We start from the raw sequence: 114,395 nt of genomic DNA, 5'->3' as shown, positions 1-114,395 counted from the left end.
GCCCTCGTCATCCTGCGGCGAGCGCGGGTGACGCCCGGCATGACACTGTGCGCGATCGGGGCCGGGGTGATCGGCGCCTACGCGATCACCATCCTCTGCGGCGTCAGGGCACCACTCGCGCCAGGCCAGGCCGACACCGTCCTCTACCTGCCGTACATCACGTTGGTGGTCGTCACCGCGCTCGGGGCCGCCGTCCTCGTCGCCACCAGGCCGGGGCCGCGCGCCTGGGCTCTGGTGATCTCGGCGATGGCGGCCATCGGCCTGCCCGCCGCCCACCACGCACGGGTGGTCTCCTTCGTGTCCGGCGGTGGCAGCCGGCCGGCCGCCTCAGCGGCGCCGGCGGCCCCGCAGGGCGCGCTGACCGCCGCACGATGGCTGCGCGCCCACTCGGCCCCGGACGACGTGGTCGCCACGAACGTCCACTGCCGCTGGGGTTTCGAGAACCCCTGCGACAGTCGCCAGTTCTGGGTGTCCGCGCTGACCGAGCGGCACGTGCTGCTCGAAGGGTGGGCGTTCACGGCGAAGAACGCGGATCGCTGGCAGCCGGGCCAGTTGGAGGAGCTCCTGCCCTTCTGGGATCGGGAACGGTTCGCGGCGAACGAGGCGGCCTTCCTGACGCCCTCCCCGGGCACGATCCAGCGGCTGCGGGAACGTTACGGAGTCAGGTGGCTTTTCGTCGATGAGCAGGGGGCGGGTGTGAGCTCCACGATCGGAGACCACGCGCGGCCGGCGTTCCATGACGGAGACTTCGCCGTCTACCGGACAGGGTGACCCTCCAGGAGCGGCCGTCGTGGCCTCGCCGGTGAGATCCGTCCCACCGGCGAGGAACCCCCGTCAGGAACGCGCCGGATCACGTGGTTCTCGTCCGGGGGCGGGCTCGGGGTCGGGGGCGGGTTCGGGAGTGGAGGGCGGGGCGCCCTCTTCCCGGGAGGACGCCGGCGAACTGTCCCGGGGAATCCGGCTCCAGGCCACCGCGGCCAGCAGGCTCGTGACCACGACGATGGGAATGCGCTGCCGGAAGATCAGCCCGATGTTCGCCATGGTCGTCGCGTAGGCGATGGTGCCGGGCACGATGAACAGCAGCAGGACGAGGAGCGTCCTGCGGTCCTGGCGCCACAGCCGGCCCGCGCCGCGCGCCGCGGCGTAGAGCAGTACGTACCAGATGAGCACATCGAGCTTGCCCAGTTGCAACGTGATGCTGCCCTCGGTCCACGGGAACGGCGCCAGGACCGTGTAGATCAGCTTCAGGCCGAGGTCGTTCCAAGGGTCGCCGCCGTCTTCGAAGAGCACCCCCGAAGAGGCATGGGCGTTGGCGCGAAGGACGGTTTCCGACTGCCCTCTGTCCAGCTGCCGCTGCAGCTGTTCGAGGGGCGTGTCGTCCAGGACGCCGATGACGATCATCATGGCGGCCGTCAGCAAGCCACTGACGGCGAGCAGCTTGCGCAGGGAGAATGTCGACTTCGAGGCGACCACGCCGAAGATGAGCGGTATCGCGGAAATGAACACCATGTACGGACGGACGTGCCAGAGGCACCACAGCAACGGCCCGGCCTGGAGCAGCCTGCTCGTCCTGAAACGCCGGGCCAGGGACGCGCCGATGCCGACGCAGGCCACCACGAGAAAGGCGTTGAATCCGTCCTTGTAGGTGTCCGAGGTGTGCAGCAGGAAGGCGGGCATGAACGCCGACACGACCAGCACCCGGAACGCCGCGCGGGCATCGGCGCCGATCAGCCTGGCGAACTTGTAGACCACGACGCACATCGCGCAGGCCACGAGCGCCACCACGGCCGTGCAGGCCAACGGCGCCGGCCCGTCGCACAGGTAGATGACCAGCGCGAAGACGTTGCACGGAACGGCGACGGAACTCAGGAAGCTCAACTCGTCGGCCGTGACGAATTGGAAACCATTGAGTTTCCAATAACTGACGATCTCCATCGCGCGGGCCTCGTAGCCCAGGTTGTCGCCCCCGTAGTCGATGACGCCCGCCCGTAGCACCAGTACGTGGATGACCAGGCGTGTCACGAACGCGACGAGCAGAATGGGCAGCACCCGCCGGGCCGCCGCCGAGTCCAGGTTCGCGTTGACCAGAAAGACGAGTGCCACAACGGCGGCGGCGACGATGAGATATTCCATGGAAAGCGACCTTCAGTTCACCTGAGCATCACGCTCCAATGCCCAGCAGCGATCCGAACCGCCGGCAAGCACGTCGGAGACGACGACGCTAGCGCCGGGGACCGTACGGCATCACTTCCCGGGGATGGCAATGGCCTGCCGATGACTCCGCTTTGCGGACTTTTTTCGGTAAGACGTCTTTCCTGTCGTGTTTCTTGTCCTGAGCGGTCCCTCCGTGCCGCGAGACCCGCTGAGACGGGGTCCAGGTAAGTGGCGACTCCCCAACGATCACGCTCAGGTAGGGAGAGAGGAAACATTTCACCACTCACCGCGACGGCATGAGCGGAACTGCCCGATTCCCTAGCTAGCTTCGCGGACGTGAGCCATGCCAGTCATCGAGGAGCCGCATGAAGCCGGACAGCCGGATTCGCGTCATGGAAATCATCGCCCGGATGAACGTTGGCGGCCCCGCCACCCTGGCGTTGGGGCTCTCCGAACGACTCAATCAGGAAGAGTTCGCGCACCGCCTCTACACCGGTTACGTCGACGACGGTGAGGGCGATCACCTCGCACTGAAGTGTTCGAGTACACAGGTGCACCGGATTTCGGGTCTCGGTCGTTCCATCAGGCCCTCCGACGACGTCCGAGCCCTGTTCGGGCTGGTATCCGCGATGCGTACTTTCCGGCCTCATATCGTTCATACGCAGACCGCCAAGGCGGGAGCTCTGGGACGTGTGGCGGTGAAACTGTCGGGAGTCGGCGCGGCCAGGGTCCACGGATTCCACGGGCACCTGCTCGACGGCTATTTCTCGGCGCCGAAACGCGCGCTCTACGTGCGCTCGGAACGGTTCCTCGCGTCCATGTCGGATCTCCTGGTGACGGTGGGCGCTCAGGTCCGTGACGACCTGCTCCAGGCGGGCATCGGGCGTCGCGAGCAGTATGTCGTGATCCCTCCCGGTGTTCGGCTGGGGCCGGTGCCCGACCGGCTGGTCGCCCGCCGGAGTCTCGGCCTGCCGCCGCACGCGCCCGTGGTGGCGTACGTGGGCCGGCTGACCCAGGTGAAGCGGCCCGACCGGTTCGTCGCCGTGGCACGCGAGGTCCTCCGTAAGGTGCCCGGCTGCCACTTCGTCATCTGCGGCGGCGGTGACCTCCAGGAGCGGGTGGAACAGGACATCGGGTCCCTCCGGCAGGCCTTCCACCTGGTGGGCTGGCGAAAAGACGTGGAGACCGTCTACGCCGCGGCCGACGTCGTCCTGCTGACCTCCGACAACGAGGGCACTCCGCTCACGCTGATCGAGGCGCAGATGGCCGGCACGCCCGTCGTCGCCACCCGGGTGGGCAGCGTCGCCGAGGTCGTCCAGGACGGACGTACCGGGTTGCTCGCCGCGGCCGACCCGGCCGAACTGGCGGACCGGACCGCGCACCTCCTCTCGACCCCCTCGTTCGCGCGCCAGTTGGGTGCCGCCGCGCACAGCTGGGCGACCGCCTCGTTCGACGTGGACAGCCTCGTCGCGAACACCGAGGCTCTGTACCGATCTCTCAGCGAGCCTCGCGGTGCTCGGCGTGTCACCGCAGGAGGGATGAACAGGTGAGAATACTGGTGACCGGTGGGGCCGGTTTCATCGGCGCCAACCTGTGCCGGGCGTTCGCGGCGCGGTCCGAGATTCAGAGCGTCACGGTGCTGGACGACCTGAGCAGCGGCGATCTGGCCAACCTCGACGGTGTCGAGGTGCGGTTTGTGCGCGGCAGCATCCTGGATCCGGATCTGGTGGCCGGTCTCGTCGCGGACGCCACCACGGTCGTCCATCTCGCTGCGCGCCCGTCGGTGCCCCGGTCCTTGCTGGACCCACTGGCCTCGCACGACGTCAACGCGACGGGAACGCTCCGCGTCCTGGAGGCCTGCCGGGCCACCAGACCGCACGTGATCCTCGCGTCGTCGTCCTCCGTGTACGGCGACTGCGCCGAGACGTACAAGCACGAGGACCTGCCGACCAGGCCGCTCAGCCCGTACGGCGTGAGCAAGCTGGCGACCGAGGCGTACGCGCTGGCCTACGCCTCCAGCTTCGGACTGGACGTCCTGCCGTTCCGCTTCTTCAACGTCTACGGCCCGATGCAGGCCGCCGATCACGCCTACGCGGCGGTCATCCCGTCGTTCGTGTCCAAGGCCATGGCGGGCGACCTGGTGCCGATCTACGGCGACGGGCACCAGGAGCGCGACTTCACCTACGTGGGAACGGTGACGGAGGTCCTCGGCGACGCGGCGGTGCGCCGGGTGACGAGCCCGAAACCGGTCAACCTCGCGTTCGGCACGCGCGTCTCGCTGCTGAAGCTGAAGGAGGTGCTCGGCTCGGTCCTCGGCAGGCCGGTCGAGGCCGGCTTCCTGCCGCCGCGTCTGGGCGACATCCGCGAGTCCCAGGCTTCGCCCGCTCTCCTGCGCCAGTTGTTCCCCGGCGTACGCCCGGTATCGCTGGAGGACGGGCTTCGCATGACGGTGGCCTGGTTCGAGAAGGCGGTGATCATGAGCACCGGCATGCAGGCCTGACCTGCCCTGTTCACCGTCAAAGAACACATTTCACGCACCAATGGGGAAACTCGTGAGAAAAGCATGCACTTACCTCATAACGGGTGGCAGCGGATTCATCGGCTCACACCTGACCGACGCGTTGCTCGCCCGGGGTGACTCCGTCGTGATCCTCGACAACCTGTCGACCGGACGTCTCAGCAACCTGCGGCCGCATCCCGGCATGCGTTTCGTCCACGGGTCGATCCTGGACGAGCTCATCGTCGACGAACTCGTCAACCAGTGCGACGTCGTCGTGCACCTGGCCGCCGCCGTCGGCGTCAAGCTGATCGTCGAGCAGCCGCTGCGCTGCCTCACGACCAACATCCGCGGCTCGGAGATCGTCATCGAGGCCGCGCACCGGTATCGCAAGAAGATCCTGATCGCCAGCACGAGCGAGATCTACGGCAAGAACTCGTCCGGAGCGCTGAGCGAGGACGCCGACCGCATCCTCGGCAGCACCGGCGTCGTCCGCTGGGCCTACAGCACGGCCAAGTCCGTCGACGAGATCCTGGCCAACGCCTACCACACCGAACGCGGCCTGCCCACGATCGTCGTCAGGCTCTTCAACACCGTCGGGCCCCGGCAGAGCCCCGCCTACGGGATGGTCATCCCGCGCCTGGTGCGCCAGGCACTCGCCGGGGAGCCGCTCACCGTCTTCGGCGACGGCACCCAGACCCGCTGCTTCGCCCATGTCGCGGACGTCGTCGACGCCCTGATCCGGCTGCTCGGCAACGACGCGGCCGTCGGGCGGACGTTCAACATCGGCTCGGCCCACGAGGTGAGCATCCTCGAACTGGCGAAGCTGGTCGTCGAGCACACCGCGTCGACGTCCGGGGTCGAGCTCGTTCCCTACCACGAGGCGTACCGGCAGGGATTCGAGGACATGACCCGAAGGGTCCCTGACACGTCGCGGATCCGCGAGCTCACCGGCTGGGTCCCGCGACGCACGCTCGACGAGATCCTCACCGAGATCGTCGAGGAGGCCCGCGAGGAGCTCGCGGCGGCGATGCGGTGAGCGGCGCATACGCGCTGGCCGCGGGCTCGGCGGCCTGCCTGTTCAGCGTCACCGCCGCTGTCCCGCTGAAGCGTCTGGCGCTGCGGTGGGGGTTCACCGACCGCCCCGGCGGGCACAAGCGGCATCTCCGCCCGACTCCGTACCTGGGCGGCATCGCGATCACGATGGCCACGGTGCTGCCCGCCATGGCCGCGCTCGGCTTCGCCGACCAGCGGATCACCGCCATCCTGCTGGCCGCCTCAGCGGTGGCCCTGCTCGGGCTCATCGACGACATCGCGTCGCTGCCGGCGCTCACCAGGCTGACCGTGGAGACCGTGTCGGCCGTCGGCGTCGTACTCGCCGGAGTCGAGATCACCGTGACCGGCGCGTGGCCGGACGGCGTGATCACGGTGATCTGGATCGTCGTGCTGACCAACTCCTTCAACCTGCTGGACAACATGGACGGCTCGCTCGGGGTCGTCGCCGCGGTCAGCGCCGCCTTCCTCGCGGGCGCCGCGGTCCTGTTCGACCAGCCCGCCCTGGCCCTGCTCCTCATCGTGCTCGCCGGCGCGGCGCTGGGCTTCCTTCCGCACAACTGGTCGCCGGCGAGGATGTTCATGGGCGATGCCGGGTCGCTGTTCATCGGCTTCGTCCTCACCTGCTCGGCGGTCGCCCTGAGCACGGGGCAGAGCCCCGGCACGGCGGTCGCTGGGCTGCTGCTGGCCACCTTCGTCGCGACCGTCGACACCGGCGTGGTGTTCCTGTCCCGGCTGCGCGCCGGCCGCTCGCCGCTGACGGGCGGCACCGACCACGTGTCGCACCGGCTCCGGCGTCTCGGCTTCGACGCCCGGTCGGTCGCCCTGCTGCTCGCCCTGGCCGCCGCGTTCGCCGGCGCGCTCCTCACCGCCATGGTCCTCGGCTGGGTGCCCCCGCTCAGCGCCGCCATCGTCGCGGCCGGCACCGAGATCGGCCTCATCTTCCTGCTGCTGAGCGTGAACGCCGACGTGCCGCACCGTCCTGTCGAGAACCCTCCACGAATCCGCGAAAGGCGGCGATGATCAGGTGGATCTGCTCTCCCTGGTACGGCTCGCACGCAAGAACTGGATGCTCATCGTCCTGTCGCTGATCATCTCGATCAGCGCCGCGCTGATCGTGACCGCGAACATGCCGCCCAAGTACGTCGCGACGATCACCATGCTGTTCTCCAGTTACGACAAGCAGGGCGCGTTCTCGCCCGCCTACCAGGTGGGCACCCTGTCGCAGGGCGTGCAGTCCTACGCGGCGCTGCTGACCAGCCGCCGGCTCGTCAGCGAGGTCGCCACGGGCGAGGACATCCCGCGCCTGCAGGCCAGGATCACGGCCGAGGTCGTTCCCGGCACCGTGCTGCTCCGCGCGATGGTCAGCGACGCCGATCCCGCCCGCGCCGCGGCGCTGGCCAACGTCCTGGGCGCCAAGTTCGCCAAGCTGATCGACCAGATCGAGCGGCCGACCCCCACCAGCAGGCCGACCGTCAAGGTCACCGTGGTGGATCAGGCGGAGGTGCCGCAGAAACCGGTCAGCCCCGTGCCGCTGCTCAACCTCCTGATCGCCGTGCTGGCCGCGCTGGCCGCCTCGATCAGCGCGCTCATCCTGCGCGAACGCCTGGACACCACGATCAAGACCTCCGACGTGCTGCAGCGGACGTCGGGGAGCTCCACGCTGGGCATCATCGGCTACGAGCGGGACGCGCGACGCCACCCGCTGATCGTCCGGCGCGGCGGCCGGTCGTCCCGGGCCGAGGCGTTCCGCTCGCTCCGCACCAACCTGCAGTTCATCGGGGTCGACCGGCAGCCCAAGTCGCTCGTGATCACCAGCTGCCTGCCGAACGAGGGCAAGTCCTCGACCTCCTCCAACCTCGCGATCACCCTGGCCCAGACCGGCTGGCGGGTGCTCCTCGTCGACGGAGACCTGCGCCGCCCGCGCCTCCCCGACTACCTGGGCATCGAGGGCGGGATCGGCCTGACGGACGTGCTGATCGGCAAGGCCCGGCTGGCCGATGTGATCCAGACCTGGGGCGAACCGAGCCTGTACGTGCTCCCGAGCGGCCAGAACCCGCCGAACCCGAGCGAGCTGCTCGGCTCGCAGGGCATGCGCCAGGTGCTCGACGAAATCACGGACGCGTTCGACATCGTGATCTTCGACGCGCCGCCGCTGCTGCCCGTCACCGACGCCGCGACGCTCGCCGCGATCTGCGACGGGGTGATGCTCGTCGCGCGCTATGGCAGGACCCGGCAGGAGCACATCCTGCGGGCCACGGAGCAGCTGTCGTCGATCAACGCGCGCATCGTGGGAACGGTGCTCAACTTCGTGCCCGCGAAGTCCAGCCGCTACGACGGCTACGGCTACGGCTACGGCTACGAGACCAAGTCCGAGAAGGCCCAGGTCACTCGGTGAACAACCGGAGCGGGGCCTCGATCGCCCGGGCGATCCGCCGACCCGCCTTCCGGTAGGCCCAGCGCGAGCCGCCGAACGGGTCCGCGATGTCGGGCCGGTCCACCCGGACCAGCCCGCGCAGCGCCCGCGCCTCCTCGACGAGCGTGTGCGCCCGCCGCGCAGGGTCGCGGTGGCGGACGACGGCCACGTCGGTGAGCGCCTGGCTCAGCGCGCCGAACTCGGCGATGGTGAAGGTACGCGCGGCCGCCGGCGGGCACAGGCCGACCGACTCGGCCCGGTGCGCGGTGGTGGCCGTCAGCACGAGGTCGGCGTCCGCCATCAGCGCCGGGGTCAACGGCCGGGAGACGAAACCGCCGGGCTCGCCGCCCATGCGCAGCAGCAGACGCCGTACGGGCTCGGCCATCGGCCTGCCGGGCTCGGCCCGCACTCCCGCGCTCGACACCAGGAACGGCGGGCCGAGGCCCGACCGGGCCAGCCGCTCAGCGAGCGGGGACCGGCAGATGTTGGCCGTGCAGACGAACAGGATGCGAAACCCGGCCCGCGATGACGGCAGCGCGTCGCCCGTACCTTCCATGGGGGTGACGGTAGGGACGCCCCATCCGGCCGCCGGCCGCGGCACGCCGGACTTTGCCGTTCTATCGGTCCTCTTGACCCGTGCCGGAGGCGCAGCCGTCCGGGTTCTCGATGATCTGGCTCCGCTGCGGATGGACCAGGGGCTGCACCGGCACGTGCGGCGGCGCGGCCGTGGCCGGCTCCAGCATCAGGAACTCCAGCGTCCTCGTCTGCCGGGGACCCAGCTCCAGCATGGTCGAGTAGACCGGGTGGGACCGCTCGACCTCCCTGAAGAGGGTCGCGGGCTTACCGTCGACCTTCATGCCGCCGCTCTTCGCGCCGACCGAGGCGAACAGCGAGACCCACAGCAGGTTGGAGCCCGGGGCGTGGTGACGGTCCGGGGAGTCGAGCCGGCTGGAGGCGTAGGGCGCCAGCTTCCGGCGCGGCACGTCGTTGAAGAGGCTGACCCGCACCCGGCTGACGCGGGTCCCATCGGCTCGGCAGGGCCCCAGCTCGTATTCGAGGGAACGCTTCAGGTAGTAGTCGAGCTTGTTGCCGCCCGAGTTGTTGACCACCAGCCCGGCGAACGGTTCCGGCCGCCGCGGCAGCTCGCCGCCGAGCGGGGTGGCCGCCAGCCGCTTCTGCTCCGCGTTCCTGCGGCTCCAGATCTGGATCCGCCGCTCCTCCGCGATCCGGGACAGGGTGGACATCAGGGCCGCCGGGTCGATGCTGGCCCTGGGCAGGGCCTCGCTGACGGCGGTGGCGATCGTGATGAGAAACCTCTTGCGCTCCCGCTGGTTCGAGTAGCGCTCGTAGGCGGTGCGCTCGGTGAGGTCGATGACGTTGTCCGCGGTCACCTTCTCCCCGCCGGGCAGGGTGACCGGCCCGATCAGCTGGAGAAGGTAGGACAGGCCGACCGGGTCTGTCGCGATCGCGCCGTCCAGGCGCTGGTGCGTCTGGCGTTCCCACAGCGCGGTCCAGGTGCGCGCGGCGTACGGGAAGTGCGGGGAGAGGTTGGAGTTGGCCAGCAGGTAGAGGGGGCTCTTGCCGTAGCGCGAGCGGAACGCGCGGCCGTGGTCGACGACCGGACGGGAGATCGGCTCAAGGCCGCTGTTGGCGGCGAGCCGCTTGATGCCGAACTCGCCGCGGTCGGTCTTGAGAATGCCGAACGCGCCGACGAGGCCGCCGGTGCCGCGTGCCTCGGCGTTGGTCTGGAAGCCGAGGAAGTAGCGGCGCGGGCCGTCGTTCCCCAGCATCGGCGGCAGCAGGGCGCCGGCGTCGGCCGCGAGGTCGAGCCAGCCGCCGAGCCGGTCGACCTCGTGCAGCGCGGTGTCGCGGGCCGCGTCCAGCGTCGCCAGACCGGTGTCCGCCGGGGTGGCCGCCAGCCGGGTTCGCGCCGCGGCGATCCGGCCGGCGGCGGTGTCCAGCGTGGGCGCCGCGGCTTCGAGGTGGCGCAGCAGCTCGTGCAGGTCGCCCATGGCGAACCCGCCGGACTCCATCAGTTTCGCGCCGGTCCCGTGCACGTCGGTCAGCACCTCGGTCAGCTCGGCCGCCGCTTCGGCCAGCCCCCGTACGGTGGTCGCGCCGTCTCCCACGACGGGGGAGCGGGAGATCAGAGACCAGTCGGGGCCGCTGGTGAGCCGGAGCGCCTCGTGCGCGTGGAAACGTGCCCGCGCGAGCGCCTCTCCGAGCTGCCGGGGCTCGCTGTCTCGCATCCCGGCCAGGATGTCCTTGGTGGCCTGGAGCTCGACCTGCACGCTACGGCCGAGGTACGCCGACCAGCCGCCGGCCACCATGAGGCCGGCGGCTGGGGCCAGCAGGCCGAGGGTGACGAACCGGCGGCGCTTGTCAGCTCGCACTGGACGATCGACGACGCCGGACCGCGATCATCGTGCCGGAGGCGCCCAGGAACAGCATTCCCGCACCGATCGCCGCCAGGGTCTGCACGGGCGCTCCCGTCATCGGCAGCTCGGCCCCGCTCTTCTCCCCGCAGGATCCGCCGGAGCAGCCTCCGCGTCTCCAGGAGCGCCCGCGGTCCAGGTCCTCCACGTTGACGACGACCTCGACCTCGGTGTGGGACTGGATGCGCCCGTCGGAGTCGGAGTCGGAGTCGGAGTCGGAGTCGGAATCGGAGTGATCGGGCTTGGGCGGGTAGGGGGTCGGATCCAGCGTGGCGGCGGTCCGTTCGGCCGAGGCCGCCGCCGTTCCGGAGGACCCGAACGTGACCCCGCCCGCGACGGCCATCGCGACGAGAATAGGTACCGTGATTTTTCCAGCCATTTCAGACTCCCCGTGACGGTGTTCGGGCCCCAGCACATTCGCCCGGAATGATGGCGAGTGTTCACCCGAAACCGTTCTATGTGTCCGGACGCGCGGTGCTTCGGGGGGCGCACACGTCTTACCGAATGATCACTGATCATTCGCCGGATGTTGACGATCGCTCGCGGCCGCGGGCCGGCGGCGATCGGCTCGGTCACGGTGCGTGCCGGACCGCTCTCGCGGCGAGGTTGAGGTGAGAGGCTAGCGCGTTCGCCGGACGGCCGGCGGGCAACACGCCCAACGAAGATCGCGGCGGCCGCGGTCGTCAGCCGTTGCGCGACTGCCAGAGCCCGATGGCCGTGACCCTGGAGTCCACGCCCAGCTTGGCGTAGATGCGATTGACGTGGTTCTTGACCGTCTTCTCGCTGAGAAAGAGGCGACGGGCGATCTGGCCGTTGGACTGACCTGTCGCGATCAGGTCCATGACCTCGGCTTCTCGTTTACTCAGGGACGTGAACACGCTGTCGAACGCTGCGTCGTCGACTCTCATCCGGCCTCCGGGGGCGCACAGGCGGGCAGGTCGCCGAGGCCCCCGTGCTTCCGGCGTTAGCGGTAGACAGCGAGCATAACTCTCATAGTCATGTTTTGGGGACATCAAGGAGAAAACGACAACGGCCGGTCCCTAGGGACCGGCCGTTCGTGGGGTGAGTGAAGGGACTTGAACCCTCGACATCCAGGACCACAACCTGGCGCTCTACCGCCTGAGCTACACCCACCATGGACCGCGTTGTGGCGGCACAGGAAAATTGTAGCGGTGTTCGGGAGTCTTTACGCCACTCATTAACCCGTGACTCGCTCGGCGAGTGCCCGAGCCGTCGCCGAATCGGGCCCGGGCTGGGCGACGAACACGGAGGCGCGGTAGTAGCGCAGCTCCCTGATGCTCTCGGTGATGTCGGCCAGAGCCCGGTGCCCGCCCTGCTTCTCGGGCGCGGCGAAGTAGACCCGTGGGTACCACCGGCGCACCAGCTCCTTGATCGAGGACACGTCGATCATCCGGTAGTGCAGGTAGGTGTCGACCGCGGGCATGTCACGCGAGATGAACGTGCGATCGGTGCCGATCGAGTTGCCGCAGAGCGGCGCCTTCTTCGGCTCGGGCACGTGACGGCGGATGTACTCGAGCACCAGTGACTCGGCCTCGGCCAGCGTCACCCCACCCGGCAGCTCCGGCAGCAGCCCCGAGGCCGTGTGCATCTCGCGGACCACCTGCGACATCTGCTCCAGCGACTCGGGCGGCGGTTTGATGACCACATCGACGCCTTCGTCCACCTGGTTGAGCTCGCTGTCGGTGATGACGCAGGCCACCTCGACGAGCGCGTCTCGACCGAGGTCGAGACCGGTCATCTCGCAGTCGATCCAGACAAGCAAGTCACTCATACGTTCTCCTCGCCCAAGCGGCTCGGAGCCGTCCGCCCGCTTGCTTACCCCAACAGCCTAGTGCCACCGGTCAGGCGGGCTTGAGCGAGCTCAGCACCTGATCGTCCACATCGGTGCCCAGATTGTCCGGCACGGACATGTACAGCACCCCCGGGCGCTCGCCCTCGCCGCGATCCATGATCACGACCGCGCCGTTCTCCTTCTTCCACTTGTAGCCCTTGGCCTTGGACTCCTCACTGAAGTCGAGCTCGAACCGGATGACCCACGCGTCCCGGTCGCCGATCTTGAGCGCCTCGTCCCGTGTGACCTTGGGCGCGTGCGGGACCTGGTAGTACTTCCGCACGAAATCGGCGAAGACGACCTTCGCCGTGGTGCCCAGACCCTGCGCGCCCTCGTACGGGTAGAGCTCGTTCAGCAGGCCCGTGTAGACGTTGCCGATCCAGTTGCCGCCCCTGCCGTCGTAGTTTTCCTGGGACGTCGCCTCCACGCCGCTCGACCAGCGCTGCAGAGAGGGGTCGGTGCCGTTGATGTCGCCGGAGGCGGGCACCTTCCAGTCGCTGGGCACCTCGTAGGACAGGCCGGCCAGCGGATCGGCGACGCGGCCGTCCTGCGGCTGCGGCAGCTCGTCCGTCGGCGCCGGCTCCGAGGTCTGGCCGGGATCGGGGGAGCCCTGGGTGCGCGTGGGCCCCGGTCTGGCCGCCTCACCCGGTGACTCGCGGTTGATCAGGAAGATCCCGGCCACCACGATCAGGGCGACCACGACCAGCGCCGCCAGGCCGCCGAACACCCAGGGCAGCGGGTTGCCCTGCTTGGGCGGCGGGCCGAACTCCGGACCGGGCAGCGGGCCGACGCCCCACAGCGGCTGCCCAGGCGGGGCCTGGGGCTGGGGCGGCTGCCCGTACGGGGCTTGAGGCTGGGCCGGCTGCCCGTACGGCGCGTGGGTCTCGGCCGGGTGGCCGAACTGGAGCGTCGGGTTGGCCGGGGTGGCCGACCAGCCGGGCTGCGGCCCCGAGGAAGGCTGCTGCTGCTGTGGCTGCGCTCCCTGCTCCAGCGGGTGAGTCGCGTCGGTCCACTGATCGCCGTCCCACCAACGGAGTCGGGGCGATCCGTAAGGGTCGGGGTACCAGCCCGCGGGGGTCTGCGTGGTCATGCTCGTCAGAGTAGTAAGAACGGCTTTGATATGCATTGTTGCCGGGGGGTCAGCACTTGTAGGTGAAGCTCGCCTTGTCCGCGATCACCGGGGCGGGAGACAGCACCCGGAGCGTCGCCGTGGCCTTGACCGTGCTCTTGCCGTCCAGCGACCACCTTAACGGCACCTCGTAGGAGGTCTGGCCGGAGGTGGTCAGCAGGGTGCCCTTCTCGACCCGCTTGTCCAGGTTTCTGCGCCACTCGTAGTTGATCTCGCCAGGGGCGCCGTTGGTGACGATCGTGCCGGTGATGAGGACGACGCTGTCGCAGCCCTGGGTCTTCTTCGGCGCGACGACGTCGACCGACGTGACCGTCAGCTCGGGGCCGCCACTGAGCCGGAGCCAGGCCAGGATCGCCCCGGCCATGATGGCCGCGAACACCGCCGCGGCCAGGATCGTCCGGCGGCGGCGGGCCCGCGAGGCCCGCGACGTCCGGCCGCGCCGCTGGATGGTGGCCTGTTCGTCCTTGCCGGCCCGCCAGATTCGCTCGGCCGTGGTACCCGGCTGCGGCTGCCGCGTGCCGCTCCCCGAACCGGTGTCCGCGCCGCCGCCGGCGCCAAAGCCGGCACCGCCCCCGGGGCCCAAGCCGCCACCGGGGCCGAAACCCGGTCCGCTGCCGACCCCTGGGCCGAACTGCAGCTGCGCCCCAGACCCGGACGCCCCAGACCCGGACGCCCCAGACCCGGACGCCCCAGACCCGTACGCCCCAGAACCGGACGCCCCGGACCCGTACGATCCCGAACCGGACGCCCCAGCCCCATGCGACCCGGACCCATGCGGCCCGGACCCGTACGCCTCGGACCCGTAGGCCCCGGACCCGTACGCCCCCGGCCCAGACGGCCCGGACGACCCGGGGGAGGCGCTGCCCGGCACGTGCAGGAGTGTGACGATGTCGCCCTCGTCACGCGGCAGCGCCTGCAGTGGCGCCTGCGCGAACACCGACTGGCCGCGGGCCGCCTGGGCCAGCCGGTCACGGCTGATCGCCCCGCCCGGGAGCACCTCGCGCCCGGCGACCAGCATGTCCCTGGCGGCGCTCAGACCGCGGGTGGTCGCCGTCACGGCCGCCCGCTCGAACAACTCCTGGGCCCGCGGCGCCCCGTGGGTCGAGGCCGCCAGCCCGCGTGCCAGCGAGGCCCACGACGCCGCGTCACGCTCGGGCGGCGAGACCTGGGCGCGGATCGCGTCGGACAGCCCGCGCTCGGACAGCAGCGCGGCGCCGTCGGAGGCGATGACCACGGTGCGCGGGTGCACCGAGCCGTGCGTGAGCCCGGAGGCGTGCAGCGCGAGCAGGGTCTGCGCCGTCTCCAGCAGCACGGCCGCAGCGCCGCCGGGGTCGATCGAGCCCGAGCTGAGCAGGTCGAACAGGGTGGGGCTGACCGCCTGGGCGGTGAGCAGCCACACCTGGTCGCCGGCGGCCACCACGTCCGCCACCGGGATCAGGCCGCTCAGGCCGCCCAGCACCAGCCGCTGGTCGGTCATGACCGCGGCGACCACCCGGTCGCGCACCCCCGGCGATCCGATGACCCTCGGGTCGAACAGCAGCGCCCCCGCCCTGCGCCCGTCGGGTGAGATCGCGTCGATCCAGTTGCCGACCTCGGTGATCCAGGTGTGTTCCGTGAGCCGGAAGCCGGCGATGCCGTTCCGAGCGTTGTCCATCGCCTCGCCCCCGACGTTGCTAACTCTTCCTCCGGTGCCGTCCCGCCATACGACGCTTCACCGCAAGTGTGACGGGCACGGCGCCCGACGTCACCAGCCCGGCGGCGAGCAGTGCCGCGGCGGCCCGTCCGGGCCCCGTGTCCTCGGGCACCGGGGTCGGCCTGGTGTCGCCGCCTCCATCGCCGCCGTCGCCTCCGTCACCGCCGTCACTGCGGGTCGGCGTGGGCTCCGGCGCGGGTGTGCTGGGCGTCCGCGTGGGAGGCCGGAAGGTCGGCGGAGCGGCCGTGGTGGGCGCCGCCGTGGTCGGCCGCGCGGTCGAGGCCGGCGGTTCGTCGAGCGTGCCCGTGATCGTCGGCGAGGAGCCGGCCGGCTTCGTGGGGGTCTTGCTCACGGTGGGTGTCGGCTTGGGCGCGCGGGTCCTGCTGGGCCGGGGAGTCGGCGAGGAGGACGTCACGGGCGGCGGCCCGGCGCTGGTGGAGGTCGTCGGCTCCGGTGTGGGCGCCTCCGGCGTCGTCTCCTCGGTGGCCGGCGTGAGCTCCTCGGTCGGCTCCTCGGTCGGCTCCTCCGTGATCGGCTCCTCGGTGAAGGGCGCGACCGTGGACGGCGTGACCTGCGAGGTCTGCGCCCGCAGGGTCGTGTCGCCGTCGTCGAAGGCGCTGACCGTCACCACCGCGACCGCGATCACCACGCCGGCGCAGGCGGTGCCGATCAGGACCTTGGACGAGAGCTTGGTCAGCAGCTTGGACGGCGTGCCGAAATGGGTCTCGGCGAGTGACGTCTGCACCTCGGCCGGCGCGTCCGGCGTGGTCGGGAAGAACATCAGCAGCAGCCCGGCCAGCCTGGCCAGCCGGCGGCGGCCGCGCTCCTCCCAGTCGGCTCCGTACGCCTCGGTCGCGATGGCCTCCAGCTCGGTCAGGAACGCCTCGGCGGACGGCGGGCGCCCGGTGGGGTCCTTGGCCAGCCCCCGCTCGACCAGCCCCTGCAGCGGCGCCGGCACCTCTTCGATGGGCGGCGGCGCGCTCTGGTGCTGCCGGGCGAGCGCCGCGAGGTTGGTCGCGCGATAGGGGCGGGTGCCGGTGAGGCACTCGAAGAACACGATCGTGGCGGCGTAGACGTCGGTGGAGGGCGCGGCCGACGACCCCGACCACTGCTCCGGCGCCATGTAGGGCGGGGTCCCGGCGGCGCTCGCGTCCTCGCCGGCCCGCACCGCGATGCCGTAGTCGACCAGCTTGCTGCTGCCGTCGCCCTGGACGATCACGTTCTCGGGCTTGAAGTCGCGGTGCACGACACCGATCGCGTGGGCGGCGGCCAGACCCTGCAGTGAGCCCTTCAGCACGACCAGCGCGGCCTCGGGCCCGGTCGGCCCCTCGGAGCGCAGGACCTCGCGCAGCGACACCCCGTTGACCAGCTCCATGATGATGGCCGCGCCCGCGCCGGTCTCGACGTAGTCGATCAGCCGGGCGTTGTGCGGGCTGCGTAATGTGCCGAGGAGACGGGCCTCGTGCCGGAAACGCGCGACGAAGCCGACATCGGCTCTCAGCGCGTCGGACAGATACTTGACGGCGACCTCCGCGCCGTCGTGGTCACGCCTGGCCAGGACCACGCGACCGGCGGATCCGCTGCCCAGCTCGCGGACCGAGCTGTATCCGGGGACCCCCCACTGCGCATCACCGTGCATAACGGTCTCCTCTGGAGTCGTCTGGGCCCCCACCCTCAACAGACGGAGCGTAGCTTAACGGGATATCGCCGCGTTCCAGGCGCGGATATCTCGATCGGTCTGGAACCCCCGGTCAGTCGATCGTGCCGGGGGTCTCCGGCTCCTTGGTCGCGGGTTCGTCCGTCCTCGGCCGCTCCGTGGCGGGCTGTTCGGTGTCGGGTTCCTCCTCGGGGCACGCGGCTGTCCGGCCGCTCACCGTGTCGCCGCCGTTCGCCGCCCCGGGCCGGGTGGCCGCCCTGATCTGCCAGGTCACGCCGCACGGCAGGTCACCGAAGGACTGGTTCAGCACCCTGAGGTACGAGGTCTCGCCCGACAGGGCCACCTGCTGGGTGCCGGCGAGCCGACCGGCCAGGTAGAAGCCGACGGTCAGGCGTACCGGCCGGTCGTTGACCGTGGAGACGGCGACGGCGGCGGTGGCGAGCCCGCGGGCGTTGACCGCCGAGCGGACGATGGACACCTGTTTCACACCTGGAGGACAGATCACGCGGGCCCGCGCGGTGGCCTCCCGGTCTCCCGCGGTCACGCCGACGGAGATCGTGGAGCCGCACGGCCTGCTCTCGAACGGCAGGGTGAACGTTCGCGTGTAGGCCGTCCGCCCGGATAACGTCGCCTTCCTGGTGCCGACGCGGTCGCCGTTGAGCGCGAACCTGGCCTCGACCGGGACCGCGTCGGTGCCGGTCGTGGTCACCCGAATCCGGGCGGTCGCGCCGGTGCCCGGGGAGGGGGCCATGGCCAGCGCCACCCGCAGCCCGCTCACGGTCGTGGGGCAGGGCGGGACGGCCAGCGAGGCGGTCCTCGCGCCGCCCGGCGCGGCGGGCGAGGTGGTGACGGTCAGGGTGACCGTCCTGCCGCAGGGCCGCTCGGCGAACGTGTGGCTGAACGTGCGGGTGTAGGTGGTGTCGCCACTGAGCCGTACCTGCCGGCGCTGGACCGGGTCGCCCCCGACCGACCACACGGCGGTCGCGGTGATAGGGCGGGTGCCGGTCGCGCGGATCGTGACCGTGGCGCCGCCGACCGCGTCGGCGTTCAGCGTGAGGGGGCCGATGCCGATGCCCGCCACCCCGGTCGGCGGCGTGGGCGTCGGAGTCGGAGTGGGGGTCGGAGTGGGGGTGGGGGTGGGGGTCGGAGTGGGGGTCGGCGTCACGGAGGGTGTCGCCGGGTCGCTCGCCGAAGGGCTGGCCGAGGTCACCGGCGCGGTCCCGGTGTCCGTGGCGGAGGGCTTGGCCGAGGCCGGGCCCGTACTCCCGGTGCGGGTCGGCCCGGGCGTGCCGGCCGGCGTGGTGCCGGTGGTCTCCGGCTCGTCGCTGCGGTCCGGCAGGACGGCGGCCGAGGGGTCGCCTTCGCCGTTCTCCGGCGAGGGTGGTCCGCCCGTCGGAGACTCCCCGCTCGGCACGGTCGGGGGCGCGGAGGCGGGGACCGCTCCCGGTGACTCCGGCGCGGCGGCGATGTCGATGGCCGTCGGCCGGGTGTCCCGGTTGGCCAGCACGTACACCGCGGCCACGCCCACCACGGCGGCCAGGCCGGCGCCCATCGCGACCCGGGCCGCGTTGTGCCGCGCGCCGCGGAACACGGTCCTCGCCAGTGAGGTGGTCACCTGGGCGGGCGGCTGCTGCGGCACGGGCAGGAGCAGGGCCAGCAGCACGACCAGTCCGGCCAGCCGGCGCCTGCCGCGCTCCTCCCAGTCCTCGCCGTAGGCGGCCCGGGCCGTCGCCTCCAGCTCGGCCACGAACGCGTCCGCGCTCGCCGGCCGGTCGGCCGGGTCCTTGGCCAGGCCGCGCGCCAGCAGCTCGCGCATCTCCTCGGGCGCGTCGTGCACCGGGACCGGCGCGTACACATGCTGGTAGCCGAGCACGCTCGGCTCGGTCGAGCGGTAGGGCCGGTGCCCGGTCAGGCACTCGAAGAACACCGCCGTGGCCGCGTACACGTCGGTCGCGGGCGAGGCGGGATGGCCCGCCCACAGTTCCGGCGCCATGTACGGCGGCGTGCCCTCGGGATGGGAGGCCGTGCCCTGTCGTACGGCGATGCCGAAGTCGACCAGCTTGCTGACGCCGTCGTCGCGGACGATCACGTTCTCGGGCTTGTAGTCCTTGTGCACGAGCCGTGTCCGGTGCGCCCGGGCCAGGCCGAGCAGCGAGCCCTTCAGCACGACCAGCGCGGCCTCGGGCCCGGTGGTGCCGTTCTCGCGCAGTAAGGCGCGCAGGGAGACGCCGTTGACCAGCTCCATCACGATGGCCGCGCCGTCGCGGTCCTGGATGTACTCCCACATCGTGGCGATGTGCGGATCGCGCAGGGTCACCAGCAGGCGCGCCTCCTCCTGGAAGCGGGCAAGCTTCGCGGGGTCGCGCCGGAGCTCCGCGGCGAGGTACTTGATGGCGACCTTGACACCGGTCTCGTCGTGCACCGCCAGCACGACCCTGCCGCTGACACCGGCTCCGAGCTGCTTGACCTCGGTGTAGCCGGAGGCACTCCACTCCATATTGCCTCTCCCATCAGGAATCGGCCCACCTGATGAGACGCACGAGCGAGGAGTCGGGTTTGCCAGGTGGCTCCGGAATTATGGAACTACCTTCGGCCGCTGATGTGAACAGGTACGTCGATACCTTCTGGGAGCACCGGGTCGGGCACCGGCGCGCCCCAGGCCGTCCGCAGGGGCAGCACCCCGGCCCAGACGGGCGATTCGTAGTCCTCCTCGTCGTCCTTCGGCCCGCCCCGCCTGATCTTGACCGACGCCTCCTCCAGCGACAGGGCCAGCACGGCCGTCGCCGCCAGCTCCTTGGGCGACGGGCGCCGGGCGTAGTCCCACTGGCCGGGCGCGAGCTGCTCGGTCAGCGCGCGAAGCGCCGCCAGGCGCTCCTCCTCGCCGGTCAGCAACTCGGCGCGGCCGTAGATGATCGCCGAGCGGTAGTTGACCGAGTGGTGGAAGACCGACCGGGCCAGCACGATGCCGTCCACGTGCGTGACCGTGACGCACACCTCGGCGCCGGCGCCGGCCCGCAGCGACCGCGCTCCGGTGGATCCGTGCAGGTAGAGGGTGTCACCGGCGCGCCCGTAGCCGGTGGGCACCACCATCGGACAACCGTCCACCACGACGCCCAGATGGCAGAACAGCCCGCTGTCGAGCACCTCGTACAGGTCCTGGCGGTCGGTGCTGGCCCGCTGCTTCTCGCGGCCGAGTCTGGTGCGGGGTGTGGTGGAGAGCATGATTCGACGGTAGCCAGCGAGTGGCTCTACGTTATAGGGCCACTATCGGCCACTTCCTGGAGACCACTTCTGTGCGCAGCCTCATCGACCTGCCCGTATCCCTGTCCCGGCAGTCGGCCGTGCCGCTCTCGTCGCAGCTCGCCGGGTGGCTGCGCGAGGCCATGCTGGCGGGCACGCTCGCGCCGGGCGAGCGGCTCCCGTCCTCGCGCGGGCTCGCGGCGCAACTCGAGGTCAGCCGTACGGTGATCACCGAGGCCTTCCAGCAGCTGTACGCCGAGGGCTGGCTGGAAGGGCGGCACGGTTCGGGCACGTTCGTCGCCTCCGTGGAGACGCACCGGCCGGGCACCGCGCCCGCCACGCCGAGCCCCGCTCCCGCGCCCGTCGAGGACCTGGCGGCCGGGGCCATCGACCTGCGGCCCGGCCATCCCTGGGTCCGCGACTACGACCGGGCCGCCTGGAAGCGGGCCTGGCGCAAGGCCGGCGACCTGCCGCCCGGCGACCACCCCGACCCCTACGGCCTGCCGCGCCTGCGGGAGCTGCTGGCCGGCCACCTCAGACGGACCAGGTCCGTGGCCGTGGAGCCGGCCAACATCCTGGTCACCCGCGGCACCGGCAACGGGCTCGACCTGTGCGCGCTGGCCCTGCTCGGCGGCGGCGGCCGGGCGGGCGTCGAGGAGCCGGGCTACCACGTGGCGCGCACGGTCTTCGCCGCACGGGGAGCGGAAGTGGTGCCGTGCCCGGTGGACGAGGACGGAGTGATCGTCGACGGCCTGCCCGACGACCTCGGCCTGCTCTACACCACCCCCGCGCACCAGTACCCCCTCGGCGGGCGGCTGCCGATCCCGCGCCGCGAACGCCTGCTGGCCTGGGCCAGAAGCACGGGCGCGATGATCGTGGAGGACGACTACGACGCGGAGTTCCGCTACGACGTCGCCCCGCTGCCCGCCCTCTACGGCCTCGACCCCTCGCGGGTGGTGCTGCTGGGCACGCTGTCGAAGTCGCTGGCGCCCGACGTCGGCGTCGGCTGGCTGGTCGGCTCGCCCGAGCTGGTGGCCAGGGTCGCCGCGTTGCGCTCGGGGCTGTCCGACCGCACCAGCGGCCCGGTCCAGGAGGCCGTCGCGACCCTCCTCGAACGCGGTGACCTCGACCGCCACCTGCGCAGGATGCGGCTGGAGTACGCGCGTCGCCGGGCGGTCATCGTCGAGACCCTGGGCCCGGTCTGCCGCCTGCGCGGCGACACGGCCGGCCTGCACGTGCTCGCGGAGCTGCCCCCGGACCCGTCCGGCGGCATCGTCGAGCGGGCCCGCGAGCTCGGTGTCCTGCTCGACCCGGCCGAGCGGCACCACGGCTCCGGGCGCCCACGTGGCCTGGTCATCGGCTACGGCTCCGCCTCGCTGGCCGAGGTGCGGCGCGGCTGCCGGATCGTCGCCGGCCTGATCGCCGAGGCTCAGAGCGGGGGCGCCGGGTCCAGGGTCAGGAGGATCGGCAGCGCGCGGGAGGCGTAGAGCGGGTTGATCGGGAGCACGTGCCCGGCCCACCAGCGGGCCGGGCCCGGATCGGGCGACGCCTCGGTGTAGCCGAGGGCGTAGTCGTCGTAGGGCGGGTCGTACAGATAGCCGACGGCCACGCCGTGGTGCTCCAGCTCCGCGATCGCCGCGTCGCGGTCGCGCACCAGCAGGGGCACCCGGAACAACGGCTGGTCGAGGTGGTCGCGCACGGCCGGCGCCACCGTGGGCAGCTCGGCGAGCAGGCGCACCCCGTCGAGCCGCCGGGCCCGCTCGGCGGGCACCTGGGCCAGGCGCCTCGACTGGTACCAGTGCGCGACGTAGCCCCTGCGCGCGCGGTAGTCGTGCAGGTCGGCCCGGACCCACGGGTCGAACGCCGGCAGGGACGGCGCCTGCCTCAGCGCCCGTTCGAGGGAGTCGGCCTGGAGCATGATGCGGTAGCCCTCGCGAGGCTCCCGCAGCCCCAGCCGCCGGGCCAGGAAGAGCGCCGGGCGGACCAGGTCGGCCTTGAGCGCGGTCTGGCGGGCCATGCAGGTCACCACGTCGAACACCTGCCTGAGCGGCGAACCGGGCACCATGAGCTCGTCGCGGGCCTGCCGGAGGGACTCCAGGTCGGCGGCGTGCTCGACCACGATCACGCCGCCGGAGCCGGCGCCCGCGTGCTTGGACAGGCTGAAGACGCCGGCCTGGCCGAACGTCCCGAGAGGGCGGCCGTCGAACGAGGTCTCCAGGGCGTGGGCCACGTCCTCGATCACGATCTTTCCGGCGAAGGCGGTCACCTGGTCGGGCAGGCCGTACAGGTTGGTCGTCAGGACCGCGTCCACCTGCGACAGGTTTACTCGGGAGACGTCGATGTTGCCGTCGTTGGGCGAGAGCGTCGCGATCACCGGGCGCAGGCCGGCGGCGAGCACCAGGAAGAGGATCTCGTCGGCGGAGACCGGCGACATGAGCAGCCGCTGACCGGGCCTGCACCAGTGGCGCAGCGCCAGGTAGAGACCCAGACGGTTGGACGGGAGGCGCAGGCACCGGCGGCCCGTACGCTCGGCGATGAGCCTCACGAACGGGCGGTGCGGAGCCGGCCGAGGGTCTTGAGCGTGCGGTCGGCCGTCCGGTGCAGCACCGGGTTGGCCAGCACGATGGCCCTGGTCTTGCGCACGGGCACGCGCATCAGCCAGTGGATGCCCGCCGAGGGGCCGGCGGTGGCCACTCTGCCCTCCGCGACCTGGAACTCGCCGTTCTTGAGCTTCTCCTTGTATTCCTTCTGGCCGCGGCCCATGTCGATGGTCTCGATGCCCGACTCGGCGGCGCGCTCGGCCATCGCCAGGTGGTGGATGAGACCGGGAGAGTACTTCGCGAACGCCGTGTCATAGGCCGGAAACCAGCCGGCCAGCGTGGTGCGGGTGCGCAGCCCGAAATGCCCGGCCACCGGCCGGTCGTCGGCGTAGACCATGTCGAGGACACCGGCGAAGGACTCGGTCCGGGTGGCCAGCAGCCGCTCGACCAGCTCGACGATCCACTGGTGGGCGAACCTGTCGGTGCGGCCGGTGCGGCGGTACTGGTCGGTCTTCCAGGCGAGCAGGGTGTGCAGCGGCTCGGCGCCGGTGGTCGCGTACTCGTGGCGGACCTCGCCGACCTCGCGCTGCAGCTTGCGCGACTTGGCCAGCGTGGTCTTGTACGTCTTGCCGGAGTGCTCGCGCAGGAAGCCGGTGTAGCTCTCGTAGCCGTCACGCAGGTCGATGATCGGCGACGGGTGCCGCTCATGCCGCTCGCTGAGCAGCGGCTGGGAGGCGACGAGATGGTCGAACTCGTAGACCGAGAGCCCGCACTGCCTGATCAGCCGGTGCGGGTCGATCTCCACGCCCTTGGCGTGGACCATGCCCTGCGCGTCGGTCAGCCCGGCGGCGACGGGCTTGCCGATGCCCAGCGGATGGCGCTCGAAGGGGAAGAAGCCGACGATCTCCGGCCCGTCGTAGAGCACCGCGACCCTGACCGTGTCCCTCAACTCGCCGACGATGACCGTGAATTCGGGCGACAGGAACGGATTGTCGAAGCCGGGCTCTGACTCCTGAAGGGCTCGCCACCGGTTGAGCTCGGGTACGCCCAGTTCGCTGGGGCGAGCAAGTGTGACGCGCATGGGCTCCTACCGTCGGCATGCGTTGTGCCATGTCAGCATGCGGGCAGACGTGTAATCCCAGGGTAAGGGCTATTTCACGGTGGAGTTCACGCAGCCCGGGAACGTTACACAACTGCCAGCTAGCGTTCAGGACCGAGTGACGTTCTAATGTGTGTCCATGACCGTTCCTGGGATCGACCGGCCCCGCCTGTTCGCGTGGATGGCCAAGAACGTCCCCGACGCCGGCGAGCCTCTCTCCGTCTCGCTCATCTCCGGTGGCAAGTCCAACCTCACCTACCTCGTCGAGGCCGGGGAGCGCAGCGTGGTGCTGCGCCGCCCGCCGCTCGGGCACGTCCTGCCCACCGCGCACGACATGCGGCGCGAGTGGCGGGTCATCTCGGCCCTCGCCCCCACCCCCGTCCCGGTGCCCGACCCCGTCGCGTTCTGCGGGGACGAGGACGTCATCGGGGCGCCGTTCTACCTGATGGGATACGTCGACGGCGCGGCCGTACGAACCAGGGCTGAGCTCGGCGACCCCGCGCCCGGGGAGACCAGGCGGCTGTCCGAGCGGCTCGCCGAGGTGCTGGCCGCCATCCACGCCGTCGATTACCGCGAGGTGGGCCTGGGCGACTTCGGCCGTCCCGAGGGCTACCTGGCCAGGCAGCTCCAGCGCTGGGGCCAGCAGTGGGAGCGGTCGAAGACCGCGGACCTGCCCGAGTACGACCGGCTGGCCGGCCGGTTGCGCGAGCGGATGCCGTCCGGCTCGGCCGGCACCCTCGTGCACGGCGACTACCGGCTCGACAACACGCTGATCCGGACGGCTCCCGTGCCCGAGATCCTGGCCGTGGTCGACTGGGAGATGTCCACCCTCGGCGACCCGCTGGCCGACCTGGGGCTCACGCTGACCTACTGGCAGGACCCGGGCGACGACGAGCGGGCCGGGATCCCGGTCGCGGGCGACGTGACGCTCGCCCCCGGGTTCCTCAACGCCACCGAGTTCGCCGCCCACTACGCCAAGGCGTCCGGCCGGGACATCGCCGACCTCGGGTTCTACGTGGCGTTCGGCAACTACAAGCTCGCGGTCATCGTGGAGGGTATCCACGCCCGGTTCCGGCAGGGTAAGACCGTGGGGGATGGATTCGAGCACATCGGTTCAGCCGTGCCCACTTTGGTAGCCCGCGCGCACAGGATCCTCGACCAGTCGTGAACACCCCACAGGAGCGTTGATGAGCACTGTTGCACTGATCACCGGAGCGGCCAGCGGCATCGGCGCCGCGGTGGCGCGGCGGCTGTCCGCCGGCGGCGCCCGATGCGTGCTGGTCGACCGTGACGGCGAGGGCGCCGAGCGGCTCGCCAAGGAGGTGGGCGGCGTCGCGCTGGCCGCCGACGTGAGCACCGAGGAGGCGTCGCGCGAGGCCGTCGCGCTCGCCGAGGAGACCTACGGCCGGCTCGACCTGGTCCATCTCAACGCAGGCATCTCCAGCGGGGTCGACTTCGCGGCGTTCGACGCGGCGCAGTACCGCAGGGCGGTCGGCGTCAACGTCGACGGCGTGGTCTTCGGCGTCGCGGCCGCGGTCCCGCTGCTCAGGCGTTCCGGCGGCGGCGCGATCGTGGTCACGGCCTCGCTGGCCGGGCTGGTCGGCTACGACGGCGACCCGATCTACACGATGACCAAGCACGCCGTGGTCGGACTGGTCAGGGCCCTGGCCACGCCCCTGGCCAGGGACGGCGTCAGGATCGGCGCGGTCTGCCCCGGCTTCACCGACACGCCGCTGGTCGCCGACGCGCGGGAGTTGTTCGTCAGCGCCGGGTTCCCGCTGCTGACCGCCGAGGACGTGGCCGCCGCGGTCGAATCCGCCTTCTATGCCGAATCACCCGGTACGTTGCTGGTAGTTCAGCCGGGTCGGCAGCCGGTGCCATACCGTTACGCGGGTGTTCCCGGTCCGGCGGGTGGTGAGCGGCCGCCGGCCCCCTAATCTGAACCGCAAGTAGCTTGCAAGTCTCGTATATACGGTTATAAGGGTCGGGTGCGGCGGCGCCCGACTCCGTATGTACGCGCGAGGGGTGGAGGTTCTCCCGTGATTCCCACCGATGGTCGGCATGCCCGGCGGCGGCCGCCATGGCCGATCGCCGTGGGCGCCGGCGTCCTCGCCGTCCTGCTCGTGGCAGGCATCATGATCTACGCCGCGACGCGGGCCGGCTCCCGGGACGAGTTCCGGGGCGGCGAGGTGGCCGAGGCCGGGCCCTCGCAGGCGCCACCCACCCTGGAGCAGCCGCCCGCCCTCGAGGACTGGCCCCGGTGGGGCATCACCCACACCCAGTACAGCGCCGACACCGCGCCCAAGCAGCTCTCCGAGCAGGCCAAGGGGGTGCTCGGCCGAGTCCCGATGCTGCAGAACCAGCACATCATGGGCTGGGGCGTCGGCAACCCCGAGCCGCGCCCCGGGCAGCACAACCTGGGCGACCTCGACCGGCGGATGAAGTTCATCTCCTCCTCGCGCGGCATCCCGGTCATCACGCTCTGCTGCGCCCCCGACTGGATGAAGGGCGGGCAGGCGGGCCGTACCGACTGGAGCAAGAACCACACGGTCGCCCCCAAACGCGAGCACTTCGACGACTACGCCAAGCTCGCCGCCAAGGTGGCCAAGCAGTACCCGACCGTCAAGCACTTCATGGTGTGGAACGAGTTCAAGGGCTTCTGGGACACGACCTCCAACCGGTGGGACGCCGAGGCCTACACCGAGATGTACAACAAGGTCTACGCCGCCCTGAAGCAGGTCGACGACGACATCCAGGTCGGCGGGCCGTACGTGCCGATCGGGAGCGACTCAGGCACCGGCGCCTCCGAGCTGACCGGCCCGTGGGGCACCATCGACCAGCGCGCCCTCGACGCGATCGAATACTGGATCCAGCACAAGAAGGGCGCCGACTTCATCGTGGTCGACGGCGCCTCGATGACCAACGACAAGGGCAACATCCCCGACGACTTCGCCGCCCAGGCCAAGTTCGGGGCGATCACCACCTGGTTGCGTGAGAAGAGCAACGAGATGCCGGTGTGGTGGGCCGAATGGTACGTCGAGCCCGACAACTCCGGCTGGAGCGAGGACAAGCGCACCGCGGTGCAGGCCACGGCGTTGATGGAGTTCGCGAAGAGCGGCGTGACGTCGGCCCTCTACTGGAACCCGCAGACCAAGGGCCAGGGCGTCTGCCCGGGCTGCCTGTGGTCGACCGGCGGCGGGCAGGGCGACATGCCCATGGCGGGCCTGCTGAGCGGGTTCACCCGGTGGTTCCCCCTCGGGGTGCGGCTCCAGCAGGTCGAGACCTCCGACGAGCGGATCAGGGTCCTCGCGCAGGAGCGTCAGGTCGTGATGGTCAACACGGCCGACGCCGACGTCACGGCCACCGTCGACGGCAAGCAGGTGACCCTCAAGCCGTACGAGGTCAAGTGGGAGGGACGGGGCCAGGGCTAGCGGCCCGCTCCGGCCGTCTGCCGTACGTGAGGCCTCTCAGCAGCCACTCCACGGGCCCGTACCTGTGCGTCCGCAGCCACCGGTGGCTGTAGAGCGCCTGCCCCGCGAAGATGCCCGCCGCGATCAGCACCTCCAGCGGCGGGCTGACCCGGTCCACCAGCGCCAGACCGTAACCGGTGAAGATGAGCGCGCAGATCAGCGACTGCGCCAGGTAGTTGGACAGCGCCATCCGGCCGGGCGCGGCCAGGGCGCGGCCGAGCCGGGGCAGGCGCGGCAGCAGCCGCAGGAACGTGGCCGCGTAGGCGGCGGCCAGCAACGGCGCGGTCAGCAGATCCACCGCCTCGCCGGCGAACTTGTGCACCATGCCCGTCCACGCCGACAGCGTGTAGACGAACGCGCCGCCCAGCCCGGCCGTGAAGCCGATCCACTGCAGCCTCCTGAGCGCCGCCGTGTGCGCCTGGGGGTCGCGCAGCAGGCCCAGCTTGCCCACAGCGAGCCCGATCAGGCACGCGGCCAGCACCGCCGGGCCCTGGAAGAGCACGCGCAGCACGACGATGAGCGACAGTTTGCGCAGGTGCTCGGCGACGATCTGCGAGGCGGACCCCGCCAGCGACGCGTCCGACTTGATCGCCTCCGCGGTGCCCTGCGACACCGTGCCCGCCATGTCCAGACCCGCCCCGGCCAGTACGGCCAGCAGCACGAACCCCGCCGCCAGCACGCAGGTCAGCACGATCGCCAGCACGACGGCCGCCCTGGGGGTGATCCGGCGCAGCAGCAGGAGCGCCAGCCCGGCCACCGCGTACGTGGTCAGGATGTCGCCCGGGAAGAGCAGCACGGCATGGGCGAGTCCGAGCACGAAGAGCCCGGCCAGCCGCCGCAGGAACATCGGCGTGAACGCCAGGCCCCGCCGCGCCGCCGAGTCGATCTGCAGCGTGAAGCTGTAGCCGAACAGGAACGAGAACAGCAGGTAGAACTTGTTCTCCAGGAACATCGTGACGGTCCACCGCACCGCCCAGTCGAGCGGCGAGTCGAACGCCGGCTCCGCGATCCCGGCCATCCGGTAGCCGGAGGCCAGGAAGGCGATGTTGACCACGAGGATGCCCAGCAGCGAGAACCCGCGCAGCGAGTCGACCGCCGTGATCCTCGTGGTGGGCCCGTCCACGTGGACGGGGTCTGTTCGCTGTGCCGTCATCAGCGAACATCCTTCCGTAAAACCTGGGTGTTTCCTGTGAATTCAGTTATTCATCGCGATAAAGATGAATCGCTCGATAATGACCCCGACCGCCACCAGGAACGCCGGGATGGCCAGGTACAACAGCCGTCTGCGGGCCCGGCGGGCCCGGTCGGGGCCGTGCAGCCGGATCACCTCGTAGGCGAAGAACGTGATCCACGTCACCGCCAGCGCCCCGATGCCCAGCGGCGTCCAGGGTGAGGTGGGATCGCCGCGCCCCTTGTACGGCTGCGGATCCGGGGTCTCCGTGCCCCTGACGAACGTCTTCCAGGTGTAGAGGGCGGCGTCCTTGTTGGAGTAGACCTTCTTCAGGTCCGGCGAGGCGTCCAGCGCGGCCCGGAATCTCTCGTGCCAGTCCTCCGGGAAGCCCTCGTTGAGCTGCAGGTAGCTGACCTGCCCCCGGCTGACGACGAGATAGGTGTTGCGCGGGCTCTCCTTGAGCTTCGCGACCGCGGATTCGATCCGCGTCGGGTCCTTGTGGACGAGTGCCTGGCCGCTGAAGTTGACCAGCTCGACGTCCTTCTCGCCCCAGGGCAGCGTCGGGGTGACCTCCGGGCCCTCCTTCGGCACCAGGTAGAGCACCCGCGCGCTCGGTTTGTCGTGGTCGTACACGTAGTGCATGGCCGCGACCTCGCCCGAGGTCACCCGTTCGAACTTCTCGTTGCCGTAGCGGGCGACCAGGAACGCCATGGCCAGCACGACCGAGACGGACGCCGCGAGGACGACCGTGACCTTCCGCGTCACCTCGGGGTTGAAGCGGACGTTCCGCCTGCGGATGGGGATCGTCTCCTCCCGCACGTCCGCGCTGTCGGCGGGCAGGTTGGGGAAGAACGCGTACGCGGCCAGCAGGCAGGCGCCGGGCAGCGCGAACATGTAGATGCGCAGCCCGATCTCGCCGCCGTAGCTCTGCAGGCCCAGCGCCATCACCGGCACGCAGAGCAGGATCAGCGCCGCCCGGTCGAACACCCCGCGGCGCAGCCTGCGCAGCAGGCCGGTGGCGGCCAGCGAGAGGATCACGATCAGGATGCCGAGACGCGCCTGGAGCACCAGCGCGTGCGCCGGGTCGCTGCCCTCGATGCGGTCGCCGGTGTTGCTCTGCAGGTTGTCGAAGATCCTGCCCAGCCCGCCGAAGATCGTGTCGATCTGGCCGGCCCAGAACCCCACGGCCTCGTAGCTGATCCAGGCCAGCACCACCAGGCCGAGGGAGAACGGCAGCGCCCAGGTCAGCGAGGTCCGTTTGAAGATCAGGAACGCGGTCACCACGCCGAGCATCATGAACGGCGTGATCTGGTGCGAGGCCGTCGACGCGAAGAACAGCGCGAGCAGCAGCGTCAGCATCAGCAGCTTGTCGGCCCGGAACGTCCCGGTGTTGGCGATCTCGCCCGGTGTCATCGCGTCGAGCCGGCCGAGCAGCTTGCGCAGCCCCTTGGCCGGGACCGGTTTCGTGCGCTGCTCCACCCGTCCGAACCAGCGCAGCAGGATCGCCACGAAAGCCAGATACAGCGCGAACGTGAAGCCCTGTGGTGAGAAGTAGTCCTGCCCGATCCACTGCACCAGCACGAACAGCAAGGCCGCGAACCAGCGCGCCCGCGTCGTCGCTACCACCTGGCGCAGGATGAGCACGAAGGGCAGCAGGTAGAGCAGATTGGACAGCAGCGGCGTCCACTGCAGGATCGTGGTCATGTCGCTGATGCCCGCGGCCTTCGTCACGAACGCGAAGAGCGCGAAGTAGCCGGGCCACCCCATGCGGGCGTCGATGTTGATCGCCGTCTCACCGGTCCGGCCGATGAAGTCGACGAATCCCGCGTGGATGTACGCCGTGGGGAAGCGCGGCTCGTCGGCCACCAGCGCGCCCGCGCCATGCAGCGCGAACGTGATGACCGCGATCTGGAACAGCAGCAGGAACTTGCGGTCGGTCGACTGCGCCACCGTGACGAAGAACGCCACGAGCATGATCAGGATCGCCACGAACGCGGTCGCGGGCAGCGCCGCGATCAGGCCCAGCCCGTCGATCTCCGCCGGATCCACCCCGCGGAACGGCCCCGGGGACACGCGCAGCGCCAGGATGTACATGACGAGCGCCTCGACGGTGAGCAGCACCGGGAGCCAGGTGGGCGCGCTGTGCAGCAACTGCCGCAACCGCGCCGCCACCCCCTTGCCCTGCCGTCCCGCCTGCGCCCCCCGCGCCGCCTGAGACACGCTCTGCGGTGCCTGGGGGGCAGGAGACTCATGAGACGCGCTCTGCGACGCTTCGGGGCCAGGAGGTTCTTCGGGGCCGCGGGGCTCGTGAGACGGCTCAGGCGCCCTCTGAGGCGCCTGTGGCACCCTCTGGAACGCCTCCGTCCGCTCGGACACGCCCTCTCCGGGCGCCCCCTTGCCGGATCGGCCGACGACGGGCATCGCCTCCGTGGGATCCTCCACCCCGGCAGCCCCTGCCCCGGAGTCGGGAGCCGAGCTCCCCACCGCGCCGGCGGCAGCGGATTCGCCCTCACCCGACAACCGCCCGGCATCGGCGTGCGGCGTCGCGGTCGCGGGGAGTGTGTCGCCGGGCGGGTCCCCGGCTCGTGACGCGTCTGCTGGAGGTGCGTCCGGGATGGGAGGACCGCCCTTGCCTGCCTGGGAAGGCCGCCCACTCCCGCCGCTGGCGGGCAGGGCCTGCGTAACGGTGTCCTCGGCCTGGGAGGTGTCGGGCCGGCCGCCCTTGGCGGATGCCGTGCCCTCGCTCCCGGAGGCGCCCGTGGCGGGCGGGGTGTCCGCGGGAGGGTCCTCGACCGGGTCGGAGGGGGGCGCGCCGGTCGGGGAGGAGGTGACGTCGGGGGCCGTGGGCGGGCCGCCGATGCGCAGTTTGGGAAGGCGGATCGCCGTCGTCACGTCGGAGTCCGCAACGGCGACCTCGCCGACCTCACCGACCTTGCCGACCTTGCCGTCATCGCGGTCGTCCCCTGCGGCCGGAGCGCCTGATGACGCGGCGTCGGCGGGGTCGCCGGACTCCCCGGAGAGCGTGATCCGGGGAATGATGCCCGTGGCGTCCGGATCGAAGGGCGCCTCCGGCTCCTCCTCGCCCTTGAGCTCCGAGGAGCCCGTGAACCCGGTTGTCATGCCATCGCCGTCCCGTTGCCTCACGTTGACCATCATGGGGCCCCGGGCGACCCCTGAGCGACGCTTGGCTGCCCGATTTCGCCGAATTTAAGAATTTTGCGGAGACTTCCGAAGATCAAAAGGGCGACCAGAATCTCGCTGAAGAGCATGCCGTAACCGACCGCGTTCACCCCGGCGAAGGGGAACAGCACGACGATCGAGATCAGCACCGTGGCCGCCAGCCCGATCTGGACGATCGCCAGTGTGCGTGCCTGACTCTGCGCCCGCAGCGCGCTCAGGTAGACCTCGATCAGCACCCGGGGCAGCACGGCCAGCGCCATCAGGCGCAGCAGCGTCGTCCCCTCCTTCGCGAACTCGGACCCGAAGATGGTCAGGATCAGCGGTGCCGCGAGGATGGTCACCGCGATCACCGGTGTGATGATCAGGAAGGCCCGGCGCAACGCCCTGCGGCAGTTGTCGGCCAGCTGGGCCCGGTCGAAGGAGCCCTCGACGGTCAGCGACACGGCCATGTTCATCGCCAGCAGCTCGATCATGCAGCCCAGCGTGTGGGCCATCGAGAAGCGGCCGAAGGTGGCCTCGCCCACCTGCGTCGCGATGATGACCGGGACGAGATAGACGATCGCCAGGATCGACAGCGTGCCGGGGAAGTCGCCGGCCAGGAACCGGCCCACGTCGCGCAGCCGCGGCGGCCGGGCGTTCGCCTCGGCGCTCTTGACGTGCCGGGGGATGACGATCGCGAAGATGAACCAGTTGATCGGGATCAGCGCGATCGCGGTCGGCACCATCCAGGACACGAAGATGCCGCCCTCGGGCAGCGCGCCGGCCAGCGCGACCAGCAGGCCCATCTTGAGCAGGCCGAAGACCAGGCTGTTGAGCGGCACCCAGGTGGCCTTGCGCAGGCCGGTCAGCACCACGTCCTGGAGTGTGAAGACCGCCCAGACCAGCACCGCGGCCAGGAAGAACAGGCCGGGCCCGAACCCGCCGAGCACCGAGTAGGTCTTGCCCCACAGCGGCAGCGTCAGCAGGAATCCGGTCGCCGCCACCACGCCGGTCGCCCCCGCGAGCCCGTACGCGCGCAGGACCAGCTCAGGGGTGCGGCGGCCGGCCACCGGGAGGAAGCGGGCGAGCGCGCCCACGAAGCCCAGGGCGGTCAGCGACGCGAACAGCCGCATCGCGGTGATCAGCGCCTGGCCGCTGCCGAACTCCTCGGGGGTGTAGTAGTGGGCGGCCAGCAGCCAGTAGCCCATGCCCAGCACCGCGGTGATGCCGGTGTTGGCCATCAGCGCGTAGCCGTTGCGCAGCAGCGGGCTGCGCAGGTCGTGAACGATCTTGCGCCAGAGGCTAGACATCTCCGCGCACCCGGCGCAGGCCGTACCTGGTCCGCCTGATGACCGCGTAGCCCTTGGTGAGGACGCGTTCGCGCAGGTAGATCAGGGGAACGGCGCTGCCTTCGACGGCGCGTCTGAACATGCTGATGGTCGTGTTGCCGGCGACCGTCAGCCGGGGGATGGCGAGCATGTCGTGCCGATCGGCGGCGATCGCGTTGCTCACGGCGCATGCGGCGAAATATCCGGCTTTGCGCACCTCGCGGCGCACCCGGGCACTGGAGTAGCCGAACGGGTAGGCCATGGTGGCGACCGGGGCTCCGATCTTCTCCTCCAGCAGCCCCTTGTTCTTGCGCAGCTCCTGGCGGAGCTCCTCGGTGCGCAGCTGGTCGAGCTGCGGATGGCTGTGGCTGTGGCCGCCGATCTCGATGCCGGTCTGCGCGATCTCGCGGGCCTGGCCCCAGCTGAGCATGTCGTCGAGCGCCCGGCCCGCGGCGTCGGGACCCGCGTCTGCCACCCAGCCGCTGGTCAGGAAGACCGTGGCCGGGAAGCGGTGACGCTCCAGCAGCGGCAGCGCGTGGCTGTGGAAGTCGGCGTAGCCGTCGTCGAAGGTGACCACGATGGGTTTGACGGGCATGACGCTGGTCTTGTTCAGGCCCGCCACCAGGTCGCCGAGCGTCATCGGGGTGAAACCGCTCTCCGCCAGGTAGGCGAGCTGCTCCTCCAGGTCGGAGGGACGCACCGAATGGGGGCGGGTCTCCTCGTTGGGGGTGTCGGTGACCGAGTGGTACATCAGGATCGGCACGCGGGTCATGACCGCACCGCCTTCAGCCGGGCGGTGCCGACCAGGTATCCCCAGGTGGTCCAGGCCAGGCCGATCACGATCGCGGCGGCCCGGCCGAGCCCGCCCAGGTCGCCGCGCAGCGCCTCGCTCACGCCGCGCAGCGCGCCGAGCGGCAGGGTCTTCAGCGCGTGCGCCCGCTCGCTGGACAGGCCGTCCTGGGTGCCGACCTCGTTGGTGACCAGGGCCTTGGACAGGCCCTCGGCGTAGCACCTGGACCGGAAGTAGGCGAACCTCTCGCGCTGCGCCGACACCTTGTGGCCGATCACCGCGCGCGGCTCGAACAGCATGACCGAGCCCGGCCTGCGCTGGCTCAGCCTGATGCAGAACTCCGTCTCCTCGCAGCCCAGCGGCCGGCTCTTGCGGCCCTGCACGCTACGGCCGATGCCGCTGTGGAACCCGCCGACCTCGGCCACGACCTCCCGCAGGAAGGCCGCGTTGCCGCCCATCACATTGCGGATCGGCGCCCGGACCGCGGGCATGCCGCGGTAGGTGCACCCGACGGTCCAGTCGAACTCGTACGGGAACCACCGCGGCCTGCTCCGCGACGCCCACAACGGGTCGGTGCGCCCGCCGACGCCGACGACGCCCGGATCCTGGAAGCCCTCCTCCAAAGCCTCCAGCCAACCGGGATCGGCGACCGCGTCGTCGTCGAGGAAGGCGACGATGTCACCGGTGGCCGCGGCCACGCCGGTGTTCTTGCCGCCGGACAACCCCTGCTCGTGGGTGTTCTCCACCACGATGACCTGTGGATAGGCCCGCTTGAGCTTCAGGTGCAGGTCGGGGTTGTGGTCGACCACCAGGATCAGCTCGTGTGGCCGGCGCCGCTGGCGCTCGACCGACTCGACGGCCTCCCTGATGTCCTCCCACCGGTCCTCGGTGTAGACACAGATGACGACGGACGTGTTCACGGCTATGCCTCTTTGTTATGCGACGCCCCGGTCCGCGGCGGGAGCGGCGGCCGGCTCGGGCTGCACGGGAGTGGGCTGGCGGCGCCACTCGCGCAGGATGGTCTTGAGCACCCGGAAGCCGTCGCGCACGGCTCGAAGGTTGCTCTCGCCGTGGATGCGGCAGCGCTCGTGGCTCGGCACCTCGTGCACCTTCAGCCCGCCCTTGGCGGCGCGGACGTTCAGCAGGGTCTCCACCTCGAAGCCGTCGCAGTCGAGGTCGAGCACGTCGAGGTGGCGGGCCCAGAAGGCGTTGTAGCCGTAGCAAAGGTCGGTGTACTGGGTGCCGTACATGACGTTGACCAGGCTCGTGAGCATCTTGTTGCCGAACCGGCGGTTGAAGGTCAGATCGTCGCTGCCGCCGCCCGCGGCGTAGCGGGAGCCCTTGACGAAGTCGGCGCCCGTCACCAGCGCGCCGACAAAGGTGATGATCTCGTGGCCGTCGGTGGAGCCGTCGGCGTCGATCATCACGATGATGTCGCCGGTGCAGGCGGCGAACCCGGCGGCCAGGGCGTCGCCCTTGCCCTTGCCGGTCTGCGTGACGATCTTCACATTGGGCCGCAGCCGCTTGGCGACGGCGACGGTGTCGTCGACGGAGTTGCCGTCGACGAGGACGATCTCGTCGATCCACTGCGGCAAGGTGGCGAAGACATGGGGAAGGTTCGCGGCCTCGTTCATCGCCGGGACGACCACGCTCACCGTTGGGGAAATGGCCAGGTGAGGTGTGACCGGCGTGAAACGCTCAATAGGTGGCATCGATCGCAAGGGTGTGATCTGAACCTTGCCGTTGTGCTTGGTGGTCTCGGGACTCATGGTGAGGCTGATCCTTCCGGGACCTCCTCCACGCGAGCCGAGGACATCCATACCCGGGTGCTGCGGGAATGGCGGCATCGGCCAACGATGCATGGGGCGATCCTGTGGCGTGAGGGCTGTGCTTCAAATGCTGCTGCTGCTGTGCCGGGACGGGATGGTGGGGGTGGGGGTGGGAGCTAGTTGGCTCCCGTGGGTTCCTTCACTGCTTGCTTGGCCGGTTCCGGGCGTAATGAACTGCGAACGCGGCCGAAACCCTTTAAGACACGATCGGCCGCTCTATAGAGAGACGGCCGGTCCAGGACAATTGTTCGCGCCTTGTTGAACGGAGTCCGGCCCATCCAGTGGACCGCCGCCGTCGGGGAGGGCCGCGACACGCGGCCCTCGGCGACGTAGAGGACCCCGCTCTTGAGCCAGTCCTTGTACTCCTTGCCGCCCTTGCCCATGTCGACCATCTGCAGACCGGCCGTCGCGGCGGCCTCGGCCATCTGCAGGTGGTGCACGATGCCCGGGGAGTAGCGGGCGTACTCGGTGTCGTAGGCGGGGAACCAGCCGACGAGCGTGGTGGCGGTGCGCAGGCCGAAGTGGCCGGCGACGGGTGTGTCACCGGCGTAGAGCATGGTCAGCACGCCGCCGAAGTCGCTGGAGTGCTCGGCGTGCATCAGGTCGATCAACTCGACGATCCACGGCTGCGCGAACCTGTCGACCCGCCCGGTGCGACGGTACTGGTCGGACTTCCAGCCGAGCAGGACGCGCAGCACCTCGGGATCCGCCGAGGCGTACTCGAAGCGCAGGTCGCCCTGCTCTCGTCCGAGCTTGCGCTCCTTGTAGCGCACGGTCTTCAGGTTCTTGGGGGAGTTGGACTTGACCTGGTCGAGCCAGGCGTCGAAGCCCGCGGTGAAGTCCATGACCGGCGCCGGGCGGACGTCGGCCTCGTACGGCGCGAACGTCGGCTGCCCCGCGACCATGTGGTCGAAGTCGAAGACGGTCAGCTTGCAGGCGCGCAGCAGGGCGCGGGCGTCGAGCTCCAGCCCGGGGGCCGCGATCAGGCCGTGGCAGGTGGTGAGGAAGCCGCCGAGCGGCTTGCCGATGCCGAAGCTGTGACGCTCGTAGGGGAAGAACCCGGCGATGCCGGATCCGTCGTGCAGGACCGCGACCCTCACGTAGTCGCGCAGCCGGTCCATCGCCAGGGCGAACTCGATCGACAGGAACGGGTTGTCGAGGCTCGGATCCGCTTTCTGCAACTCCCGCCAGCGGGTGAGTTCGGAGTCTCCGAGATCTCCGGGGCGAACCACCGTGATCTTCACCTTGACCTGGCCCCCTGTTCGGTCTGCATGTTCTTCCCCCGGTACAACACGCGAAGCACGTACATGAAACCGCCGAGCACGGCGACCGTCGCCACTCCCGCTCGCGGCGACCACGCGTTGAACTGCAGCATGGCCTGGGCGAGGAGGACGTTGACCACCAGGCTGGCGGCGGCCCCCACCGACAGCGCGGCCAGCGGGTCACGATCACGCAACAACCCGACCACCGCCGCCCCGGGGACGACCAGAAGGAACAGCGAGATCAGGACCGGGCGGAGCGGCGTCTCGATGTCGAAGAGCGCGATCACCGCTCCCGCGATGCACGCGAGCCCGAGCAGCCACGCGAGCGCTCGGCGGTGCCTGATCATGGTGTTCTCCTGGCTCCTGGCTGGTTAAAGGCGCGATTGATCGCATTTCATGGGACCAACCCACCTGCTGGCACGTCAATGCCGACGCTTGGTAGCCCGTATTGGTTTACCCGGAGACGAAGATTTCCCATGTGGCCTACAACACATGGTCAAGCGTTCCCGGCCCGATCCGTTCCCCAAGTACACCAGGATGCCCTATTGGGCGCCCGATCATCGAGCCAGGGCCCGACTCCTACCTATATGTGAGGTAAACGAAGTTTTGCCGTGATTCGAGTCACTCGTGGGACGGCTGTTGCCTCATGAGGGGCTTACCGTCTCACCGCGCACATCCCCGGCGGAGCTCTGCGACGGGTCGCTGACCGGATCGGTCTCGGTGGGGGTGGGTGTCAGCGCCTCCGAGGGCGCCTCCGAGGGCTGCCGCTGGTGCCCCTGCCACGACAGCGAGCAACTGCCGCCGCCGCCGGTCGAGCCGAACGACACCGTCCCGCTGCCGGGAGTGTTCGGGTCGGTGACCGTGACCCAGACGGAGGCCGACCGGCCGGCCTTGATCGAGCCGCTCGCCGGGTACACGCCGAGTCCCTGCGAGGCGTTCGCGGTCCAGGTCACGGCGGCGCCCCGGGCGGTCAGCCGGACCGTGGCGGCGCCGTCGATCCCGTCGGGGCAGGTGGCTCCCAGCCGGGCGCCGGCCACGGGGCGGCGGGTGGCCGGCGGCGCGGTGGCCGGCCGGGTGGTGGCCGCCGTGGCGACCGGCCGCACCGTCGGCGCCACCCGGCCGGGCTCGGTGACCGAGGGCGTCGGGGTGGGGTCGGGCGTGGGCTCGTCGTCCTCGGCCGCGGGCTCCCCGGCCGGGTCGGTGAAGTCCCCGGGCGACGACGCGGGCGGCGAGGGGATGACGTGCAGCGCCGTACCGGTGCCGGTCTCGCCGCCGCTGATCATCACCATCGCGCCGGTGGCGGCGAGCACGCAGACCCCCGCGAGGACGACCGGCGCGAGCCCGCGCGGCCGGCGGCGTCGCGAACGGGGCTCGGCCGCCGGCGGGAAGCCCGTACGGTCGAAGCCGTCGCCCCGATCCATGATCAGCATGCGGGTCTCGTCGCCGGCGGGGCTCCCGCACGTCTCGATCACCCGGTGGCGCAACGAGATCGGCGGGAAGGCGACCGGGACCATGTCGAGCAGCCGGCCCGCCGAGACCTTCCGGTGCCGTCCCTCGGTGCACACCTCGCAGCCACCGATGTGCCCGGACAGCCGCCTGCGCAGCAGCGGGGTGAGCGGCCCCTCCCACGAGTCGACCATCGACGACAGGTCGGGGCAGTGCGCGCGTCCCACGCGGGCCAGGATGACGGCCGCGGCGGCGTTCTCCAGATGGTCGCGGGCCCTGCCGAGCCGGCTCGCGGCCTGGCGCGAGGTCAGCCCCAGCACGGCGCCTGCCTCGGACGGGGTCAGGCCGTGACGCGGCGACAGCTCCAGCAGCTCGCGCTCGTTCCTGCTCAGCTCGCCCAGCGTCTCGCGGACCAGCTCGGACAGCTCGGAGTCGTCCGTCTCCTCCAGCACGGGAGCCGGCAGGCCGTCCTGCGGGGTGCCGCCCCGGTGCGCCATCCGGGCCACGGCCTGGAACCTGGCCAGCGCGTACAGCCAGGCGCGCAGCCGGGTCTCCTCCTTCAGCCGCCGCACCGCCCCCTGGGCCGTGACCAGCGCGTCATGGACGGCGTCGGCGGCCGGCTCCCGCTCTCCCAGCAGCATGAACGCGTAGGCGTAGAGCCGCTCGCCGTAGGCGTCGTACAGCGTGGCGGGGGCGTCGGCGTCGGCACGCCGCAGCGCATCCGCCAACCGCTGATCGGCGGCACGGTCCACACTCGGCCATCCAGGCACGCAGTCCCTCCCCGGCTGGGTTCGCTACCCCACGCGCTTAGGACGCCGCCAGGAAAAGACCGGTTGGCCATAGATGCTCAACAGGCATGAACAGGTAGAACAGTGGCAGAAGTGATGGGCGTTGCCAGAGTCACCCGTCGCACTTGGGGGAGCAGAGGCGGCGTTCCATGGCCTGCAGGAAGATGTCGCGGACCTGGAGGACGTCCTTGGCGATGAAGGCCTCGCCGCCGGTGGCCTGGGCGAGGGCGTCCATCCGCTGCTTGCCCTTGGGGGCGTCCGGGCCGAACGCGATGAGCAGGATGCTGACCGGCCGCTTGGGGTCGTACGTCTTCTTGAGGAACGACAGGATCTGCGCGTCGCTCACGCCGCCGTCGGGGTCGTCGTTGCCGGCGCCGTCGGTGAGGATCAGGATCGTGTTGATCTTGTCCTCGGCGTACGTCTTGGACATCTCCGTGTACGCGGCCTTGATCGTGTCGTTGAGCCCGGTGTCGCCGGTGGCCTTGGGCTGCAGTGTCCGGTTCAGCGTCTCCTTGCGCAGCACTCCATCGACGGTCTCGCTCAGCGGGCCGACCGAGACGTTCTCGATCCAGTCCTTGCCCTGGCCGTCCAGGTGCGTGGAGAAGGCCCACTGGCCGATCTCGGAGTCGGCCGGGAACAGGCCCAGCCCCTCGGACGCGATCTTGCTGATCGCCTGCATACGGGTCATGTTCGTGCCCGGTACGGGCAGGGCCATCGTGCCGGACACGTCGAGCAGGGTGAGCATGCGGGTGCCGAGGTTCAGCCTCGACCAGGTCTGGGTCATGCTGGCCACGGTCTTGGCGTCGGGCGCGGGCAGTGCCTCCGGGGCCTCGGGGTTGAAGCCCTTGTCCTTGGACAGCGCGTCGCCGGCTTTCCCGTCAGGAGTGCGGAAGCCATGGCCGCGCAGCACCTTGCCGGCCGACTCCGTGGTGAGCTCCTTCTGGAAGGCCGCCGCCGCCTTCTGGACGGCCGGGTCCTTGGTGATGGTCATGATCGGGTAGTCGAGGCTGAGCGTGCCCTCGGCCGGGTAGAGCGGCACGACCTGGGCGTCCGGCTTCTTCGTGTTGTGGACGTGGACGGTCTGCTCGGACGTGACGCCGACGGGCACCCTGCTGCCGGACTTCACGGTGAGGCTGGCCAGCAGCGCGTTCGGGTCGGAGACCAGCTGGCCCGACAGCTCCTTCAACGCGCCCACCAGCGCCTTGCCCTGGCCGGCCTGCTTGGCCGAGCCGGCGGCGGCCAGTAGCGCGGCCATCCCGGCGGAGTTCTTCTGCGGGTCGAGGGCGAGCACCCGGACCTTCCTGCCGGGGCCGTCCGGGTTCGCGACGTTGGCCGCCGCGATCATGCTGACCCAGCTGGGCTTGAGACTGCCGGCCAGCTTGGACGCCGCCGACTTGGCGGTCACGAGGACGACGGGCGAGGTGGCGGCCGACCCGGACGGCTCGGGCAGCGCGGCCGCGGCGGCGGGCTCACTGCGCAGCCGGGCCACCACGAGGCTGGAGTCGGCCACCCACACGTCGGCGTCGGCCTTGCCCGCGGCCAGGGCGTTCGCGGTCTTGGCCGCCGACTCCCTGGCCACCGACACCTCGACGCAACGGCTGTCGATGGAGTGCAGGGCCTTGTTGTAGGTGCCGGCGATCTTGTTCAGCGCGGGCTGGATGTCGGGGGTGGCGACGACCCGGAGTGCCAGCTTGCCGCCGGAGCAGTCGTGGTCGCGGTTGAAGATGACGAACGCGGCGACACCGAGGAGGACGGCGAGGGCGACGGCCCCGGCGAGCGGGACGAGCACCCGGCCCCGGCCGCCGCCCGCGGCTCGCCTGCGGGGGGCGGGTTGCTGCTGGGATTGGTAGCCGCCATCGAACTCGTCTGTGCGGTGTCGCCCCACGATGTCCTCTTAGCTGTGTCGATGACCTTCCGGAGACCCTAGCCGGAGATACTCCGCAATACTGTCGGAACGATACTCGGTGCGGTTACTGTGGCAAAACAGCCCTTTTGGTGCAGAAACCACGGAGAGTTATCGTCAGTGGCAGCATGCGTGACCGCGCCAGGCCCGCATCCCCTCACGGAGCGCGACGGCGGCCAGCGCGACCGCCATGGCCGGATCCACCCACCACCAGCCGAGCGTGTTGAGCCACAAACCGGTCAGCACACCGGCCGCCATCGTGGCGCAGATGAGGTTCTGGGTGCCCTCTCCCGCGGTCGAGGGGGAGGCCAGCCGCCGCCCCAGCCGCCGCTTGGCCACCCCCAGCGCCGGCATGCTGACCATGCTGACCGCGGTCACCACGATGCCCAGCGTGGTCGGCACGGCCCGGTGGCCCGCGTCGAGATCGTGCGCGACGTGCAGGACCAGGTAGGGGGCGAGCACCCAGAAGCTCACGGCGACCGCCCGCCGCGCCTTGAGCTCCGCGCTCGCCGACAGCGTGCGCGAGCCGGTGAACCGCCACACCACGATCAGGCTCGCCGCCGCCTCCACCAGGGCCGCCAGCCCCCAGCCGATCAGCGCGACCGAGTGCGAGGCCAGCCCGGCCGCCAGGCCGAGGGAGCTCTCCAGCCCGAGCCATACGAGCGTCGCGACCGACAGTGCGCGCGCCGTGCGCGCCGCCCGGAGCCAGTCGGCTGACGCGGCCGGATGCGCGTGAACCCGCTGGTCAGGCACCATGAACCTCCGAATCCGCGGCTTCCGGCCGCCGACAGCGTTACGTACCATACCCGCTACTTAGCGTGACTTTAGTGGCGAGGGGCAAAGATTGGCAGGGTAATCTGTAATGATCGTTTCGGGGGAGGAGCCGTTTCGTGCCGTTCACGCCCGCCCACATCGCCGCCGTGCTGCCGCTCGCGTCGTCGTCCCGGATTCGCAGGCTGGTCGACCCGTGGGCGCTGGCGATCGGCGCGATGGTGCCCGATCTGCCGATCTTCCTGCCGTTCCTGCCCGACTACACCGACTGGCACGCCTGGCGTGGTGTGCTCACCATCGACCTGCTGGCGGTCCTGGTGCTGCTGGCCCTGTTCCACCTGGTGCTCAGGGACCCGCTGATCTCCCTCCTGCCGCCCTCGCTCGCGGGCCGCGCCGCGACCCTGCTGCCCTCCTGGCGCCGGGTCCGGCCGCTGCCGATCGTGGCCGGCGCGCTGATCGGGGCCGCGACCCACGTCCTGTGGGACTCCTTCACCCACTCCACCGGTCCGGCGGAATGGGGCGAGTGGCTGTCCTACTCGGTCTTCGGCGTGATCAGGCTGTTCCGCCTGCTGCAGTACGGCTCCTCGGCGGTGGGCCTGGCCCTCGTGGTGTGGTGGGCGTGGCGCCGGCTGTCGCGGATGGCCGGCTGCGAGGTGCCCGGCCACCTGCGGATCTCCCCGCGCACCCGGCTGACGGTCTTCACGGCCTCCTACATCGGGGTGGTCGCCGGAGCGCTCCTCTGGCCGGTGCTCTACCCGCCGGCGCCGGAGTTCGGCCTGCCCGGCGTGCTCACCAAGGTGGGCGCGGGCACCGTGGTGGGGCTCTCCCTGGTGATCTGCTGCTACGCGCTCGGCTGGCAGGTCAGGCGGCTCGTGGCAGTATCTGAAGGTGCCTGAGTACGTAACCGACGCGAGCGACCCTCGCCTCACCGACTACACCCGCCTCCGCGACGTCGAGCTGCGCAAGAGCCTTGAGGCCGAGCGCGGGCTGTTCATCGCCGAGGGCGAGAAGGTGATCAGGCGCGCGGTCGCCGCCGGCTACCCCATCCGCTCGGTCCTCACCGCCGGCCGCTGGCTGGAGCCGCTCGCCGACGTGCTCGGCGACGCCAGGGTGTACGTGGCCGGCGACGACGTCATGACGGGCATCGCCGGGTTCCCGGTGCACCGGGGGGCGCTGGCCTCGATGGAACGCCTCCCGCTGCCTCCGCTCGACTCCGTGTTGTCCGGCTCCTCGCCGGGGCCCCGGCGGATCCTGGTGCTGGAGGACCTGGTCGACCACGGCAACGTCGGCGCCATCTTCCGGTGCGCCGCCGCGCTGGGCGTGCACGGCATCGTGCTGTCGCCCCGGTGCGCCGACCCGCTCTACCGGCGGGCGGTGAAGGTGTCGATGGGCGCGGTGTTCTCGATCCCGTACGCGCGGATGGACAACTGGTACGACGGTCTGGCCCGGCTGCGGGAGGCCGGATACCGGAGCCTGGCCCTGACGCCCGACCAGACGGCCACCTCGCTCGACGCCGTCAAGCTCGCGGACCGGGTCGCCCTGCTGCTCGGCTCCGAGGGCGACGGGCTGTCGTCGCGGTGGCTGCACGAGGCCGACGAGCCGGTCTGCATCCCGATGAGCCCGGCCGCGATGGAGGCGGGAGTCGACTCGCTCAACGTGGTGGCCGCCGCCGCCATCGCCTGTCATGGGTTGATGCGCTGATCCTGGGCTTCGGCTGGTTGTGCGTACTTTTGTGGCGCTTTGTATCGGTGATCGTTATTCTCCCGGTTATCTGGGGGGCCTGGTGATCCAGGATTGCTGATCGCGGGCCGGGGGAGGCGCGTATGACCGTGTTCGAGGAGTTGCAGCCGCAGGACTTACGGAGGGTGGGTCCGTACCGGATCGAGGCGCGGCTGGGCGCTGGTGGGATGGGCCGCGTTTTCCTGGGGCGGTCGAGAAGCGGGCGCGCGGTGGCGGTGAAGGTGGTCCATCCGGAGCTCGCCGGCGATCGGGAGTTCCGGCATCGGTTCGCTCGCGAGATCACTCTGGCTCGTACGGTGAGTGGATTCTTCACCGCAGGGGTGGAGGTATGTCGTGGTCGACGGTTCGGAGGGCGACCAGCACATCCGGCAAGGAGCGCTGCAGGCCGGCCGGTGGGTCAAGGCCGCGCTCGACCGAGACCCTCCAACGATGCCTGTGAAGCGACTGAACCAGCGACTGAACCAGCATGCCAGCGACGGAGGGTGACGGTGCCACGGGCGGAGGCGGTCGAGTTGGTGGCGCAGCACCGCCATCGCCTGCTCAGGGCTCTGCTTTCGACGGCCGGCGCGGGATGGCCGGCGCGGGATGGACGGCGAGGGCGGGCTCGGTGACCGCCGGCACCGCGTACGACATGTGGACGTGGAACGAGGTGCCCACGACACGACCGTCGTGGGCACCTCCGCGCGAATAGGTGGACGGGCTCGTCGGCGAGTGGCCGACATCCTCATTGAGCAGCGGGAAGTGGCACGCAGGACGCGTATGTCCCGAAGGCGTAGGTCGCCGTCTCGCTGTGGTTCATGATGCCGACCCGCCACGCGCTGGTGTCCTGGTGGTCGATGGTGTTGACGAACACGCTGACCGGCGCTGTCGGCCGCTCGCCCAGGTATCCGCCGGAGATCGCGTAGTTACCGTCGCCGCAGTCGGCCCGCAGGTGACCTGTCTCCCCGGGCGCGATCCTGGTGCCCGGACCCTTGATCGTGAACACGCGGAGTTGTCCGGGCGGGCCCTGCCGGTTCCAGTCCAGCGCGGTTTCGCCATCGCCGCACACCGTTCCCGTCGCGACGACACGCAGGGCGCCGGTCGCGGTGGTGACGCAGGCGTTGATCGGCTCCTCGTTCATGGCGGTCGCCAAGGCAGCTCCGCCGACCGTGAGCATGCCGCCGGCCAGCAGGCTCGCTGTCACCAGGGCCACGGCTCGTCCTGTCAGCCTGATCTCGGGCATCATGGTCCTCCTCGCGTTCACTGAAGATCCGTTTGATGACACGGTCTGTCCAACGACGAAGTGGTCCAGAGGTGACGCCTCCTTGCGGCGTCGCGGAGGCGGGCTTCGCTCGGCGCCTACCGGTGGAGGGCTTCTTGTCAGAGGCCGAGATCGTCGAGCTCCTTCAGCAGCGCCGCCCTGGGGTTCTGTCGCGGGGAGGCCGCAGTCGGCCGCGGACTTCTGCCGCGGTCGCGGAACACCCAACCGCCCAGCACCCCGGCGAGGAAGCCGAAGAGGTGAGCCTGCCAGCCGATGCCCTCCTGGGGAAGCAGGCCGGTGAATTGGTAGGAGAAGCACAGGGCCATGACCACGCCTACCACGATGTCGATCAGATGCCGGTCGAATGCGCCGCGCACCAGTACGTAACCGAAGTAGCCGAAGACCACGCCGCTCGCGCCCGCTCCTATCCCGTCCGGGGCGGAGGTGAACCAGGCGCCGAGGCCGCTGACCAGGATGATGAGTCCCGTCACGCTGAGGAACTTGGTGACGCCCCGATACGCGGACAGAAAGCCGAAGATGAACAGCGGACCCGAGTTGGCCTGGATGTGCGCCCAGCTCCAGTGCAGGAACGGTGACGACACTATGCCCGGCAGGCTGCCGGGGTTCCACGCCTGCACACCGTAGTGGTAGCTCAGCGCGTAGCCGGACGCCCAGTTGGCGATCTGCGCGATCCAGATGACAGCCAGGAACCCGACCATCACCCACAACGCCTTGCGGGCCTCAGCGATCATGATCTCGGCCGCGGGCCCCTTGGCCTCCACCTGGTTCCTCCTTGGCTGACTAGTGCGAGCGGGACCAGTATCAGAGGGAAAGATCACGAAGCGGCGTCAGGGCGGACTCTTCCCCAGGTCTGACCACCGGGCCGTCGCGGACGGGGGTTTAGCAGGCTGACACGGGGCACGGGCAGACCCGTCGTAAGGAGGAGAGATGCGGTCTGTGGAGAAGGTCACGTCGCTGGGCATGGGCATGCTGGGCGGCGCTGTGGCGGCCTCGATGTTCAAGCAGGTGTGGAAGCTGGTGTCCGGCGACGACGATGCGCCGGACGCCGACGACCTGGAGCGCGGCTGGACGGAGGTCCTGGTGGCGGCGGCGATCCAGGGAGCGATCTTCGGCCTGGTCAAGGCGGCCGTGCACCGCGCGGGCGCGCAGACCTTCCGGCACGGGGCGCCCGGAGACTAGGCGGGCGGGGGAGCGGTGGAGCCGCGGACGATCAGGTCGTGCGGGAAGATCGTCCGCTCGGGCGCGTCACTGGGCGGTGACAGGAGCAACCGGCCCGCCGCTTCGCCGATCTGCTGCTTGGCCTGCCTGATCGTGGTGAGGCCGGCCTCCTCGGCGGCGCTGTCGGAGAAACCCACCACGGACAGGTCGGCCGGCACGGCCAGGCCGAGGTCGGCCGCCGCGTCGAGGACGCCGAGCGCCAGCACGTCGGTGTTGGTCAGGATCGCGGTCGGGCGCGGCTCGCGGCCGAGCAGCGCGTGGCCCGCCTTCCGGCCGGCCTCGCGGGAGTTGCGGGCCACCTCGAAGAACGGCACGTCCCCCCAGTCGAGCCCGGCCTCCTCGCAGGCCTGCTGGTAGCCGCTCCGGCGTCGGCGCATCGCCTCGAAGACCGAGCCGTGTTGCCGGTCGACGCCCGCCCAGCCGGTGTGGCCGTCGTCGTGCAGGCCCACCATGGCCACCCCGATGCGGCGGTGCCCGAGGTCGAGCAGGTGCCGCGCGGCGAGCGCCCCCGCCGCGGGCTCGTCGATGCCCAGGAATGGATGGCCGGGCACGTACGGCTCGTCGACCACGACGACCGGCACCTTGCGCGCGAACACCTCGGCCAGCGCGGGATGCCCGTCGGGCAGCGAGACCACGCAGAAGGCGTCGACCACCGCGTCGCGCACGGTGTCGCTGCGGCGGTCGCCGTGCGGCAGCGGCAGGATGAGCAGCCCGACGCCGGCGTCCTCGGCGGCCGTGGCGATGCCCTGGAAGAACCCGATGGCGTAGGGGTCGGCGAAGGCGTAGGGCAGGGTCTCGCTGAACAGCAGCCCCAGCGCGCCGGCCCGCCCGAGGCGCAGCGAGCGCGCGGTGGGGTTGGGGCCGCCGTAGCCGAGCTCGTCGGCCACCTCCATGATCCGCCTCCGGAGCCCGTCGCTGAGCTGGTCGGGCCGGGAGAAGGCGTAGGACACGGTGGCCCGGGACACGCCCAGCCTGTCGGCGATCGTCTGCAGCGTGACTCTGGCCATCCGTCCACCGTATCGAACCCTTGCCGACCACTCCTTAATGGATTAAGCTCTTAATGGATTAAGGAGGAGATATGGAAGCCATGCAGGTACTCGCTCATCAGACGGCGATGGGCCACCGGGAGACGGTTCACGAGGCGCTTCCGGGCGCGCCGGTGCGGCCGTCGCGCGAGCGGACGCGGGTCCGCATGCGGCTCGCGTGCACGCTGCGCTGGACGGCCGACCGTCTCGACCCGCTCGTCGCGGGCTCCTGACCTTGGTCAGCCGCCGGAGATCCGGTCGTCCGCGTAGTCGAGCAGCTTCCCGGCCGTGGTGAAGCGGCGGGCGTCCTGGTCGCCGAGCAGCACTCCGATCACCCGCCGGCCGCCCCGGTCACCCGCGAACAGCAGGCAGAACCCCGCCTCCCGCGTGTAGCCGGTCTTGACGCCGAGCACGCCGTCGGCCTGCTGGAGCAGCTTGTTGGTGTTGCGCCAGGTGTGCGCGCGCTGCAGCGACGTCCGGGGGACGATGTGCCGCTCGCGCGACACGATCGTCCGGAACGTCGGATCCGCCAGGGCCGCCTTGGCCAGCCTGACCTGGTCGACGGCCGTCGAGTAGCCGCCAGCGGGCGCCGGCAGGCCGTCGGCGTTGGTGTAGTGGGTGTCGCGCAGGCCCAGCCGCCTGGCCGCCGCGTTCATCTTGGCCACAAAGGCCGGCTTGCCCGGTCCGTACGTCCTGGCCAGCGCGTTGGCGGCGTCGCCGCCCGACGGCAGCATGAGCCCGTACAGCAGATCCCTGACCGTCAGTCGCTCACCACGGCCGAGCGCCGCGGTGGTGGCCCCGTTGACGACCGCGTGCCGGACGTCGGCGGAGGTCACCGTGATCCGGTCGCCCAGCTTGGCCTCGCGGAGCACCACGTACGCCGTCATGACCTTGACCAGGCTGGCGACCGGCACCCGGCGGGTCTGCCGCTTGCCGTAGTGGATCGTTCCCGCCGAATCGATCACGTACGCCGCCCCGGCGCCCACCGCGGGTGTGTCCGCCGCCACGGCGGGCGACGGGATCCACAGGACCAGGGCAAGGATGGCAGAGCCGATGAAACCCCCAATACGCATGCCCGACATGGTGGCAGGTCATCGGTGATCGATGGGCCGAACCACGCGCCGAAGCCGCGGAAAACCGGCCTGGATCGGGCCATGGCCCTCAGGTGACGAAGGCCTTCTCGGCGCGCCGCCTCCTGCGCCAGACGAAGAAGGCGACGACCGCGGCGACGGCGGCGACGGCCACGACCGCCGCGCCGACCGGCGAGCGCGCGGCCAGTTGCAGCCAGCCCCACACCAGCGCGGTCAGGCCGAACCACCACAGCGGCGCCCACGTCATGCAGCCCAGCGCGCTGGCCACGATGTACCAGGGATAGGAGACGCGCAGCGCTCCCGCGACCCACGGCAGCGTGTGCCGGAGCATCGGCACCCAGAAACACCCGTAGACGGCCAGCGCCCCCCACCGGCCGACGATCCGCTCCACCTTCGCGATCCGCTCGCGGCCGAGTTTGACGCCCATCCGCGAGTCGTAGAGGCGCTCGCCGAGCCTGCGGCCGACCCAGTAGTAGACCTGGAACACGCCGAAGAGCGCGATCATCAGGACGACACCCACGAGCCAGTACGGCAGCCCGAGCCAGAAGGGCTCGGTGGGGGCGGGTACCGCCAGCGCGAAGGACCGCATGAAGGACATCGCCCCCCTTCTTGTACAAAGGTCAGCCTTACCTTAGTTCACCGGTTACCCGGCCGCCACACTCGCCCGCAAGAGGGCCGCAAAGGGTGCAAGCAGCCGACAAGCGGACCTCAACCACCCTCGCTTATCTCTATAGGTGAGCAAAGAGGAGATTTGATCATGGCGACGAGAAGCACCGCGGTACTGGCCACCGGCTCGGCGAGCACAGCCAAGCTCTTCGTGGCGGCCCTCGCCTTCACCGGTGCCTACGTGGGCTTCTCCGCCTACGACACCGCCAACTCCGCTGCTCAGCCTACGCAGACCATCACCCTGTCGGCCCGTGCCGTGCCCATCACGGCGCCCGCCTCCTACGAGGCCGCCCCGGCCACCGCCGGCCGGGTCAGCGTCAGCCCGCAGAAGAGCGAGGCGGGCTGCGTCAAGACGTACGCGGCCCGCACCGTCGTGGTCAACCCGGCGCCCGACCGGACCGTGCTCTACGGCTGGAAGCTGTCGCGCTGGAACCCCGGCACCAACACCTGGGACGCCTACCTGGTCGACTACGCCGGCTTCGCCGGGTCGCAGGAGACCGTGGCCTGGCAGCCCAGGCTCACCGGCAACCCGGGCTGGTATCGCGTCGAGCTGACCGTGGACGGCGCCAAGACCGTCAAGAGCCGGCGTTTCCAGGTGAGTTGCTGACCGACCGCCGCGCCGCCTCCACCCAGCGGGGCACACCGACCCGCTCGGCCACCTCCAGAGCCTTCGTGTAGTGGTCGCGCGCGGCGTCGGGCTGGCCGAGCCGGATCGCCAGATCTCCCAGCGTCAGCGCCACCGGCCACAGAGCCACCACCCCGGTGCCGGCGCCCGCGACGCGGTCGGAGAACGGCTTGAGCTTGTCGTAGCAGTCGACCATCCGCTCCCGGTCGTCGAGCAGCATCCCGGCCAGCGCCCGCCACGTCATCGCCAGCTCGTAGAGGAAGTCGGGCCGCACGGGCGGCCGGGTCGCGGCCACGGCGTTGGCGTCGGCCAGGTGGCCTGCGGAGGCGAGCGCCAGCGCGTAGGCGTCGAGGGTCCACTTGGCGCCGCGCTGGTGGGCCTCGGCCAGCCACTCGACCGTCTCGGCCGCCCGGCCGTCGACCAGGTGCAGGCAGAACCTGGCGATCAGCGGGAGGTCCTGGCGGCCCTCCAGCATGCCGGCCCGCGCGGTCATCCGGGCGGCGTCACGGTAGGCCCGCTCGGCGCCCTGGTAGTCGCCGGCGATCATCAGCCGCTGCCCGGAATACCAGGCGCAGACGGCGTCCGGCGCCGACAGGTCGTACTGTCTGGCCAGCCGGTTGGCGGCGGCGGCGTGCTCGTCGGCCACCGCGAACTCACCGCGGGCGGCGGCGCACTCCAGCAGCACCAGGTGGGCCAGTGCCTGGGTGGCCATCTGCCCGGAGCGCTGCGCGACCTCCAGCAACTCGCGGCCGATGCTCTCGCGGGTGTCGACCGCCGGGATGTCGTAGGACTGGCGGAGCCGGCCGCTGAGCGCGGCGGCGAGCAGCACCGGGTCGCCGCTCTGCCGGGCCAGCTCCAGCGCCTCCAGCGACGCCTGCCGGCCCCGTTCGGGCGAGGAGGAGCCCTCCAGCTCCAGTGCCAGGGTGGTGAGCAGGCTCGCGCGCAGCGTCTGCTCTCCCTCGGGCAGCGCCATCAGCGCCTGCTCGGTGACGTCGACGATCTCCCACGCGGTGCGGGTGAAGTCGCGCGCCATGCCCTTGTGCGGCACGGCCAGCGACGCCGCCACCCGCGCCGTGATCTCCAGGTCGCCCAGCGGCAGCGCGGCGTCCATGGCCTCGCGCCGCAGCAGCCGGGCCGCCGACATGTCGCCGCACAGCGCGAGCGCCCGGATCCGGCGCAGCATCAGCTGCAGGCGTTCGCGGGTGTCGGCGCTCGCGCGGTCCGGCCCGTCGTCGCCCTCCCGGCGTGCGCTCCGGCGCTCGAACGCCGCGATGGCCTGCTCCCACAGCGTGGCCGCCTCGCGGTGCGCGAAGCGCCGCTCGGCCTGCTCGGCGGCGAGCCTGGCGTAGTGCACGGCCTTCTCGGCCGCGTCGGCGAGGAAGTAGTGGTGGGCCAGCGCCGCCACGTCGGAGGGCGTCCGCCGTTCGATGGCCGCCGCCACGGCCGCGTGCAGCCGGGTGCGGCGCAGCCGCGAGGCGTCGGAGTAGATCGTGTCGCGTACGAGGTCGTGGTCGAACCTGAGCAGCCCGGGGCCCGGCTCGGTCACCAGCCCGGCCAGCAGCGCGGCCTCGACCGCCTCCACCACCGTGTCCTCCTCGCCGGCGACGTCGACGAGCACGTCGACGTCGACGTCGCGGCCGATCACCGCGGCCTGCAGCAGGATCTGCTGGGCCCCGGCGGGCAACCGCGAGATGCGCCGCCGCAGCACGTCGCGTACGCCCGAGGGCACGCGCGACAGCACCTCGGTGGCGCTGGCCCGGTCGGCGGCGGCCTCGGAGTCGAGCAGGCGCACCGTCTCACGGACGAAGAACGGGTTGCCCCCGGTGCGCTCGACGATCGACTCGACCGCGTCCTCGTCGATCTCGCGCACGCACGTCGCTCTGACCAGCTCGGCCACGGCCTTGGGATCGAGCCCGCTCAGGCCCACCCGCAGCGGGCCGAGGCGGGCCAGCGCGGCCAGCACGTCGGACTGGCGGTCGTCGAGCTCGCTCTCCCTGCAGGTCACCACGAGCAGCACCCGGCTGGTCGCGAGCAGGCTGGGCAGCGCCCGGAGCAGGGCGAGGGTCTGGTCGTCGGCCCAGTGCAGGTCTTCGAGCGTGATCAGCACGGGAGCGCGGCGCGACACCCCGGCCAGGTAGCCGCCGACCGCGCGATGCAGGCGGAAGCCGCCGGACACCTCGTCGTCGTCGGGATCGGGGTCGGCGTCGTCGAGCAGCGGAGCCAGCAGGTGGGCGTACTCGCCCGCGCCGGTGCGGCCGACGAGCGAGCGCAGGATCTCGACCCAGGCCCAGCCGGGCGGGGTGGCGCTGGAGTCGGGGCATGCGCCCGACGCGGTGATCCAGCCGTCGCCGCTGAGCCTGCCCTCCAGCTGGCGCAGCAGCGTGGTCTTGCCCGCGCCCGCGACGCCCGTGACGATCGCGACCTGGAGCCTGCCGGTGCGGCCGGCGGCGGTGGTCAGCCGGGCCAGCTCGGCGTCGCGGCCGACGAACGGCTCGGGTTCAAGCGGCGGCGGCTCCACGGGCGTGGCGGGCCGGGGCGGCCAGGTGTCGGCGACCGGCACCGGCCTGGTCGAGCGGGGCGTCACGGCCAGCTCCAGCTCGGGCGACTGGGCCAGGATGTCGGACTCGAGTTTGCGCAGCGCGGGACCGGGATCGATGCCGAGCTCGTCGGCCAGGATGCCCCTGGCCCGGCGCAGCGCGGCGAGCGCGTCGCCCTGCCGGCCGCAGCGGTAGAGGCCGAGCGCGAGCAGCCGCCAGCCTTCCTCGCGCAGCGGATGCTCGGTGGTCAGCGCTTCGAGGTCGGGCACGGTCTCGGCGGGCAGGCCGAGGCGCAGCCCGGTGTCGGCGTGGCGCTCGCGCGCGACTAACCGCAGCTCCGTCAGCCTGTTGACCTCGGCCTCGGCCCACTGCTGGTCGGCGAAGTCGGAGTAGGGGGTGCCGCGCCACAGGCCGAGCGCCTTCTGCAGCCGGCCGCGCGCCGACTGCGGGTCGCCTTCCTCGAGATGCTCGCCGGCCGCCCGGACGAGTTGCTCGAACCGGAGCGCGTCGACCTGGTCGGCCGCGACCCGCAGCGCGTAGCCGGAGGCGACCGTCACCAGCAGCCGGTTGGGCCCGCCGCGCGGCCGGCCCGGCTCCAGGACCCTGCGCAGCCGCGAGATGTAGACCTGCAGGCCCGACTGGGCGCCCTTGGCCGCGTCGTCGTCCCACAGGTCGTAGAGCAGTGTGTCGACCGGCACGACCTGACCTCTGGCCACGAGAAGTCGGGCGAGGACGGCCCGTTGCCGCAACCCGCCGAGGTCGAGTTCGTCATTTTCGTACGCCTCGACTGGCCCCAGAACCCGGAACGCCACCATGTCAGCCGCCACGCTATGCGGGCTTCCGAATCACGCACAAGGCCCGTGGATGATTGACACGTGTTCTGTTTTGGATCGTCACGGAGAGGCCTTCGAGATCGCTGACGGGGGCTCCGCGGCGTCACTCCGGCCCTTGCGTCTGCGCAGGAGCGCCCACGCACCCAACGCGAGGCCGCCGAACGGGATCTCGATAGTGTAAGTCCAGAAGCCGAAGAGCAGTGCGGTGGCCGTGGCCTGCGGGGCGTCGACCCCGAACGCGAGCAGCAGCGCCGCCACCCCGGTCTCCATGATCCCCGCGCCGCTGGGCGTGACGAGCGCGCTGGTCAGCACGCGTGACAGGGCGAAGACCGCGATCGACTGGGCCAGGCCGGGATAGGCGCCGGCGGCCAGCATGCAGATCACCATGATCGCCCACTGGAAGCCCAGGAAGAACACCATGCCCAGCGACAGGCCGAGCCACCGGGTGCGGAGGATCTCGGCGGTGTCCTTGCGCAGCCGGTGGAGCGCCTCGGAGGCGTGCACCCTGAGGCGCACCAGGCGGGCCAGGAAGTCGAGCGCCCGGCCGAGCAGAACGGCGGCGCGGTCCCAGTAGAGCGCGGCCGCCACGACCGCGCACAGCGCCAGGATCGACCCCGCGCCCACCCATCCGGCCTTGGCCACGTCCGGATTGGGGACCTCGCCGGCCATCAGCAGCGCGACGATGCCGACGGCCGGCAGGATGAACCTGAACAGGGTGTTCCAGATGCCGCTGACCAGCGTCATGACCACGATCGGGCGGTTGGCGAAGCCCCAGCCCCTGGTCATCGCGAACGTCAGCGCCACCCCCGCCGCGCCGCCGAACGGCAGCAGGTTGCTGACCGCGCTGCCCGCGGCGTTGAGCGTGAGTGCCTGCACATGGGTCAGCCCCGGCAGCGACCCGGTGAGCACGAACGTGTAGGCGAGCAGGCTGAGCAGCCAGACCACGGCCATCAACGCGATCATGCCGATGCCCAGCCCGCCGAACACCTCGCCGATCTGCTGCCAGGAGACCGGCTTGCCGGTCAGCGACTGGACGATTTGCGGCAGGTAGACGACCAGCGCCACCGCCAGCGCGAGCGACAGGGCGGACAAGGTGATCTGGAGCCATTTGTTCTTCATCGGCCCACCAGTCTGCCCGCCCGCGCGCCGCTCCGGATCATCCTGAGGTGTCATTTCGGAGCCGGGTCCAGAGGATGACGCAGCCGGGTGCCGGGCGGGAGGTCACGCCGGACGAACCACTCGGTGCCGAAGACCAGGCGGTAGAGCGGATAGGGCACCTTCAGCATGACCGCGAGCGTGCGGTCGCTGTCGCCGCCGCTGGCCTGGGAGGCGTGCGCCGACATCGAGGCCCGCTTCTGCTTCGCGAACCTGCGGACGTTGACCCGGTGGGTGATGACCTCGCCCGGCGAGTAGGCGCTCTCGAACGTGCGCACGTCGAACTCCGGCGGGAACCGGTAGACCTTGCCCGCCATCCGCAGCAGTTTGACGAGCGGATCGCGGTTGACGGTCGCCTCCAGGACGATCTCCGTGCGGGCGATCTCGGCGGCCCGCCTGCCCACCCGGTGCACCTGCACGTGGTCGGGGTGCCCGTAGCCGCCCGCCGGGTCGTAGATCGACAGCAGGTCGGCCTGCTCCTCCAGCAGGATCGCGGCCAGCCGGCCGGCCGCCTCCTCGGTGTCGGCGTCGATGAAGGCGTTGTCGGGCCGCTCGTCGGCGACGCCGCCCACGGGGCTCAGACCCGAGTCGCCGTAGCCCAGGCACTCCACGCGGGCGCACCCCAGCAGGGCGGCCGACTCGTACAGCTCCTCGATCCGGGTGCGGCCGAGCTCGTCGCCCGGCTCCATGTCGGCCAGGCCGCGCTCGCCCGCCGTGGCCACCACGAGCACCACGCGATGCCCCTCGGCCGCGAGCATCGCCATGGTGCCCGCCGTGAGCAGGGCCTCGTCGTCGGGATGAGCGTGGAAGAACACAGCGGTACGTGGAGGCACATGCCCAGATTAGTCTGGGAAGGGTGCGGATCTTTCACGTGAGCGACTGTTACCTGCCACGACTCGGCGGTATCGAGGTGCAGGTGGCCGATCTCGTGCGCACCCAGCGAGAGGCGGGCCACGAGGTCGAGGTGGCCACCGCGACACGTGGCGAGGGCTGGCCGGGCGTGCACCGGATCGTCGCCAGGATGCCGTTCGACCTGCCGGTGCACCCGTTAGGAGTGGGGCACCTCACCCGGCGGATGACCGCGTCGCGGCCCGACGTGGTCCACGTCCACACGGGGGCGGTCTCACCGTTCGCCTGGATGGGGGTCCGCGCCGCCGTACGCGCCGGGGTGCCGTGCGTGGTGACCGTGCACAGCATGTGGGATCCGGTCACGCGCGGCGTCTACCGGCTGCTGCGCCTGGTGTACGGCTGGCAGCGCTGGGGCCTGGTGGTCACCACGGTGAGCAACGCGGCGGCGGCGCCGATCCGCGCGGTCGCCGGCCCGCGGGTGCCGGTGCACGTGGTGTCCAACGGCCTCGACCTGTCGGGCTGGCGGCCCGCACCGGCCACCGGCGCGCCGGGCCGGGAGGAGGAGCCGCGGCGGGCGGAGGTGCACATCGTGGCCGTCGGCCGGCTCGCGCCACGCAAGCAGCCGCTGCGCCTGCTGCGGCTGCTCGGCATGGTGCGTTCCCGGGTTCCCACGTCCATCCGGCTGCGCGCCACCGTGGTGGGCGACGGGCCCGCCCGCGGGTCGATGGAGCGCTACCTGGCCAGGCACCGCATGTCCGGCTGGGTGTCGTTGCCCGGCCGCCACACCCGCGAGCAGATCGCCAAGGTCCTGGAGTCGGCCGACGTGTTCGTGGCGCCCGCGCCACGCGAGTCGTTCGGCATCGCCGCGCTGGAGGCCCGCGCCGCCGGGCTGCCGGTGGTGGCGCGGGCGCAGAGCGGGGTGGCCGACTTCGTCCAGCAGGGCACCGATGGGCTGCTCGGCCGTGACCTCGGCGAGCTGGCCGACTCGCTGGTCCGGCTGTGCGTCGATCACGAGCTGCGTGAGCGCATCACCGCCCACAACCGGGCCGACGCGCCGGCCGCCGGCTCGTGGTCCACGGTGCTGGCCGGATTCGACCGGGCCTACGCCCAGGCGGCCAAGCGGTCTCGCGGGAGCGGGTAGGCCGGGCCGGTCCGGCGGCCGGTCACCGGCGCAGCACCACGTAGCCGTCGCGTTCGAAGACCTTCGCGTAGCCCTGGCTCACCAACTGGTCGACCTGGGCCGCCTGGTCCTCGGCCGAGCCGAACGGGAACTCCCAGCGCGCCGTGTCGGCCACCACCCAGGGAGCGCCGTGAGACTCGCCGGTCCACAGCAGGACCGTGGTCCGCGAGGTCAGCGCGGGCCCGGCCGAGTTGACCGCCTCCACGGTCACGCCGGACGGCACCTGGGCCACGGCCTCTCGGGCGGCGGCGGTCTTGACCTCGTCGCCCTGGTAGAAGTCCGGGTGGTAGAGCTGGTCCAGGGCGAACCTCGGCACGAGCGTCAGCGCCACCACGCAGACGGCCGCCGACCAGACCAGTTTCAGCGAGCGGTCGTCCGGCCGTCTGATCCGGCGCAGCAGCCGGGCCAGGCCGTCCACCCCGGCCAGGAGCAGGATCACCACGGTGAACGCGCTGTACTGGAAGTCGGCCTGCCACCACAGGGCGCGGTCCGACAGCATGCGTTCGAGCACGTGCGGCAGCGCGACCACCGACAGCGGCGACAGCAGGCAGAGCAGCAACGTGGGCCACACCAGCAGGAACAACGTGTCGACCTTGGCCTCGTCGCTGAACGGCAGCAGCAGCGAGCCCAGCGGGTCGGCCAGCAGCCCCAGGGCGGCGCCGGGCAGGTCGGGGCCCAGGTGGCCGTAGGCCCAGAAGTCGCCGGTGTCGCCGCCCAGCATCGGGATGAGCGCGCCCCGCGTGATCAGCACCCCGCCGACGCCCACCACCGCGCAGCCCAGCCCACGGAGCCGGTCGCCGGTGAGCAGCAGGTAGAGCCCGAAGCCGATCACCATCAGCCCCATGTCCTCCTTGACCAGGAGGAGCGCGAACATCGCCACGAAGGCGGGCAGCGGGCGGCCCGCGTGGTAGCGCTCGATCATGATCGCGGTGAGCACGGGCACGAACATCACCTCGTGCGCGTCGAACGCGACCGCCTGCGCGACCGGCCACGACAGCGCGTACGCCACCGCGACCAGGTAGGCCGGGACCGTGCCCAGCACGCGCCGGGTGAACAGCCAGATGAACGGGATGGCCGCGGCGAACAGCAGCGCCTGGGCCACCACCAGCGCCGCCGGGCCGTCGTGGATCCAGTAGAACGGCGCGAGCAGCGCGTAGATCGGCGAGAAGTGGTCGGCCAGCTGGACGTAGTCGAGGCCCCGGTCGTGCCAGGCCCCCATCACCGGGACGTACGGCGGGCGGAACCGGGCGTAGTTGCGCACCGCCTGGTCGACGATGACCAGGTCGAAGGTGGAGGCGCGGAAGGTGGCGAGCTTCACCAGGCCGAGCACCGCGTACGCCGCGGCGGCGGTCAGCGCGATCAGCGCGACCCACACCCGATGGCCGCGCACCGCGATCAGCGCGGCCCGCAGCCGACGGTCGCGCACCACGACCTTCTGGCGCGTGCCGGCAGCGGTGGTGGCCCCCGTCTCGGCCGCCGGCATGTCGCCCGTCACGGGCAGCAAGAGTAGACCGATTTGCCGTGGAGCGTGTCATGACCGCCGCGTCGATGTGCCCCCCACATAGGCCACATACGACGCGACGGCCGGCTATCCGATCAGGAGCAGGCGCTCGTGATCTTGGTCTGGAAGCTGCCGAGCTTGGACGTCGCGGCCGTCAGCTCGTTGACGTCGTTGCTCTTGAAGCCGTCGAACGCGCCGGCGAACTCCTTGAGCGCGGCGCCGAGCTCACCGTCGTACTTGCCCGCCAGGGCGTTGGCCTTGTCGGAGGCGACGGTGGCGGCCTTCTTCATCGCGTCGGGGTCCGTGGCGGCGCTGCCCAGAGAGGTGCTGAACTCGTTGGAGATCACGGTGATCTCCTGGGCGACCGCGTTGCAGTCGACCGCGGTGCCGATGGCGCCACACCCGGTGGTGAGGCCGGCGAGAGCGAACGTCGCGATCGTCAGCGCGATCCGACGACGAGGGGGAGTCATGGTCATGCCCTTCGTTGGGATGGAATGAAGGGGACATTATGGATCTCCTCTTGCTGGCCGCTTGCACGAAACTAACAACTCTCGTATCAACTGTGATCAACCGTGTGAGGCCGGGGCATCCGGCCGATCCGCGGCGGCCTCTTGACAGCCTCGTGAGCCCGACCTGACCATGGCGCATGTAGGGCAACTCGGTGCGTATTACGCAACAAGAGGTGTCGATTGGCCAGCACGTCGAGCTTGATCCCCACGCTTTCCGGACCCTCCTACACCGATGCCGCGGTGTTCGAGGAGGAGCAGGCGAAGATCTTCGAGTCCCTGTGGTTCTGCGCGGTCAGGTCCGGCGACCTCCGCGCGCCGGGCGCGTTCAGGACCGTCCAGGTCGGCAGGGAGAACGTGATCGTGGTCCGGGGGCGCGACGGCGCGCTGCGGGCCTTCCTCAACGTCTGCAGGCACCGCGGCGCCCGCCTGTGCCTGGAGGAGTCCGGCGAGGTGAAGCGGACGATCAGGTGCGCCTATCACGCCTGGTCCTACGACCTCGACGGGCGCCTGGCCGCCGCGCCCAACCTGGTGAAGATGCCCGACATCGACCGGACCGAGTACGGGCTGATCCCGGTGCGGCTGCGCGAGTGGCTGGGATACGCCTGGGTCTGCCTGGCCGACGAGCCGCCCTCGTTCGAGGAGACGGTGATCCACGCGGCCACCGAACGGCTGGGAGACCCGGCAGCGATCGAGCACTACCACGTCGACCGGCTCGCCCTCGGCCGCCGCGTCGTCTACGACGTCAAGGCCAACTGGAAGCTCATCGTCGAGAACTTCATGGAGTGCTACCACTGCGCCACCATCCACCCGGAGCTCACGGCCGTGCTGCCGGAGTTCGCCGGGGGCTTCGCGGCGCAGTACTACGTCGGCCACGGCGCGGAGTTCGCCCCGAAGGCCGAGGGGTTCACCGTGGACGGCGGCCCCGGCTTCGGCAAACTGCCCGACGTGTCGGCCGAGCAGGACCGGCGCTACTACGCGATCACCGTCAAGCCGCAGGTGTTCGTCAACCTGGTGCCCGACCACGTGATCCTGCACCGGATGTTCCCGCTGGCGGCCGACCGCACGGTGGTGGAGTGCGACTGGCTCTACCACCCCGACGTGGTGGCCGCCGGCGCCGACCTGTCACGGTCGGTGGAGTTGTTCCACCGGGTCAACCTGCAGGACTTCGACGCCTGTGAGCGCACGCAGCCCGGCATGTCGTCACGTGCCTACCGCCGGGGCGGCGTGCTGGTGCCGAGCGAGCATCACATCTCGCTCTTCCATCAATGGGTGAACCAGCGCCTGCGCGGATAGCGGACCACCAGCTGGCCGTACTTGCTCTCCCCGGTCACCACGACGTAGAGGGCTCCGGGGCGGGGCCTGCTCGGGACGTCCGTGGTGCTCGTGCTGCCCCACGTGTTCTGGAACCGGTCCACGTTCGCGGCGCCACCCTCGGGCAGCACGATCGTGGCGGAGCCGTACTTGAGGTCCAGGTCCAGGTCGACGACCGGATGCGGGATGGTGGCCTGCGAGAGGTCGAGCTCGACGCTGGCGTACTTGGACACCACCCGCAGGTGCCGCGGCACCGCCCAGTCGCCGGACCGCTTGATGTGGCCGCTCTTCGACTCCAGCAGGACCACGTCGTCGACGACGGGCAGCTCGGAGGGGAGGTCGGCGATGAGCCCGGCCAGATCGCCATAGGTCTTGGCGGTGAGCGCCACCTCGAGCCGGTCCTCGAGCTCCAACTGATTGAGGCGACCCTCGGTGAATGCGCGTTGCAACTGCTGCGCGGCGCGTTCCCGATCCTCGTCGGAGACGCGCATCTCCAATTCCGACATGTCCTGAGCATAGTTCGCGAGGATCAGAACGGCAGGCGCCGTCCGGAGGGGGTACGCAGATCGAGGGGGAGCGGACGTCGAACCGGCTGGGGACGGCGAACGATCTGGAGTCTGGTCACAGCAGACAGATACCCAACGAATGGCCGTGAAGTCCTCATGAGACGGTACGGTGGAAACCGATGTCGGAAGATCGTTTCACGCACACCGCCCTCTTCTACCAGGGTGAGCGGCAGTACGTGAGTGTCGTCACCGCCTTCGTCCGCGAAGGACTGGAGTCCGGTGACCCGGCGGCGGTGGCGGTGCCCGCGGCCAACCTCAGGCTGATCGAGGCGGAGCTCGGCGACGACGCCGCCCGCGTCGAGCTGCTCGACATGACGCGGGCCGGCCGCAATCCCAGCCGCATCATCCCCGCCGTGCTGCGTGACTTCGCCGACCGGCATCCCGGTGACCACGTCCGGATCGTCGGCGAGCCCATCTGGCCCGGCCGCACGACGACCGAATATCCCGCCTGCGTGCAGCACGAGGCGCTGATCAACTACGCGTTCTCCGGCCGCGCCGCCACCATTCTGTGCCCCTACGACGCCGAGCGGCTCGACCCGGCGATCCTGCACGACGCGGAGCTGACCCACCCGGTGCTCCGCGACGGGGGCGGGGGCGGGGGCGAGCGGCGCAGCGCCGGCTACGCGCCCGGCCAGGTCGTCGACCGCCACAACCAGCCCCTCGGCGAGCCCGGCGAGTTCGTCTCGCTCCGCTTCGACCGCACCAACCTGGCCAGGGCGCGCGGGCTGGCCGTCGAGCGGGCCGTCGAGCTGGGCTTCGGCGGCGACCGCCTCGACGACATCCGCCTGGTGATCGCGGAGCTCGGCGCCAACAGTCTCGACCACGGCGGCGGCAGCGGCCTGATCAAGATCTGGGCCGAGGCCGGCCGGCTGGTCTGCGAGATCAGCGACACCGGTCACATCACCGACCCGCTGGCCGGACGCGAGCCCGTCGACGCGAACATCGCGGGCTCACGCGGGCTGCTGATCGTCAACCTGCTCAGCGACCTGGTCCGGGTGCACACCCGCGCGGGCGGCACCACGATCCGCACCTACTTCGACCTCCCGGCCTGCACCTCGACGCCCGCCATGCCCGGGTAGCGCACCGACCGGCACCACCCGATCCAGCTCGGTCACCACCTCCGGCGTGAGCCCGACCGGTGCCGCCGCGACGTTCTCCCGCCGCCTCCACCCTGAGGGGGCAGGCCCTACCCGGGGTCGTGTTCGAGCAGGTCAGCCCGGTCGAGTCAGGGATCTTACGACCAAGGTATTAAGGGGTCGTTCAGGGCTCGTTCGGGCCGATCTCCGATACTCCGCGAGGCCGTGTTCCACCAGCTTTGAAGCATGAAGGCACTACTCGTCAGCGGACTCACGGCCACCGGCGCCGGCACCGGCGCCATGCTCACCCTGCACGCCCGGGCCGGGCTCGACCCCATGCACACCGTGATCAGCGAGTACGCCTTCCACCCCGACGGCTGGCTGCTGCCCACCGCGCTGACGCTGTTCGCGGCCGGCGGGGTGCTGACCGCGGAGGCGCTGCGCAGGGCGGGCGCCGGCCGCTGGATCGTGATGCTGCTGGTGGCGTGGGCGGTGAGCATGTTCCTGATCGGCGCGTTTCCCACGGACCGTCCGGGAGTGCCGTTGTCGATGTCGGGAGGCATCCACCGGTACGCCGCCTTCGCCGCCTTCCTGGTGATGCCCGCGGCGGGCATGCTGCTGGCCCGGGACCGGGCCCGGTACGCCAGGGCCGTACGTGTCCTGAGCGCGATCGCGCTCGGTGCGCTGTTGCTCGTCGTCGTCCCGTACGTGGTGCGCATGTTCGGCATCCCGCTGACCAACGACGACATCCCCGCCGGGCTGACCCAGCGGGTCGTGGTGATCACCGAGCTGGGCGTGCTGGCGCTGGCCGGTCTGTCGCTGCTCAAGCCCTCGTTTCAGCGCTCCCAGGGCGCGGCCTCGCCCAGCTTGGCGTAGTAGCGCGCCAGGTGGTCCTTGACCCCCGCGACGTCGCCCTCCGGGATGTCGATGCCGCCCCTCGCGCCGTCCATGATCGCGGCTGCCGAGAAGACGGCGCGCGGAACCACCTTCAGCTCGCCGTCGAGGACGTCGGCGATCGGCAGCTTGTAGGCCCCGAAGTGCTCGGCGTCGCCGGCGTCGTACCAGAGGTGTGCGTCGCGGTACCTGGTGTTGGGCTGTTCCTCGGCGCCGGCCCACCTGCGCACCCGTTCGTCGGCCTCGGCGGCGTCCCAGTCGTGCTCGCGGCCGGCCAGTGGCAGATCCTTGAACGGGGTTACGGTCATGACCGTCGGATACCCCCGCGCCAGGACTGAAACAGACGCGCGTAGGTAGAAAAAGGGAAAAGCTAACTAGGGAGTAGCAGGTTATGACCGTTTTGATTGCATATGACGGGTCGGACGACGCCAAGGCCGCGATCGCCTTCGCGGCCACCATCCTGAAGGGACAGCCGGCAGTCGTACTCACCGTGTGGGAACGTCTGGCACTGACCGCGGCCCGCTCGTCGGCGGGCCTGCTGATGACCATCGACAACTCCGCGATCGAGGACGAGGCGATCGGGAAGGCCATGACCGAGCTGGCCGAGGAGGGGGCCACCCTGGCCAGGCAGGCCGGACTGGACGCCGCTCCCCGGGTCGAGACCGACTCCGTCGCCGTGTGGTCCACCATCGTGGACGTGGCAGCGCAGCTCGACGCGGCGCTGATCGTGACCGGCACCCGCGGGCTGGGCGGGGTTCGCTCGCTGCTCCTCGGCAGTACCTCGGACAGGGTCCTCCACCACGCCGGCCGCCCCGTCCTGGTCGTCCCCTCCCCGGAGACCCCTTCTTCCTGAGCCTAGGCTTCCCCCGCCTGGAAGCCGGCCGCATCTGCCGGGTCGCCGTGAATGTCGGTGGCATCGTGCATAGTGGCTGTCGGCGGAAGGGGCGCGGTGGTGGGGGAAGGTCTGGCGAGGAGGCTGGGCACGACCGACGCGGTCGTGGTGGGGCTGAGCGCGATGATCGGCGCCGGGGTGTTCGCCGCGTTCGCGCCCGCCGCGTCGGTCGCCGGGTCCTGGCTGTTCGCCGCCCTCGCCCTGGCCGCCGTCGTCGCCTACTGCAACGCGACCTCCTCCGCCCGCCTCGCCGCGCTCTACCCCGAGTCCGGTGGCACCTACGTGTACGGCAGGCGGCGCCTCGGCCCGATCTGGGGCTACCTGGCCGGCTGGGGCTTCACGGTGGGCAAGACGGCCTCCTGCGCCGCGATGGCGCTGACCTTCGGCGCCTACGTGGCTCCCGGGCTGGCCAGGCCGCTCGCCATCGCCGCCGTGGTGGCGCTGACCGTGCTCAACCTCTACGGAGTGCACCGCTCGGCCATGATGGCCAGGATCACGGTGGCTCTCGTGCTGGCCGTGCTGGTGCTGGTCGTGGCGGTGGGTCTGCCGGCCACCCCGGAGTCCGGACCCGCTCTTGGCACGGATCGGCTGGGGCACGTCGATCCCTGGGGGGTCCTGCAGGGGGCGGGGCTGCTGTTCTTCGCGTTCGCCGGATACGCCAGGATCGCGACGCTCGGGGAGGAGGTCCGCGATCCGGCCAGGACCATCCCGCGCGCGATCGGCATCGCGCTGGGGGTCACGCTCGTGGTGTATGCGGCGGTGGCCGCCGCTGCCCTGCACACGCTGGGCTCCACGGGGCTCGCCGCGTCGCGGGCTCCGCTCGCCGACGTGGTCGCGGAGTCCGGCTTCGGGTGGCTCGGGCCGGTCGTCGGCGTGGGCGCGGCCGTGGCAGCGCTCGGAGCCCTGCTGTCCCTGCTCCTCGGTGTCTCCCGCACGGTCCTCGCCATGGCGCGGGAGCGCGACCTGCCCACGATGCTCGCCGCGGTATCGCCCGCCGCGCAGGTGCCGCGCCGGGCCGAGCTGACCGTGGGCGGGGCGGTGATCGTGCTGCTGCTGGTGGCCGACCTGCGGGGCGCGATCGGGTTCTCGTCGTTCGGGGTGCTCGTCTACTACGCCATCGCCAACGCCGCCGCGCTCACGCTCTCCCGCGACGAGGGCGCGCCGCCCAGAGCGGTCCCGGCGCTCGGTCTCACCCTCTGCCTGGTCCTCGCCGCCACCCTGCCGGTGACGTCCGTGCTGGCCGGCCTCGCCGTCTTCGTCATCGGTCTCGCCGTGTACGCGACGCGGCGCCTGCGGGGGTGACCGGCCGGACTCGCGGCTGGCCGTACCCCAAGCGGACGAAGGCGCGTGGAGCTGGCCCGGCTCCTGATCCGGGTGGTTGACGGGGGTCTGGACGCGGCCTAGGTTAGCGCGAACAGACCAGTTGGTATGGAGGCGCGCATGCCCACCGTCAACACCGTCCGCGGTCCCGTCGACATCGATGAACTCGGTCAGACCCTGATGCATGAGCATGTGTTCGTCGTCGCCACCGAACACCTGGACAACTACGGCAAAGGTGCCTGGTGGGACGAGGAGTTCAGGGTCTCCGACGCCATCGGGAAGCTCAACGCGGTGGCGGCCAAGGGGGTCCGGACGATCGTGGACCCGACGGTCTGGGGGCTCGGCAGATACATTCCGCGCCTCCAGCGCATCGCCGCCGACGTGCCTGACCTGAACATCGTGGTCGCCACCGGCATCTACAGCTTCGAAGAGCTGCCCCATCAGTACGAGCATCGTGGTCCGGGCCTGTTGATGGACATCCCCGATCCGATGATCGACGACTTCGTCCGTGACCTGACCGTCGGCATCGCCGACACCGGGGTCAAGGCGGCGTTCCTCAAGTGCGTGGTCGAGCAGAAGGGCCTGACGCCCGGCGTCGAACGCATCTGCCGGTCGGTCGCCCAGGCACACCTGCGCACGGGCGCACCGATCACCGTCCACACGAACTCGTTCACGCAGAGTGGGCTGATCGCCCTCGACTTCTTCGCGAAGGAGGGCGTCGATCTGGCCAAGGTCGTCGTCGGGCACGCGGGGGACAGCAACGATCTCGACTACCTGATGAGGCTGGCCGACACCGGTGCCACGCTCGGTATGGATCGTTTCGGGCTGGATGTCTACAATCCGACCGCGCAGCGGGTGGCCACCATCGCCGCCCTCTGTCAGCGTGGATACGCCGATCGGATGGTGCTCAGCCACGACGCCGCCTGCTTCATGGACTACTTCGGCGGCACCTGGGACGAGGCCCTCGGCACGCTGGCGCCCAACTGGCGCTACGATCACATCCACGACGACGTCTTGGCCGCGCTACGCGACGCGGGTGTGACCGAAGATCACATAGAGCAGATGCTGGTGTTCAACCCCAGAAACCACTTTGCGTGAAGTGGGGGGATCGAAACGGCAACGCGGGCAGGTGGAGCTGGGTGACTGCGGAGCAGGCCTTGTCGATCAGTCTGGGGCTCCAGGGGCCCTGCGTCATCGCGAGGCTCACGGGGGACTTCGACTTCGGATCCGCGGCCGAGGTGCGTGATCGCGTCACCAAAGCACTGGACCTGACCCAGCCTCCGCTGCTCGTCATCGACATGCAGGCTGTCAGCGTGTGCGACTCGTCCGGCCTGTCGGTGCTCGTCTACCTGCACAAGGCGGTGACCGCGTCCGGCGGCCGGCTGCTGCTGTCCGGGCTCAACGGCAGGTGCAAGCATCTGTTCGCGATCACCGCTCTGGACAAGTTCTTCGACATCCGCACCACGGCAGAGCTCGCCATCGCCGAGCTCAACGACGCCGGGAATTCGCCGCCGTTCACCGGGTAGTCGCCGTGGCATGTCGGCCGAGGAGCCGGATCCGCTCGGCATGTACCTGGAGCAGATCGGCAAAACCTCCTTGCTCTCCGCCACGGACGAAGTGGACCTCGCCAAGCGGATCGAGGCGGGCCTGTACGCGGGCCGCCTGATCGATCGCGGCGAGATCAAGCCCGAGCTCGTGCACGTCCGCCGCGCCTTGGACCTGCTGATCAGGTCCGACCTCCGACTGGTGCTGGCCGCCGCCAGACGCTGCGCCCATCGCGGGCTGCCGCTGCTCGACCTCATCCAGGAGGGCAACCCGGGGCGACCAAGTGCGCGAGGTGCTCACGTCACTGCCGCCGCGCGAGGCTTTCGTCATCAGGCACCGGTACGGCTTGGCGGGCCTGGAAACGAGAACCTATCCCGAAATCGCCGAACGTCTCGGAATTACCAGGCAGCGCATCAGGCAACTGGCGAAACAGGCGTTGAAACGGCTCAAGCGGGGAAGTCCGCTGCTTGCCTGGGCGTCATCGCCATATACTGATATGTCCTGTTGATTTATTGACCTATTCGCCTTTCTGGTGATAGATCAGAAATCCGGGGATCGCTTTCAACGGGGGAAGCGACCGCTCGTTGCTCTGGGGGCAACATGGGCAACCGTCTCGCTGGCATGCTCTTATCAACCTCGGTCGCGACCGCCTGTGTGGTCGCGGCCCCGCTCGCTGCCCACGCGACATCCACTCACCAGACGGCCACAATCACCCATCAGGCGGCCACTTACCGGGCGGCCGTCGACACGAGCGTCACGACAACCACGTCGGCCGCTCCGCACCTGGTCCGCTACAAGATTTATTGGGGCCGGTGCAAGGACACGTGTCGCATCAAGGTCCGCATCACGAACGTCTCCCGCAAGAATCTCTATTCGGTGAGCCTCAACGCACGTCTGAAGGTCAACAAACGCAACGTCGGATCATGCTACGACCACGTCGGCACCATCCGCGCGAAGCGCCACCGCTGGGCGGGCTGCACGGTCCGCTCCAACACGCTGGCGAAGATGTGGACCCGCTGGCTCGACGGTGAGATCCGCTGGGACCGTAAGGTCAACACGACCGTGCACTACGAGTACTACCGCTGAACGGACGCCAGGGGACGAGCCGTGCTCGGCCCCTGGACGTGTTAGGCCGTGACCAGCAGGGCGAGCCCGATGAGAACCACGATCGGCACCAGCCACACCACGGCTTCGGCGGCGAACTCCTTGTACATTTGCGCAGATCTCCCTCGTCACGCCCGTCGTGAGGGCGGCGTACACGTCACTGCGCAGCATAGCCGCACCCACCCAGCGCACCGTCCCGCCACCCCACTACCGGTCGGGTGCGGAGGGGTGCTGGGTCCCGGCGATGCGTTTGGCCAGACCGGCCAGAGACTCATCGGCCATCAGCACGGGCAGGCGAGCGGCGTCGGCGTCGACCTGGGCGAGCACCTCCGGATTATCACCGTGGAACCGGGTCCAGGCGCGCGCCACGGCAGGCATGGCCGCGATCGCCTCGTCCGAGAGGACGGCCTCGCGGGGCAGCCACGAGGTGAGGAACGTGGACACTCTGCTCGGACTCCACCACCGAGGACGATCGCCTACGAACTCCACCAGCTTCTCGAACGCCTCTCGTGCTCCCGGCAGGTCCGGCAGGTCCTGGAAGGCGGTGACGGTGTCGTCGGCCGCCTGTCGTACGGGATGGGGGACGGCGCGCGCACGCGCCAGCGCCAGGGGACGGACGGCCGGGAGGGTGTCGGCGACCATCGCGCCCATGACCCGCCCCGTCAGCTCGAACGCGTCCAGGACCCGCCCCGCCACCACCGCCGGGTCCGCCGGCTGAAGATCCAGATCGTCGAGGAACTTCACCTCCTCGACCAGCGCGTCGACCGCCAGGCCGCCGTTGACCTGGTCGATGCCCACCACCAGCAGGTGGGGCTCCTTGCCGTTGTCGTAGCGGAACCGCAGCGCGGCGAGGGTCTGCTGCCCATACCGGTCGGCTCTGCCGTACCAGGCGCCATCGCAGGTCACCCGCCCCATGCGTGCCACCCACGCGGGCAGTGTGCGCATCGCCGCCCGCCCCACCACCAGGTACGCGCTCGCCTGGTCGGGATCAGCGAGCTCACCGGGCTCGCCGGGTGTCTCGGCGGGATCTGGCCCGCTGCGGTCTTCGGCCGCCTCGGACAGCATGTCGGGCTGGCCGAGGGCGCGGAGCTTGTCGGGCAGAACGTCCGGGTCGGCGAAGACATCACCCGCGTCGACGTCGTCCGGGGCCGCGAGCGATGCCGTGTCGACGACGGCCAGTGCGGCCAGGGCGAGCCGCGCCTCGGGAGCGCCGTCGTTGACCAGCGCCCGCATGAACAGCGCCGCCTCATCCGGCTCCAGCCCGGCCGCGAGCCGGGCCGCCCACAGCTCGGTGCGCAACGGCGAGCGCCACCGGAGCAGGTCGCGGGCCTGGGTGATCGCCGTGGTAAACGCTGTTGTGCTCACCCTTCGACCGTATCGCTCTCCAGGACGCTTCCCCCGGGTTGGTGTTCCGCTGGAAGCGCAGCCCCGTCACCGCACGGATTTCTGCGGACGGGATTCCTGAGCACAGAGGGTGGTGCCTGCTCCCCGCTTGGGCGGGGCCTCCTCGGAAAGGGGAGACTGCCCGGCCCGGCTCCGAATCCCGGAGCGGGGCCGAGCAGGTCGCGGATTACTTGCCGTCGCCGGTGAGACCGGCCTTGCGGAGGGCTTCGGCCATGGCACCACCGGGAGCCGGACGGTCCTGGCGGCGCTGGCCGCCCTCACCCCGCCCACTTTGAGTGCCGTCGCCTCGGCCGCGCCGGCCGCCGTCACCCTGTGCGCGCTGAGCGCGGTCGCCGCGCCCGCTCCGGCTCTCGTCACCGCCCGCACGCTGGCCGGCCGCGCCACGCTGGCCGCCCCCGCCACGCTGGCCGGCCGCGCCCCCGCCACGCTGGCCGTCACCCCGAGCACGCTCGCCACGCTGGCTCGCCTGGTCCCGGCCGCTCTCAGAGCGGTCGTTCTCCGGCCGGGCACGCTGGCCGCCTCGTGGAGGGCGCCCGTCGGAGGACTGGGTGATCTCGTCATCCAGGCGCAGGGTGAGAGAGATGCGCTTGCGCGGGATGTCGACGCCGAGAACCTTGACCCGGACGATGTCGCCCGGCTTCGCCACTTCTCGCGGATCCTGGACGAAATTTCGGGACATGGCCGAAACGTGGACCAGGCCGTCCTGGTGCACACCGATGTCCACGAACGCGCCGAACGCCGCCACGTTGGTGACCGCGCCCTCCAAAATCATTCCGGGCTCCAGGTCCGAGATCTTCTCCACGCCCTCCTTGAAGGTGGCCGTCTTGAAGGCGGGGCGCGGGTCACGACCGGGCTTCTCCAGCTCGCGCAGGATGTCGGTGACCGTGGGGAGGCCGAACGTGTCGTCGGTGAACTCCTGCGGCTTGATCGAGCGCAGCGTCGCCGTGTTGCCGATCAGCGACTTGAGGTCGGCCTTGACCGAGCCCAGAATGCGACGGACCACCGGGTAGGCCTCGGGGTGCACGCTGGACGCGTCGAGCGGGTCGTCGCCGTCAGGGATGCGCAGGAACCCCGCACACTGCTCGAAAGCCTTGGGCCCGAGCCGCGGCACCCCCTTCAACGCCGTACGAGACCGGAACGGGCCGTTGCCGTCGCGGTGCCGGACGATGCTCTCCGCCAGTGTGGAGCCGATGCCCGACACGCGAGTGAGCAGCGGGGCGCTGGCCGTGTTGACGTCGACGCCAACGGCGTTGACGCAGTCTTCGACCACCGCGTCGAGCGAGCGCGACAGCTTGGTCTCGGCCAGGTCGTGCTGGTATTGGCCGACGCCGATCGACTTGGGGTCGATCTTGACCAGCTCGGCCAGCGGGTCCTGCAGGCGGCGCGCGATGGAGACCGCGCCACGCAGCGAGACGTCGAGCTCGGGCAGCTCCTGCGAGGCGTAGGCCGAGGCGGAGTAGACCGAGGCGCCCGCCTCGGACACCACGACCTTGGTGATCGACGGCATGTCCTTGACCAGCTCGCCCGCGAGCTTGTCGGTCTCCCGGGAGGCCGTGCCGTTGCCGATCGCGATCAGCTCCACACCGTGCCTCTGCGCCAGCGCGCCGAGCACGGCCAGCGACTGGTCCCACTGCCGCTTGGGCTCGTGGGGGTAGATGATGGCCGTGTCGACGACCTTGCCGGTCGCGTCGACCACGGCCACCTTCACTCCGGTGCGCAGGCCCGGGTCGAGCCCCATGGTGGCGCGCGTGCCGGCGGGAGCGGCGAGGAGCAGGTCGCGCAGGTTGGTCGCGAACACCCGCACCGCCTCGTCCTCGGCGGCCTGCCACAGGCGCATCCGCACATCGATGCCGAGATGCACCAGGATGCGGGTGCGCCAGGCCCAGCGGACGGTCTCGTTGAGCCAGCGGTCGGCGGGGCGGCCCTGGTCGGAGACGCCGAAGCGGGACGCGATGCGCATCTCGTACTCGGGGCTGTCGTCGGGCTCCAGCGTGACGCTGAGAACCTCTTCCTTCTCGCCTCGGAACATCGCCAAAATGCGGTGCGACGGCAGCTTGGTGAACGGCTCGCCGAACTCGAAGTAGTCGGAGAACTTCGCCCCCGCCTCCTCCTTGCCCTCACGCACCTTGGAGACCAGCCGCCCACGGCTCCACAGCTGCTCGCGAAGCCCGCCGATGAGGTCGGCGTCTTCGGCGAACCGCTCGATCAGGATCGCCCGCGCGCCCTCCAGCGCCGCCCCGGCGTCGGCCACGCCCTCGGTGACGAACCCCTCGGCCACCGTCGCCGGGTCGAGCGAAGGATCGGCGAGCAACTGGTCGGCCAGCGGCTCCAGCCCCAGCTCGCGGGCGATCTGCGCCTTGGTGCGCCGCTTGGGTTTGTACGGGAGGTAGATGTCCTCGAGGCGGGCCTTGGTCTCGGCCGCCATGATCTGCGCGCGCAACTCGTCGTCGAGCTTGCCCTGGGACTCGATCGACTCAAGGATCGCCGCCCTGCGTTCGTCCAGCTCGCGTAGGTAGCGCAGCCGTTCCTCGAGTGTGCGCAGCTGCGCGTCGTCGAGGGCGTCGGTCGCCTCCTTGCGATAGCGGGCGATGAACGGAACCGTGGCTCCGCCGTCGAGCAGCTCGACCGCCGAGCGCACCTGCCCCTCGCGTACGCCGAGCTCTTCCGCGATCCGCTGGTGAATAGAGAGCACTTGCCTGCCTTTCGATGGTCCCGCCGGTCAATTGTGCAGGACAGCGCCGTCCTTCATGACCAGAGTGCGCGCTGGGTGAACGACCACCGCCTCCGCCGGCCCGCTCGCCGGCACGACCACGAGATCGGCCCGATCGCCCGGGGCGAGCCCGTAGCCCGCCAGCCCGAGGACGCGCGCGCCACCATAGGTGGCGGCCTCCAGAGCCAGCTCGATGTCGTCGTCGGCGCGGAACGTGCTGCGGTAGGCGAGATGCATGGCCCGCTCCAGCATGTCGCCGCTGCCGTAGGGCCCCCACAGGTCGCGGATGCCGTCGTGGCCGCAGGCGACCGTGACCCCCGCCGCGCGCAACCTCTTGAGCGGGGGCACGGGGAAGCTGTAGACGGCGGCGGTCGCCAGAGCCACCCCGGCCTCGGCGAAGCCGTGCGCCAACCGGTCGAGATAGGCGTCGTCGAGCTGGCCGAGCGCGTAAGCGTGGCTGACCGTCACCTTGCCTCCCAGACCGAGCGCCTTGGTGCGCTCGGTGATGAGCTCCAGCTCCCAGCCGCCGAGGGAGCCGCCGTCGTGCAGGTGGATGTCGAGGTGGGCGCCGTATCTCTCGGCCAGGCCGAAGATCAGGTCGAGATGGCGGACGGGGTCACGGTCGATCCCCGCGGGATCGAGGCCGCCGACAGCCTCGACGCCGCCTTTCAGCGCCTCCTCCAGCAACTCCGCGGTGCCAGGCTTGGTGAGCAGACCATGCTGGGGGAACGCGACCTGGCAAACGTCGATCGGGACGCTCGCCGCCGCCTCGCGGACGGCCTCCACCCCGCGCAGACCCACCAGCGGATCGATGTCGGTGTGCGTGCGGACCTGCGTGGTGCCATGCGCGCTCATCCGCCGCAGGAGCGCGGTGACGCGCTCGACGCTGGGCACGCCCAGCTCGGCCCGGCGGCTCAGATCGTTGCCGATGCGGCCGGCCAGCGTGTCGTCGGCGGAGTGCGGCACCCATGGCCCGCCGTAGAGGGTCTTGTCGAGGTGACAGTGGGCCTCGACCAGGCCGGGCAGGACCAACTGGCCGGTGATGTCGATGACGAGCGCGTCGGGAGCGCCGACGCCGGAACCGACGTGGTCGATCCGCCCGCCACGAACCAGGATGTCGGCAGGCGCCGCCCGCCCCCAGGGACGACCGCCCCGCAACAGCACATCGGTCATGCCGAGAACCCTAGAGGGCGTCACCGACGATTTCCGTTGCCCCGCCGAGCTGGATCCGGGTCGCCTTCCGGACGCCTGCCGCGGCGGGCATGAAGCACGGCCGGCCGTGGTCGGCCGTCACTCAGGACGGCTTGTCCGCGAACAGCTCGAGATGGAAGCAGCTCGGGCACCTGTAGGCGGTTATCTCCCACTTCGGCCGTCCCATCAGCTTGGCACCGCCGAAGATGCCCCGCTCCAACCGGCCCTCGACCCATCGGGAGAAACCTTTGGCATGCTCACCCGAGTCCATGATGAACCCTGCTTCAAGGCCGTTCTCGCCGCAGTGTGTACACCGAAAGTCAGCCACCGGACGAGCATAGACCGGCGCCACCCGAAAACGCCGGGACCGGTCAGATCTCGTCGAGGTGGGAGACGTTCGCCCGATCGGTGTCGTCATTGCTCGGGCGGCCCGCCAGCCACGCGTCGAGGATCTCGTCGAGCACGACCTCGGACGTGAGCCGCAGGCTGAGCGCCAGCACGTTGGCGTCGTTCCATTTACGCGCGCCGTCGGCCGAATAGGCGTCGACACAGAGGGCGGCTCGCACTCCGGGCACCTTGTTCGCCGCGATCGACGCTCCCGTGCCGGTCCAGCAGCACACCACCGCCTGATCGGCCCGCCCCTCGCTCACGTCGCGCGCGGCCGCCTCGGAAGCCCACGCCCAGTCGTCGCGCTCGTCGGCGCTGAGCGCCCCATGAGTGATCACTTCGTGCCCGCCGTCGCGCAGCCTCTCGACCACCCGCCTCGCGACGCCGTCCACACTGTCGGCTGCCACCGCGATCCGCATGTTCGTCTTCCCTTCCCGCGCCTCCGGCTGGAATCGAACCAGCGACCTCCTGCTCCGCAAGCAGGCACGCTATCCACTGCGCCACGAAGGCCTGGTGGCGGGTGCGGGAATCGAACCCGCCTGGAGCGGCTTATGAAACCGCCGGGCACGCCAGCGCCCCCACCCGCCGGGTCCCTGGAACGTTCAGCTTCGAGTGCTCTCCAGGCACGCCGGTGCGGCGGTGCGTCGTCGCATTCGCCGCTCGGTCATGACGGGGTCCTTTCGGGGGCTGATGCCCTTCAGCCTGCCGGGCCGGGGCCGGGCGGGGCAACGGGTTTATCCCGCCGGGCTTGGTGCCTTGCCGTCCGGCCACAGGCAGGGAGATGTGGCGGCAAGATAAAGCCCATCCCCTTCGGTCCACGCAAGTGCGAGAGTGAAATCGTCGGGACGAGACTTGCCGACAAGGTCTGGGTGCCCAGCGGAGCTGTCGCCGGTCGCTGTGATCGCGTGCCCCAGATCCTGCCAGCGGGTTTTGATCTGCTCGGCAATCGACATATACGCACTTGTGGGTAGCTTACGCAACCAATAAGCACGGCTGATCATGAAACGCTGGGCTATTCCATCGGCCGAAAACTCGCATGGGGTGGGAGTTTCCCAATAATCGATACGTTCAAGTTCGGGGCGTGGATTCAGGTTCGCGGAGGTTTCCCTCAGAAGGGTTTCAGCGCGACTCTGAGCTTGCTCATGAGTCAACGGTGAAGGACGCATTGGCTCTCCCGAGCACCCGACGGCGAACACCAGCAGGGTGAGGTAAGTGATGGCGCGAGTCATCGAATCTGTCCGAAAGTCTGTTGCTGGAACTCGGGCATGAGCAGTTGGGGCGTTTGCGGACTGAAGGGTGCGACCAAGCGCTCACTGTTGCCGGTAACGATCAGACCGAGATTGCGCAGAGATGCGGAATGGGGGTTCCAGTAGGAGGAGTGGGCGTCTTGGAGGAGGTTGCGGCCTACGGGGAAGTGGCGGGCGCCGAAGGCGGTGGAGCCGGGGTCTCGGCCGAAGCGGCCGAGTTTGGCGACGGGATCGTTGCCGTCTTCGCCGACCCATACGTGGCCGCCGGGCACGCCCAGTTCGTCGGCGTGGTCGACGCCCACGCCCGGGCTGCCGACGAAGATGAGCTCGTCGGCCAGCTTGAAAGGCCGGAGCCGGGCGGCCTTGCCGGTGACGAGGGAGCCGTAGCTGTGGCCGAGGACGACGTGCCGTCCGGGGGAGGTGCGTGCCGCCGTCAGGCCGTCGGCGAACGCGGCCAGTTCGACGGCGCCGCGTGCGGCCGGGGCGTCGCCGGCCACCGAGGCGCCTGGGGTGAACGTGCCGGCGAGCTGGGGTGCGTCGTAGCCGAGCCAGGCGATCGAGGCGATCGTACGGGCGCCGGCGGTGGCCTGGGACTGCTGCCACAGCAGGCGGGCGCGGTCGATGTCACCGGCGAAGTCGCTCAGCCTGCTGTTGAGGCCGGGTACGTACGTGACGGTGATGTCGGCCGCGTCAGGGTCGCCCCAGGAGACCACGAGCCTGCCGGTGCCGGTGAGGTCGAAGGAGAGCAGGTAGGCGGGGGGATGACCGGAGGTGCCGGCCACCGCGAGGGCGTGTTCGATCATGGAGATGCTGGCCAGTTGCCGCACCGCCTCCTCGTGGGCCAGCAGGGCGCGGGGCGGGGACAGGGCGCGCAGGTCGGCGGCGATCGAGGCGAAGGCGGCCGGGCCGTAGACGGTGTGCGGCCGGGCCGTGAGCCGGGCCTTCTCGGTGGCGAGCCGGTGGCGGTTGGCCTGGTCGCGTACGGCGGCGGGCAGGCCGTCGAGCGAGCCGAAGCCGGGCATGGTCGTGAGCCGGAGCCGCGTGCCGGGGGCGAGCGCGTGCCACCAGGCGTTGACCCGGGCGGGCAGGGCGGCGTCGCGGACGACGAGGAGCTCGGCCAGGGACGCCGGGTCTCCCGCGGCCAGCCTGGACAGGAGGGCGTCGCAGGGAAAGGAATGGGAGCCGAAGAGGTCGTAGGCGGCCACGCCGGAGGGGATCCACGGATGTGTGCGCTGGATCTTCGCCAGGCGGCGGCGCAGACCAGGGGACTGGGTGGCCGACCATTCGGCGGCCCGCAGGACGGTCCAGGCGGGGGAGGCGGGAAGGGCGAGGGCCGTCAGCTCGGCCCGGAGGCGCTCGCCCGCCGCCGTGAGGCGATCGGCGGCGGAGTCAAGGGCGGTGACCAGGCCGGACATGGCACGGGGGTCGATGCCGCGGAACGGTCCGTGCGCGGCCGGGGCGACCGCCACCTGGGGCGGCCGGGTGATGAGGTGCGGGATCACGGGCGCCGGCGCGCCCGCTCGCGCCACGGCCTGGGACAGGCAGGAGAGCGCGAGCGTGAGCGCCGACTGAAGGGAGCCGCGGTGGGTGGCGAGGGAGGCGGCGAAGTGCGGCGCGCCGCCTCCGACCCAGGCGTGCGCGGTCATGAGCCGGGCCGCGGCGTCGAGATCGGTGTGGTGGTGCGTGGCGAGCAGCGCGACCCGGCGGAACGCCTCACTGGCTTCGGACATGGCCTGACAAGGGTCCCAGCCGGCGGTCATCCCAGACGGAGAAACGGGAGTTCACGGGCTTAAGTCGGCTCTGGTGACGATTGCCCGACTGGCGTAATGAGTTGGTTTGTGCTTGGTTGTGTCGCCATATGAGCACCATTGATGTGGATGACGTTCCGGCGCTCGCCCGAGGGTGCGCCGTGCTGGGCACCGGCGGCGGGGGAGACGTGCGCACCGGGGCGCTGGCGGCGAAACGGGCGATCCAGGCGTACGGGGAGGTGCCGCTCGTCGCGCTGGCGGATCTGCCCGGCGACGCGCTGGTCGTGCCGCTGTCCGGCATCGGCGCGCCGACCGTCAGTCAGGAGATGATCCACGGCGAGGACGAGCCCCGGCGGATCGCCGAGGAGATCGAGCGGATCTTCGGCCGGCCGCCGAGCGCGGTCATGTCGTCGGAGATCGGTGGCTCGAACGGTGTCGCGCCCGTCGCCTGGGCCGCGCAACTCGGCCTGCCGCTGCTGGACGCCGACGGCATGGGGCGGGCCTTTCCCGAGGTGCAGATGGTGTCGATGTACGTGGCGGGGCTCCCCGCCGACCTCGTCGTCATGTCGGACATCGTGGGGAACGTCGTGACGATCCGCCCCATCGACGGTCTCTGGTCGGAACGGCTGGCGCGCGCCGTCTGCGTGGCCGCCGGCTCGCACGCGCTGATGGCCGACTACGTGCTCACCGCCGCCGGAGCGCGCGGCGCGGTCATCGAGGGCACGGTCTCCCGCGCGATCGCCATCGGCAGATCCACGGAGCGTACGGCGGACCCCCTGCGTGCGCTGCGTGCCGAACTCGGCGCGGTCAGGCTGATCACCGGAAAGCTGACCGATGTCGAACGCCGCACCGCCGGCGGGTTCGTCAGGGGAACGGCCACGATCGACGGCACCGGCGACGACCGCGACCGCGTCCTCACCCTGGAACTCCAGAACGAGAACCTCGTCGCCCTGGAGGACGGCCAGGTCAAGGCCATGGTGCCGGACCTGATCACGGTGGTCGACACCGAGACGGCCGCCGCCGTCCCGACCGAGGGGCTCAGGTACGGCCAGCGCGTCACCGTGCTCGCCTGGCCCTGCGACCCGCTTTGGCGCACGCCGAAGGGCCTCGACACGGCGGGGCCGAGGGCGTTCGGCTACGACATGGACTACGTGCCGATCGAGGAACTGGCCAAGGAGGAGTCGGGTGGCTGAGGGCGCGCTGCGCATCGGGATCGACGTCGGCGGCACGAACACCGACGCGGTGATCCTCGACGCCGCCGACCGGGTGGTGGCCAAGGCCAAGCGGCCGACCACCCCGGACGTGACCGAGGGGCTGCGGGCCGCGCTCGACGCCGTACTCGCGCAGCTGCCCGGATCCGACGTCTCAGATCCGCTCACGTCCGGACGGGCCGCCTTAGACGAGCTCGTGTCTGGGCAGACCGCCTCTGATCCGCTCACGTCCGGACGGGCCGCCTTAGCCCCGCTCGTGTCCGGACGAGACATCTCAGATCCGCTCACGTCCGGACGAGACGCCTCAGATTCACGCGGCTCGTGGGGGCGGGTCTCGCGGGTCATGCTGGGCACCACGCACGCGACCAACGCGATTCTGGAGCGGCGGAACCTGGGCCGGGTGGCCGTGCTGAGGCTCGGTGCCCCCGCCACCACGGCCGTGCCACCGCTCTGCGACTGGCCCGGCGACCTGCGTGAGGCGGTGTCGGCGGGGGAGGCGATCGTCCCCGGCGGCCACTACGTCGACGGCCGCGAGATCGGGCCGCTCGACCTCGGCGCGATCCGCCGGTTCCTGGACGGCGTGGAAGCGGACGCGGTCGCGGTGACCAGCGTGTTCAGCCCGGCGAACGCGGAGCACGAGCGCGCGGTCGAGGAACTGGTCAGGCGGGAGTACGGGCTGCCCGTCTCGGTGAGCCACGAGATCGGCTCGCTCGGCCTGCTGGAGCGTGAGAACGCGACCGTGCTCAACGCGGCCCTGTACGGCGTGGCGGCCCACGTCACCGAGGCCCTGGTCACCGCGCTGGCCGAACGCGGGCTGGCGGCGCGGCCGTACCTCGCGCAGAACGACGGCACGCTGATGACGGTGGAGCACGCGGCGCGGCTGCCGGTGTCGACGATCGGCTCCGGTCCGGCCAACTCGTTGCGCGGGGCGGCGTTCCTGTCCGGTGTGGGCGACGCGATCGTGGCCGACGTGGGCGGGACGTCCACGGACCTCGGCGTGCTGGTCGGCGGGTTCCCGAGGGAGTCGGCGGCGGCGGTGGAGATCGGCGGGGTGCTGACCAACTTCCGCATGCCGGACATCCTGGCCATCGCGCTGGGCGGCGGCACCGTGGTCAGGCGTGAGGGCGTCGGCCCCGACTCCGTGGGCTACCGGATCGCCGAGGAGGCGCTGGTCTTCGGCGGGACGACGACCACGATGACGGACGTGGCCGTGGCCGCCGGCCGTACCCCTCCCGGGACGTCCGGCTGGCGCGAGCGCCTGCGGGCGGCCACCGGCGCTGATGCCACCACTGGCCAGATATCCGACATATCGGAAATATTCAGAGACACTGTGGAAAGGGCGATCGCGATCGCCGACGGCATGGTCGTCGACGCGGTGGACCGCATGGCGCTGCGCCGGGCCGACCGCCCGCTGGTGGCGGTGGGGGGCGGGGCCTTCCTGCTGCCCGCGAAGATCCCCGGCGCGAGCCGCGTCATCCGGCCGGAGCACGCCGAGGTGGCCAATGCCGTAGGGGCCGCGATCGCGCTGGCGAGCGGCAGAATCGATACGATCTTGCCTGCGGGCGAAAGCCGGTCGAAGGCGATCGAAAGGGTCAAGGAGGAGGCGGCGGCCCGGGCGGTCGCCGCGGGCGCGGACCCCGGACAGGTCGAGATCGTCGACCTGCTCGAGGTGCCGCTGAGCTACCTCTCGGAACCCGCCGTGCGGGTACACGTCAAAGCCGCCGGACCTCTCGCCCGGTGACGAATCGAAAGGATCCCCCCACCATGCGCTGGCACAAGCGTCTGCTCGTAGCCGGAGTGACCGGGGCCATGGTTCTGGCAGCGTCCGCGTGCGCGGGCGGCCAGGTCCGCGGTGCCGGCGGCACACCCCAGCCGAGCGGCAGCACCACGCAGTCCGCGGCCGCGCAGGCCAACGACGCCACGTTCGTCTACGCGCCGAACCTGGACGTCGTGACCGACTGGGACCCGGCGAGCTCGTACTCCAACGAGATCGTCGCCATGTCCAACATCTACGAGGGGCTGACCAGGTACGACGCCGAGTCGCAGAAGCCCGAGCCGCGCCTGGCCACCGAGTGGTCGTCGGCCGCGGGCGGCAAGGAGTGGACGTTCAAGCTGCGCGAGGGGGTCACGTTCCACACCGGGGCGAAGCTCGACGCCGAGGCGGCCAAGAAGGCCATCGAACGCACCATCAAGACGAACGCGGGCGCCGCCTACATCTGGGCCGCCGTCGACAAGATCGACGCCCTCGACGCCTCGACGCTGAAGTTCACCCTCAAGTACGCCGTCCCGCTTGACCTGATCGCCTCCTCCGGCTACGCGGCCTACATCTACGACACGGCGGTCGCGGACAAGCTGGAGAAGGGCGAGATCGACGCCGGCACCGGCCCGTACACCATCGACAGCTGGCAGAAGGGCAAGGAGACCGAGCTCACGCTGAAGGCGTACGAGGACTACTGGGGCGGCTGGAAGCCCGAGCAGTACAGGAAGGTCGCCTTCCGCGTCACTCCGGAGATCACCACGGCCTGGCAGCTGCTGCAGAAGGGCGAGGTGAACTTCGTCCAGCGGCTCAACCCGCAGCTGTTCGAGCAGGCCGGGATGACCGAGGGCGTGCGCGCCGCGCAGCGGCCGTCGTTCCAGAACCTGCTCATGCTCTTCAACACCGCGACCGGCCCGACCAAGGACATCAAGGTACGGCAGGCGCTGCAGCTCGCGGTCGACTACGACGGCCTGACGGCGGCGCTCAAGGGCGCCGGGCAGAAGGGCTCCGGCCTGGTGCCGCAGGGGCTGCTCGGTCACTCCTCGGGCCTGGAGCCCAAGCAGGACCTGCCCAAGGCGCAGCAGTTGCTCGCCGAGGCGGGCTACGGCCCCGACCTCAAGGAGCTCAAGCTGACGCTCACCTACGCCCAGGGCGACGAGGACCAGAAGCTGCTGGTGACGCTGCTCAGCACGACGCTCAAGCAGCTCAACGTGACTCTGCAGGCCAAGCCGATGGCCTGGAACGCGCAGTGGGACCTCGGCAAGAAGCAGGGCCAGGACGTGTTCGTCATGTACTGGTATCCGGACTACGCCGACGCCTTCTCGTGGTTCTACAACGTCTTCAGGAGCGCGGACAAGCCGCAGTTCAACCTCTCCTACCTGAAGGACACCGAGGTCGACAAGGCGATCGACGCGCTGCCGGAGCTGTCCGCCACGGACCCGCTGGCCGCGAGCCAGGCGTACACGGACCTGCAGAAGAAGATCATCCAGGACGAGGCCGCCGTGGCGGTGCCGTACGTGCAGACCTACCAGCGCGCGCTGTCGGCGGACGTGCAGGGCTACACCGACAACCCGGCCTACCCCAACGTGGTCTTCTTCTACGATCTCGCGTCCGCCGGCTGACCGATGCCGCGCTACCTGATCCGCCGGCTCGGCCAGGCGCTCCTGGTCGTGGCCGGCGTGGTGGTGCTCACGTTCGTCATCATGCGGGTGGTGCCGGGCGATCCGGCGGTGGCCTTCGCCGGGCCGAAGGCCACGCCCGAGCAGCTCGCCGCCGCGCGGGAGAGGTTCGGGCTGGACGACTCGCTGCCGGTGCAGCTCTGGAACTACGCCCGGGACCTCGTGACCGGCGACTGGGGCACCAGCCTGCGGACCCGGCAGCCGGTCCGGGACGACCTGTTCCAGGCGTTCCCGGCCTCGCTGGAGCTGGTGGGCGCGGCCCTGCTCCTCGCGATCCTGGTGGGCATTCCGATCGGAGTGCTCGCCGCCCGCTATAAGGCGAAATTTCCAGACTTTGGGGTACGGATCACCAGCATGCTGGCCGTCTCCGTCCCGGTGTTCTGGCTGGCCCTGACCCTGCAGACGGTGTTCGCCGGCCACCTCGACTGGTTTCCCGTCGCCGGGGAGTACGACCGCGCCCTCGACACCACGAGCCCGCTCACCCTGTGGACCAACATCACCGTCGTGGACGCGTTCATCACCGGCAACTGGCCCATCTTCACCAGCACCCTCGAACACCTGGTGCTGCCCACCCTGGTCGTCGCCGCCTACCCCATGGGCGTGATCGCGCAGATGACCAGGGCCGCGCTCATCGAGGAGGCCGGCCAGGACCACACCCGGCTGGAGCGCGCCCTCGGCTTCGGCGAGACGTCGATCCTGACCAGGTTCTCGCTGCGGCCCGCCCTCAGCCCGGTGCTGTCGCTGATCGCCCTGGTCTTCGCGTACGCGATCGTCAACGGGTTCCTGGTGGAGTCGGTGTTCAACTGGCCGGGGCTCGGCAGGTACGCCGTTCAGTCGATCAGCCACTCGGACACTCCGGCGATCGCGGGCGTCACGCTGCTCGTCGCCGTGATGTACGTGCTGGCCAACCTGGTGGTCGACGTCCTGCAGGGCGTGGTGGACCCGAGAGCGAGGACCCGGTGAAGGGGCCGGGCGCTCAGGCGCTGGACGTGCCGCTGCGCCGTACGCTGCCGAGGATCACCGACCGGCTGGCGCTGCTGGGCGCGGCGCTCCTCGCGCTGATCACGCTGGCCGCCGTCCTCGCGCCGTGGCTCGCCCCCTATCCCGCCGACCGGCTGGATCCGGTCCTCGGGCTGACGCCGCCGAGCGCCGAGCACTGGTTCGGCACCGACAGCCTGGGCCGCGACCTGTTCACCAGGGTCATGCACGGCGGGCGTACCTCGTTGTTCATCGCCGTGGCGGTGCTCGTCCTGTCGGCCGGCGTCGGCGTCACGCTGGGAGTCGTCGCCGGGTACGCCGGCGGCTGGATCCGCGACGTGATCATGCGGATCACGGACGTGTTCCTGGCGTTCCCGGCGCTGCTGCTCTCGGTGGCGCTGGCCGTGGTGCTCGGGCCGAGCGTCACCACCGTGATCGTGGCCATCGCGGTCACCTGGTGGCCCTGGTACACCCGGCTGGCCGCGTCGATGGCCGCCTCGATCGCCACGCGCGGCTACGTGGACGCCGCGCGCTGCCTGGGCGTGCCCGCGCCGCTGATCATCCTCAGGCACGTGCTGCCCAACTCGCTCACCCCCGTGCTGGTCCAGATCTCGCTGGACGCGGGCGGCGTCATCCTGATCGCGGCGGCGCTGTCGTACCTGGGGGTGGGAGCGCAGGAGCCGACGGCGGAGTGGGGGCTGATGGTGGGACAGAGTCAGACGCTGTTCACCACGAACTGGTGGGCCGTCACCTTCCCCGGCCTGGCCATCCTGGTGACGGCGTTCGCGTTCAACGTGCTGGGCGAGGGCCTGCGGAGCGCCCTGGACCCCCGGAGCGTACGGACATGATCGAGGTGCGCGACCTCCAGGTGAGGTACGGCGAGCGGACGGTCGCCCGGGTTCCCGAGCTGGACGTGCGCGAAGGGGAGTGCGTGGCGATCGTGGGGGAGAGCGGCTCGGGCAAGTCGACCACCCTGCTGTCGCTGCTGGGCCTCACCGAGGGCGCCCACGTCTCGGGACGCGTCCGGGTCTGCGGCGTCGACGTGCTCCAGGCCACCCCGCGCCGGCTGCGCGAGATCCGTGGCGCCCGGGTCGCCCTGGTCATGCAGTCTCCCCAGGCCGCGCTCAGCCCGGCGACCCGCCTCGGCACCCTGATGCGCCGCGCGCTCAAGCTTCACGGCGTCGGCGGCGGGCGGGTCGAGCAGGTCATGCGGGACGCCGTGGAGGCGGTCATGCTGGAGCACCGGATTCTGCGCCGCTATCCGCACGAGATCTCCGGCGGGCAGGCGCAGCGGTTCGCCATCGCGCTGGCCATCGCGCTCGGCGCCGAGGTGATCCTGGCCGACGAGCCCACCAGCGCCCTCGACGTGACCGTGCAGGCCGAGGTGGTGGGCGTGCTGCGGCGGCTGCGCGAGGAGCGCGGGCTGGCCCTGCTGCTCGTCTCGCACGACCTGGCGCTCGTCTCGACGATCGCCGACCGGGTGCTGGTCATGAAGGACGGCGAGGTCGTGGAGGCCGGTCCGGCGGCCGTGGTGCTCGCGGAGCCGTCCCATCCCTACACCCGCGAGCTGCTGGAGGCGCTGCCGTGACGATGCTCAGGGCGGAGGGCGTGACGCTCGGCTACGGCGGGACGCCGGTCGTCCACGACGTCAGCCTCGACATCACCGAGGGCGGCGTCGGCCTGATCGGCGAGAGCGGCTCGGGCAAGACCACGCTGGCGCGCGCCTTCCTCGGCCTGCTGACCCCCATGTCCGGAAATATCTGGTACGGCGACCAAACGCTGAAAAAAGCTGACCAAAGGCGGTTCCGTAAAGACGTCCAGCCCGTCTTCCAGGCCGAGGCCCTCGACCCCAGGATGCGAATCGGCGGCTCGGTCGCCGAAGGGCTGCCCAGAGACGAGCGGCACCGGGTGCCCGAGCTGCTCCGCCAGGTCGGCCTGGACCCCGAGCTGGCCGAGCGCAGGCCCCACCAGCTGTCCGGCGGCCAGCGCCAGCGCGTGGTGATCGCCAGGGCACTCGCGGTCGGCCCGCGGCTGCTCATCCTGGACGAGCCCACCAGCGCGCTCGACGTCACCGTCCAGGCGCGGATCCTCGACCTGCTCGCCTCGCTGGACACCGAACGCCTGCTCATCACGCACAACCTGGCCGTGGTCGGCAGGCTCTGCCGCACCTCGCACGTCCTGTTCGCGGGCCGCGTCGTCGAGGCCGGGGCCACGGCCGAGCTGCTCGACCGCCCGGCCCACCCCTACACCCTCGCGCTCCGCGACGCCGTACCGAAGCTGGGCGGGCGGCCACCCGTGGCGCGGGGCCGGACGGAGGCCAGGCCCGCCGAGACGGGCTGCGCGTTCCGGCTGCGCTGCCCGCTGGCCGTGGCGGCCTGCGAGCGGGCGCCCGCCCTCCGGGAGACGGCGGGCCGTCAGGTGGCCTGCCACCGCGCGGAGGACGTACTGGACGGTTTGAGCGGCGTTCGGGAACGGGAGGACGTGCCGGACGGTTGAGCGGCCCTCAGAGGGCCTTCAGCCCGTTGATCACCTCGAGCAGCACGGAGGCGTCGGGCGCGGGCGGCGGCAGCTCGACCTGGACGAGCTGCTGCGCGTGCAGGTCGCCGACCAGCACCCGCACCACGCCGATCGGCAGGTTGAGCTCGGCCGCCACGTCGACGAGCCGGGTCGGTCTCGTGCACTTCTGCATGATGATCAGATGCTCGGGGCCGAGGCCGGCCGGCGGGGTGAGCCCCCCGGACGTGATGATCACCGCGATGAGGTCGATCGACTCGCTCGCGGGGATGGTACGGCCCTTGGTCAGCAGGTAGGCGGGGACGATCGGCCCGGCGGCCTCGTCCAGCCAGCGCTCGTCACTCACCCTGCACCACCCGCATGGGACGCCCAGACTCCTTGGTGGGTTTCGTGGTGGGCTCCGTCGGCTCGGCAGGCGGAGCGCTCACGTGTTCTGCCGGGATCAGCACGATGGCGGTGGTCCCTCCATATGGTGAACCGCGCAACGTTACGCGGATGTCATGCCTGGCGGCCAGGCGGGAGACGACGAAAAGGCCGAGCCGGTCACTGTCGGCCAGGTCGAACTCCGGTGGGCTGACCAGCCGCTCGTTGTAGTCGGCCAGCTCCTCAGAGCTCATCCCGAGCCCGCGATCCTCGACCTCGAAGGCGAAGCCGCGGGCCGCCACCTCGCCGCGCACGTGGACCGTGGTGTGCGGCGGCGAGTAGACGGTGGCGTTCTCGATGAGCTCGGCGATCAGATGGATCATGTCACCTACGACCGGTCCGGCCAAACGGTGGCCGGGCATCGGTTCGATGACGACCCGCTGGTAGTCCTCGACCTCGGCGGTCGCGCCGCGCGCGACGTCGAGCAGCGACACGGGCTTGCTCCAGCCACGGCCGGGTGTGGCGCCGGACAGGATGATCAGGCCTTCGGCGTGGCGGCGCATCCGGGTGGTCAGGTGATCCAGGCGGAACAGGTCGTCGAGGTCGTTCGGGTCGGTGGCCCGGTGCTGCATCCCCTCCAGCTGGATGCGCTGGCGGTGCAGCAGGGTCTGGCTACGCCTGGCCAGGTTGCGGAAGACGTGGCCGACGCCGTCGCGCAGCTGCGCCTGGCCGACCGCGGCCTCGACGGCGGTCTGCTGGACGGTGGAGAAGGCCTGGCCCACGTCGTCGATCTCGGTCGTGGTGCTGGCCACCGACAGCTCGGGCACCTCGATGGCCTCGCCCCTGCGCAGCTTCGCCACGACCTCCGGCAGACGTTCCTCGGCCACTTCGAGCGCGGCCAGCCGCAGCGCGCCCAGTTCCTTCGACAGCCGGGTGCCCATCCGCAGCGAGAACACGATCGACACGATCACCAGCACGAAACAGGTGCCGGCCAGGACGAAGGCGCGCGTGAGCACCGAGTCGGCCACCGGCTCGGCCCGCTCGGACAGCAGCGCGCTGGCCTGCATGTGGGCGTCCTGGAAGGCCTTGCCCAGCTCCTCGGTCGTGCTGAGCCAGGCGCGCGGGGTGCTGCCCGCGCTGATCTGGTCCTCCATCAGCCGCATGCGCTGGTAGGCGGGTGAGGTGATGATCGAGACCTGGGTGTTGCGCAGGCCGGGGTCGAGCTCGGTCAACGCCTGGTCGATGAGGAATCGGCGGTTGCCGACCAGCTGGGTGAACAGGCGGCGCTCGACCTCCGTGGTGGGCCCGGCGGCGATGGCCTGCTCCCGGGTCAGCAGCTCTCTGGCGTAGCTGAGATCGATCACGACGCGCGACTGCTCGTAGATCGGGATGTCGTCGATGAACGCGACGTGCCGGTGCAGGCCGAACAGCGCGTCGGTGACGCCGTTGTACGCCTCGATCGCGTGCATGCGGTCGGACAGGCCCGCGTCGATCTCGCCTCTGAACACGTCGAGCCGGTTGAGCTGCGTGAGCACCGCTTCCACCTGGGCGCGGATCTCCTCGGAGGTGTCCATGGAGCGGCTGGAGAGCTGCCGGAACCGATCGCCGGCCGTGTTGGTGCGGGAGCGCTGCGCGGTGAGGGCGGTTTCGCCGATCGAGCCGTCGGATCGGAGCAGCTTGACGGAGGCCAGACGTTCGCGCTGGAGTTCGGCGGTGAGCTGGTAGGCGGGATGACGAAGGTTGGTCCAGAATGTCTTGTACTGGCGTAATTCAAGGCTCTCGCCTGCCGTGACGACTGTGAGGACACCCCACAGCACCACCATCGAGGCGAGTGGGACCAGCAGGAGACCGATGATCTTCATGCGGATCGTGCGGCTGCGACCCATGGCACCTCTTCCGGTCGGTCCCCTGCACGTGAACCCCGGACGGGACGATCTCGGCTAGCGGGACGAGGATAGCAATTCGATCTCCGGAAGTCCTAATTTTTCAGGACTTTTGAGTACTCCATTATGATCTTGCAGTAGGTTTCGCCTACATCCGGTCACAGAGGGAGATGCGTTGCGCCGTCGTCTTGTAGCGGTTGCCGCGCTGGTGCTCTCCATCGCGGCCTGCTCAGCCCCCGCCGAGGTCGCGCAGGCGCCGAAGGCGGAGTCGGCGTTCGTCATGGTGCAGAATCTCGACGTCATCACCGAGTGGGACCCCGCCACCTCCTACTCCAACGAGATCATCGCCCACCAGAACATCTACGAGACCCTGACCGTCTGGAACCCGGTGACCAAGAAGGCGAGCCCCCGCCTGGCCACCTCGTGGCGCTCGTCCGGCGACGGCAAGGTCTGGACGTTCACCCTGCGCTCCGGCGTGACCTTCCACACCGGCAGGCCCTTCGACTCGGCGGCGGTGAAGTCGTCGATCGAGCGCACGATGAAGCTCGGCGAGGGCGCCGCCTACATTTGGGACGCCGTGTCCGGCATCAAGGCCGACGACCCGCTGACCGTGACGTTCACCCTGAAGTATCCGGTCCCGCTGGACCTGGTCGCCTCCGCCGGCTACGCCGCCTACATCTACGACACCCAGGCCGCCGCCGACCTGAGCACGTGGTTCAAGGCCGGCAGGGACGCCGGCACCGGCCCCTACACCGTCGCCTCCTGGGCCAAGGGCAAGGAGGAGGAGCTCACGCTCACCTCGTACCAGGACTACTGGGGAGGCTGGGAGGGCCCGCACTACGGCACGGTGAAGTACCGCGTCGTGCCCGACGAGGACCGGGCCTGGCGGCTCCTGCTGCGCGGCGAGGTCAGCTTCGTCGACCGGCTCAGCCCGCGACTGCAGGCCAAGGCCGAATCCAACCCCGGCGTGCGCACCTCGCGGCGGCCGTCGTTCCAGACCGCGATGCTGCTGTTCAACACCGAGAGCGGGCCGATGGCCGACCTCCGGGTACGGCGGGCGGTGCAGAAGGCCATCGACTACCGGGGCGTCATCAAGGCGCTCAGGGGCGCGGCCTCGCCGGTGAGCGGCGTCATCCCGGAGGGCCTGTTGGGGCACGTGCCCGAGCAGCTGCCGGAGCAGGACCTGGCGGCCGCGACCCGGCTGCTGGAGCGGGCCGGCTACGGCCCGGCCGGGCGGCCGCTACGGCTCAGCCTCACCTACGCCGAGGGCGACACCGACCAGGAGGTGCTCGCCACCCGGCTGACGGAGACGCTCAAGGAGCTGAACGTCACGCTGGAGACCCGGGCGATGCCCTGGCTCGAACAGTGGGATCTGGGCAAGAAGCGCGGCCAGGACATCTTCCTCATGTACTGGTGGCCCGACTACGCCGACGGCTACTCGTGGTTCGGCAACGTCTTCCGCAGCGAGTCGCCGACGGTCTTCAACCTGGCCTACCTCAACGACCCGGCCACGGACAAGCTGGTGGACACGCTGCCCCAGCTCTCGGTGACCGACCGGAGCGCCGCGCAGCGCGGCTTCGCCAGGGCGACGACCCGGGTGCTCGACCAGAAGGCCGCCGCGGCCCTGCCCTGGGTGGTCAACTATCAGCGGGCCTTCCTCGGCGGCATCCAGGGCTACGACGACAACCCGGCCTACCCGGACGTGGTATTCGTCCATGGCCTGCGGCCGTCGGGCTGATCGGGCTGAGGCTGCTCGACGCGGCTGCGCAGCCGCTGCCTGATCTCTTCGGGGGTGTAGGCCCGGCGGCGGCGTTCGGCCCGCGCGATCGCCACGCCCGTCGCCGCGACCCCCGCCATCCCGGCCAGACCGAGTATCTTCCACCAGCGCATGTGCCTAGGCTAGCGGTGTGCTGACTCTCGACGAGGCCGTCAACCTGACCAGGACGGGCGATCTGTGGGTCTTCCGCGGGCGCTCGGTGCCCGACCGCGCCATCCAGACGATGACCAACAGCCCGGTCAACCACGTGGGCATGGCGATCGTGGCCGAGGACCTGCCACCGATGATGTGGCACGCCGAGCTCGGCAGGTCGCTGCCCGACCTGTGGTCCGGCGACCACCACCGCGGGGTCCAGCTGCACGACCTGCGCGACGCGGTCACCGTCTGGGCCAACCGCTACGGCCAGCGCGCCTGGCTGCGCCAGCTCGAACCCGAGGCGACGTCCGAGATGGAGGACGCCGCCCTGCGCACGGTGGCCCGGCTCGACGGCACCCCGTTCCCCAGCACGGCACGGCTGGCGGCGCGCTGGGCCCGCGGCCGCGTCCCCCGCATGCGCCGCCGCATCAGCGAGCACACGCTGGAGCGCGCCTACTGCGCCGAGGTCGTGGCCGTCACCTACGAGGAGATGGGGCTGCTGCCGGCCGGCCGCCGCCCCAACTGGTACGACCCGGGCAGGTTCTGGAGCGGCGACGACCTCGGCCTGCTGGGCGACCACAAGCTGGGCAACGAGATCACCGTGGGCGTCGAACGGGCTAGTTGAGCCTGTTGCGCAGCGGCACGTCGCGGATGATCGCCCAGCTGAGCGCCAGCCCGAGGACGAACGCCACGAGCCCGGTTCCGATCGCCACCCCAGGCGTGGACGACAGGTCCACCCCGAGCTTGAGGTCGCCCAGCGGCAGCCCGAACTCTGCGCCCACCGCCCCCGCGGTGAGCACGATCAGGCCGACGCCGAGCGGGATCGACAGCAGCAGGCCGCCGATCCGCCAGCGGTAGTACGCGGACGCGATGAGGATCCCGGCGCCGGTCCAGGCCAGGAACTCCGTCAGGCACTCGACGAAGACCAGCGGCACCTGTGTGGGCTCGGTGAACAGGTGGGGTAGTTCGAGCGCCTGCGGCCAGCCGACCAGGCCGTAGAGGAGCCACTCCAGCAGATAGCCCGCCACCATGAGCAGCGCGTAGAACCCGGAGAGCAGCAGCGCGCTGACGGCCGCGTGCAGGCCGAAGACGCGCCGGGTCTGCCCGTGCGCGAGGTACATCGGCATGAACCGGGTCACCAGCGACACCCCGACGGACAGCACGAACCAGCGGGGCACCTGCATGGCCTGCTCCCACACGCTCTGCGTGAGCGTCCCGAAGGTCGCGATGGCCACCGTGATCGCGACGACCAGGACGTAGAAGCCCGCCCAGACCATCGCCCCGAAGAACGACAACGCCGTCAGCAGGCGGCTGGGGAACCTCATCGGGGGCCTCCGGTCAGATGGATGAACAACTCCTGCATGCCGACGGGGCCGAGTTCGAGACCTGCCGCCGCGGCCTTCTTGCGCTGGGCGTCGTCGAGCTCGCCGTACACCATGGCCGAGGAGGTCGGGCCGAGCCGCCTCTGATCGAGCACGGTGAGCCCGGTGGTGAACGCCTCGACGTGGGCCGCGGGGCCGATGATCTCGGTCCCCCTGGACAGCAGCGTCTCGCTGTCCTCGTGGGCCACGAGCCGCCCCTGGTCGATGATCACGACGTCCTCGAACAGGGGGCCGAACTCCTGGATGAGGTGGGTCGACATGATGATCGTGCGCGGGTTCGCCAGGTAGTCGGCCAGCAGCGCGTCGTAGAACGCCCGGCGGGACGGGGCGTCCATCCCGAGATAGGACTCGTCGAACATGGTCAGCGGCGCCCGGCTCGCCAGCCCGATCACCACGCCCATGGCCGAGCGCTGCCCCTTGGACATGGCCTTGACGCTCATCTTGGGCCTGAGCCCGAACAGGTCCATCAGCGACCGGGCGTAGCCCGCGTCCCAGCGGGGACGCAGCCATTCGGCGAAGTAGAGGGCGTCCTCGGCGGTGCCCAGATCGACGGTCTCCCCGGCATCACGGATCAGGCTGACGTCGCGGGTGACGGCGCCGTTCTCGAACACCGGCCGCCCGTCGATCCGTACGGTGCCCGCCGACTGCCTGCGAAAGGCGGCCAGCACCGACAGCAGGCTCGTCTTGCCCGAGCCGTTCCTGCCGAGTAAACCGTGGATCTTCTCGCCCTCCAGCGTGAAGCTGAGCCGGTCGAGCGCCGTGACGTCGCCGTAGCGCAGGACCAGATCCTTGACCTCGATCCTCATGACTCCAACTCCTTGATGCGCCGGATGACGTCGTCCAGCGGGATGCCGATGGTCCTGGCTTCGGTCACCATCGGGTCGACCACGTCGGCGAAGAACGACCGCCTGCGCTCGGTCCTGAGCGCGTCTCTGGCGTCGGGGCTGACGAACATGCCGATACCTCGCTTCTTGTAGAGCACGCCCTCGTCGACGAGGTGCTGGAAGGCCTTGGCGGCGGTGGCCGGGTTGATCCGGTAGAAGGCGGCGTACTGGGTGGTCGACATCACCTGCTCGTCGCCCTTCAGCGTCTCGCTCAGGACGTCGGCTTTGATCCGTTCCGCGATCTGCCGGTAGATGGGGCTCCGGTCGTCGAACATGACACCTGCTTCTATGGTTCATTGCTTCACTAATGAACCATAGAAGACCGGTGGGCCCCCGTCAACGCGGGAAGGGCCTGGCGAGGCCCGCGCAGGGGCCCACCGGTCGAGGCGTCACCGCTGGAGGGCCTTGACCTCCTCGGGGCCGAGGGCAACGGGCCAGGCTTGGACGTCACTGATCTGGCCGGGGAAGAAGTCGGTCCTGGCCCCGTTCCACTTCCCGTGCCCGATGGCCAGGGGGCCGGTGGCGCTCCACGCGTTGGCGACCGTGACCGGGGCGCCGGCGGGCGCACCGTCCACATAGAGGCGGACGGTCTTGTCGGTGGCGTTGTAGACACCGGCGAGATGCGTCCAGCCGGTGGTCGGAGGGGCCGTTCCGTACGTGCTGGTGTTGTTCGCGGGGTTGGCGACGTCGGCGCTCATGCGGGTGAACCCCCAGGCGTTCACGCTCTTGGAGTACTGGAGGTAGAAGCCGCTCTGCTGGACGCCGTCCTGGCTCACCGCGGTGACATTGCGGGCCGGCGTGCCCGCGAGCTTGACCCAGGCGGACACGGTGAAGCTCCTGGAGGTGTCGACGACGGGCCCGGTCGCGGTCGCGCAGGACCGGCCGCCGTCGAACTGGGCCACGGTCCCCCGGGCCGCGTCGTTCGCCCACGTCACGCCGGAGGCGCAGGCGGCGTGGGCGGCGTTTCTGGAAGCGTCCTTCACCGTGGTCCCGGCGCCGTCGTCGAGCTTCCACCGGCCGGTCGGGCCGGTCGGGAGGCTCCAGCCCTGAGCCAGGGCCGGGCCGCACTCCCGGACTTCGAGCCGGCTGCCCGTCGAGGGGACCTGCAGGCACTTGGCGCTCGCGAGGTGGTAGAGCTGGGCCATCTTCACGGTGGCGGACTGGGCGGCGGCTTCCACCCGCCACTGCTGGTCGCTCGCGCCGCTCACGCAGGTACGCAGCTCGGTCTTGCTCCCCGCCGTGCTGCCGAGCACGGTGAGGCACTTGCCGAGCGCCCGGACGGTGCCGTCGGTGGCCAGGGTCCAGGTCTGGGCGCCGGTGCGGTTGCAGGCGTACTGCTGGACGGCGGTTCCGTCAGCGGTGCCGGCGGCCGCGACGTCCATGCACTGGTCGTTGTGGTTGGTGATCGCGCCGATCGCGTTGACGAGGGGAGTGGTCGCCTTGAACACCCGCACGTAGTCGATGTACATCTTGCTGGGAAAAGGTGTGGTCTCGTCTGGCGGGCCCGGCCAGTCGCCACCCACGGCGAGGTTGAGGATCAGGTAGAAGTCCTCGACCAACGGCCATTTCCGTCCCGACCGCTCGATGGCGTCCTTGTAGAGGGTGTGGTACGAGACGCCGTCGACCGAATAGTTGATGTGATCGGGATACCAGTCGGCCGCGAACAGGTGATAGTCGTCGGCGAACTTCCCGCTGGGCAGGGTGTAGGTGCCGTTCAGGTGGAGGTCGTCGGTCCCGTGCAGCGCGCTGTGGGCCCTGCCGGCCTCGCTGCCGCGGTTGCCGATCTGCTCCATGATGTCGATCTCGTTCACCCGGGTTCCGGTGCCCTTGGCCCAGAACGCGGGCCAGAGCCCTCGTCCGTCCGGCACCTTGATCCGGGCTTCGAACCGCCCGCCCTGCTGGGAGAACGTGCCGTAGGTGTCCAGCCGGGCCGAGGTGGCGGCGCAGACGGCCGGGCTCTCCTGGTTGGGGCAGCGCAGGTTCGGATCGGTGTTCTTGTACGCCGTGATGACCAGGTTGCCGTTGCCGTCCAGCGAGGCGTGTTTCTGGGCGGCGCCGCCGGGATCGCCGAGCTTCACATAGCGCTCAAGCTCGTTGTTGCCGACGCCGCCCTCGTAGAAGTTCCACTTGTCGGCCCGCGGCAGTGTCCCCGCCGCCCCGGAGAACTCGTCCGACCAGGTCAGCTCCCAGGTGGTCGGGCCGCTGGAACGACTCTCCACCCAGGTGCTGACAGCTTCCGCGCGCCGTGCCGTTATGAAGACCATCGTGGCGGCCAACACGACGGCCATCGTTAAGCCGAGACCGCGCCTGCCATGACTTATATACATGATCGGGGACTTTAGCTCTCACCTGCGATTCTTTTCGGTATTAACCCGCATTCGCCCCGTTTCCGGGTGACGGTGAAGTCCCGAGCCGCCCGTCCGCGTGCGCGCCCGTGATCGGAGACCGCTTCCCCTGGCGAACCCGCCTGGACGTCCACGTCAGCGGCAGAGTCGCCACGATGAGCACCGCGACCAGCCCGAAGCCGAGCGGAAAGCCCGTGCGCCCGACGATCAAACCGAACCCCATCGCCCCGGCGCCCATCCCCGCGTCATAGACCAGGTTCCACAAGGCGCTTACCCGGCCGGCCGGCCCCCGCTCGAACATCAGCGCCAGCGTGGCGTTCTGCAGCACGCCGAACCCGATCCCGAACAGCGCCATTCCGGCGATCAACGCGACCGGCTCCGCCGTCCACACCTGCAGCGCGGTCCCTCCGGCGGCCGCCAGGACACCCGGCGCGAGCAGGCGGGCCGAGCCGTGCCTGTCACCGAACCGGCCCGCCCACCAGCGGGCCGCCGGAGTGCCGATCGACTGCGCCAGCAGCGCGGCCGACGCCTGCGCGGGAGAGACGGCCAGCGGCAGGAACGTCACCAGGACACCGATGGCCACCGTCACCGCGGCGAAGATGAGGGCCGGGCCCGCGAGACCTCGCAACCCGCTCACGCGGTCGCCGGCCGCCCGCGCCGGCCTGACGGAAGGGAGCCCGGCCACCGCGGCCAGACCGGCGAGCGGTGCCAGCCCCGCCGCCACGAACACCGGCGTGAAACCGAGCGCGTCACCGGCCCACAGCCCCAGCGGCAGTCCGGCCAGCGACGGTAGCCCGACCGCCACGCCGTACAGGCCGAGGCCCTCACCGCGGCGCCCGGCGGGCGACAGCTCGGCGGCCAGCGCGGTGCCGGTGACCACGAGGACGCCGAGCCCGGCGCCACGCAGCAGGCTGACCGCGAGCACCAGGGGAAGGCCGGAGGAGAAGGGCAGCAGCAGGGCGGGCAGGCCCAGCAGCGCCAGGCCGAGCGCCATCGCGGCGCGGTAGCCGAACCTGGACAGCAGCCACGGGACGGCCGGTTCGACCAGCACCGTGGAGAGCATCATGGCGCCGGTGACCAGTCCCGCGCCGACCTCGCCCGCACCGCCCGAGGCGACGTAGAGCGGAACGGCCGCGAACAGCAGGTAGAAGCCGAACATGCCGCCGACCGAGGCGGCCATCATGAGGTTCATCGAACGGGTGAGCATGTCGGCCAGCCTCACGCCGGGACGACCCGGCCACATCGGGCATGATGCGTAGCGGCCTCTTCATAATGAGGGGGTGTTCGTCGGACGCGAGACAGAGCTCGCGGCGCTCGCCGCCGCCTGGGCCCGCACCCCCGCCGCGATGCTGGTCGTCGGTGAGGCGGGCATCGGCAAGTCCCGGCTGGTGGCGGAGTTCACCACGACGGTCGGCGCGCTCGTCGCGGAGGGCGGCGCGGATCCCGGTTCGACGGCGTACGCGCCCTTCGTGCCCGTGCTGCGCCGCCTGGTCAGGGAGTACGGGCCGGAACTGGTGCCGGGCGGCGGGCGCTGGGGACTGGCGCGGCTGCTGCCGGAGCTCGGCGAGGCGGACGAGCAGCCCGAACTGGGCCGGGCGAGGCTGTTCGAGGAGGTGCTGCTGCTGGTCGAGCGGGCGGCCGAGCGGCGACCCCTCGTGCTCGTACTCGAGGACCTGCACTGGGCCGACCAGGCCAGCCGCGATCTGCTCGCCTTCCTCCTGCGCAACCTGATGCGGCCCGGCATCCTCGTCGTCGTGACCTCGCGTGAGCCCCTGCGGCTGCACGGCGCCCAGACGCTCCGGGTGCCGCCGCTTCGCCCCGAGGAGGTGGCCCGCATGCTGGGCCGCTCCGACGTGGCGCTGATCGTGGCCCGTAGCGAGGGCAACCCGTTGTTCGTGGAGGCGCTGGCCGACGCGGGCACGACCACGCCCGCCTCGCTGCGCGAGCTGCTGCTGGCCGGTGCCGAGCGGCTCGGCCGGGCCAGTCTCGACGTGCTGCGGGCCGCCGCCGTGGCGGGACGCCGGACGCCGCACGAGGTGCTGCGGGCCGTGGCCGGTCTCGACGACCTGGCACTGGACGAGGCGCTCAGGCCGATCGTGCGGGTCAGATTGCTGCTCGTCGATGGCGACGGCTACGTGTTCAGGCACACGCTGATCCGTGACGCGGTCTACGACGACCTGCTGCCGGGCGAGCGCAGGCGGTTGCACGCGCGGTGCGCCGAGGCCTGGCCCGATCTGGCCGCCGACCACTGGCACGCGGCGGGGGACCGGCCACGCGCCTACGCCGCGGCCCGGCGGGCACGCAGGTGGGAGCGGGTCCTGGAGCTGTGGGAGCAGGTGCCCGCCGGCGAGCGCGCCGGCGTGCTGGAGCTCGCCGCCAGGGACGCCCTGCACGCGGGGGACGCCGTACGTGCCGAGGAGCTCGCGAGCCGCGCGCTCGACGAGACCGGCGACCCTCTGCGGGCCGCCCACCTGCTGGAACTGAGAGCGGGGGTCCGTGACCTGCTCGGCGAGGAGAGCCTGAACGACCTGCGCGAAGCCGTACGGATCGCGCCACGGGAGGCCCGGCTGATGGGCGCGCTGGCCGGCACCCTGCACTGGAACGGCCAGGACGACGAGGCTCGCGCGCTCGCCCACCAGGCCCGCGCCCTCGGCGACACCAGATCCCTGGTCACCCTGGCCGCGCTCATCGCGCTCGAAGGCGACCTCGACGCCGCCTCGGCCCTCTTCACCGAGGCCAGGGCCGCGGCCTCCGACGACGACACCAGGCTGGTCGCCTACGCCAGCGAGGCCGACGTCCTCGAGGCCGCGGGCGAGCACGCCCGAGCCGAGGAGGTGGCCCGCCGCGGGATGGCACAGGCCAGGCGCGTGGGGATGGCCAGGTCGCGCGGCGCGCACATCGCCGCGAACCTGGCCGAGCCGCTCTGCTCGCTCGGCCGCTGGAAGGAGGCCCGCGAGGTCGTCCAGACGGCACTCGCGCTCGACCCGCCGCCGATCCACCGCGCCTGGCTGCTGCTCGTGCTCGGCACGGTCGCGGTCTGCGAAGGTTCGCTGAAGGAGGCGGCCGGCATCGTCGGCCAGGCCAGGCCGCTGATGCGAGGGCGCTCGCGCGGCTACGACTCCTGCCTCGAACCTGACCTGCTCGAAGGCAGGATCGCGTTGGCCGAAGGCGACCTGGAGCGCGCCGCGCTGCTGGCCGACCACGCGTTGACGGCGCACGACCTGACGCTCAGCCGCCGCTATGCCTGGCCGCTGCTCGTGGTGGCCGCCCAGGCGGGCCGGATCCGGCGGGCGCCCGATGGGATCTCCACCATCGGGCGCGTGCAGAAGGCCCACCGGTCCACGTTCGAGGCGGAGTGCGGGGGATCATGGGAGCCCGCGGTGGCCGCGTGGCGCGCGGTCGGTCAGCCGTACGCGTTGGGGTGGGCCTTGGTGCGCGCGGCCGAGCAGGACCCGGACCGGGCCGACGGGCCGCTGCGCGAGGCTGCCTCCATCGCCGCGCGGCTGGGAGCCGAGCCCCTGCGGCGCGAGGTCGAGGCGGCGGCGGCCGTCATCCGGGTGAGCCTCAGGCCCGGCCACGGGCTCTCCTCCCGCGAACGCGAGGTGCTGGGGCTGGTGGCCGAGGGGCTGAGCAACAGACAGATCGCCGAGCGGTTGTTCATCTCGGCCAGGACGTCGGGCGTGCACGTCTCCAACATCATCGCCAAGCTCGGCGTGGCCTCTCGGGTGGAGGCCGCGGCCGTGGCCCGCAGGACCGGCCTGCTCTGACACCCGTCTCGACCGCGTCGCCTGACCGGATCAGCGCCGCAGCCGCCAGGCCGCGGCCACCGCGATGGCGGCGGCGGCCAGGCTCACCGCCCTCGTGAGGCGCACGGCCCGGCGGATGTCCCGCACCTCGGGCGCGGGGCCGTCGCCCATGACCGGGCGGTGCTCGGTCCGGCCGCCGTAGACGTTCGTGCCGCCGAGCGTGACGTCCAGCGCCCCGGCGAACGCCGCCTCGCACCGCCCCGCGTTGGGGCTGGGATGCCGGTGGCCGTCCCTGGCGAGCACGGCCAGCGCGCGACGCGGATCGGGCCCGGCCAGTACGGCGAGCAGCCCGGTGAGCCGGGCAGGGACATAGTTGGCCACATCGTCGAGCCGCGCAGCGGCCCAGCCGAACCGCTCGTACCGGGCCGACCGGTGCCCGACCATCGCGTCCAGCGTGTTGATCGCCCGATACGCCAGCAGGCCCGGCACACCCGCCACCGCACCCCAGAAGAGGGGCGCGACGACGGCGTCGGAGGTGTTCTCGGCCAGCGACTCGACCGTCGCCCTGGCCATCTCGGCGGCCTCCAGCCCGGAGGGGTCACGCCCGCACAGATGGGGCAGCCGGGCCCGCGCCCGGTCGAGGTCGCCGGCCTCCAGCGCCCCGGCCAGGTAGGCGCCCTCACGGGCCAGCGTGGTGCCGCCGAGCACGGCCCAGGTGGCGACCGCCGTCAGCGCCGCCCGCCCGGCCGGATGGGTCACGCGCTCGGCCGCGATGCCGATCCCGGCCGCGCCGCCCACGCACAGGAGCACGTGCACGACTCCGTTCGGCCGCGCGTCGCCGTACAGGAACTCCTCGACCCGGGAGGCGGCGCGGCCGAACAGCGCGACCGGATGCCCGGCGCGCGGATCGGCGACGAGCGCGTCGAGCGCCACGCCCATCGCGAGGCCGAGCGCGCGGGGATGATCAGACCAGATGGGCATGCAGCTCATCTTCGTGCACGTCCAGCCATGCGGCCGCCCGGCGGATGCGCTGGCCCGCGCCCTGCGCCCACATCCTGCCCCAGCTACCGCCCGCCGCCGCCCGATCGCGCATGACCACGTAGGACCGGTGGAGGCGGAGCCTGGACAACTCCACGAGCCGCCGCCGCTCGCGGGGCGGCAGGCCGTACGCGTCGCAGAACAGCCGCACCCGCGCCCCCACGTCCAGCCCGCGCTGCAGCGGATGGAGGTCGACCGGATCGGCGATCGGCGCCCAGTGCCGCAGCGTCGTGACGACGTCGAACAGCCTCGTTGTCGGCCGCGCCAGATCGAAGTCGATCAGCGCGCGCGGCGTCGCCTCCTCGAACACGACGTTGTCCGGGGTCAGATCGCAGTGACCGATGACCTCGGGCGGCGCGTCGTCGTTCGACCCGCCCTCCCAGCCGTCGCCGCCGAGCGGGAAGCCCGCCGTCGCGTTGTGGAAGTCGCACAACAGCCCGGCCAGCCCCGCCAGCGCCTCGTCCGTGACGGTCGGGCGGGTGACCCCGGTCGTGCCGGGGAGGTAGGTGAGGACCTCACGGCCGAGCCCGTCCATGCCCACTACGCGTGGCGCGCCCTCGAAGCCCGCGGCTTCGAGGTGGCGGAGCAGGGCGTGCACGGCGGGGGTGGACGGGCTGACGGGCCGGCGCACGGTGTCACCCACGCGCACCACACCGTCTGTCACGTCCCCGCCCTGCAGGGGAATCTCATGCAGGAGCGTCGCGACCATGGGACGAGAGCTTAGACCTATTTGTACCGCTCCCGCCTGGAGTTTCGGTCAACCCTTCGCGGCTTCCCGAGCCCTCTCGGCCTGCCCCGGCGGGGGTGCGTGTCGCGAAGGTGGGACGTGGAATGATGTTCCCGGTAGGCGCGCAGCGGCGTCCGGAGCCGGTCGGTGACTCCCAGGCCAGAGGCGGTAATCGAGTAGGCCGTCAAGGTTGTGGTGATCTATCCTGTTTGGGGTGCGCGCATGCCTGGCATCGCATGCTTTACCCTTAGCGTGCGCGCGACGTTTCCGTGCGGGGTCCCCGCCTGGTCGTCCCGCCTTCACAACTCCATCAGGCGCCCTTAGCTCAGCTGGATAGAGCACCGGACTTCTAATCCGACGGTCGCAGGTTCGAATCCTGCAGGGCGCGCTATCGAGACCAGGCAATCTACGGGTTGACCTGGTCTTTTGCATGATCGGCCCGGTTCTCCCGTAGGCAGCGGGAGGCGGCCGAAAGCAGCCCTGTGCCACTGTTCACGGAACATACGCGGAATGCTCGCAGCCACGTTTTCCCAGGTCAGCACGGGAGTTCGGAAGCCCGGAACGGCGAAAGGACCCCGAGGTGTCCCGGGGTCCTGCCGTGGCTCGTATGTCACGCCGCGAGTGCTTCCAGGATGCGCCGGTTGGCGATCTCCCTTTGGCCGTCGATGCACTTGGCGTAGACGCGGAGCATCACGTCCACGCCGTGTCCCGCTCTCTCAGCCGCTTCTGGGGCGTGCACACCCGCGTTGAGCCAGAGCGAGACGGCCGCGTGCCGGAGGTCGTACGGTCGGCCCGCCAGAGGAGAGGCGACCTGGTCGGGGGTGAAGGCGTACGTCCGGGCTTCCTGCCAGACCTTCGCGTACGCCGAGCCCGAGATCACGCCGCCCGTCCGTGTACGGAAGAGCCGGCCATCCTCGCTGACTCCGAACGCCGCTATGTGATCCAGCAGAATGGCCACCAGTTCGGGCGGGATGGGCACGGTGCGCGTATGCTTCACGTCCCGATGCTTCAGCCCGCGCTCGTCGTGGGCCTGCCCAGAGTCGGTGAACCGCCTGTTGCTCTGTGGCCTGGTCTTCTCCAGCGTCAGCAGTCCCCAGCCCTTCTCTGGGAGCCGGCAGTCCTTCTGCCTCAGGCCCGCCGCCTCTGCCGGGCGAAGACCGCCGAAGTACATGCAGGCGAACATGGCGGCCAGCATCGGCCCTCGTGACCGCCCCACGTAGGTCACCGCGGTGAGAAGTTCACGCGCCTGCCTGGGGCTGACCACCGAGCGCCGATCGAGCTCGCCGCTCACCTTGGCCTTGCGGAACTTGACCTTGTGCAGCGGATTTGCCGAAAGCTCTTCCAGCTCCACGGCGTACTCAAGCGCGTGATGGAAGACGGCCCGCTTACGGCGGTACGTCGAGGTCGCCGCAGGCTTGCCATCCAGGCACAACGCCAGCGCTTCCAACGCTGCACGGGCGTTTTTGGTCTCTTCCAGAGCGGTCAGCGGGAGCGAGGCGCCCTCCAGCCAGCGGACAGCGCGGGAGATCTCCGGTGTCGGCTCTCGCCTGCGGTCCTCAGGCAGAAAGGAGTAGTCGCGCAGCACCCGGCGGATGATCTCGTCGGACGGACGGCCCGGTGCATCGCCGACCAGGACGCGGGTGACGGTGGCGAGGGTGTCGGTCATGCCCTCGCGGGACTTGGCCGCCGCGTGGGGCCACCAGGCGTGTACGTAGGCGACGGCGAAGGAGTACCAGGTGCGAGCGTCCTTGGCCTTGACCATCGACGTCGGAAGGCCGGTATCCACATCGAACGCTTCACCCTTCTTGGCCGCCTGGCGGAGGTCGGACAGGAAGCTCTCGGCCAGGCCCTTGGTCTTGAAGGTCTGCGACTTCTCGCGGCTGCCGACCGTCCACCGCACGGTGTGGGAGACGATCCGGGGCTTCTTGCCGGGCTTGTCTGCTCTGGTGTTGGTGCGGATGTCCCAGAACTTGACCTTGTAGGAGGTGGTCATGCGGCGCTCCTGAGGGATTCGAGCCAGGATTCGAGGTCGCTGCGGTAGATGCGGAGTTCGCCGTTGGGCAGGCGGATGCCCTTCGGTGCCTTGCCGATCTCGCGCCAGCGGTAGAAGGTGCGGCGGGAGACTCCGCCGAGTTCGTTGAGGACCTGGGCGACGGTGAGGAGTTCGTCTCGCCTGCTCATGCCGCCCTCCCTGTCTGCTCGGTTGCCGAAAGATCTTGTCCGGCTGCTCTGGCTTCCAGCTCTCTGAGGTGGGCTCGCCAGCGTTGACGTTCGTGGACCGATCGGAGGAGTCGGACGGCGAGCGGTGGCACGTTGGCGTCTCCGGCCGGGACGGGCCGCCAGATGTAGCGGTGTGGGTCGGTGGGCTCGTCGGCCTGGCCGAGGGCTTCCAGGACCCAGGTCCGGCGGTCCTGCTTGTGCTCGGCGAGGGTCTTGTTGGACCACTTGCGGGAGACCAGGACGCGGCGCCCGGCGTAGCCGAGGTGTTCGGGCTTGTGGGCCTTGGACCGGCAGCGGCCGGGAGCCATCCCCGCTTTGGCGTTCTTGGGCTGGACGCCGTAGCGCAGCCAATTCGGGCAGGTGGGCGAGCAGGGCTCGTAACGAAGGGCGTCGAGCATGCGGGCGGCGTGCTCGCGCTGGGCCTGGCCGCCGTCGAGGGTTTCGCCGATGGACTTGGTCAGGTACTTGGACAGATACCGGATGCACTGGTCGGCGTCCGGCGTACCGGAGAGGACACCTTGCACGTCCACCTGATCGCCGAAGCGCAGCACGTGGAGGGGGTCGGCGTCCTCGTCCAGGGCGTCGAGGGCCTCGTCCCAGGTGGGCAGAACCTCCCCGCTGACCGGATCGAGGTAGCCGGCCTGCTCGTCCCAGAACGGCAGGTGGTCACCGTCGAAACGCACCTCGTCAGCCTGCGGCCACCAGACCTGGTGATAGGTGGCAGCGGCGATCTGCTTGATCTCCGCGCGCGGGAGGGTGCCCCGGATGGCCATGTGCAGGTGCGGGGCGAGCCGCTTCTGAGGTTCGACGGCGGCGAAGTACTGCACGTCGTAGCCCGCGACGCGGCGAAGGTTCTGCACGAACCGGTCCACGAGCTTGGAGAAGTGCAGCGCGTCCCGAGCAGCGCGCCGGTAGTCGTAGGTGTCGGGATCGATCGGGACGCCGTCGCGGACCTTGCCGTAGCTGGGCAGGGTGAGCGTGACGAACAGCGACGGCCGGTAGGTCCTGCCGCCCGTGCTGGTGAAGGTACGTCCAAGGGTGGTGTTGGTCATCTTCCGCTTGGGCAGGTCGGGTGCGTCCTGCCGACGCCGGGTTGACCGGGTGCGCTTGGGCACCGCGGATCCGGTGACGCTGCCTCGCATGCCAGCGGCGTTGATCTCGTCGTCAAGGCCGGACAGGACGGCGTCCAGATCGGTGGTGTCGTCGCCGGCCTGTGCGGCGGCGTCGCGCCTGGCCTGCATGTCGGCGCGGAACGCGACCAGCCAGCGCTGTTCCTCGTTCGGCTCGTCCGGCGTTATGGCCGGTTCGGTGTCGAGGTGCCACCCCTCGCGGCATTGGGCCATGCGGAGCTGCCGGTTGCGCTTGGCGCACGGCGGGCACTTGCTGTCCAGGGTGGAGCCGCACGGCACGTCTATGATCTCGGCCTTGCCGGTGACGATGTCGAATCGCCGCAGCGCGATGGGCCGGATGCAGACGCCGTGCAGTTTGGCGACCTCTTCGAGTACGTCCCTCGCCATCGGCATGGCCTGGCGGACGGCCCGGGGGAGAGCGCGGTCGTGCGGATGGGTCATGCGGTCCTCCCTTCGGCGGCGGCGGGGACGATGAGCGCGGTCTGTCCGCACTCGCGGCGCTCGACCATGGCGCGGATGTCGTGGTCGGAGACATAGGCGGCGCGGACCCGGACGGGTTCGGGGCTGGTTTCCAGCCGGACGTAGCCGACGCCCGCGCCGAGTTCCGGGACCGGCGAGATGTGGTCGGCGAGCGCGCCGCGATCACGGGCGCCGTCGCCGAGGACCATGTCCACCTGCTCCGACTCGTCCAGCCGGAGGGCGATCTTGTCGGGGAACAGGTTGCGGATGTTCATGACCTCTTTGCGCGGGTCCTGCAACGCGGCCAGGACGCCGACGCCGACCGCGCGGCCCTGGGTAGTGAGGGTGGCCAGCGCCGAGGAGATGCGCTGCCGGAGTTGCCGGTCGGACTGGTAGGCGGTCAGGAACGCCACCTCATCCACTACGACCAGGACGAACGGATCATCGACGGTGGGTGTGTGGGAGCGCTGGAGCCCAGCGAACCGAGCCGCCCGCTTCTGCATGACGCACACGGCCTCGTCCAGAAGGTCGGCACACTCTTCCGGCGTGGCGGCGTACCGGGAGCCGAAGAGGGCGCGGCCGTAGGACAGTTCCATGAGTTTGGGATCCAGCGCCCACAGCTCGACCAGGCCCGCACGGGTGGCGGGGAGCAGGGAACGGATGACGGACCAGATGATCGACCCCTTGCCGGCCCCGGTCGCGCCCGCGACAAGAACATGGGTGCCGTGCATCTTGAGCCGCCACGGCCGCCCGTCTTCCTGTCTACCGATCTCGACCGGCCCCACTGTCGGCTCCTCTGGTATGGGAAGCGCCGGCAGGGGCGAGGCGAGGGGATCGCTGCGTGGGAAGGTCAGGGTGAGCCGTCCGGCTTGGGACAGCGCCACGCGGCATGACTTCGCGCCGAAGCCTTGGGCGAGGTGGTCGAGGCGATCGGACCAGTCCTTGACCGCTTGGCCTTTGAGCATGCGCACGGTGACCAGGTCGGCCCATGAGGTGCAGGTGACTTTGCCGAGCCGGGGGAGGTAGTCGCGGCCCCGGAGGTGACGGCCGAGACCTGAGACGATCATGACCGGTTGCCAGTGCCGCCGGTAGATCCAGACGACTCGCCACCAGGCCAGCAGTCGGTAGCCGACCAGGCGAGCGAAGGATGCCCGGTTGATGAACGCCCACGAGACAAGGACCAGGACGACGACGCCGAGCAGAGATGCCGCCAGTGGCCAGTCGTAGAAGTACCAGGCAGCGCCAAGGGCTACCGGGATGGCGGTGGCAATGGGATGGCGCCAGGTCGTACGGACGAGCCTGGCGAGCATGCGCCAGGTGAGGATGACGATGGTCAGGATGGCGGGAGTCTTGACGACGGCCGGGCGGAAGACGACGGCCGTGTCGGGCGTGGTGGAGACGAGGTTGCGCGCCTCGTCGCCAGGCAGCCGCTTGAACATAAGCTGGGAACCTCTCGTGATGTGGAAGTCGTGGGAGAACCGAGGGGCCGCCGGAAGTTGCCGCTTCCAGCGGCCCCGCTTCGTGTCAGGCCGCCGTGTCGGTGGCGTCTGTGGCCGGTGGGCCGGTGTACAGGAGCTCGCAGTCGGCCAGGTAGCGAGCGGCGGCGTTGAAGATCTCGCGGGCGAGGTCAAGGTCGGCATCGGTGACCGGCCCGCCCCCGGTGGTGGAGATGTGCACGTTGGCCTCGTGGGAGGCGAACTCCAGATACGGCCGCGGATTGCTGAGCAGCAGACCGGAGCTGATCCGCAAGCGCGGCGTGTAGAAGGAGACACCGACGTGCGGCTCGGAGTCGGGTCGCATGGACAAGGTGACGTAGCTGTAGGGTCGGTGCTCGCTCACGCCGCCACCCCGTGACCGTCGGGAAGGCCGTAGAAGCTGCGCTCCATGGAGCGGGCGAAGCGGTGGGCCTCGCGGGCCAGCTGGCGCGCGAACTCCAGGTCCGCCACCGTCACCGGCCCGTTCGTGGTGACCAGGACGGAGGTGGCGCCGAAGTCGAGCGCCAGGACGGGCTCACGGCGGGCGAACGGGTGACTGAGCGTGCGCGCCGCGTTTCCGGTGGTCAGCCGGATCACGCTGGTGCGCGGGGTACGGCGACGGGTCATCAGGCGGCATCCTTTCCGGCCGAAGCCTTGCTCGCGGCGGCCTGAACGGGCTGGGCGGTCTGGCGGGGTGCGTGCATCTCACGGACCTTGATCGAGTACGCGAGGCGTCCGGCCGCGTTGACGTACGGCGTGATCGTGATGGCGTTGAACTCGACCGGCGTGAACGGCAGCCCCGGCATCGGGGCCGGCGGCACCGGCTGCACAGGGGCGAGGATCTTGACCGCCACCGTCTTCTGGGCGGGCTTAAGGGTTGGGTCACCGTCCATGACCGCGACCTGCCAGACCAGCTCACCGGTCTGCTTGTCACGGGCCTGCACGAACCGGCCGTTGGACGAGGCGTCGAAGTCCTTGACGGGCTCGACCTCGCCGACGACGTAGCAGCCGTGCGGGAAGACCATGGCGAAGGTGACGGGGATGGGGCCTTGCAGAGCCATAACGGCTCTCCTCTCTTAACTGTCTGACACTTGAATTTGGGGTGCTCCCGCAAGCACTGCTACGTGCTTCTGGAGAGCGCCCGCATACGCGTCTGGGCAGTGCTCCAGGACATCCGCCATGGCGTGAAGTGAGGTGATCACTATCAGCAACACCGTGGCGGCCAGCACCGTGGAAGCCAGACCATCCGCGCAGTTGTCCATCAACTCGGCCACGATGCGGATAGCCGTGATCAAACGGGAGCGTTTAGCGTCTTCGAGACCAGTCACCATCGATCACCCCAATCCCTCACCGTTGGCCGCAGCAGCCGTTTCCCCTGACAGGGCCCCGTGTAGGGGGGGCTGCACGAACGAACGTACAGTCCCCCCTACACGTTCGTCAAGGGGGGGCTACACGTGTTGGGTATAGCCCCCTCTGGACGGAGCGCGTACGCTGCCCGCATGGCAAAGGAAGACGTGAGCGAGGCGGTTCAGACCGCGCTTGCATCCCTCGAACACGCCTTCGACGCCGCGCTTGCAGTGATCAATGCAGAGCCTGACCCGAGTCAGGCGTATGCGGGTGCGACGGAGCTGGTCGAGACGCTCAGACGGCTTGTTGAGGCCTCAGGGGATCAACGAGCCTTGTCGGCAGCCCGCATTTTTGACCATGAGCAGATGTCGTTGGCCGGCTTGGCCGACCGCATTGGGGTATCGAAAGCCCGCGCTGCCCAACTTATGAAAACTGCCAAAGATGCCAGTGGGCGACGCGGAAATCCAGCGGAGGGAAGTTAAGAATGAGCAAGCCGACAGAGGTGGTCGTTGAGGTCTGGCCCGTTTCGGCTGACGACGTTGGCCTATGGCTCATCAGCGGCATCGATGCCTGGCGTTCGGGCCCAGTACAGCAGGACAGCGATCCTCATAGCGCCGTAATCGACCTCCTGGCGAAGAACGACGCGGAAGATGGCGTAAAGCTTCTCCACTCGACATCCTGGCGCGCAGATGGAACCGCCGTCGTTCTCACCTACGTAGCCGTACTCGGATGCGGCGCTTTTGTACGCGATAAGTGGGAGCACGCCGCCCCAATCAGCCCCACCCTCCCCGATACGGTCGGAAAGCCGATTCCCGTCGAGGCCACGGACGCACCGATCCCGCGGTATATCGATGTCCTCATGCATGGCTTGCGACATCTGCAATTCCTCCTGCAAACAGACTCCGCCGCGCGTACGGCCCTGTGCGGGAGGTGGCCAGATCACCTAGCAGCCTTTCGCCCAGCTCTGGCCGGCATGTACGACCACGAGCACGGGCAAGAGCCGATCACTCTTCCCGAAGGGCTAGAGGCGCGTTAGCCGGGGGAGACGTATGCACGATGACAGGGAAACGATCGACGAGAGCGGGGCGGTTTCGTGCAGGAACGGGAACAGACAAGAAGCGCAGAACTGGATCAGCTACATGTCCAGCAGCGCGCCATGGAAGCTCTTCGGGATCTTCTTTCGCGTATCGAGAATGAAGACCTTCCCGTAGTCACCTGGACTATCGCAAGCAGCCCATCAGCAACACCCCTCACCGCAGTCTGTGACATAGGTGACGCAGACAAACGCCGCAGAGGATTCGAAGAATGGTGCGACGCTCTTGAGGCTACCAAACTAGCTGACGAGGTGAGTAGCCAAGGGGGAACCAGGCTGCGGGCACAGGTGATGGACAACTATCTTGACTTGCCCATCGAGCTTATTGCTGATGTGTGAAGTCCCTCCAGGTAGGTTCAGCCTGCGCCGAGACTGCCAAGGTCCTTGGGCATGGCCCCTAGGGTGCAGCCTTGCTACGGGCGACCCTGATTAGCTGATCTGCGCGTGCCTTCGAGATTCCCAGCTTGTCCGCCAACCTTCTTCGAGAAAGATTCTCGGCGTCAGATATTTTTGCGGCGCACTTAGCGCGAGCTAGCGCTGCATCATCGGCAAGCTTTCGCATGCCATCCGCTAAGCACGTGGCGATATCGTATGCCGCATCGAGGTCAGCCATTCTCTGTAGGTCTTCATTGACCTGATCGTATGCGCGCTTAATCACTTCGAGGGCATCAGAATTGTTTGGCGTGCGGGGCAACTCTTCTCCGGTGGAGTTCATTTGGGAGCCCCGTTCGTCGGATGCTCAACTTTCCCTCTTCTCCGCGCTTTGCCCTTCCTGGGCATTGACCAATGTGTTTTTTGATGTTCCTCCAGAAGGCGATCCCACTCTTGGCGCGCGAACCTATATTGGCCTCTAGCTGTTTCTAGAAAACCATCGGCGGTACGCTGAAGCACGAAGAAGATTCCGCCCTGAGACGCCCATTCGTAAATGCCGCAGCAGGATGTCTCGCGGATTCGGACTGTGTCCGATGGTTCGAATGGGACCCAGGTTGACTCAGCAGCAGGCGGCTTCTTTAGCGCGCTATACTCAATCAGGATCGCGTGCCGTTGGTCATGCGCCAGCGTTAGGACATCCCATACAGGACGGGCCTCTTCCCACGCGCCCATCACTGCTATCTCCGCACCGTCTTCCGTGTGTCGCATAACGGCGTAAACGCCATCATCGGAAGCCCAGATATACATATTGCAGCACGAGATAATCTCGATTTTGAACCTCTCCTCCGAGATGCGGCAAGGCTCCCAGGAAATGCCTGCCGCGTGCCTGATCGCCGCAAACTTGACTGCTGCACCTTTCCCGCTCACTGGCAGACTCCGATCAGAAGTAGCCAACGCTTGCGCGGCGGTTCCGTTGCCAAATGCACAAAATGGCCAACGAGATCAGCGACTCGGCCGTCAATTCGGAAGCGATATGGCGGGCGCTCTCAAATTCGGTCACTTTTGGGATTGGCCTCGCGTGCCATAGGCCGGAGGCTTCGCGCCAGACATAGAAGCGCCTAAAGGCCATACGCAGGCTGGGGTCAGGCAACTGAGCCGATCGTGCATCCAGGGCCGGATGGTGCTGTGGCAGTTCGGTCCGTCTCGCTTGACCTCTGTAGAGGGGCACAGCAGCACGATACCTCTATAGGTATGGCTACCTCCAGTACTTGTACACACTCCTACATCTACGGGTAGCAGACTGATAGGGCATGTAGGCACTTGCTTAGTGTTCGATCGTGCTCGACCGTGAGGGGCCTGTACTCCTATATGTGCAGATATCGGACCAGATCAGGCAGCGCATCGCTTCCGGCGATCTCGCGCCCGGTTCGGCCGTGCCCTCCGAAGTCGAGTTGGTGAGGACCTACGGCGTGACGCGACAGACAGTCCGCCGAGCGATCCAGCTCCTCAAAGAGGAGGGAGCTGTTTACACCGAGCAAGGACGTGGCACCTTCGTCGGGCCAAAGAGCGCACCCCAGAGTCTGCGTAAGGTCCCGGTCTATCAGCAGATCGCCAACGAGATCATCGAGGAGATCAGGGCAGGGGCCTACGCCCCGAATCGCCTCATCCCCAGCGAGAAGACGCTTGAGCAGCGATTCGACAGAGCGCCAGGAACGATCAGGCAGGCGGTCGCATACATGCGTGAGCTTGGCTGGGTCTTCACCGTGCCGCAGAAGGGCACGTACGTCTCCAAGCGCGAGGACTGGCCCGAGGATTAGCTGGGGCTGCCCACGCCGGCCAGCGCATTGTTCTAGTAACGCCAGCGATCCCCGGTGCGGAAGATCTGATACAACCCTGCGTTGTCTAGTCCCACGACATGATTGACACAACTGTCCCACCACATGCTTGACGGGTGCCCTAGGAAACATGACCGGCCTTGCGGGGCCGGGCCGCTTTGATGCTGCGGACGGGCTGGGTGGTGGTGCGGCGGATCACGCGGTTGTCGTCGGGCAGTTCGATGGTCAGGGTGGTGTCGCTGACGTGCACGGTCACGATCGCGCGGGCGTGGATCCGGCCGAGAGCGACCTTCTGCCCGGCGACCATGATGACGCCGCTGTTGCTGGCGACCCGCTGCACGGTGATCGGCTCGATCGAGGGCCGGGGCGGCGGACCGGCCGGCCGTGCGTCTCGCAGGTGCCGCACCCGGTCCCAGCCGATCGGATTGGGACGAGTGCGCAGCAACTCCCGCGTGTCGGGGTCGAAGAACATCAGGGTGTGTTCCTCGATCCGGACGGTGACCCGGCGGCCGTTGAGGATCTCGGCAGCAAGCACGACGCGTCCGGCCAGGCTGACCGTGCCGGAGCGGCTGACCGTCCGGTCGACCTCCACCGCGGTCCCCGTCTCGGCGGGCGGCAGCGGCGAGCCACCCGCCGCTCGTCCGCCGCCCGCAGCGAGCTTGGCCAGGTCGGCGTTCGACAGGTGCGAGCGGAAACTCTTGAGCCGGACCCCGGCCACCAGCAGGTGGATGACGTCGGTGTCGGCCCAGAACGTCACGCGCACCCCGGCACGGTCCGGACCGAGCCAGAACTGCCGGCCCGCCACCGTCATGTTCCCGCTGGCCGGGACGATACGGTCGATCTCCACCGGCCCGCCCGACCACACCCTTGCCGGCGCCACCTCAACGACCGGCTCGGCGACCTTGGCGGCATGGGCCGGCAGGCCGAGGTCCGACGTCGAGGACGGCTGCGGCTGGGCGCTGCCCTGCTCGCCGATCGCCTTCAGCGCACCCGGCAGCCGCAGCGGCAACAGCTCCTCGCCGGGATCGGTCTTCGGCGTGAACCGCTCGACCGGGCACGCCATGCCCAGCGCCTGATGCGGGCGGGTGGTGTTGTAGTCGGCCACCCAGGCGTCCACCGCGGCCTGGGCCTCCCGCAGGTCGGCGAACGGCACCGCATCATCCAGCAGCTCCCGGCGCAGGCTCTGATGGAACCGCTCCACCTTCCCCGTCGTGGTCGGAGAACGCGGCTGGGTCAGCCGGTGAGTGATCCCGTTGTCACGGCAGATCCGGTCGAACAGCACCTCACCGCCCTTACCGAACCGGTCGGTGAACTGCTTGCCATTGTCCGTGAGCACCTCCTCCGGCACCCCGAACGTCCGCAGCGCCGCCGCGAAGGCCAGGCACACCGCCCGCCCGGTCGGACGAGCCACCACAGAAGCGATCACGCAGTAGCGGGAATGGTCATCGACCCCGGTGACGACCTTCGCCTCACTCCCATCGGCCAGGAACACCCCGCCGACGATGTCCATCTGCCACAACTGCATCGGCGCCGGCCGCTCCCACCGCAGGTAGTCCTCCCGGCGCTTACGCCGCTGCCGCGGATTCACCAGGCCATGGCGCACCAGTGCCCGATACACCGCCATCCGCGACGGCACCGGATCCACCCCCAGGCGCTCAGCCTCGTGCACCAGCCGGACCGGACCCCACCGCGGATGCTCTCGCCGCAGCTCACACACCACCGCCTCCACCTCCGCCGATAACTGCGACGGCGACGACTTCGGACGACGGGAACGGTCGACCAACCCGGACAAACCGGATTCCCGATAGCGGCGCAACCACGAATGCAAGCTCTGCCGCGACACCCCGATCCGGGCCGCGGTCTCACTCACACTCGCGCCCGCGAGGACCGCCAAGACCGCCTGATAACGCTGCTCGACAACGGACAAATCGACCAGAGCCAATCCCGGCCTCCTGACGCACGCCACCCGCAAACGACGCACGAAAGATCGGCCGACGAAGGCACCTGTCAAACATGTCCTGGGACTGATGTGTCAAGCATGTCGCGGGACAGGACAGATACAACCCTGCGTGCGTTGCCGAATTGATCTCTTAGGTATCAAGCGGCGGCGCGGCGCGCCGCCGCACCCCCGGCCCTCCGCCCGCCCGCCATCCGGGCGTGCGGCCTGGGGGCCGGTCCCGGACGGCGGCGGGACACCGGGCCGGGCACCGCACGCCGGCCTCGCCGTACTTACCGAACGCTCTGACCGGGTTGCCACGCCGTCGCACAGATGCAGCCCTACGATCGCCACTGCATGGCCGATCACCGTACATTACTGGGGGCGATCGACGATCCGTGCTTCGTTCCTCAGCACGGCTCACCGAGCGGCGTTGTTGTGGTCCAGCTCCATGCCGAGGTATGAACCAGCAGGCGAGATGCTGTCCTCCATGATCCGAAAAGTGTGCGGAATAATCTCCGAGGTAGATCGCCTGCCGCACGGCGGTACCGCAGGTCAGAGGTCATTGAGCGGTAGAACGGGCGACGCCTTGTAAAACCATTAAAGGAGGTTGTGGTGGCCGATCCCCTCGTTCCGTTCCGTTGGTTGGAAGCTTCGCCAGGAGTAGGAGACCGTGAGGATCTGCTTGGCGAGATTTTCTGCGTGTCCTTTTTTCACGGGCTCGAACCTGCGGAGGTGCTGCGACGCTTCGGGGCCGAACGCCCAGGGCGGGAGATGACCTTCCATGAACTCCGTGTCAAGGTCTGGGAGGCGGCAGGGATGACCGGCAACGACTATGTCGGCGTCCTCCAGGTCAGTGAGTGGGGCGTGGCCGTCGAACCGGGGGGTTTCCAGGCGGTGCTGGCCGAGCGGTTGACTGGGCTGTCTCGGGGATGTGAGGTGGTGGCCGTCGGGCGGCACGATTATGCGTCGGACAGCTTCGTGTACGCGGTAGATGGCAAGGTCGTCACCGGCTTCACGCCGCACTTGCCAGGGAGTCGGTGGGGCAGTGATCCGGAACGGATCAACGATTTCATGCGTGAAACCGGCTTGCCTCCGGAGGAGTTGGATGAGGAGACATGGGAGGCGACGTGGGATGACATGTTCACCAACAGGATCTCGCGTGTGTTCTTGCTGGCAGCCAAGATCACTGGCGTGGTGTTCACTCCCAGCGTCCTCGACGAGCCCTTACTCGTCGGCGCCATCAGTCAGTGATCACGAGGGGCGTGCACTGATGCTGCGGGTGGCTACCAGGTCTACCCGGTTTACCGCCGATCCTCTGCATGTGGAAGGCCCTCTCTCCCGAGAGGTCCGCGGTTTCTGGGGGCGATCGTGGCTGGCTCTGCCTCACGGGATATGTGCGGGATGATCTCCCCTGGTAGGGGGCGGGTGAGAGCCGCACCCCGAGGTCGGACACCTGATGTAGTCGGGAACGTCAGCCCGCTGTAAAACCGTCGGTCCTCGTGACCTCACGCTCTCGAAGCGTGAGGAGAGGATGCTCGCCGGAGCCGAGCTGCGCGTGCGGCCTGGGGGCCGTTCTCACACACGCCCGCCACTCGGGCCGACGGCGAAGACGCCAAGCCCCGTGCAAGTTGTTGCTTACTTAGAACTCCTAACAGAATGCGCTCAGTGATTGAGGCGTCGCCAGGAGATGATGGCGCAGGCCAGGGTCATGAAGGCCTCGTGGATGTCGTCGCGGACCTCCCAGCGGATGCGTAATCGGCGAAACCAGTGCAGCAGCGCGATCGTCTGTTCGACCACCCATCGATGCACGCCCAGGCCGGAGCCGTGCGCAGTGCCCCGGCGCGGGATGATCGGCTCGATTCTCTTGTCCCGGAGCTGACGGCGGTAGCGATCGTGATCGTAGGCGCGATCGGCGTACAGCGATCTGGGACGCCGACGGGGCTTGCCGACCTTGCCACGCACCGGCGGGATAGCCTCGATCAAGGGCAAGAGCTGCAGGATGTCGTTGCGGTTGCCGCCGCTGAGGCTGACCGCCAGCGGGGTGCCGTTCCCCTCGGTGATCACATGATGCTTCGAGCCGGTCTTGCCTCGGTCGACCGGACTCGGGCCGGTTTTGGGCCGCCCTTGAGCGCCCGCACGTGGGAGCTGTCGATCACCGCCTTGGACCAGTCCAGCCGGTCAGCGGCGTGTAGTTCGGCCAGCAACAGCTGATGGAGCCGACTCCAGACGCCGGCCTGGTGCCAGTCGCGCAGCCGCCGCCAGCACGTCATGCCTGAGCCGAACCCCAGCTCTTGGGGCAGGAACTCCCACGGGATCGCGGTATAGAGCACAAACAAGATCCCGCACAACGCTTTACGGTCGTCGATCCGCTTGCGTCCGGGGCTGCGGTAGCGGCGTTCGATCGTCGGCAGCAACGGCTCGATCCGTTGCCAGAGCCCATCGGGCACGATCCAGGGTGGCTGTTCGGCTGTTCACCTTTCCTCACACCCGGTTCAACGACCGATCATGTTCCCGGACTCGGCCCCCTTCATTCTGTTAGGAGTTCTTAGTGCTATGTCTTCGGCCGGCCTTCCGAGTCTGGACCTTTAGCCGCGATCTTTGTCCACGAAACCATTTCTTGGCGCTCGATTCTAGTGACAGCACTCGACAGAAGAGCGTCTTTAGTTGATGGATCATCATAAGGGCTTCCGCCGGTGATATAGAGGCGTCGCTCTGCTTCGACGGCCTCGCGTGCTGCGCTGAAGCGCAAGTAGTCATCATGCCAGCGGAAGATGGATTTCATCCCGGTCAAGATAACTAAGAAAGCCCCGAGCATGGCGGGAACTGTAGCATCCCCCGGCACCAGCAATGCGACGATAGGAATAGAGGCTGATACGAATAACTGCGCCGTTTCAGATATGCGATAGAAGCGCCTCGCCTTGATTGCTGCTCGCCTATACCAGGCGTAGGAATTGTTGGCGATTTCTAAAGCGTAAGCAAAGGTTTCGTCTGATGAAGGGCTGCTCAATCTGAACCCCCATGCGGGCATGTCGCTATTTGATGGTCCTCGTACGTATGCGCTTTTGACGCCGACCGGGAGTCCGAAAAACACTCTTTAGTGACCCGAAGTTCCATGAATATATGAAGCGATTATTGAGCTTGCGCCAAATTGCATCGGTTTCCTGGCGACTAGCGTATGCCATCAATCGCGCTCTTCCAGCTCTCGAATATGCCACGGATCTCAGCAAATACGAGCAATGACGCTTTGATCTGGCCAAGTGGATAATTCAGTTGCTTTGATACTCCATTTATTGTATCGAAAATCTCGCGGAGGGCATCTAGCTGACCTATCGAGCCGATCCCCTTCTCGGCTAGCCCGTAGATAGCATCGAGGAACGATGTGGAGTTATCTCCACCTGTGTCGATTTGCTGCCTGGACAGCACCTCAACCGCCTTGTGGACACCGCTATCCCATTTATTCAACCCGCGCAGGATGCGTTGGGAAATAGCCACGGCCTCGTTCGAGACTGGAGTGAGGCTATCGGCTAGCCGTCTCGTTGCCGCTAGTTTTTGCCCGAATGTTTGAGCACGCGTAATCTCTGGCGCCGCACTAGCAGTTATATGGCCAATGTGGGTTATTAGCTCGCTGTAAGTGTTTAGATCGGCCACTATGTCCGGGGTTTCTTCTTCGATCTCCGTAAATAGTTCTAGGAATCCATCGCTCTCCTCTTCTTTGCCATTGGAAGGCGACCGCTCGACTGTCGAATCTGCAGAATCTAGGTCAACGCTGGCGAGAACCTCTTCTATGCGGTCGGATATCTGCTGAATCGCCCTCAACCATTCGGACGACCCTGGGTCGGTTGCGCGCATATGAGCCATTTTGATGACCTGCAGCTTTTTAATCTCTTCCCAGATATCATCTTCTTGAGATCTTGAATCGACTCGGTCGAAGTCTGCATATATGAGCGGGATTATTAGCCTGGTCTCTGAGTTGGCAACGAGAAACCCCAGGAATTCGCGAAACTCTTGCCTGCATGGCGCGCTTTTAAGATAGGCCAGGGAAACGAAGGCGAGGAGAATCGTCGATGAGGACAGGCCAAGTCGTATCCTATCGCGCCAGTTCTCTCCTGCCGCAATTGATTCTGTATCCTTGAACACATTAACGGCTGAACCTGTTTGGCTTGCTAGAGTCGTTTTTATGTCAGCGACGATCCGGGAAATGCGCTGGTAGGTTGCCGCATCATCGACCTGCGCGTAGGACGCAAAAACCGATACCTCTAGTGCCATGTTTGATGTGTTGGGAGTCTTCTCGCTCACAGAATCTCCTATGCAAGCTCTTGCGTCCATGGTTCTCTCTCATTCACGTCACATTCGCCCTACCACTTACGGCGTTTCGGCTACAGAAGGGCGTCGCAACGAGTCGTGCAATCCTAGCCCGCACTCAATGATCGTTTTGCGGTCTCCGCAGTTTATCGCCCTATGGGTATGTGTGCGCCAATATATCCGTCTTGTTGGTTTTGTCTTTTTAGTCACATATTTGCGGACGTTGTCCACTCGCGTTGGGTGGGTCGATTGATGATCCCGAGACTGCATACAGCATGGGAGGCAGGTCGGATGCCGGCCTGGCCTTACAACTGAGTTCAAGAACATCCATCCGGCTGCGTAGGTACACACGAATGTCCTGATGCGCTCAAGCCTCTAGCTAACAACGGGGCTGGGCCCGTGTGGTGTGGACACATATCGCCCCTACGATCGCCTGGTCGTGGTGTCCGTGGCCGTGCAAAAGTAGCCGCAGGTGGCCGGGTTGAGGTCACCGCTGGTGGCCAGTTTTAAGTCCCCACGTCTGTTCGTGCGCGTCTGC

103 protein-coding genes, 4 tRNA genes and 2 pseudogenes (1 of these 109 running past the window's edge) are annotated in these 114,395 nt (G+C 69.8%); 41 read left to right on the top strand and 68 right to left on the bottom strand.

From position 1 onward, the window contains the following. Positions 1–771, top strand: the 3' portion of a protein-coding gene (locus tag AB0I38_RS27005) for a hypothetical protein (protein WP_358476451.1). It extends 1,434 nt beyond the left edge of the window; the window shows 771 of its 2,205 coding nt (coding positions 1,435–2,205); its start codon lies beyond the left edge, outside the window; the stop codon is at positions 769–771. 63 nt (positions 772–834) lie between these two features. Here the strand turns inward: AB0I38_RS27005 and AB0I38_RS27000 are convergent, their stop codons facing one another. After that, positions 835–2,133 carry a hypothetical protein gene (locus tag AB0I38_RS27000; protein ID WP_358476443.1) on the bottom strand — a complete coding sequence of 433 codons (1,299 nt, stop codon included), beginning with the start codon at positions 2,131–2,133 and terminating at the stop codon, positions 835–837. A gap of 386 nt (positions 2,134–2,519) precedes the next feature. On the opposite strand from AB0I38_RS27000, the gene AB0I38_RS26995 reads away from it, so the two are divergent. Genes AB0I38_RS26995 through AB0I38_RS26975 form a run of 5 tightly spaced genes read left to right on the top strand, consistent with a single transcriptional unit; the run spans position 2,520 to position 8,102 of the window. Beyond that, a complete protein-coding gene (locus AB0I38_RS26995) occupies positions 2,520–3,704 on the top strand; it encodes a glycosyltransferase (protein ID WP_358476436.1) in 1,185 nt (394 codons plus the stop codon). Next, a complete protein-coding gene (locus AB0I38_RS26990; RefSeq protein ID WP_358476421.1) occupies positions 3,701–4,654 on the top strand; it encodes an NAD-dependent epimerase/dehydratase family protein in 954 nt (317 codons plus the stop codon). Before AB0I38_RS26995 ends, AB0I38_RS26990 begins: the two co-directional genes overlap by 4 nt. Before the next feature lie 52 nt (positions 4,655–4,706). Then, a complete protein-coding gene (locus AB0I38_RS26985) occupies positions 4,707–5,690 on the top strand; it encodes an NAD-dependent epimerase/dehydratase family protein (protein ID WP_358476407.1) in 984 nt (327 codons plus the stop codon). Continuing rightward, positions 5,687–6,727 carry an MraY family glycosyltransferase gene (locus tag AB0I38_RS26980; RefSeq protein ID WP_358476392.1) on the top strand — a complete coding sequence of 347 codons (1,041 nt, stop codon included), beginning with the start codon at positions 5,687–5,689 and terminating at the stop codon, positions 6,725–6,727. Before AB0I38_RS26985 ends, AB0I38_RS26980 begins: the two co-directional genes overlap by 4 nt. 4 nt (positions 6,728–6,731) lie before the next feature. After that, positions 6,732–8,102 carry a polysaccharide biosynthesis tyrosine autokinase gene (locus AB0I38_RS26975; RefSeq protein ID WP_358476363.1) on the top strand — a complete coding sequence of 457 codons (1,371 nt, stop codon included), beginning with the start codon at positions 6,732–6,734 and terminating at the stop codon, positions 8,100–8,102. On the opposite strand, the gene AB0I38_RS26970 is transcribed toward AB0I38_RS26975, so the two are convergent. From AB0I38_RS26970 to AB0I38_RS26920, 11 genes are all read right to left on the bottom strand, one after another. Next, positions 8,092–8,676, bottom strand: a complete 585-nt coding sequence (locus tag AB0I38_RS26970; RefSeq protein ID WP_358476347.1) for a hypothetical protein — start codon at positions 8,674–8,676, stop codon at positions 8,092–8,094. The two genes, AB0I38_RS26975 and AB0I38_RS26970, sit on opposite strands and share 11 nt — an antisense overlap. A gap of 61 nt (positions 8,677–8,737) precedes the next feature. Beyond that, positions 8,738–10,513: a DUF4012 domain-containing protein gene (locus AB0I38_RS26965; RefSeq protein ID WP_358476345.1), complete on the bottom strand. Its 1,776-nt coding sequence runs from the start codon at positions 10,511–10,513 to the stop codon at positions 8,738–8,740. Beyond that, entirely contained in the window at positions 10,503–10,898 is a 396-nt protein-coding gene (locus AB0I38_RS26960; protein ID WP_358476333.1) for an LPXTG cell wall anchor domain-containing protein, read from the bottom strand. The genes AB0I38_RS26965 and AB0I38_RS26960 overlap by 11 nt, the downstream gene beginning before the upstream one ends. A 340-nt stretch (positions 10,899–11,238) precedes the next feature. Then, entirely contained in the window at positions 11,239–11,463 is a 225-nt protein-coding gene (locus AB0I38_RS26955; protein WP_358476318.1) for a helix-turn-helix domain-containing protein, read from the bottom strand. 150 nt (positions 11,464–11,613) lie between these two features. Further along, a tRNA-His gene (locus tag AB0I38_RS26950) sits at positions 11,614–11,689 on the bottom strand. A 64-nt stretch (positions 11,690–11,753) separates the two neighbouring features. After that, positions 11,754–12,347 carry an oligoribonuclease gene (gene orn / locus AB0I38_RS26945; protein WP_358476301.1) on the bottom strand — a complete coding sequence of 198 codons (594 nt, stop codon included), beginning with the start codon at positions 12,345–12,347 and terminating at the stop codon, positions 11,754–11,756. Between the two features lie 70 nt (positions 12,348–12,417). Beyond that, positions 12,418–13,497: a DUF2510 domain-containing protein gene (locus tag AB0I38_RS26940; protein ID WP_358476291.1), complete on the bottom strand. Its 1,080-nt coding sequence runs from the start codon at positions 13,495–13,497 to the stop codon at positions 12,418–12,420. A gap of 49 nt (positions 13,498–13,546) precedes the next feature. After that, on the bottom strand, positions 13,547–15,190 hold the full coding sequence (locus tag AB0I38_RS26935; RefSeq protein ID WP_358476283.1) for a hypothetical protein: 1,644 nt from the start codon (positions 15,188–15,190) through the stop codon (positions 13,547–13,549). Positions 15,191–15,209: 19 nt separating this feature from the next. Then, positions 15,210–16,868, bottom strand: a complete 1,659-nt coding sequence (locus AB0I38_RS26930; RefSeq protein WP_358476261.1) for a serine/threonine-protein kinase — start codon at positions 16,866–16,868, stop codon at positions 15,210–15,212. A gap of 112 nt (positions 16,869–16,980) precedes the next feature. Beyond that, positions 16,981–19,383: a serine/threonine-protein kinase gene (locus AB0I38_RS26925; RefSeq protein ID WP_358476230.1), complete on the bottom strand. Its 2,403-nt coding sequence runs from the start codon at positions 19,381–19,383 to the stop codon at positions 16,981–16,983. An 86-nt stretch (positions 19,384–19,469) separates the two neighbouring features. Then, positions 19,470–20,108, bottom strand: coding sequence for a pyridoxamine 5'-phosphate oxidase family protein (locus AB0I38_RS26920; protein ID WP_358476212.1), 639 nt, complete (start codon positions 20,106–20,108; stop codon positions 19,470–19,472). Between the two features lie 71 nt (positions 20,109–20,179). Between AB0I38_RS26920 and AB0I38_RS26915 the strand changes: the two genes are divergently transcribed. Beyond that, positions 20,180–21,613, top strand: coding sequence for a PLP-dependent aminotransferase family protein (locus AB0I38_RS26915; protein ID WP_358476203.1), 1,434 nt, complete (start codon positions 20,180–20,182; stop codon positions 21,611–21,613). Here AB0I38_RS26915 and AB0I38_RS26910 read toward each other — a convergent pair. Together AB0I38_RS26910 and AB0I38_RS26905 are read right to left on the bottom strand one after the other, a co-directional pair. Continuing rightward, complete coding sequence (locus AB0I38_RS26910; protein ID WP_358476189.1) at positions 21,556–22,671, bottom strand: DegT/DnrJ/EryC1/StrS family aminotransferase; 1,116 nt, start codon at positions 22,669–22,671, stop codon at positions 21,556–21,558. The genes AB0I38_RS26915 and AB0I38_RS26910 overlap by 58 nt on opposite strands. Further along, the gene (locus AB0I38_RS26905; RefSeq protein WP_358476177.1) at positions 22,668–23,747 is read right to left on the bottom strand and encodes a GNAT family N-acetyltransferase; all 1,080 of its coding nucleotides are present in this window, start codon (positions 23,745–23,747) and stop codon (positions 22,668–22,670) included. Before AB0I38_RS26905 ends, AB0I38_RS26910 begins: the two co-directional genes overlap by 4 nt. 157 nt (positions 23,748–23,904) lie before the next feature. Between AB0I38_RS26905 and AB0I38_RS26900 the strand changes: the two genes are divergently transcribed. The 3 genes from AB0I38_RS26900 to AB0I38_RS26890 all read left to right on the top strand — a co-directional run bounded on the left by AB0I38_RS26900 (position 23,905) and on the right by AB0I38_RS26890 (position 27,196). Further along, positions 23,905–24,933, top strand: coding sequence for a phosphotransferase family protein (locus tag AB0I38_RS26900; protein ID WP_358476169.1), 1,029 nt, complete (start codon positions 23,905–23,907; stop codon positions 24,931–24,933). A gap of 19 nt (positions 24,934–24,952) precedes the next feature. After that, a complete protein-coding gene (locus tag AB0I38_RS26895; RefSeq protein WP_358476161.1) occupies positions 24,953–25,702 on the top strand; it encodes an SDR family oxidoreductase in 750 nt (249 codons plus the stop codon). Positions 25,703–25,804: 102 nt separating this feature from the next. Next, a complete protein-coding gene (locus AB0I38_RS26890) occupies positions 25,805–27,196 on the top strand; it encodes a xylan 1,4-beta-xylosidase (protein ID WP_358476154.1) in 1,392 nt (463 codons plus the stop codon). Here the strand turns inward: AB0I38_RS26890 and AB0I38_RS26885 are convergent. From AB0I38_RS26885 to AB0I38_RS26835, 11 genes are all read right to left on the bottom strand, one after another. Next, positions 27,168–28,388 carry a DUF418 domain-containing protein gene (locus AB0I38_RS26885; protein ID WP_358476150.1) on the bottom strand — a complete coding sequence of 407 codons (1,221 nt, stop codon included), beginning with the start codon at positions 28,386–28,388 and terminating at the stop codon, positions 27,168–27,170. The two genes, AB0I38_RS26890 and AB0I38_RS26885, sit on opposite strands and share 29 nt — an antisense overlap. 42 nt (positions 28,389–28,430) lie before the next feature. Beyond that, entirely contained in the window at positions 28,431–31,526 is a 3,096-nt protein-coding gene (locus AB0I38_RS26880) for a hypothetical protein (RefSeq protein WP_358476144.1), read from the bottom strand. A gap of 32 nt (positions 31,527–31,558) precedes the next feature. Next, positions 31,559–32,875 (bottom strand): lipopolysaccharide biosynthesis protein, encoded by a 1,317-nt coding sequence (locus AB0I38_RS26875; RefSeq protein WP_358476134.1) that lies wholly within the window; start codon positions 32,873–32,875, stop codon positions 31,559–31,561. Further along, positions 32,868–33,665 carry a polysaccharide deacetylase family protein gene (locus AB0I38_RS26870; protein ID WP_358476122.1) on the bottom strand — a complete coding sequence of 266 codons (798 nt, stop codon included), beginning with the start codon at positions 33,663–33,665 and terminating at the stop codon, positions 32,868–32,870. The genes AB0I38_RS26875 and AB0I38_RS26870 overlap by 8 nt, the downstream gene beginning before the upstream one ends. Next, entirely contained in the window at positions 33,662–34,603 is a 942-nt protein-coding gene (locus AB0I38_RS26865) for a glycosyltransferase family 2 protein (RefSeq protein WP_358476104.1), read from the bottom strand. Before AB0I38_RS26865 ends, AB0I38_RS26870 begins: the two co-directional genes overlap by 4 nt. Before the next feature lie 15 nt (positions 34,604–34,618). Further along, a complete protein-coding gene (locus AB0I38_RS26860; protein ID WP_358476084.1) occupies positions 34,619–35,338 on the bottom strand; it encodes a glycosyltransferase family 2 protein in 720 nt (239 codons plus the stop codon). 290 nt (positions 35,339–35,628) lie between these two features. After that, positions 35,629–36,744, bottom strand: a complete 1,116-nt coding sequence (locus AB0I38_RS26855) for a GNAT family N-acetyltransferase (protein WP_358476074.1) — start codon at positions 36,742–36,744, stop codon at positions 35,629–35,631. 8 nt (positions 36,745–36,752) lie between these two features. Beyond that, the gene (locus AB0I38_RS26850; RefSeq protein ID WP_358476067.1) at positions 36,753–37,121 is read right to left on the bottom strand and encodes a hypothetical protein; all 369 of its coding nucleotides are present in this window, start codon (positions 37,119–37,121) and stop codon (positions 36,753–36,755) included. Between the two features lie 297 nt (positions 37,122–37,418). Beyond that, on the bottom strand, positions 37,419–38,990 hold the full coding sequence (locus AB0I38_RS26845; protein WP_358476049.1) for an RNA polymerase sigma factor: 1,572 nt from the start codon (positions 38,988–38,990) through the stop codon (positions 37,419–37,421). 130 nt (positions 38,991–39,120) lie between these two features. Next, complete coding sequence (locus AB0I38_RS26840) at positions 39,121–40,893, bottom strand: substrate-binding domain-containing protein (RefSeq protein ID WP_358476035.1); 1,773 nt, start codon at positions 40,891–40,893, stop codon at positions 39,121–39,123. A 135-nt stretch (positions 40,894–41,028) separates the two neighbouring features. Then, on the bottom strand, positions 41,029–41,667 hold the full coding sequence (locus tag AB0I38_RS26835; protein ID WP_358476022.1) for a cation transporter: 639 nt from the start codon (positions 41,665–41,667) through the stop codon (positions 41,029–41,031). A 134-nt stretch (positions 41,668–41,801) separates the two neighbouring features. On the opposite strand from AB0I38_RS26835, the gene AB0I38_RS26830 reads away from it, so the two are divergent. Both AB0I38_RS26830 and AB0I38_RS26825 read left to right on the top strand, forming a co-directional pair. Continuing rightward, positions 41,802–42,578 (top strand): DUF4184 family protein, encoded by a 777-nt coding sequence (locus AB0I38_RS26830; protein ID WP_358476001.1) that lies wholly within the window; start codon positions 41,802–41,804, stop codon positions 42,576–42,578. Further along, positions 42,571–43,383: a TrmH family RNA methyltransferase gene (locus AB0I38_RS26825; RefSeq protein ID WP_436838784.1), complete on the top strand. Its 813-nt coding sequence runs from the start codon at positions 42,571–42,573 to the stop codon at positions 43,381–43,383. The genes AB0I38_RS26830 and AB0I38_RS26825 overlap by 8 nt, the downstream gene beginning before the upstream one ends. Before the next feature lie 763 nt (positions 43,384–44,146). On the opposite strand, the gene AB0I38_RS26820 is transcribed toward AB0I38_RS26825, so the two are convergent. Continuing rightward, complete coding sequence (locus AB0I38_RS26820; protein WP_358475996.1) at positions 44,147–44,647, bottom strand: hypothetical protein; 501 nt, start codon at positions 44,645–44,647, stop codon at positions 44,147–44,149. Between the two features lie 134 nt (positions 44,648–44,781). Beyond that, a complete protein-coding gene (locus tag AB0I38_RS26815) occupies positions 44,782–45,444 on the bottom strand; it encodes a rhomboid family intramembrane serine protease (RefSeq protein WP_358475970.1) in 663 nt (220 codons plus the stop codon). Between the two features lie 166 nt (positions 45,445–45,610). Between AB0I38_RS26815 and AB0I38_RS26810 the strand changes: the two genes are divergently transcribed. Next, complete coding sequence (locus AB0I38_RS26810; RefSeq protein ID WP_358475944.1) at positions 45,611–45,862, top strand: DUF4235 domain-containing protein; 252 nt, start codon at positions 45,611–45,613, stop codon at positions 45,860–45,862. Here AB0I38_RS26810 and AB0I38_RS26805 read toward each other — a convergent pair. Next, a complete protein-coding gene (locus AB0I38_RS26805; protein ID WP_358475939.1) occupies positions 45,859–46,908 on the bottom strand; it encodes a LacI family DNA-binding transcriptional regulator in 1,050 nt (349 codons plus the stop codon). The two genes, AB0I38_RS26810 and AB0I38_RS26805, sit on opposite strands and share 4 nt — an antisense overlap. Before the next feature lie 71 nt (positions 46,909–46,979). On the opposite strand from AB0I38_RS26805, the gene AB0I38_RS26800 reads away from it, so the two are divergent. Further along, entirely contained in the window at positions 46,980–47,159 is a 180-nt protein-coding gene (locus tag AB0I38_RS26800; RefSeq protein ID WP_189123523.1) for a hypothetical protein, read from the top strand. A gap of 6 nt (positions 47,160–47,165) precedes the next feature. On the opposite strand, the gene AB0I38_RS26795 is transcribed toward AB0I38_RS26800, so the two are convergent. Both AB0I38_RS26795 and AB0I38_RS26790 read right to left on the bottom strand, forming a co-directional pair. Beyond that, a complete protein-coding gene (locus tag AB0I38_RS26795) occupies positions 47,166–47,999 on the bottom strand; it encodes a D-alanyl-D-alanine carboxypeptidase family protein (protein ID WP_358475924.1) in 834 nt (277 codons plus the stop codon). Positions 48,000–48,087: 88 nt separating this feature from the next. Further along, positions 48,088–48,615 (bottom strand): DedA family protein, encoded by a 528-nt coding sequence (locus tag AB0I38_RS26790; protein WP_358475907.1) that lies wholly within the window; start codon positions 48,613–48,615, stop codon positions 48,088–48,090. A 159-nt stretch (positions 48,616–48,774) separates the two neighbouring features. Between AB0I38_RS26790 and AB0I38_RS26785 the strand changes: the two genes are divergently transcribed. After that, positions 48,775–49,290, top strand: coding sequence for a hypothetical protein (locus tag AB0I38_RS26785; RefSeq protein WP_358475893.1), 516 nt, complete (start codon positions 48,775–48,777; stop codon positions 49,288–49,290). On the opposite strand, the gene AB0I38_RS26780 is transcribed toward AB0I38_RS26785, so the two are convergent. The 3 genes from AB0I38_RS26780 to AB0I38_RS26770 all read right to left on the bottom strand — a co-directional run bounded on the left by AB0I38_RS26780 (position 49,259) and on the right by AB0I38_RS26770 (position 54,666). Further along, the gene (locus AB0I38_RS26780) at positions 49,259–52,672 is read right to left on the bottom strand and encodes a BTAD domain-containing putative transcriptional regulator (RefSeq protein ID WP_358475884.1); all 3,414 of its coding nucleotides are present in this window, start codon (positions 52,670–52,672) and stop codon (positions 49,259–49,261) included. The genes AB0I38_RS26785 and AB0I38_RS26780 overlap by 32 nt on opposite strands. Before the next feature lie 66 nt (positions 52,673–52,738). Continuing rightward, on the bottom strand, positions 52,739–53,797 hold the full coding sequence (locus AB0I38_RS26775; protein ID WP_358475875.1) for a lysylphosphatidylglycerol synthase transmembrane domain-containing protein: 1,059 nt from the start codon (positions 53,795–53,797) through the stop codon (positions 52,739–52,741). Between the two features lie 50 nt (positions 53,798–53,847). Further along, positions 53,848–54,666, bottom strand: coding sequence for a PIG-L deacetylase family protein (locus AB0I38_RS26770; protein ID WP_358475852.1), 819 nt, complete (start codon positions 54,664–54,666; stop codon positions 53,848–53,850). 23 nt (positions 54,667–54,689) lie between these two features. Here AB0I38_RS26770 and AB0I38_RS26765 point away from each other — a divergent pair, with 23 nt between their 5' ends. Then, positions 54,690–55,823: a glycosyltransferase family 4 protein gene (locus tag AB0I38_RS26765; protein ID WP_358475829.1), complete on the top strand. Its 1,134-nt coding sequence runs from the start codon at positions 54,690–54,692 to the stop codon at positions 55,821–55,823. A 22-nt stretch (positions 55,824–55,845) separates the two neighbouring features. Here AB0I38_RS26765 and AB0I38_RS26760 read toward each other — a convergent pair whose 3' ends face one another. Together AB0I38_RS26760 and AB0I38_RS26755 are read right to left on the bottom strand one after the other, a co-directional pair. Continuing rightward, a complete protein-coding gene (locus tag AB0I38_RS26760; protein ID WP_358475818.1) occupies positions 55,846–57,357 on the bottom strand; it encodes a DUF2079 domain-containing protein in 1,512 nt (503 codons plus the stop codon). A 101-nt stretch (positions 57,358–57,458) separates the two neighbouring features. Continuing rightward, positions 57,459–57,833: a hypothetical protein gene (locus tag AB0I38_RS26755; protein WP_358475811.1), complete on the bottom strand. Its 375-nt coding sequence runs from the start codon at positions 57,831–57,833 to the stop codon at positions 57,459–57,461. Between the two features lie 237 nt (positions 57,834–58,070). Between AB0I38_RS26755 and AB0I38_RS26750 the strand changes: the two genes are divergently transcribed. Then, the gene (locus tag AB0I38_RS26750) at positions 58,071–59,165 is read left to right on the top strand and encodes an aromatic ring-hydroxylating oxygenase subunit alpha (protein ID WP_358475805.1); all 1,095 of its coding nucleotides are present in this window, start codon (positions 58,071–58,073) and stop codon (positions 59,163–59,165) included. Here AB0I38_RS26750 and AB0I38_RS26745 read toward each other — a convergent pair. Then, complete coding sequence (locus AB0I38_RS26745; protein ID WP_358475799.1) at positions 59,135–59,689, bottom strand: DUF1707 SHOCT-like domain-containing protein; 555 nt, start codon at positions 59,687–59,689, stop codon at positions 59,135–59,137. The genes AB0I38_RS26750 and AB0I38_RS26745 overlap by 31 nt on opposite strands. 179 nt (positions 59,690–59,868) lie before the next feature. Here AB0I38_RS26745 and AB0I38_RS26740 point away from each other — a divergent pair, with 179 nt between their 5' ends. Both AB0I38_RS26740 and AB0I38_RS26735 read left to right on the top strand, forming a co-directional pair. After that, the gene (locus AB0I38_RS26740) at positions 59,869–60,828 is read left to right on the top strand and encodes an anti-sigma factor RsbA family regulatory protein (RefSeq protein WP_358475783.1); all 960 of its coding nucleotides are present in this window, start codon (positions 59,869–59,871) and stop codon (positions 60,826–60,828) included. 243 nt (positions 60,829–61,071) lie between these two features. After that, a complete protein-coding gene (locus AB0I38_RS26735) occupies positions 61,072–61,701 on the top strand; it encodes a DUF998 domain-containing protein (protein WP_358475768.1) in 630 nt (209 codons plus the stop codon). Here AB0I38_RS26735 and AB0I38_RS26730 read toward each other — a convergent pair. Then, a complete protein-coding gene (locus tag AB0I38_RS26730) occupies positions 61,662–62,027 on the bottom strand; it encodes a hypothetical protein (protein ID WP_358475760.1) in 366 nt (121 codons plus the stop codon). The genes AB0I38_RS26735 and AB0I38_RS26730 overlap by 40 nt on opposite strands. A gap of 83 nt (positions 62,028–62,110) precedes the next feature. On the opposite strand from AB0I38_RS26730, the gene AB0I38_RS26725 reads away from it, so the two are divergent. The 7 genes and pseudogenes from AB0I38_RS26725 (at position 62,111) to AB0I38_RS26695 (ending at position 66,562) form a co-directional block, all read left to right on the top strand. Continuing rightward, positions 62,111–62,572: a universal stress protein gene (locus AB0I38_RS26725; protein WP_358475752.1), complete on the top strand. Its 462-nt coding sequence runs from the start codon at positions 62,111–62,113 to the stop codon at positions 62,570–62,572. A 99-nt stretch (positions 62,573–62,671) separates the two neighbouring features. Next, entirely contained in the window at positions 62,672–63,913 is a 1,242-nt protein-coding gene (locus tag AB0I38_RS26720; RefSeq protein WP_358475741.1) for an APC family permease, read from the top strand. Between the two features lie 138 nt (positions 63,914–64,051). Continuing rightward, on the top strand, positions 64,052–65,029 hold the full coding sequence (locus AB0I38_RS26715) for a phosphotriesterase family protein (protein ID WP_358475729.1): 978 nt from the start codon (positions 64,052–64,054) through the stop codon (positions 65,027–65,029). Positions 65,030–65,070: 41 nt separating this feature from the next. Next, the gene (locus tag AB0I38_RS26710) at positions 65,071–65,457 is read left to right on the top strand and encodes an STAS domain-containing protein (protein ID WP_189123536.1); all 387 of its coding nucleotides are present in this window, start codon (positions 65,071–65,073) and stop codon (positions 65,455–65,457) included. A 10-nt stretch (positions 65,458–65,467) separates the two neighbouring features. Continuing rightward, positions 65,468–65,575: pseudogene (locus AB0I38_RS26705) on the top strand (sigma-70 factor domain-containing protein); the annotation flags it as partial. A gap of 184 nt (positions 65,576–65,759) precedes the next feature. Continuing rightward, positions 65,760–65,984, top strand: a complete 225-nt coding sequence (locus tag AB0I38_RS26700) for a sigma-70 family RNA polymerase sigma factor (RefSeq protein WP_358477233.1) — start codon at positions 65,760–65,762, stop codon at positions 65,982–65,984. 92 nt (positions 65,985–66,076) lie between these two features. Then, positions 66,077–66,562, top strand: a complete 486-nt coding sequence (locus AB0I38_RS26695; protein ID WP_358475710.1) for a hypothetical protein — start codon at positions 66,077–66,079, stop codon at positions 66,560–66,562. 225 nt (positions 66,563–66,787) lie between these two features. On the opposite strand, the gene AB0I38_RS26690 is transcribed toward AB0I38_RS26695, so the two are convergent. The 9 genes from AB0I38_RS26690 to AB0I38_RS26650 all read right to left on the bottom strand — a co-directional run bounded on the left by AB0I38_RS26690 (position 66,788) and on the right by AB0I38_RS26650 (position 75,249). Further along, positions 66,788–67,945: a hypothetical protein gene (locus AB0I38_RS26690; RefSeq protein ID WP_358475703.1), complete on the bottom strand. Its 1,158-nt coding sequence runs from the start codon at positions 67,943–67,945 to the stop codon at positions 66,788–66,790. A gap of 205 nt (positions 67,946–68,150) precedes the next feature. Then, entirely contained in the window at positions 68,151–70,676 is a 2,526-nt protein-coding gene (locus tag AB0I38_RS26685; RefSeq protein WP_358475690.1) for a Tex family protein, read from the bottom strand. A gap of 27 nt (positions 70,677–70,703) precedes the next feature. Next, positions 70,704–71,867: an amidohydrolase gene (locus AB0I38_RS26680; protein WP_358475676.1), complete on the bottom strand. Its 1,164-nt coding sequence runs from the start codon at positions 71,865–71,867 to the stop codon at positions 70,704–70,706. Between the two features lie 121 nt (positions 71,868–71,988). After that, positions 71,989–72,156, bottom strand: a complete 168-nt coding sequence (locus AB0I38_RS26675) for a hypothetical protein (RefSeq protein WP_358475669.1) — start codon at positions 72,154–72,156, stop codon at positions 71,989–71,991. Between the two features lie 100 nt (positions 72,157–72,256). Further along, the gene (locus AB0I38_RS26670; RefSeq protein WP_358475663.1) at positions 72,257–72,691 is read right to left on the bottom strand and encodes an RpiB/LacA/LacB family sugar-phosphate isomerase; all 435 of its coding nucleotides are present in this window, start codon (positions 72,689–72,691) and stop codon (positions 72,257–72,259) included. A gap of 18 nt (positions 72,692–72,709) precedes the next feature. Next, positions 72,710–72,782, bottom strand: a tRNA-Arg gene (locus AB0I38_RS26665). 1 nt (position 72,783) lies between these two features. Then, positions 72,784–72,859: transfer RNA gene (locus AB0I38_RS26660), tRNA-Met, on the bottom strand. A gap of 147 nt (positions 72,860–73,006) precedes the next feature. After that, on the bottom strand, positions 73,007–73,501 hold the full coding sequence (locus AB0I38_RS26655) for a hypothetical protein (protein ID WP_358475657.1): 495 nt from the start codon (positions 73,499–73,501) through the stop codon (positions 73,007–73,009). Continuing rightward, on the bottom strand, positions 73,498–75,249 hold the full coding sequence (locus AB0I38_RS26650) for an alpha/beta hydrolase (protein ID WP_358475648.1): 1,752 nt from the start codon (positions 75,247–75,249) through the stop codon (positions 73,498–73,500). Before AB0I38_RS26650 ends, AB0I38_RS26655 begins: the two co-directional genes overlap by 4 nt. Before the next feature lie 128 nt (positions 75,250–75,377). Between AB0I38_RS26650 and AB0I38_RS26645 the strand changes: the two genes are divergently transcribed. Genes AB0I38_RS26645 through AB0I38_RS26615 form a run of 7 tightly spaced genes read left to right on the top strand, consistent with a single transcriptional unit; the run spans position 75,378 to position 83,387 of the window. After that, complete coding sequence (locus AB0I38_RS26645) at positions 75,378–76,460, top strand: DUF917 domain-containing protein (RefSeq protein WP_358475637.1); 1,083 nt, start codon at positions 75,378–75,380, stop codon at positions 76,458–76,460. Continuing rightward, positions 76,453–78,219, top strand: a complete 1,767-nt coding sequence (locus AB0I38_RS26640) for a hydantoinase/oxoprolinase family protein (protein ID WP_358475630.1) — start codon at positions 76,453–76,455, stop codon at positions 78,217–78,219. The genes AB0I38_RS26645 and AB0I38_RS26640 overlap by 8 nt, the downstream gene beginning before the upstream one ends. Before the next feature lie 23 nt (positions 78,220–78,242). Next, positions 78,243–79,856 (top strand): ABC transporter substrate-binding protein, encoded by a 1,614-nt coding sequence (locus tag AB0I38_RS26635; RefSeq protein WP_358475615.1) that lies wholly within the window; start codon positions 78,243–78,245, stop codon positions 79,854–79,856. Positions 79,857–79,859: 3 nt separating this feature from the next. Next, positions 79,860–80,876, top strand: coding sequence for an ABC transporter permease (locus AB0I38_RS26630; RefSeq protein WP_358475594.1), 1,017 nt, complete (start codon positions 79,860–79,862; stop codon positions 80,874–80,876). Beyond that, positions 80,873–81,739, top strand: coding sequence for an ABC transporter permease (locus tag AB0I38_RS26625; RefSeq protein ID WP_358475584.1), 867 nt, complete (start codon positions 80,873–80,875; stop codon positions 81,737–81,739). The genes AB0I38_RS26630 and AB0I38_RS26625 overlap by 4 nt, the downstream gene beginning before the upstream one ends. After that, on the top strand, positions 81,736–82,479 hold the full coding sequence (locus AB0I38_RS26620; RefSeq protein WP_358475570.1) for an ABC transporter ATP-binding protein: 744 nt from the start codon (positions 81,736–81,738) through the stop codon (positions 82,477–82,479). Before AB0I38_RS26625 ends, AB0I38_RS26620 begins: the two co-directional genes overlap by 4 nt. Before the next feature lie 2 nt (positions 82,480–82,481). After that, entirely contained in the window at positions 82,482–83,387 is a 906-nt protein-coding gene (locus tag AB0I38_RS26615) for an ABC transporter ATP-binding protein (protein WP_358477214.1), read from the top strand. A gap of 7 nt (positions 83,388–83,394) precedes the next feature. On the opposite strand, the gene AB0I38_RS26610 is transcribed toward AB0I38_RS26615, so the two are convergent. Both AB0I38_RS26610 and AB0I38_RS26605 read right to left on the bottom strand, forming a co-directional pair. After that, complete coding sequence (locus AB0I38_RS26610; RefSeq protein WP_358475560.1) at positions 83,395–83,751, bottom strand: DUF742 domain-containing protein; 357 nt, start codon at positions 83,749–83,751, stop codon at positions 83,395–83,397. Then, on the bottom strand, positions 83,744–85,654 hold the full coding sequence (locus AB0I38_RS26605; RefSeq protein ID WP_358475553.1) for a sensor histidine kinase: 1,911 nt from the start codon (positions 85,652–85,654) through the stop codon (positions 83,744–83,746). The genes AB0I38_RS26610 and AB0I38_RS26605 overlap by 8 nt, the downstream gene beginning before the upstream one ends. Before the next feature lie 172 nt (positions 85,655–85,826). On the opposite strand from AB0I38_RS26605, the gene AB0I38_RS26600 reads away from it, so the two are divergent. Beyond that, positions 85,827–87,389, top strand: a complete 1,563-nt coding sequence (locus AB0I38_RS26600; protein WP_358475533.1) for an ABC transporter substrate-binding protein — start codon at positions 85,827–85,829, stop codon at positions 87,387–87,389. Here AB0I38_RS26600 and AB0I38_RS26595 read toward each other — a convergent pair. Further along, positions 87,344–87,541: a hypothetical protein gene (locus AB0I38_RS26595; RefSeq protein WP_358477301.1), complete on the bottom strand. Its 198-nt coding sequence runs from the start codon at positions 87,539–87,541 to the stop codon at positions 87,344–87,346. The genes AB0I38_RS26600 and AB0I38_RS26595 overlap by 46 nt on opposite strands. A 20-nt stretch (positions 87,542–87,561) precedes the next feature. Here AB0I38_RS26595 and AB0I38_RS26590 point away from each other — a divergent pair, with 20 nt between their 5' ends. Beyond that, positions 87,562–88,188 (top strand): hypothetical protein, encoded by a 627-nt coding sequence (locus AB0I38_RS26590; RefSeq protein WP_358477205.1) that lies wholly within the window; start codon positions 87,562–87,564, stop codon positions 88,186–88,188. Here AB0I38_RS26590 and AB0I38_RS26585 read toward each other — a convergent pair. The 5 genes from AB0I38_RS26585 to AB0I38_RS26565 all read right to left on the bottom strand — a co-directional run bounded on the left by AB0I38_RS26585 (position 88,181) and on the right by AB0I38_RS26565 (position 93,381). Then, positions 88,181–88,888 carry a hypothetical protein gene (locus AB0I38_RS26585; RefSeq protein WP_358475518.1) on the bottom strand — a complete coding sequence of 236 codons (708 nt, stop codon included), beginning with the start codon at positions 88,886–88,888 and terminating at the stop codon, positions 88,181–88,183. The genes AB0I38_RS26590 and AB0I38_RS26585 overlap by 8 nt on opposite strands. Beyond that, a complete protein-coding gene (locus AB0I38_RS26580; RefSeq protein ID WP_358475511.1) occupies positions 88,885–89,751 on the bottom strand; it encodes an ABC transporter ATP-binding protein in 867 nt (288 codons plus the stop codon). The genes AB0I38_RS26585 and AB0I38_RS26580 overlap by 4 nt, the downstream gene beginning before the upstream one ends. After that, positions 89,748–90,104: a GntR family transcriptional regulator gene (locus AB0I38_RS26575; protein ID WP_358475507.1), complete on the bottom strand. Its 357-nt coding sequence runs from the start codon at positions 90,102–90,104 to the stop codon at positions 89,748–89,750. Before AB0I38_RS26575 ends, AB0I38_RS26580 begins: the two co-directional genes overlap by 4 nt. Before the next feature lie 114 nt (positions 90,105–90,218). Next, positions 90,219–92,048 carry a LamG-like jellyroll fold domain-containing protein gene (locus AB0I38_RS26570; protein WP_358475496.1) on the bottom strand — a complete coding sequence of 610 codons (1,830 nt, stop codon included), beginning with the start codon at positions 92,046–92,048 and terminating at the stop codon, positions 90,219–90,221. Between the two features lie 148 nt (positions 92,049–92,196). Beyond that, positions 92,197–93,381 (bottom strand): MFS transporter, encoded by a 1,185-nt coding sequence (locus AB0I38_RS26565; RefSeq protein WP_358475483.1) that lies wholly within the window; start codon positions 93,379–93,381, stop codon positions 92,197–92,199. A gap of 73 nt (positions 93,382–93,454) precedes the next feature. Between AB0I38_RS26565 and AB0I38_RS26560 the strand changes: the two genes are divergently transcribed. Next, on the top strand, positions 93,455–95,941 hold the full coding sequence (locus tag AB0I38_RS26560) for an ATP-binding protein (protein ID WP_358475475.1): 2,487 nt from the start codon (positions 93,455–93,457) through the stop codon (positions 95,939–95,941). A gap of 30 nt (positions 95,942–95,971) precedes the next feature. On the opposite strand, the gene AB0I38_RS26555 is transcribed toward AB0I38_RS26560, so the two are convergent. Together AB0I38_RS26555 and AB0I38_RS26550 are read right to left on the bottom strand one after the other, a co-directional pair. After that, entirely contained in the window at positions 95,972–96,901 is a 930-nt protein-coding gene (locus tag AB0I38_RS26555) for a cobalamin biosynthesis protein (RefSeq protein ID WP_358475471.1), read from the bottom strand. Next, a complete protein-coding gene (locus AB0I38_RS26550) occupies positions 96,885–97,667 on the bottom strand; it encodes a phosphotransferase (protein ID WP_358475457.1) in 783 nt (260 codons plus the stop codon). The genes AB0I38_RS26555 and AB0I38_RS26550 overlap by 17 nt, the downstream gene beginning before the upstream one ends. 332 nt (positions 97,668–97,999) lie before the next feature. Between AB0I38_RS26550 and AB0I38_RS26545 the strand changes: the two genes are divergently transcribed. Beyond that, positions 98,000–98,073: transfer RNA gene (locus tag AB0I38_RS26545), tRNA-Arg, on the top strand. A 222-nt stretch (positions 98,074–98,295) separates the two neighbouring features. On the opposite strand, the gene AB0I38_RS26540 is transcribed toward AB0I38_RS26545, so the two are convergent. From AB0I38_RS26540 to AB0I38_RS26505, 8 genes are all read right to left on the bottom strand, one after another. Next, positions 98,296–99,678: a tyrosine-type recombinase/integrase gene (locus AB0I38_RS26540; RefSeq protein WP_358475439.1), complete on the bottom strand. Its 1,383-nt coding sequence runs from the start codon at positions 99,676–99,678 to the stop codon at positions 98,296–98,298. Continuing rightward, on the bottom strand, positions 99,675–99,866 hold the full coding sequence (locus AB0I38_RS26535) for a helix-turn-helix transcriptional regulator (protein ID WP_358475431.1): 192 nt from the start codon (positions 99,864–99,866) through the stop codon (positions 99,675–99,677). The genes AB0I38_RS26540 and AB0I38_RS26535 overlap by 4 nt, the downstream gene beginning before the upstream one ends. Further along, positions 99,863–101,476 (bottom strand): replication initiator, encoded by a 1,614-nt coding sequence (locus tag AB0I38_RS26530; protein ID WP_358475418.1) that lies wholly within the window; start codon positions 101,474–101,476, stop codon positions 99,863–99,865. The genes AB0I38_RS26535 and AB0I38_RS26530 overlap by 4 nt, the downstream gene beginning before the upstream one ends. Next, positions 101,473–102,933 (bottom strand): FtsK/SpoIIIE domain-containing protein, encoded by a 1,461-nt coding sequence (locus tag AB0I38_RS26525; protein WP_358475398.1) that lies wholly within the window; start codon positions 102,931–102,933, stop codon positions 101,473–101,475. Before AB0I38_RS26525 ends, AB0I38_RS26530 begins: the two co-directional genes overlap by 4 nt. 85 nt (positions 102,934–103,018) lie before the next feature. Then, positions 103,019–103,333, bottom strand: a complete 315-nt coding sequence (locus AB0I38_RS26520; RefSeq protein ID WP_358475382.1) for a hypothetical protein — start codon at positions 103,331–103,333, stop codon at positions 103,019–103,021. Further along, on the bottom strand, positions 103,330–103,596 hold the full coding sequence (locus tag AB0I38_RS26515) for a hypothetical protein (RefSeq protein ID WP_358475378.1): 267 nt from the start codon (positions 103,594–103,596) through the stop codon (positions 103,330–103,332). Before AB0I38_RS26515 ends, AB0I38_RS26520 begins: the two co-directional genes overlap by 4 nt. Beyond that, complete coding sequence (locus AB0I38_RS26510; RefSeq protein ID WP_358475372.1) at positions 103,596–104,030, bottom strand: plasmid replication, integration and excision activator; 435 nt, start codon at positions 104,028–104,030, stop codon at positions 103,596–103,598. The genes AB0I38_RS26515 and AB0I38_RS26510 overlap by 1 nt, the downstream gene beginning before the upstream one ends. Before the next feature lie 15 nt (positions 104,031–104,045). Then, a complete protein-coding gene (locus AB0I38_RS26505) occupies positions 104,046–104,300 on the bottom strand; it encodes a hypothetical protein (protein ID WP_358475367.1) in 255 nt (84 codons plus the stop codon). Between the two features lie 168 nt (positions 104,301–104,468). On the opposite strand from AB0I38_RS26505, the gene AB0I38_RS26500 reads away from it, so the two are divergent. The 3 genes from AB0I38_RS26500 to AB0I38_RS26490 all read left to right on the top strand — a co-directional run bounded on the left by AB0I38_RS26500 (position 104,469) and on the right by AB0I38_RS26490 (position 107,598). Further along, the gene (locus AB0I38_RS26500; protein WP_358475359.1) at positions 104,469–104,798 is read left to right on the top strand and encodes a hypothetical protein; all 330 of its coding nucleotides are present in this window, start codon (positions 104,469–104,471) and stop codon (positions 104,796–104,798) included. Between the two features lie 2 nt (positions 104,799–104,800). Next, positions 104,801–105,352 (top strand): hypothetical protein, encoded by a 552-nt coding sequence (locus tag AB0I38_RS26495; RefSeq protein ID WP_358475353.1) that lies wholly within the window; start codon positions 104,801–104,803, stop codon positions 105,350–105,352. Between the two features lie 1,766 nt (positions 105,353–107,118). Continuing rightward, the gene (locus AB0I38_RS26490) at positions 107,119–107,598 is read left to right on the top strand and encodes a GntR family transcriptional regulator (protein ID WP_358475322.1); all 480 of its coding nucleotides are present in this window, start codon (positions 107,119–107,121) and stop codon (positions 107,596–107,598) included. 955 nt (positions 107,599–108,553) lie between these two features. On the opposite strand, the pseudogene AB0I38_RS26485 reads toward AB0I38_RS26490, so the two are convergent. Next, a pseudogene (locus AB0I38_RS26485) lies at positions 108,554–109,543 on the bottom strand (IS481 family transposase); the annotation flags it as partial. Between the two features lie 624 nt (positions 109,544–110,167). On the opposite strand from AB0I38_RS26485, the gene AB0I38_RS26480 reads away from it, so the two are divergent. Next, a complete protein-coding gene (locus tag AB0I38_RS26480) occupies positions 110,168–110,806 on the top strand; it encodes a DUF6461 domain-containing protein (RefSeq protein ID WP_358475291.1) in 639 nt (212 codons plus the stop codon). Positions 110,807–111,217: 411 nt separating this feature from the next. On the opposite strand, the gene AB0I38_RS26475 is transcribed toward AB0I38_RS26480, so the two are convergent. From AB0I38_RS26475 to AB0I38_RS26465, 3 genes are all read right to left on the bottom strand, one after another. Further along, positions 111,218–112,005, bottom strand: a protein-coding gene (locus AB0I38_RS26475) for an IS5 family transposase (RefSeq protein WP_358477199.1) whose coding sequence is annotated in 2 segments (ribosomal slippage) — positions 111,218–111,672 and positions 111,672–112,005 — 789 coding nt in all. Because the reading frame shifts where the segments join, the coding sequence is not laid out codon by codon here. Between the two features lie 101 nt (positions 112,006–112,106). Further along, a complete protein-coding gene (locus AB0I38_RS26470) occupies positions 112,107–112,583 on the bottom strand; it encodes a DUF4231 domain-containing protein (protein WP_358475285.1) in 477 nt (158 codons plus the stop codon). A gap of 140 nt (positions 112,584–112,723) precedes the next feature. Then, positions 112,724–113,851, bottom strand: a complete 1,128-nt coding sequence (locus AB0I38_RS26465) for a toll/interleukin-1 receptor domain-containing protein (RefSeq protein ID WP_358475274.1) — start codon at positions 113,849–113,851, stop codon at positions 112,724–112,726. Between the last annotated feature and the right edge of the window lie 544 nt (positions 113,852–114,395).

This window comes from Nonomuraea cavernae (assembly GCF_040655715.1).
GTDB classification, from domain to species: Bacteria; Actinomycetota; Actinomycetes; order Streptosporangiales; family Streptosporangiaceae; genus Nonomuraea; species Nonomuraea cavernae_A.
The sequence above is the reverse complement of the archived record's forward strand: the minus strand, read 5'-3'. Positions and strand labels throughout refer to the sequence as shown.

Coding starts and splice junctions, on each gene's coding strand:
- AB0I38_RS27000 (WP_358476443.1), bottom strand. CDS start 2,133: ATGGAATATCTCATCGTCGCCGCCGCCGTTGTGGCACTCGTCTTTCTG.
- AB0I38_RS26995 (WP_358476436.1), top strand. CDS start 2,520: ATGAAGCCGGACAGCCGGATTCGCGTCATGGAAATCATCGCCCGGATG.
- AB0I38_RS26970 (WP_358476347.1), bottom strand. CDS start 8,676: ATGGAAGGTACGGGCGACGCGCTGCCGTCATCGCGGGCCGGGTTTCGC.
- AB0I38_RS26960 (WP_358476333.1), bottom strand. CDS start 10,898: ATGGCCGTCGCGGGCGGGGTCACGTTCGGGTCCTCCGGAACGGCGGCG.
- AB0I38_RS26955 (WP_358476318.1), bottom strand. CDS start 11,463: ATGAGAGTCGACGACGCAGCGTTCGACAGCGTGTTCACGTCCCTGAGT.
- orn (WP_358476301.1), bottom strand. CDS start 12,347: ATGAGTGACTTGCTTGTCTGGATCGACTGCGAGATGACCGGTCTCGAC.
- AB0I38_RS26940 (WP_358476291.1), bottom strand. CDS start 13,497: ATGACCACGCAGACCCCCGCGGGCTGGTACCCCGACCCTTACGGATCG.
- AB0I38_RS26935 (WP_358476283.1), bottom strand. CDS start 15,190: ATGGACAACGCTCGGAACGGCATCGCCGGCTTCCGGCTCACGGAACAC.
- AB0I38_RS26930 (WP_358476261.1), bottom strand. CDS start 16,868: ATGCACGGTGATGCGCAGTGGGGGGTCCCCGGATACAGCTCGGTCCGC.
- AB0I38_RS26925 (WP_358476230.1), bottom strand. CDS start 19,383: ATGGAGTGGAGTGCCTCCGGCTACACCGAGGTCAAGCAGCTCGGAGCC.
- AB0I38_RS26920 (WP_358476212.1), bottom strand. CDS start 20,108: ATGCTCTCCACCACACCCCGCACCAGACTCGGCCGCGAGAAGCAGCGG.
- AB0I38_RS26905 (WP_358476177.1), bottom strand. CDS start 23,747: ATGCGCGTCACACTTGCTCGCCCCAGCGAACTGGGCGTACCCGAGCTC.
- AB0I38_RS26900 (WP_358476169.1), top strand. CDS start 23,905: ATGACCGTTCCTGGGATCGACCGGCCCCGCCTGTTCGCGTGGATGGCC.
- AB0I38_RS26895 (WP_358476161.1), top strand. CDS start 24,953: ATGAGCACTGTTGCACTGATCACCGGAGCGGCCAGCGGCATCGGCGCC.
- AB0I38_RS26885 (WP_358476150.1), bottom strand. CDS start 28,388: ATGACGGCACAGCGAACAGACCCCGTCCACGTGGACGGGCCCACCACG.
- AB0I38_RS26880 (WP_358476144.1), bottom strand. CDS start 31,526: ATGACAACCGGGTTCACGGGCTCCTCGGAGCTCAAGGGCGAGGAGGAG.
- AB0I38_RS26875 (WP_358476134.1), bottom strand. CDS start 32,875: ATGTCTAGCCTCTGGCGCAAGATCGTTCACGACCTGCGCAGCCCGCTG.
- AB0I38_RS26870 (WP_358476122.1), bottom strand. CDS start 33,665: ATGACCCGCGTGCCGATCCTGATGTACCACTCGGTCACCGACACCCCC.
- AB0I38_RS26850 (WP_358476067.1), bottom strand. CDS start 37,121: ATGATCAGGCACCGCCGAGCGCTCGCGTGGCTGCTCGGGCTCGCGTGC.
- AB0I38_RS26835 (WP_358476022.1), bottom strand. CDS start 41,667: ATGGTGCCTGACCAGCGGGTTCACGCGCATCCGGCCGCGTCAGCCGAC.
- AB0I38_RS26820 (WP_358475996.1), bottom strand. CDS start 44,647: ATGATGCCCGAGATCAGGCTGACAGGACGAGCCGTGGCCCTGGTGACA.
- AB0I38_RS26810 (WP_358475944.1), top strand. CDS start 45,611: ATGCGGTCTGTGGAGAAGGTCACGTCGCTGGGCATGGGCATGCTGGGC.
- AB0I38_RS26805 (WP_358475939.1), bottom strand. CDS start 46,908: ATGGCCAGAGTCACGCTGCAGACGATCGCCGACAGGCTGGGCGTGTCC.
- AB0I38_RS26800 (WP_189123523.1), top strand. CDS start 46,980: ATGGAAGCCATGCAGGTACTCGCTCATCAGACGGCGATGGGCCACCGG.
- AB0I38_RS26795 (WP_358475924.1), bottom strand. CDS start 47,999: ATGCGTATTGGGGGTTTCATCGGCTCTGCCATCCTTGCCCTGGTCCTG.
- AB0I38_RS26790 (WP_358475907.1), bottom strand. CDS start 48,615: ATGTCCTTCATGCGGTCCTTCGCGCTGGCGGTACCCGCCCCCACCGAG.
- AB0I38_RS26785 (WP_358475893.1), top strand. CDS start 48,775: ATGGCGACGAGAAGCACCGCGGTACTGGCCACCGGCTCGGCGAGCACA.
- AB0I38_RS26775 (WP_358475875.1), bottom strand. CDS start 53,797: ATGAAGAACAAATGGCTCCAGATCACCTTGTCCGCCCTGTCGCTCGCG.
- AB0I38_RS26755 (WP_358475811.1), bottom strand. CDS start 57,833: ATGACTCCCCCTCGTCGTCGGATCGCGCTGACGATCGCGACGTTCGCT.
- AB0I38_RS26745 (WP_358475799.1), bottom strand. CDS start 59,689: ATGTCGGAATTGGAGATGCGCGTCTCCGACGAGGATCGGGAACGCGCC.
- AB0I38_RS26740 (WP_358475783.1), top strand. CDS start 59,869: ATGTCGGAAGATCGTTTCACGCACACCGCCCTCTTCTACCAGGGTGAG.
- AB0I38_RS26735 (WP_358475768.1), top strand. CDS start 61,072: ATGAAGGCACTACTCGTCAGCGGACTCACGGCCACCGGCGCCGGCACC.
- AB0I38_RS26730 (WP_358475760.1), bottom strand. CDS start 62,027: ATGACCGTAACCCCGTTCAAGGATCTGCCACTGGCCGGCCGCGAGCAC.
- AB0I38_RS26725 (WP_358475752.1), top strand. CDS start 62,111: ATGACCGTTTTGATTGCATATGACGGGTCGGACGACGCCAAGGCCGCG.
- AB0I38_RS26715 (WP_358475729.1), top strand. CDS start 64,052: ATGCCCACCGTCAACACCGTCCGCGGTCCCGTCGACATCGATGAACTC.
- AB0I38_RS26695 (WP_358475710.1), top strand. CDS start 66,077: ATGGGCAACCGTCTCGCTGGCATGCTCTTATCAACCTCGGTCGCGACC.
- AB0I38_RS26680 (WP_358475676.1), bottom strand. CDS start 71,867: ATGACCGATGTGCTGTTGCGGGGCGGTCGTCCCTGGGGGCGGGCGGCG.
- AB0I38_RS26675 (WP_358475669.1), bottom strand. CDS start 72,156: ATGGACTCGGGTGAGCATGCCAAAGGTTTCTCCCGATGGGTCGAGGGC.
- AB0I38_RS26670 (WP_358475663.1), bottom strand. CDS start 72,691: ATGCGGATCGCGGTGGCAGCCGACAGTGTGGACGGCGTCGCGAGGCGG.
- AB0I38_RS26655 (WP_358475657.1), bottom strand. CDS start 73,501: ATGACTCGCGCCATCACTTACCTCACCCTGCTGGTGTTCGCCGTCGGG.
- AB0I38_RS26650 (WP_358475648.1), bottom strand. CDS start 75,249: ATGTCCGAAGCCAGTGAGGCGTTCCGCCGGGTCGCGCTGCTCGCCACG.
- AB0I38_RS26645 (WP_358475637.1), top strand. CDS start 75,378: ATGAGCACCATTGATGTGGATGACGTTCCGGCGCTCGCCCGAGGGTGC.
- AB0I38_RS26635 (WP_358475615.1), top strand. CDS start 78,243: ATGCGCTGGCACAAGCGTCTGCTCGTAGCCGGAGTGACCGGGGCCATG.
- AB0I38_RS26630 (WP_358475594.1), top strand. CDS start 79,860: ATGCCGCGCTACCTGATCCGCCGGCTCGGCCAGGCGCTCCTGGTCGTG.
- AB0I38_RS26620 (WP_358475570.1), top strand. CDS start 81,736: ATGATCGAGGTGCGCGACCTCCAGGTGAGGTACGGCGAGCGGACGGTC.
- AB0I38_RS26615 (WP_358477214.1), top strand. CDS start 82,482: ATGCTCAGGGCGGAGGGCGTGACGCTCGGCTACGGCGGGACGCCGGTC.
- AB0I38_RS26605 (WP_358475553.1), bottom strand. CDS start 85,654: ATGGGTCGCAGCCGCACGATCCGCATGAAGATCATCGGTCTCCTGCTG.
- AB0I38_RS26595 (WP_358477301.1), bottom strand. CDS start 87,541: ATGCGCTGGTGGAAGATACTCGGTCTGGCCGGGATGGCGGGGGTCGCG.
- AB0I38_RS26585 (WP_358475518.1), bottom strand. CDS start 88,888: ATGAGGTTCCCCAGCCGCCTGCTGACGGCGTTGTCGTTCTTCGGGGCG.
- AB0I38_RS26580 (WP_358475511.1), bottom strand. CDS start 89,751: ATGAGGATCGAGGTCAAGGATCTGGTCCTGCGCTACGGCGACGTCACG.
- AB0I38_RS26575 (WP_358475507.1), bottom strand. CDS start 90,104: ATGTTCGACGACCGGAGCCCCATCTACCGGCAGATCGCGGAACGGATC.
- AB0I38_RS26565 (WP_358475483.1), bottom strand. CDS start 93,381: ATGCTCACCCGTTCGATGAACCTCATGATGGCCGCCTCGGTCGGCGGC.
- AB0I38_RS26555 (WP_358475471.1), bottom strand. CDS start 96,901: ATGCCCATCTGGTCTGATCATCCCCGCGCGCTCGGCCTCGCGATGGGC.
- AB0I38_RS26550 (WP_358475457.1), bottom strand. CDS start 97,667: ATGGTCGCGACGCTCCTGCATGAGATTCCCCTGCAGGGCGGGGACGTG.
- AB0I38_RS26540 (WP_358475439.1), bottom strand. CDS start 99,678: ATGACCACCTCCTACAAGGTCAAGTTCTGGGACATCCGCACCAACACC.
- AB0I38_RS26535 (WP_358475431.1), bottom strand. CDS start 99,866: ATGAGCAGGCGAGACGAACTCCTCACCGTCGCCCAGGTCCTCAACGAA.
- AB0I38_RS26530 (WP_358475418.1), bottom strand. CDS start 101,476: ATGACCCATCCGCACGACCGCGCTCTCCCCCGGGCCGTCCGCCAGGCC.
- AB0I38_RS26525 (WP_358475398.1), bottom strand. CDS start 102,933: ATGTTCAAGCGGCTGCCTGGCGACGAGGCGCGCAACCTCGTCTCCACC.
- AB0I38_RS26515 (WP_358475378.1), bottom strand. CDS start 103,596: ATGACCCGTCGCCGTACCCCGCGCACCAGCGTGATCCGGCTGACCACC.
- AB0I38_RS26510 (WP_358475372.1), bottom strand. CDS start 104,030: ATGGCTCTGCAAGGCCCCATCCCCGTCACCTTCGCCATGGTCTTCCCG.
- AB0I38_RS26505 (WP_358475367.1), bottom strand. CDS start 104,300: ATGGTGACTGGTCTCGAAGACGCTAAACGCTCCCGTTTGATCACGGCT.
- AB0I38_RS26500 (WP_358475359.1), top strand. CDS start 104,469: ATGGCAAAGGAAGACGTGAGCGAGGCGGTTCAGACCGCGCTTGCATCC.
- AB0I38_RS26495 (WP_358475353.1), top strand. CDS start 104,801: ATGAGCAAGCCGACAGAGGTGGTCGTTGAGGTCTGGCCCGTTTCGGCT.
- AB0I38_RS26470 (WP_358475285.1), bottom strand. CDS start 112,583: ATGCCCGCATGGGGGTTCAGATTGAGCAGCCCTTCATCAGACGAAACC.